Source organism: Leclercia sp. LSNIH1 (genome assembly GCF_002902985.1).
In the GTDB taxonomy this organism is placed as follows: Bacteria; Pseudomonadota; Gammaproteobacteria; order Enterobacterales; family Enterobacteriaceae; genus Enterobacter.
Window position 1 is genome coordinate 4,342,993 of record NZ_CP026167.1, and the last position, 115,343, is coordinate 4,458,335.

Below are 115,343 nucleotides of genomic sequence, written 5' to 3' on the forward strand. Positions count from 1 at the left end.
TCAATCGACCACGCGCTGGTCGTGATGCTGGCCTCGCTCGCGCTGCTGGCGCTGGGCATTTTCGGCCCCGGTATCGCCACCGGCCTGGTGTCCGGTGCGCCACAGCTTGGTGCGGGCGCGATGGCTGGTGCTGCGGTCGGGGCTGTCGGCACCGGCGTTGCCATCGGAGCCGCCGCAACGGGAGTGGGCGGCGCCGTCATGGCTGGGGCACGAATGGCCCCGGCGGCCGCAAAGCTGGCCGGTGCCGGCGCGCGTGCCGCGACTTCGGCGGCCGGCAGTGCCCGATCGGCGTTCCAGGCCGGTTCCGCTGCGGCCGGCGGCGGTGCCAAGGGCGCGGCGGCTGGCCTCGGCAATGTCGCCAAGACCGGCGCACAAGCCGCAGGCCGCAGCGTCACCTCTGGTGCTTCCGCTGTTGGGCAGAAGGTGGCCGACTCCTTCCGCGCTGGCTGGAACGGCACAGAAGCCGGCAGCGACGGTGCTGGCCGCGGCCAGACCGCAGACGGCACCGCAGGCTCGCAGAAGCAAGAGCAACCGGCCTGGGCCAAGCGGATGCACCGCCGCCAGCAGGCTACCCATGCCGCGACCACTGCCGCCCACACGCTGCGCGGGGGCGACGGCGGCGGCTCCGGGCAAGGCCCGAGCCTGCGGGATTCCGATACCTAACCTTCAAGGAGAACACCCATGCGATTCAAACGACCGCAGGTGCGCTACGCCGATACGCCGCAGCCTGCCACCCCGTATCAAGCCGCCGCCCAGGTGTGGGACGACCGTATCGGCTCCGCCCGCGTGCAGGCGAAGAATTGGCGCCTGATGGCCTTCGGCTGTCTAGTGCTCGCGCTGTTGATGGCCGGCGGCCTGGTGTGGCGCTCGGCGCAGTCCATCGTGACGCCCTATGTCATCGAGGTCGATCAGGCCGGGCAGGTGCGCGCTGTAGGTAAGGCCGCTACGCCGTATCGGCCCGGCGACGCGCAGATCGCGCACCACCTGGCGCGCTTCGTGACGCTGGTTCGCTCGCTGTCCATCGACCCCATCGTGGTGCGGCAGAACTGGCTCGATGCCTACGACTACACCACCGACAAGGGCGCGGCGGTGCTCAACGACTACGCCCGCACCAATGACCCATTCGCCCGCATCGGCAAGGAATCGGTAACGGTGCAAATCACCAGCGTGGTTCGCGCCAGCGACACGTCTTTCAACGTGCGCTGGACAGAGCAGCGCTATGTCAACGGTGCGCCCGCCGGCACCGAACGCTGGAACGCCGTGCTTTCGACCGTCCTGCAAACCCCGCGTACTGAACAGCGCTTGCGCAAGAACCCATTGGGTATCTACGTCAACGGCCTGTCATGGAGCCGCGAACTGGATTCTTCCGAAGGAGCCAAACCATGAAACTTCGTTTCTGCCTTTACGTTTTTCCTTTGACGCTGCTGGCCCTCGCGGGCTGCGCCTCGCAGGGCAAGCCGCCGCCGTCCATCTCGCTCGACGAGCCGGTGCTGGCCCAGCCATTGCCCGAACCGCCCAAGCCCGTCGAAGTCGTCGCCGTCCCTGAACCGCTGGCGCTGCCGGCGCAGTTGAAGCCGCTGCCGGAACTCGATGAGGCCCCCGTTGCGCCGGAGCCGGCCGACGAAAAGGTGCGCGTTTCCCGTGCCAATGCAGAAGCGCGTATCGCGCCTACCCGTGAGGGCTACGTCAACGCGATTCAGGTGTGGCCGTTCACCGATGGCGCGCTTTATCAGGTCTATGCGTCGCCGGGGCGCGTGACGGTGGTTTCGCTTCAACCGGGCGAGGAACTGGTGACGGTCGCCGCCGGCGATACCGTGCGCTGGATCGTGGGCGACACGTCCAGCGGCGGCGGGGCCGATCTGCGCGTCAATGTGCTGGTCAAGCCCATCCGTTCCGGCCTGAAAACCAATCTCGTCATCACCACCAGTCGGCGCACCTACCTGCTGGAGCTGACCTCGACCGAGAAGGCATGGATGGCGTCGGTATCCTGGGACTATCCGAAAGACCGGATGCTCGCGTTGCAGCGCCAGGCGCAGGCTGCGCAGGCGACAACGCCTGTCGATACGGGCCTGTCGCTGGACAAGATCCGCTTCCGCTACGCGGTATCGGGCAGCAACCCGCCGTGGAAGCCGCTACGCGCCTTCGATGATGGAGAGAAGGTCTATATCCAGTTTCCGGCGGGCATCGCCCAGGGCGAGTTGCCGCCGCTGTTTGTCATCGGCGCGCAGGGCGACGGGCAATTGGTGAACTACCGTTTCCGCGCGCCGTACTACGTCGTGGATCGCCTGTTCGGCGCGGCCGAACTGCGGCTGGGCGGCGACGGCGGCGACGTGGTGCGGATCGAGCGCACCGATGGCGTTGCGCGGAGGAACTGACCATGAGCCAGGATGACACTCCCGACCTTGCCGCGCCGCAGGCGGCGGGCAAGATCGCTCCCGAGGCGGTCGCGCTTCGCGCCCAGCCGCGCCCGGTCACGCGCCTGAATCGGCGCACGCTGGCCATCCTCGCCGGCGTCCTGGCGGTGGCCGTGCTCGGCGCGGTGATGTGGTCGCTGCAACCTCAGCGGCGCGGTGCGGGCGAGCAGACCGAGCTTTACAACGTCGATCGTGTCTCGAAGTCTGAAGGACTGGATGCGCTGCCGACGGACTACTCCAAGCTGCCGCCGGCGTTGCCGCCTGCCGTTCCCGAACTGGGGCCGCCGCTGCCGGGCGATCTTGGCCCGGCCATCGTGAAGTCGCAGCAGCCGGCGACGGCCGCCTACGCGGCCCCCGGCCACGACCCGAACGATGCTCTGCGCAAAGAAGCCGAAGCGGCCGCGGCCTCGTCCGTGTTCTTCCGCTCGGGAGGGCAGAATGCGGCGCCGGTGGCGCAGACACAGGTGGCCGCTGCGCCGGGCTTCGCCGCCAATGCGGTGTTTGACCCGCTGGCGGCCGGGCCGGTCTCCACGGCGGCCCAGCCTGCTGACCCGACAGCGGTGCAAAACCGGCAAGACCATAAAGAGGCTTTCTTGAAAGGTGGCTCCACTGAAACCCGTAATTCCGGCAATCTGACCCTGCCAACTTCGCCGTATCAGGTCATGGCCGGAACGGTGGTCGCAGGTGCCTTGGTGACGGGGATTAAGTCGGACTTGCCCGGCGACGTGATCGCCACGGTGACGGAGCCGGTCTATGACACAGCCTCCGGGCGCTTCCTGCTGATTCCGCAGGGTTCGCGCATCCTGGGCAAATACAACAGCCAGGTCAGCTACGGGCAGAGCCGCGTTCAAGTCGTCTGGAACCGGATCATCCTGCCGGACACGTCTTCGCTCACGCTCGACAACCTGGCCGGCACCGACCCAGCCGGCTATGCCGGGCTGGAGGACGATGTGGACTACCACTGGGGCCGCATCTTTGCCGGTGCGGCACTCACCACGCTGCTGGGCGTCGGTGCCGAGCTGGCCGCGCCGGAGAACCGGCAGGATGGTGATCGCGTCATCATCGCTGGGCGCGACAGCGCGCAGGACAGCATCAATCAGGTCGGCCAGGAGATGACCCGGCGCAACCTCAACATCCAGCCGACCTTAACGCAACGGCCGGGCCTGCCGGTTCGCATCATCGTCAACCGGGATCTGGTGCTGCGGCGGTACCAGCCGCTGTTCTTCAACCGGGGGACTTCACGATGAGCACGACCAAGAAGCTGCGGCTCGGCCCGCTGCCGAAGACCGAGAGCACCAAGCTGACTTTCGTTTGCCCGACCAGCTTGAAAGCCGACCTCGACCGCTACGCCGCGCTACACGCGCAGGCGTATGGCGAGGCCGTTGATGCGGCGACGCTGATCCCGCATATGCTGGAAGCGTTCATGGCGGGGGATCGAGGATTCAGGAAGGGCACGGCGACCCGCAGCACACCACCGAAGCCGCCATGATTGCACCGCATGCTATTCAACGGCATCCATCGAACGCGCAGCCCAGGCTGCGCGTTCTTCATTCTGGATGCCGCCGAGCCTGTTGGGCTATGATGATGCGACAGGCCCGCCGTTCCTCGGCAATCCAGCACTACACAGTGCGATGCGGCTTTCTCTCCCAACGCTCCTATGTCGCTCCTAGCCGACAACGCCGCTCTTCTTCTAAGCGGCCCCGAAAGGAGCTAACCTACTGTCCCATATACGGTTTCAAGTCCTTCTTGATTTGCGCGAAAGACTTGACACCGGCACTTTTTTGCCCGCCAGATCGAGGCAAATTCCCCGCAGGATCTTCAGTACAAAGTCGAACACAAAGGCAATGCTGATGCCAATCGCCAGCACCCACAGCGTGGCGGTGGCCTGATTGGGCACCACCCGGTCATAGACGTTCATCACAAACAGCGGGGCGCTGAGCGCCACCAGGTTGACGAGGAAACTGGCGACCACCGCATCCAGGTAGAGGGATTTCGACAGTTTGAGCGTATCCTGGAACCAGGCTTTGGTACGCGGCAGAGTGGCCGTCGGCTGGGCATCAAACTCATGCTCCGGAGAGATAAAAATCACCCGGCCGCTGTAATTCTCCGCCAGCGTCTCTGGCGACACGGTGATCTCACCGCCCTCCGTTTCACTGGGCAGCAGCCGGACGCGCTGCTGCGCATCCCAACCAATCAGCACCGCGGCCTGATTGTTCTTCAGCAGGAGAATGGCGGGCAGAGAGAGCGCGGTGATGTTTTCAAGCCCACGCTGCACCACCCGCGCCTTGAGCCCGGCCCGTCCGGCGGCGCGGGGGAAGGTCTCTGTCGTCAGGGTGTGGGCTGCCAGCGGCAACCCCGCGGTCAGGACGTTGCGGCTGGTGCCTATGTTATGCAATTTACAGACGATCATCAGCGCATCCAGCAGGGGATCGTCATGGCTTTGCCGCGGATCCAGCCTGCCCTGCGCCTGCGGGGCCATCTCGATGCGATCAGAGGAGTCAATATCAGGCGTCATTCTCTGCCTCAGTGTTCTGCGGACGGGAACCGCAGATAAAAAAAGAGAGGGTTGTTGCCGTTATCTCTGCCAGCAACAACCCCGTCAGCCTCTCAGGGCGTCTTACTTTAATTCAGGCAGTTCTGCCTGGGAAGATTTCGCTTGCGTGAGCGGCTCCGCTGCCGTCGGCGGCTGAATATTCAGGCTCTTAAGCAGTTCGCCGGTACGGGCGCTGATGCGGTAGGTGGTAAACATGTCGACAAACTGCAGCTCGACGTAGCGGCGCTGGGCGCTGAACACCTCGTTTTCACTGTCCAGCATATCGAGCAAGGTCCGGTCGCCAAGGCTGAACTGCTCCTGGTAGGCGCTACGCACCTGCACGCTGCGATCGGCATACTCTTTGGCGATCGGCACCTGCTGCCCGGCGTTTTTCAGGGCGTTCCAGGCCAGACGCAGCTCTTCGTTCAGCTGACGCTGGGCGTTATTTTTCACATCCTGAGCCTCTTTCATTTTGTAGGCGTAAGAGGTGAGCGTCGCCTGGTCGCTGCCGCCGTTATAGAGGTTGTAACGCATGCGCAGCATCGCCTGCCACTCCTGGCTGTGGCCGCGGGTCCCATCGATGTTGTTATCCATGGTGCGCCCGACTTCGACATTCACATCCGGATAAAAGCGCGATTTTGCCGCCTCGTACTGCTGGCGGGTCGCTTCCACATCGGCATCGGCCTGTTTCAGCAGCGGATTGTTTGCCAGCATGACGGTCCGCGCGGCCTCCAGCGAGGCGGGTACCGCGATTTTGGCGGGCATGACGAGAGTGTCAGGCTCTTTGCCGGTGATACTCTGGTAGTTGGCGCGAGCGTCTTCGAGGTTAGTTTGCTCGGTCAGCAGGTTGTTGCGCGCCTGGGCCAGACGAGCCTGGGCCTGCTCAAAGTCAGCCTGACGCCCCACCCCCTGCTCGGTACGCAGGCGGATCTGATCGAATACGCGCTCGTGATTCTTCAGGTTATCTTCTGCCAGCGCCACCATCTTCTGGCGCATCAGCACATCGAGATAGCTCTGGATCGCCTGCAGGGCGGTGGATTCGCTGGTATTCATTACCGTCCAGGCGCGGGAGTTGACCGTCGCTTTCTGGCGGCCCACTTCGCTGGTGGTGGCAAAACCGTTGAAGACGTTCTGGCGCAGATTGATGGCGGACTCGCTGCGGTGCAAATCACGCAGATGATCGCCTGCCCCGCGGGTGCTGGCGTTATCGGTTTGTTCCCAGCCGGTACCGGCGGTGAGATCCAGGGTCGGGAGATAGCCGCCTTTGGCGGCGCGGAGATCCTGATCGGCGGAATAGCGGCTGTTTACCGAGGCGTTAACTTCCGGATGCCATAACAGGCTCTCTTTCACGGCCTGTTCCAGGGTCGTGGCCTGGCTATATGTGGCGCTCAGCGCCAGGGTAGCCCCTATAACGAACTGACTATACTGTTTCATCTTATTTTTTCCTTCATATCCCTTGATTATTGGTCAATATTCACCAGAGAAACCCCATCAGAGAGAGGGGGAAAAATGTACCCTGCGATTTTGCGGACAGACGGGATCCCTCGTCTGTCCTGAATAATGTTTGCCGCGCAGTGCCAGACCAGCCCTGCGCGGCGCCAGTCAGGCGTGCTCTTCCGGTTTGGCGATCAGACTGTCGAGCATCGTGTCGTTACCCGCGTCATACCCCTCCGTTCCGGCGATCTCACCGCCTTCAGCAGGAACATGCTCGACTTCCGCCGGGCCCTCCGCCGTGTCGCTCTGCGGCCCCGCCTGGATCAGCGTGCTGAGATCGTTATGCTCTTCATCATGAATGAGATCGCTAAAGTTCAGCTGCTCCTCCTGATCCGTACTCTGGAGCGTGAGGTTTTCGCTCTGCGCATTATCGACCGTTGGTGTGCCGTTGTTATCCACACTGTTGGTATTGAGCATCAGGTTGTCGTAATCGATTAACGATGCGGCGTGATCCCCGTTCGCCAGAGCGTGGTCGGCGTCATGCTCATCAGCCGTCAGGCTGCTCGTCTGCTTGTGATTCTCTTCACTGTCGCTTTCAACATGATTCTCCTCAACGCTGTGGTCAGCCATCAGAGGGTGATCGTCAACGTTATCATCGGCGTGCTCTTCTCCGCCGTGGCTTTCGCTGACAAACGTTCCGCCCTCTTTCCCGTCAACGGTGAAGTCGGTTTCGTGTTGATCGAAGGCGGTAGAGTCCACTTTCAGCCCGATCTCCCCGAAATCGCTCTGACCGTCCGGCAGCTCAACGCTCACCTGGCCGTTGAAGTGCGAGGTGTCGTTGTCAAAGGTCAGGGTGTAGCTCTTCTCTTCGGCGTTGTAGCTGACGCTCGCATAGTTGCCGGTAAAGGTCGCGTTTTCCGGGATACCGCTCAGGGTGATGCTGTTAAGGTGATCGCTGCTGTCTGAGCTTTCGAGATTGACATCCAGATTCAGCGTCACCGTATAGCTGACGGTGGTATTGCCGCCGTGCGTGGAGGAGGGTCCGTCACCAAAAACAACGCCTTCGATGCCGTTGGCATTCTGGAACGGTGACTTCCCGGTCTCGTTATCAACCACATGCAGGTTATCTATATCGTTGTTTTTACCATTCTGTGGATGGTCGACACCGGTAACGGTGTAGTCAGCCTCATTCCCCTGAACAAAGATATAGTCCTTACCCACGCTGCTTTGCGGTAAGCCCTGGTTGCCAGTGATGCCGTTGAGCGGCCGGAATTCATAGCGATCCTGCGGCCAGTCACCCTGCTGGTAATAGCCACCCGTATGGTCACCGACCACAAATATATCGGTGTAGGTCTTGTCGCCGTTATTGGCGTTGGCGTTACCCTGGCTGTTGTAGTAGTGGATCTGATCCGGGCTGTCGGCCTTCGGCACGAAGTCGCCCTGGATCTTGCCGTCCGGGCTATCCGGGGTCAGCCAGACATGTACGTTGCTGCCGATCGCCACAATCACGCCGTTCTGGATGTCGTAACCGTTAGGATCGCCGCTGCCGCCATTAACGTGGATGATCTGGTCATCTGTCGTCTCGGTCGTCTTACTGCCTGGAGTGACGGTAACGGTCAGTTTGACGTCGGCGTCGGAATCAGAGTCCGCGTCGGCATCCGCGTCGGCGTCGGCGTCGGCATCAGAGTCCGCATCTGCGTCGGCATCGGCATCGGCATCGGAATCAGAATCGGCATCAGCATCAGCATCAGCATCAGCATCAGCATCGGCATCGGCATCGGCATCGGCATCGGCATCAGAATCCGCGTCAGCATCGGAATCCGCATCTGCATCTGCATCTGCATCGGCATCGGCATCGGCATCGGCATCAGCGTCAGAATCCGCATCCGCATCCGCGTCGGCATCCGCGTCGGCATCGGCATCTGCATCTGCATCAGAATCGGCGTCCGCATCGGCATCCGAATCCGCGTCTGCATCTGCATCTGCATCTGCATCTGCGTCGGCATCGGCGTCGGCATCCGCATCCGCATCCGCATCCGCATCGGCGTCCGCATCGGCGTCCGCATCAGCATCTGCATCGGAATCAGAATCGGCATCTGCATCCGAATCAGCATCAGCATCTGCGTCGGCATCGGCATCAGCGTCCGCATCGGCATCCGCATCGGCGTCGGCGTCGGCATCCGCATCGGCGTCGGCGTCGGCGTCCGCATCTGCGTCCGCGTCGGCATCCGCGTCGGCATCTGCATCCGAATCAGCGTCAGCGTCAGCATCAGCATCTGCGTCGGCGTCCGCATCCGCATCCGCATCCGCATCCGCATCCGCATCGGCGTCCGCATCGGCATCGGCATCGGCGTCAGAATCCGCATCGGCGTCTGCATCTGCATCTGCATCTGCATCCGAATCAGCATCAGCATCTGCGTCCGCATCGGCATCGGCATCGGCATCCGCATCGGCATCGGCATCGGCATCGGCGTCGGCGTCGGCATCCGCATCAGCGTCAGCATCGGAATCGGCATCTGCATCAGCATCAGCATCAGCATCAGCATCAGCATCGGAATCAGAATCCGCATCCGCATCCGCATCCGCATCGGCATCGGCATCGGCATCGGCATCAGCATCAGCATCAGCATCCGCGTCGGCATCGGCATCGGAATCAGAATCCGCATCCGCATCCGCATCCGCATCGGCATCGGCATCGGCATCGGCATCAGCATCAGCATCAGCATCCGCGTCGGCATCGGCATCGGCATCGGCATCGGCATCGGCATCGGCATCGGCGTCGGCGTCGGCGTCAGAATCCGCATCTGCATCTGCATCTGCATCTGCATCGGCATCGGCATCGGCATCCGCATCGGCATCCGCATCAGCATCGGCGTCAGAATCCGCATCGGAATCAGAATCCGCGTCAGCATCGGCGTCTGCATCAGCATCCGCATCGGCGTCGGCATCCGCATCGGCATCCGCGTCGGCATCCGCATCGGCATCCGCATCCGCGTCGGCATCCGCATCCGCATCAGCGTCGGCGTCCGCATCTGCATCGGCGTCCGCATCGGCATCCGCATCCGCGTCGGCATCCGCATCCGCATCGGCATCGGCATCGGCATCCGCATCCGCATCCGCATCGGCATCGGCGTCGGCGTCCGCATCAGCATCCGCATCAGCATCAGCGTCAGAATCCGCATCAGCATCAGCATCAGCATCGGCATCCGCGTCGGCATCAGAGTCCGCATCTGCGTCGGCGTCGGCGTCCGCATCTGCATCAGAATCGGCATCCGCATCAGCATCAGCATCAGCGTCGGCGTCCGCATCTGCATCCGCATCTGCATCCGCATCTGCATCCGCATCGGCATCAGCGTCGGCGTCCGCATCCGCATCCGCATCCGCATCAGCGTCGGCGTCTGCGTCTGCATCAGAATCAGAATCGGCATCAGCATCTGCATCGGCATCGGCGTCCGCGTCGGAGTCAGAATCCGCATCGGCATCCGCGTCTGCATCAGAATCGGCATCTGCATCTGCATCGGCATCCGCATCCGCATCCGCATCCGCATCCGCATCCGCATCAGCATCAGCATCCGCATCAGCATCCGCATCCGCATCAGAATCGGAATCCGCGTCGGCGTCGGCGTCAGAATCTGCATCGGCATCGGCATCGGCATCAGCATCAGCATCAGCATCAGCATCAGCATCGGAATCAGAATCAGCGTCCGCATCTGCGTCAGCATCGGCATCCGCATCCGCGTCAGCATCAGAATCCGCATCAGCATCTGAATCATCAATATCGAGCAGCGTTAATTCTTCCGGGGGCTCATCATCGGGGAAATCCAGGCCGATCGTTGGGTAACCCGCAGTGGGATCAACAATTTCGCCGGTAAGATCGAGCACGACGTGGGTATGTGACCCGCCGCCGCTGCCGCCTGGCTCGCCGCCAGAATTACCGGATTGCGGACCAGCTGCTGTCGCTTCCAGGGTTTGCGTCGGGTCCTGCCCGTCGGCAATAGCCTGCTGGATGGCTGCCACGTCCTGCTGCTGGGTCGCCGTGGCCTCTGCCACTATATGCCCTGAGCTGTCCCACTGACTGTCACGCCCCAGATCCAGTTGTTTGCCATCCGGCAAAGATAAGGTAATTGCGCCAGCCGCTCCCGTCTGGACGTGTTCTCCTTCGAGAACGCGGTCGCCTTCGGTCAGCAAACGCTTACTGCCGTCAGGGCTGACGGCAAATACCTGCCCGATTACTGCTTTGACAATCCCGGATACGCCACTCATATATTGTCTCCCTCAATCTTTTTCTTGCCCAATTCATCCATTTGTCAGGCTTAGAATGCTAAAAGAGTATTTAATCTGTATTAGTAATATGCTGTGCAACTATGACTACAATACGCCTTTATGCACCAGATTTATTGATGCAGATACGGATCAGGGCGCTATATTAATAGATGCCATGAATAAACAGGAAACTAAAAAGATCTGTACTATCAAAATAGGGAGCCAGGGAAATATCCCCCTATTAATTGTTGATTAATCCCGGTACGCAAAAGAGGCTAAATAAGCCCCTCGTCCTCATCCGCGATTAACCCTTCCAGACCACTCAGCGAGCGACGCGCCTGCGCACGGCTGGTGAGTTTGGCCTGTGCGGCAGGCGGCAGGTCAGTAATGGTGATAACCCCTTTACTCATCAGAACCTCGATCAGATCCTCAAGCACACGCACCATCTCAAGGTCGCTTTGCCGCAGCTGATACAGCGTGGCTTCGCGGATATCACGCTGGCGCAACCACTCGTCAATCTCGGGCGTACAGAGATCGTGCTGTTCTGTCATTGCGGAAAAAGGTGTCAATTCCACCCGAATTATTCGTCTTTCCCTATCGCGTTCTACGTAATACATATTCAGCCTCTGTATAACCTGTGAGGTTAATTTCCACCCAGCGTACTGGCATCAGCAAAATAGCGCCCCATTGCGCCATACAGCCCCATTTTTTCGAGGATCGCCAGTTCGCCTGCCGTTTCCACTCGCTCGGCAATTAAAGGAAGATTTATCTGACGGGCGGCCCAGTAAATAGCCTCAATAAACAGTTTTTTATCGTCCTCGCTGTCTATATCGCGAATATAACTGCCATCAACCTTAATCCAGGCCAGACCCCATTGCGGCAAATTGCCGATAAGGTGGAAGCGTCCGCCAAAGTGCTGGATCCCCAGACGACACCCCAACGCCTTCAGGCGGCTGACCAGAACATTCACCCTCTCGACATCGGGCAGCTCATTCTCATCCAGCTCAAACGTCAGCCAGGTTGCCAGCTGCGGCGCGCTTTTCAGCGGCTGCAACAGGGCATTCAGGCTCTGGTCATCCGCGACGCTGGCCCCGCTGATGCTCAGCGCCAGCGGACGCGGTGATTTTGCCAGTTCACTTAGGGTCTGCTGGAGCATCACAATGTCCATGCGGCGGCTGAGATTGAGCCGGTGGATCCACGGCATAAAGCGTCCGGCAGGCACCAGCTCCCCCTCCGGGGTTTTAATTCGCGCGAGGATCTTATGATGCAGCACCTCACGCGCGCTGTTGCAGGCGTAGACCGGCTGTGAAAAGAGCGCAAAGTCGCCGCTTGTCAGCACCGCGTCCAGACGGGTGTACCAGCTGTGATGATCGTCTTCGCTCTCGGTGGCCGATGCGGTATCGGGCGTCGCAAAGATGCGCATTTCGGTTTCGGCTCTTGCCAGCGCCTGATCCGCCTGAGCCAGTACTGCCTGGGGCGTATCGCCTGGGTTAAACGGCACCAGGGCAAAATGCGCCACCGGCGTCACGTCGCTCATGCCCATCTCAGACAGCGCCTTCAGCTGGGTGCTGAGGGTGTTGCGCAGATTATCGAGCTCCTGGCCAAGGATCTGCGGGGCGATAATGGCAAACTCCCCGCCGCGCACGCGAGCTACAAACCCCTCGTTGTGGAAATAGTTGCGCTGCAGGCCGCTCAGAATATCCGCCACGGCCACCAGCAGCTGATCGGATTTCGCCCCACCCAGACGGTGGTTAAGCCCCATCAGATCCTGCACCCGCAGCAGCATAATGTGGCCGGCGGCGTTCTCTTCATCACTCAGGCGTGACTGGAGCTGCATATCAAACGCCCGGCGGTTGCTCAGGCCGGTCAGGCTGTCGTGATAGGCCTCCTGGCGCAGCGCTTCGGTACGCCGGGCCTGCTCGCTGAATAACACCTTGAGCTGGGTCACCATCATGTTGGTGGCGTCCACCACCCGGCGCAGCTCAGGCGTTTTTGGCAGCGCCTGTATATTAAGAAACTCGCGGCGGCAGATGGCCATCGCCTGTCCGGCAATATAGTTAAGCGGGCGCAGAATGCGGTTCAACAGCAGGGTGGCTGCCAGCACAAACAGCAGGCTACAGCCGATCAGCCACAAAAAGCTGGCAACGATACTGTTCCACAGGCGGGCCAGGGCGAACATCGGATGGCTGACCACTTCTACCCGGGCAACCTGCGTCCAGCCCCGCATCACAATGGCATCGCCTTCGCCTGGGCTGAGGTTCACCAGCCGCACAAACCAGTGCGGTACACGGGTGCTCTGGGGTACGTCGCTGCGCTCGATAATCGGTTTATTGGTTTTAATGTCGATCACGCGAATGCGATAGAAATAGCCGCTGTCGAAGATGGAGTTCACCATCAGCTCGGTCATGGCCGGATCGTCGATATGGGTGGTCAGCGACACCCCCAGCGCCGTCGCCGCGTCCTGCGCGTGGGCGCTAAGCTGATTGCGGTACTGCTCCCGTGAGCTTTCCAGGGTAACGAAAAAGTTGCCGCAGAAAATGACGAGCGTAAATAAACAGATGCCAATCAGTAGCTGTTTATAAAGAGACATGGCCCTATCCTATTCATGAATTACAAATCCTTCTGCACGCATACGGGTGAGAAGATCCTGCCAGCGGGAGAGCCGTTTGCTGTCACCCACGCGTTTGTTGCCGCCAGATTGCGGCAGCCACAGCCCTTCGCCGTTAAACGCATACACCGGAAGCAGATCGGTACGCTGTGTAGCAGGCAAGATGGCGGTTTTCAGGTTATCCAGAACCAGTGGGATCGCCGTGGGGGTGGAATACCATGTCACCACCATGTGCGCCTGATTCAGTTCGAGTGCTTTAACATAGGTAATACGTAACTGGTTCGCCGGCACGCCCATTTCGCGCAGGGTGAAATATTTCGCCAGCGCAAAGTCCTCGCAGTCCCCTGCCCCCTGACGTAAAAACTCAATTGGCGTTGCCCAGTAATCCTGCTGCTTCCAGACGACGATATCATCGCGAAACGCCATCCGGGCGTTAAAAAACTGGTTAACCCGGTTTAAGGTGTCATGGATCGTGCCCTGCGACGGCTGTTTAAGCAACGCTGCCCACTCATCAATCCGCTGCCGGGCGGCGGGGGTAGCCGGGCCATACAGCCGTTCGGTACGGGTGCTGATGGCGCTGAAATCCCACCCGGCGCCGAGTCCGGGGGAGATAACCAGCAGCAGCACCAGCCAGAGCGACAGCCAGCGTCGACAGCTCACCAGAAGAGAAGGATAAAGCCGCATGACGTAACTTACTGCTCGCCTGACCGGGCCAGCCAGCGCTTACGGTACGCGACATAGCCGGAAAGGTAGTGTTCAACATCGTCGATTCGCACGCGATAGCTGTGGTGACGAATAAAAAAGCTGCCGACGATGCGCGGCGGGTTTTTAAAGAACATCGCCAGTTCCGGCCAGAAAAAGCCGTTTGCCAGATAGCGGGCGCGGCTCTCCAGCGCCTGGTTGAACACCGCCATGTCGAAGCCCGCCAGCAGATGTTTATGCGGCGATGTCTCAAGCCGCGCGATCATCCGTGAGGCCGCCATCATCAACTCAAGCAGCGTAGGATAAGTGGTGACGCGGTTCTGAACGAAGTCGAGATGATCGCGCACGTTATCCAGCCCAAACTGGTAATAGCGCTCCAGCGGCTGGTAGCGCGTCAGCTCGTTGACGCAGTAGCTGAGCCAGTGATCGTGCGCCTGCCAGTGCTTCTGCACAATAAAATGATCCATCGCCCGTTCGACCATTGCCAGCCAGCGCGGCGCTTTAGTCAGTCCGTAAAGACGCATCAGCGCAAACGCCGCCTCACCGTCGTAATAGATAATGCGGTGCGCCGCCTTCAGCGACAGATCCCCTGCGTTCAGCACGTGAACAAACCCGCCCGTCTGTGGATCCTGCATAAAGCCGATCCCGTTCGCCAGCCGCGCCATCGGTTCCAGATACCGATCATCACCGGTCAGCTCGCTGTATTTCGCCATCGCCAGAATACACACCGCATTGCCGCCAAGCTTAATCTCATCCCCGGTATCGACCAGGAAATCGGCGTCGCTGCCGTCCGGTAGCCGGTAAGTACGAATAAAGCTGGCGCAGAGGTCGTTGAGTGCCCGCTCGATTGCCGCGAACTGTTCAGGCTGCTGCGTCACTTCCCATCCTTCGAGCAGTGCATAGGTGGAGCTGGCGTGGCGCAAGGCGTTATAGGTGGGAATGGCGCGGTCGAAACAGGGGAACCAGCCGTACTGATAGCGCCCGGAGGGGGCGATCTGCCGGGCAAGGTAGTCGGTGGCGGAGGCGATCATCGGCTCAAGCGCCGTCGCCTGCCAGTCGGGTAGCTGGCGGTAGCCGCTGTTACGCCCGGTCGATTCGATGGGTAACAACTGCTCGCCGTCGCAAAACAGCGCCCGGGTGGTGAAGCGCCAGAGCGTCTGGTCAGGCTCCTCCGGCCAGCTCAGCACAGCGCCGAAGCGACGGCGGGAAAAATGGGCCAGATTAGTGGCATTGGGCGTGGCAACGCCGTGATCACCATGATAGAGCAGCGCGTTGGCGGCAATCTCCTGCTCCAGCATCGCGTAGCGAAACGCTGGGTCCAGGCTGATGCCGAAGCGAAAATAGTTGCGTTTGGTCTTGGCTAAGCGGGCTTGCAGGTTATCCCAGCGCAGGGCCTGCACCTGATCCACAAGGTCAACGCGCAGCCAGCAAACCACCGCCCCACTCTTTTGCTGCCACTGCAGCAGCGCCTCTACGCCCTGCTGCCAGGCCTGATCGAAGCTGTCGCCAGAGCCCTGCACAATATGCGCACGGCTTTGACCATCGGAAGCACTAAAAAAGATCGCCCAGGCGGGGCAAATCGGCGGTTTGGGCGCGACGTCCAGCAATTCCATCGCCGGGCGGGTTTGCGCCAGTAATTGGCTGAGCGGCATTTTTACTCCTGATAACGCCTGAAGAAACCCTGTCAGAAAAATCCTAACCAGATAATACCATTATGTATGACAAGTTGTGTATTCTGTATATCTATGTTTCTTCCGGGGCAGTATTGTGAGTCGATGTTTCGCAGTAGGGATCCTGCTGCTGGTGAGCCTGTATGCGTACGCTGAAATGCCGCTGCTGTGGAACCAACCGGCCTCCCGGGAGCACTGCCCGGTCGGCGACGAGGCCGTGTGGGTACACTACCCTCAAGGCAACGCCTGTATGCGCTATTTCAGCGCCGGAAATCTCCAGGCTGCCCCGCTGGCGGTGGTGATGTTAAAAGGCGACCGCGTCTCGCTGATAAAGCGTCCACCCGAAACCATTCCCGGTAACACCGCCGCCGACCAACGCCGTCAGGCACGGGCGATCCTACGCCAGACCGGGTTGCCGACCATTATTATCGCCCGCCCCGGCACCTACGGCTCCAGCGGCAACCATTACCGCCGTCGTCAGGCGGAAGAGTTCCAGGCTATCGATGCCGCCCTCAATGCTATCAAGGCCCGCTATGGTATCCAGCGCTTTATTCTCAGCGGACACAGCGGAGGCGCCACCGCCGCTTCGGCGCTGTTGACTACCGGCCGCCGGGACATCGCCTGCGCGGTGCTTACTTCCGGCGCCTGGGGAATACTCGAGCGGGCGCAGCGCCTGCGTCAGCAGCGTGGCGAAGCCCCGGCGCCTGCACTGGACGGCACCGGCCTCCCTCACCCGTGGGATCCCCTCGACCACATCAGCGGGATCGCCGCCGATCCCTTCCGGTTGATCCTGGTGATCGGCAACCAGCAGGATCGCAATACGCCGTTCGATCTGCAGGCGCGATTCGCGGATGCGCTGCGGGAACATGGCCACCGGGTAGAACTGCTCGAACGCCCCGCCAGACCGCCGCAATTTCATAATTTGACGGGGAATGCCGGTATCAACGCCATTCGCCTTTGTCCGCTACGCGGATAAGCCCAAAAAAGCAGGAATAAAAATATGCGCCAGAAACCGCCCCGTCAGCCACGCGCAGAGACGCAAGCACCGGGATGGACCGCTGCCGAACTCGAAAAACTACCCGGTAGCGTCTGGTACAATCGCCCGGATGCAGGCTGGCACGCCGCTGACATTGTCCTTTTTCATGATAAGGCGCAGCCCGGCCATCCCTGTCTGTTTGTCGCCATCGATCCCGACACCTGGCGTAAGGGCTCCGGCAACACCGGTATTTACGCAGGCTGGGGTGACACTCATCTTTCGCTTCCCCGCCACGCCTCTCGCTATTGCGGGGCCATCGTCCAGCGACGCCTTGAAGATCTCCCGCCAGACTTCCCTCAACTGGTGGTGGGCAACAGCTATCAGGCCCTGCTTTGGCTTGCAGAAGAAGCCCGGCGGCGACTGGACGGTAAGCTGGTGGCGATCACCGGTACGGTAGGCAAAACCTCGACCAAAGAGATGCTCAACAGCATCCTGACAAAGCATATGTCGGTAGTGGCGAGCCGCGGAAACCATAACACCCGCACGGGGGCCTCCATCACGCTGGCGCGTGCAGTCTGCAATCCGCAGGCGGTGGTGCTGGAGGTGGCGATCTCTGCTCTGTGGATGCGCAACGGCGGGATCGGCCCGCGTATCAAACCGCATATCGTCATTATTACCGAGATCGGCCTCACCCAGGTGGGCAGGAGCGTGACCTCTCTCGACGATGTGGCCCGCTTTAAAGCGCGCATCAGTCACGGTCTTATTCCGGGTGGTTACGCCATTTTAAACCGTGATATGGCCAGCTATGACACCGTGGCTGCGAGCGTCACCCGTGACGGTGCCCGCATCATCAGCTACGGGTTTGATGCCGACGCCGACGTGCGGATCACGGCGTTTACCCAGAATGCCAACGGGAGCCTGATCACGCTCAGCCTCCGTCAGCAGAGCCTGAATTACCGGCTGGCTGTGCCGGGCAAAGGCGCCGCGCTTAACTCGGTGGCCTCGCTTATCGCCGCCGATCTGCTCGGGGTGAGCCTGGCGGAGATCGTGGCCAGCCTCGAAACCTGGCGCAGCGATGATCAACATATGGGCATTTCCGCGCTGCCGCTGCCGGGCGGCGGGGCTGTCACCCTGATTGACGACAGTTATAACGCCGAATACCTCTCGATGCTCAACGCGTTTGAGGTGGCCGCTCAGCGAGCGCAGGAAGGGGGCGGCCGTGTGATCGCCCTGCTGGGGCGGATCATCAACCTCGGGGATCGGTCCGCCGCCATCCACCGCTCGCTGGCGCAGCCCCTGCTGGCGGCTGGCTGTCAGCAGGCATTTCTGCACGGTGACGAGATGTGTGCCCTGCACGACGCCCTGCCGGAGGAGGTTCGTAGCGGTCATTTCAGCACCGCAGAAGCGCTGGTGGAAGCCGCTGCGCCAGCGTTGCGCGACGGCGATATCGTGCTGGTCAAAGGGAGCGTGCGTAATTCCGACTTCAGGCGGGTTGTCGGCCTGTTGAAGCGCCGACTTACCGCGTCGCCAGCCCTGGCAAAAGGGCAAACCGCCCGCCTGCTGATGAATCTTACCACCGGCGAAACCCGGCTGTCTGAGCAGGGTGACAGCGCGTTTGCCCCCACGTACTTGAGCCAGCTGCTGCTGGCCGTCTGCCTGGCAGAACGGCTGCTGGCGAAAAAAATAGACCTTGATACGCCTGTTGAGATGCACGGCATCGCTGCCCACGTTCTGCAGGGCAATCCGGCTCTTGGCCTGCAACGGGGGAGCACGGCAACCGTGAAATCGCTGGTGCAGGGGATGCTCATCCACAACGCCTGCGACGCCGCCATTCATCTGGCGGAAACGCTGGCCGGCAGCAGCGCGGAGGCGTTGAAGGCGCTGCGCAGCCTTGTCGACCAGCTGGAGATGCGCCACACCCATATCAATAACGTCTCCGGTCGGCCCCGCCCCGGCCAGCGCACCACGCTTACGGATATCGCCAGGCTGATGCACCATTTCCAGCTGCGCTACCCGCACTGGCTTACGTGGCTGGGTGAGCACGAGGCGGCCATCGGCGAGCGGGTCTACCGTAAAAGCGGCAACCTGCACAGCAACGGCAGCGCATGGGGACAATTCTGCGCCGGACGCTGGGGCGTTGCGCTGCAGTGGATCGCAGGCGAACTCTGGCTGGCCTGCGCTGCCGGGGCGGATGACGCCTTTCATCTCGACTATCTGCTGGATGGGCTCCTGGCCGGAGTGGATGGCGCAGAGCCCGCACCGGTGCCCGTCGAACGGCACATCGACAAACCTGTGGCGACCCTCACCTTGTTGGGCGACACCTACTTTGGGGAGTGGTATACCCGTAAGCGCCAGGCGCGGGGTCTGGATGATGCCCTGCAACGTTACGGCTACGATCACAGCTTTCTGGGCATCGCCCCCCTGCTGCGCGGTAGCGACTTCACTCTTGCCAACTTTGAGGCGGCCCTCGCCACCGATCTGCGCGCCAGTCTGGAAGGGCGAAAGCCGTTCTGCCTGACCGGGGATCCGGTCGCCTCGGTTACCGCCCTGCGTACACAGGGTATCGACGCGGTGGCCCTTGGCAATAATCACGTCATGGATGCCGGAATGCCTGGGCTGGACAGTACCCTGGCGGCGTTTGGCGACGGCGGCATTGCCTGCATCGGCGCCGGACGCAATGCGCAGCAGGCCCACGCTCCGCTGGTGCTGACGGTGGGCGGCAGACAGTACAAGATTTTCAGCGCCTACTGGTACCGACGCTACATGGAGCAGGATTGCGCCTTTTATGCCCGCCCACGTCGGGCAGGGGTCGCCTGCCTGAGCGGCGGCCTGGCTGAACAGCTGCGTCTGGAGAAAGCACGCCCCCGGCCAGCCACCACTATCGTGCTCGCTCACTGGGGGCTAGATTACCAGTGGACAACGGTGGGACAGCGGGCGCTGGCGCAGCGTCTCTGCGAGGCCGGAGCCGACCTGATTATCGGCTCCGGGCCGCACATGGCAGGCGAGGCGGTAAAACTGGGCAAAAGTCTGGTGATCTACAGCATCGGCAACGGGGTGTTTAACAGTAACGGTGAATACCAGTCGCGCGGCGTGCCGCCGTATGGTTTTATCGTCCGCCTGCTGCTTGGCAATCCGCAGCCGCAGATCGCGCTTCTGCCGATCCTGACCGACAATAAACAGACCTTCTGGCAACCCCGCCCGGTGACCGGGGCGGAATTTGCGGATCTGATCGCGCAGCTGACCGCGCAGGGCATGCCCATTACCCGGGAAGAGGCGTCCGATGCGGGCTGGCGCGCCGTCAGTGAGGAGGGTGAATGCAGGCTGATCATGCCGCTGGCTCAGCTGGCCGGGAGGTAAGCAGAATTTTTAAGCGATACAACTACCTGAATTAAAATTCCCGATTACATTTAAAAGACGTCACTCCGCTGTGCGACAGAGTCAGGACAAACTGATGAGCGTGCCACTGCAAAAAATGCCCCGCTGCGGGGTGGTGTTGTTAACGCTGCTTCTGAGCGTAAGCGGTTGTGCTAGCCATGATAAGAATCCCAGCCGGGCGCGCGTAGCGCCGAAATATGTTCGCCCTGCGTCTGTGCAGCCCGCATATAGCGCACCTGAATCGTTCCTGAACGCGCCAGAAGCGCCCCCAGCGCCGCCCGTAAAAGTAAAAAAACGGCCTCAGGTTAAAGCCGCAGAACCGCCCGCGCCCCGGGTCGTGCCGGTGCTGGATAACTCGTTGCCGGAGCAGATCTGGCAACCTGCGATCACCCGTCAGACCAGCCTGGAGCTGAAATCATGACGGAACGCGCTCTCGGTGAACTGGAAAACCGGGCCGATATTAAGCGCCCTACGCTGCCGCTGTGGCAAAACGCGGTGGTTATTCTCCTCACCCTCACCTACCTCATCTGCGAGCTGGCCTTTAACTCGCGCCTGCTCGATCTGGTGGGAAGTCTCTCCACCCCCGACGATATCCACAATATGGAGCGCTATGGTCGGGCCCTAACCGCCATCGCCGCCGCGCTGCTGATGTTTCAGCTGGTGCTGGCAGCGAACGCCTGGCTGAAAAAACGCGGCATTGCCTTTCCCGCCCCGTGGGTGGCAGGCATGGTGTTCTCGCTCTGTCTGCTCACCGGCGTGGTGACATGGCAAACGGTGGAGCGGGTTATTGAGCGCCAGGTCGGCCAAAGTACCGGCGAGTTTCGCCAGAAGTCGATGCTGGCGCAGCTCTATCAGCAGTCTTTAATTGACGGGCACCAGACGCTGGAGGGGATCCCGCTTGATGACGATGGCAGTCAGCGCGAAACCTGGACCAGCCCATCCGGGAAAGCGTTTCTGGCGATGCTGCCGCTACTTATGAGTTCGGTCAGCCGCTATCACGAACTGCTTGAGCGAGAGGCGGCGCAAAATCTGCGCGACAGCATCAGCGTTCAGGAGGGCGGGCTCCTCGGCTATTACAAACTCTGGCTGGCCGCGCGCGCAGAGATTTATCAGGACTATCTCGACTATACCAGCGTTACGCAGAAAAGTGGGCTCTATCATGGGGTGACAATCCCGGCCCGCCTCGACTGGGAGACATTTTTTATGCTGGACCCGGTGCAGAAAAGGCTGCGGGAAAAGCTGGCCCTGCCGCTGCAAACCCGGGTGCAGCCTGAATATCCGAAAGAGGACGCCCTGAAACAGTTCGCCCTGGCGCTGCAGGCTCCCCATCTTGACTACGCCGTGCAACAGCAACTCCCCCGCCTGCAGGCTGCGCTGGCCAGCTACGGCACGGGCGGAGCAAATGAAAAACGGGGCGAGGATGCGGCGCGGGCGGTGATTGTTCCTCCCATTGCGCTGATGTTCTCCCTGCTCGGCGCCCTCACCCACCTGGCAAAACTGCTCTATCTGCTGCTTCTGCCGTTAAGTGCCGCCCTGCTTTCTGTTACCGCCTGGCGGCCCGTTCGCCTGCTTAACCGCCATCCGCTGATCTTCCCGGTGCTGTTAATCTGCCTGCTGCTCGGCCTGTGCAGCGTGACCAATAACAGTATTACGGCTTCTCCGGCCTATCAGTCGCTGCGGCACGCATTGCAGGGAGCGGAAGTGGCGATCACCAATACCCCCTCACCCCTCAGCGGCGGCACGCTGTTGCGGGCGATCCATACGGTCAGCATCGGGCAGAGTTACAGCTATCCGCTGAATCATGCCATACGCCAGAACGTGCTGTTCGGCTTTGATTTTGGATATGGAAAGCCTGACTAATCGCGTTTGAATGTGGATAAAAATAGCCCCGGTTTGAGCCCTTTTGTGGGTTATTTTTTGCGCAAAAAGTAGTGTTAGCAGTTAAGATATATCAGTGCTACATTACGCCGCCCAGCGCCGACAGCCTTTTTTCAGACCTTGGGCATATACGGTAATCACCATGAACCAATAGTATTAACGCAGGTCTTAATAGCATTCCGGCGTAGCGCCAGTCTGGGGCTACCAACATACTCTCCATAAAGGTCGTTTTATCTTGTCTCAATGCAAATTCACGCGCACGCTTCTGCACCCGCGTTACTGGTTTACATGGTTTGGTCTGGGTGTCCTCTGGCTGCTCGTGCAACTTCCTTATCCGGCGCTACGCTGGCTCGGTGCCAGCCTCGGAAGTCTTTCGCGTCGTTTTCTGAAGCGCCGTGAATCTATCGCTCGCAGGAACCTCGAACTCTGTTTTCCGGCGCTCTCCCCTGAAGAGCGTGATCATCTCATTAGTGAAAATTTTAAATCTATCGGCATGGCGTTACTGGAAACGGGGATGGCCTGGTTCTGGCCGGACTCGCGGGTACGTAAGTGGTTTGACGTTGAAGGCCTGGAAAATTTGCAGCGCGCGCAGGCAAAAAACTGCGGGGTGATGGTGATCGGCGTTCACTTTACGTCGCTGGAGCTGGGTGGCCGGGTGATGGGGTTGTGCCAGCCGATGATGGCCACTTATCGTCCACATAATAGCGCCCTGATGGAGTGGGTGCAGACGTGCGGGCGCATGCGTTCAAATAAGGCGATGATCAGCCGCAATAATTTACGCGGGCTGGTCAGCGCCCTGAAAAAAGGCGAAGCGGTCTGGTTTGCTCCGGACCAGGACTATGGCCGCAATGGCAGCAGCTTCGCCCCCTTCTTCGCGGTAAAGGAGGTGGCCACCACTAACGGCACATTTGTGATTCACCGTCTTTCAAAGTCGGTGATGCTGACGGTCACCATGGTCAGAAAAGACGATAAAAGCGGTTATCGCCTGTTTATCATGCCGGAGATGGAGAACTATCCTCAGGAAGAGGCGGCCGCCGCGGCTTACATCAACAGGGTGATCGAGAGCGAGATCATGCGTGCGCCGGAACAGTATTTATGGGTGCATCGCCGTTTTAAAACGCGTCCTGTGGGGCACGCTTCCCTCTATCTTTAACCCCGTTGAAGGTTAGTTTCTTTTAGAAACTAACCTTTTCAATCACCTGTAATCACTCAGGTTTATCGTTAGCACGCTATCTTGCCGAACGACAATTTATTACCCGCCGAAATTAAACTGTCGCCGTTCCACGACACTCGTAAGTCGTGGAAATTATTTAGAAAAATGCCTCTTGTCACTCCTGAAATTTAAGCGTACATTAGCGCCGTCTGGCTACCTGAAAGCACAGAATTCTGAGCTGGAGTCGTCGCTGAAACGGGATAATTCTCATTTCCGCCCCGGCCTGACTTCACCTCTCTATACTCAGTTGGACTCTATTTTTATTGCGTATCACGAAATACGCGGAGCGATGAACGTGAAATATTTCTTTATGGGTTTTTCAGTGATTTTGTTCGCATGGGTCGGTACGTTTGCCCTGATGATGAACTGAGCAAAGAAAATGTAGTCAAAAAAACAGGCGCCCAAGGCGCCTGTTTTTTTGGGGTTACTGACCCGCCTGCTCTGGCGTCGGCTTTGTTACCTAGGGCAGTAATCCGTCGGCGCGGAACATGCTTTTAATGCCCCTCACCGCCTGACGGATACGATCGCTGTTCTCAATCAGCGCGAAACGCACGTGCGTATCGCCGTAGTCGCCAAAGCCAATCCCCGGGGAGACGCACACCTTCGCATCCTGGAGGAGTTTTTTGGCAAACTCCAGCGACCCCATCGCGGCGTAGGCGTCCGGGATCTTCGCCCAGACGTACATCGAAGCTTTAGGCATCTCCACCATCCAGCCCGCCTCATGCAGCCCTTTGACCAGCACATCGCGACGGCGTTTATACTGGGCGGCAATGTCCTTCACACACTGCTGATCGCCTTCCAGCGCAGCAATGGCCGCTACCTGCAACGGGGTAAAGGTGCCGTAGTCGTGGTAGCTTTTGATACGTGCCAGCGCGTTGACCAGCGTCTTGTTACCGACCATAAAGCCGATACGCCAGCCCGCCATGTTGTAGCTTTTCGACAGGGTGAAAAACTCCACCGCAACGTCGCGTGCGCCGGGTACCTGCATGATCGACGGCGCTTTCCAGCCGTCATACACGATATCGGCGTAGGCCAGGTCATGCACCACCAGCACGTCGTAGCGCTTCGCCAGGGCCACCACTTTCTCAAAGAAGTCGAGTTCCACGCACTGGGCGGTCGGGTTGGAAGGAAAACCGAGGATCATCATCTTCGGCTTCGGATAGCTTTCCCGGATGGCGCGCTCCAGCTCGTTAAAAAAGTCGACGCCTTCAACCAGCGGCACAGAGCGCACCTGCGCACCGGCAATGACCGCACCGTAAATATGGATCGGGTAGCTGGGGTTCGGCACCAGCACCGTGTCGCCATGGTCCAGCGTCGCCAGCATCAGATGCGCCAGCCCCTCTTTTGAACCGATGGTGACAATGGCTTCGCTCTCAGGGTCGATCTCCACCTGATAGCGTTCCTGATACCAGCGCGAAATGGCGCGGCGTAAACGCGGAATCCCTTTAGAGGTTGAGTAACCATGCGTGTCCGGGCGCTGGGCGACGGTGCAGAGTTTTTCCACGATATGGGGCGGCGTAGCGCCGTCCGGATTACCCATACTGAAATCGATAATGTCTTCGCCGCGCCGGCGCGCAGCCATCTTCAGTTCAGCGGTAATGTTAAACACATACGGGGGGAGACGATCGATACGCGAAAAACGGCGTTCAGGACTGGAGTCAGCCATAAATTCCTCAGATTACGTTAGCGCCCGGACCGTCCGAGCGACGTCGCCACGGATGTGGCGTGCTTAGAAAATAACCTGAAAAAATTCGCCTTGTCGAGGGGGAAGAAATAAAAAAAAGCGTAGCGCTAAAACAGGAACACTGCTTAAGCAAAAACCGGAAGCAAAAATGAAAAGAGGCATCAGGAATGTTATTTTGTTAACATTTTAATATCATTACAGTTACGACTTCCGGGTGGCTTTTTGGCTTTTCTGCCCGCTCAGGCGACCTTAGATACAATCCCCTTTGATTAACGTGGTTTATCCCCATTTTATAAAAGAGCGGGATGGCTGGTCATTGAGCGTCAGGTTTTTTATCATGGTTCTTTCCTCTTTTCCCAGGTTTACCCGTGCACGAAATATTCAATATGCTGCTGGCGGTGTTCGATCGCGCGGCGTTAATGCTGATTTGCCTCTTTTTCCTCATTCGCATCCGCCTGTTCCGCGAGCTGCTGCATAAGTCTGCCCACTCGCCCCGGGAACTGCTGGCGGTCACTGCGATCTTTTCGATGTTTGCCCTGTTCAGTACCTGGTCCGGGGTACCGGTGGAAGGTTCCCTGGTTAATGTGCGGATCATCGCCGTGATGTCTGGCGGGATCCTGTTTGGCCCATGGGTCGGGATCATCACGGGCCTCATTGCCGGGACCCACCGTTACCTGATTGATATCGGCGGCGTGACTGCGGTTCCTTGCCTGATCACCAGCATTATCGCTGGCGTGCTGTCGGGGGCGATCAACCGCAAAGTCCCTAAGAAACAGCACTGGAAAGCGGGTATCATCGCCGGCATGCTCTGCGAAACCCTGACCATGATCCTGGTGGTGGCGTGGGCCCCCACCACGGCGCTGGGGCTGGATATCGTCTCAAAAATTGGTATTCCGATGATCCTCGGTAGCGTCTGCGTGGGCTTTATCGTGCTGCTGGTGCAGAGTGTGGAAGGCGAAAAAGAGGCCAGCGCCGCCCGGCAGGCCAAGCTGGCGTTGGATATTGCCAATAAGACGCTGCCGCTGTTTCGCGACATTAACGCTGAATCGCTGCGCCAGGTGTGCGATATCATCCGCCGCGACATTCACGCCGATGCGGTGGCCATCACCAATATTGACCGGGTGCTGGCCTACGTGGGCGTGGGTGAAGCAAACTACCGGGATAATGATGATACCATCAGCCCCACCACCCGCCAGGCAATCAGCGGCGGCAAGATCATCATTAAGAATAACGATGAGGCTCACCGCACCCCGGAGATCCACTCTATGCTTGTGATACCGCTGTGGGAAAAAGGGGTAGTCACCGGCACGCTAAAAATTTACTACTGCCACGCGCACCAGATCACATCGACCTTACAGGAGATGGCGGTCGGGCTGTCACAGATTATCTCTACCCAGCTGGAGGTCTCCCGTGCCGAGCAGCTGCGGGAGATGGCAAACAAGGCAGAGCTGCGCGCCCTACAGAGTAAAATTAATCCCCATTTTCTGTTCAATGCGCTGAACGCCATCTCCTCGTCGATCCGCCTGAATCCGGACACCGCCCGCCAGCTGATCTTCAATCTGTCGCGCTATCTGCGCTACAACATTGAGTTGAAAGACGACGAGCAGATCGACATCAAAAAAGAGCTTTATCAGATCAAAGATTACATCGCCATCGAACAGGCGCGGTTTGGCGATAAGCTTACCGTCATCTATGACATCGATGAAGAGGTGAACTGCGTGATCCCGAGCCTGCTGATCCAGCCGCTGGTGGAGAATGCCATTGTCCACGGCATTCAGCCGCGTAAGGGTAAAGGGGTGGTCACCATCAGCGTGGCCGAATGCGGTAACCGCGTGCGGGTGGCGGTGCGCGACACCGGCCACGGGATCGACCCGAAAGTGATTGAACGGGTGGAGTCGAATGAGATGCCCGGCAATAAAATTGGTCTGCTCAATGTCCATCACCGCGTTAAGCTGCTCTATGGTGAAGGGCTACACATTCGCCGCCTTGAGCCGGGTACCGAGATCGCGTTTTATGTTCCTAACGAACGCGCCGCCGTTCATGCCCAGACGTTGTTGTTGCCTTAGAGGGAGTGACGCATGAAAGTCATCATTGTGGAAGATGAAATACTCGCCCAACAGGAGCTGAGTTGGCTGATTAAAGAACACAGCCAGATGGAGATCGTCGGCACCTTTGAGGATGGTCTGGACGTGCTGAAATTTCTGCAGCACAACCGGGTAGACGCCATATTTCTGGATATCAATATTCCCTCTCTGGACGGGGTACTGCTGGCGCAAAACATCAGCCAGTTTGCCAGTAAACCGTTTATTGTCTTTGTCACCGCGTGGAAAGAGCATGCGGTGGAGGCCTTCGAGCTGGAAGCGTTCGACTATATTCTTAAGCCGTACCAGGAGTCGCGGATTGTCAGCATGCTGCAGAAGCTGGAACACGCCTGGCACCAGCAGTCCGGCGCGGAACAGGTCGCGGCCTCACCGGTCATGCGCGAAAATGACACGATCAATTTGATCAAGGATGAACGCATCATCGTGACGCCGATGAACGATATCTATTATGCCGAAGCGCATGAGAAGATGACCTTCGTCTACACACGCCGCGAGTCGTTCGTCATGCCGATGAACATCACCGAATTTTGCAGCAAGCTGCCGGCGAGCCACTTCTTCCGTTGCCATCGCTCTTTTTGCGTCAATCTGAACAAGATCCGCGAGATCGAACCCTGGTTCAACAACACCTACATTCTACGGCTGAAGGATCTCGATTTTCAGGTGCCGGTGAGTCGCAGCAAGGTGAAAGAGTTTCGCCAGCTGATGCACCTGTGAGGGGGATGCCCCGGTGAACAGACGTCACCGGGGAAGAGCCATTACAGTACCTGGCCCAGGGTCTGGCGCAGATGCGCGCCCGAGCCCAGCAGACCCGGATTGTCATGCACAATCAGGTACACCGGAATATCCCGGACATAATCGCGGAAGCGACCCTTGTCTTCAAACCCGCCGCGGAAACCGGAGGATTTAAAGAAGTCGAGGAAGCGCGGTACGATCCCGCCCGCGATATAGACCCCACCAAAGGTGCTCAGGTTCAGCGCCAGGTTGCCGCCAAAACGCCCCATGATGACGCAGAAGAGCGACAGCGCGCGACGGCAGTCGGTGCAGCTATCTTCCAGCGCGCGTTCGGTCACATCTTTCGGCTGTAGATTCTCCGGCAGACGGCCATCGGATTTCACAATCGCCCGGTAGAGGTTCACCAGGCCCGGACCCGAGAGCACCCGCTCTGCCGAGACGTGGCCGATCTCCGCGCGCAGCTCTTCGAGGATAATGCCCTCTTCTTCGCTGTTTGGGGCGAAATCGACATGTCCGCCTTCACCCGGCAGGCTGATCCAGCGCTTGTCGACATGTACCAGATGGGAAACCCCCAGGCCAGTGCCAGCGCCGTAGACGGCAATGGGCTTACCTTCAACCGGCTCGGTGCCGCCGAACTGGATCAGATGCTCCGGCTTTAACATCGGGATCGCCATCGATACCGCGGTAAAGTCGTTAATAATTTCCAGATGGGCAAAGCCGAGGTTGGCCTTCATTTCGGCGACAGAGAATGCCCAGGTGTGGTTGGTCATCGCCACCCAGTCGCCGGTAATCGGGCAGGCAATGGCGATACAGCCATCCTCAACGCTGACATCATGCTCCGTCAGATAGACACGAACCACCGCTTCCAGGCTGGGGTAATCCAGCCCGGAATAGGTTTTGGCGCGGGAGATTTCGCCGGTGTTGACGTCACATAACGCCAGACGCGCGTTAGTCCCCCCTACATCACCTACCAAAGCATACTTTGTCATTCTTCTACTGCTCCGCTAAAGTCAAAATAACTGTTTGGCACACTCTAAATTCAAGGCCCGTGAACAACAACGACCTGGATAAAAGCACCCCAGGATTATCGATCTTCATCACAGAATAACTTTACCGTTTCAGCACCATTTGCACTATTGCCATAAGGCTGAACGTGCAAAGTACAGACAGCTATTTTTAACAAGGAAATCATCATGCTCCATCCGCGAGCCAGAACGATGCTGCTGCTGGCCCCTCCTGCGCTGATTATTGGCGTTGCATCCAGCCTGATCCTGATTGTGATCATGAAGGTCGCCTCCGTGCTGCAGTCGGTTTTGTGGACCTCATTACCGGCTTCCCTCGGCCTTAACGCAAGCTCGCCGGTATGGGTTATTTTAATCCTGACGCTTACCGGTATCGCTGTAGGAGTGGTGATACGCTACAGCCCGGGCCATGCCGGGCCAGATCCAGCCACTGAGCCGTTGATTGGCGCGCCGGTCAATGCCGCTGCCCTGCCCGGGTTGATTATCGCCCTGATTATTGGTCTGGCGGGCGGCGTCAGCCTTGGGCCTGAGCATCCTGTGATGGCGGTGAATATCGCCCTGGCCGTCGCCATAGGGGCGCGGGCCTTCCCCCGGGTAAACGCCCTTGACTGGACCATTCTCGCCTCTGCCGGCACCATCGGGGCGCTGTTCGGCACACCTGTCGCGGCGGCGCTGATTTTTTCCCAGACCCTGAGCGGCAACACGGAGATCCCGCTCTGGGATCGTCTGTTCGCCCCGCTCTTATCCGCCGCCGCCGGAGCCCTGACCACCAGCCTCTTTTTTCATCCTCACTTCTCACTGCCCGTTGCCCACTACAGTCAGATGCAGATGGTGGATATTTTCAGCGGCGCGATCGTCGCCGCCTTCGCCATCGCGCTGGGGATGGTGGCGGTCTGGTGTCTGCCGCGCCTGCACCGTCTGATGCATCGTCTGAAGCACCCGGTACTTATTCTTGGCGCAGGCGGATTTATTCTGGGGATCCTTGGGGCAATCGGGGGCAATATCACCCTGTTTAAGGGGCTGGATGAGATGCAGCAGATGGCCTTCAGCCAGATCTTCAGCGTGTCGGATTATCTGCTCTTTGCGCTGATAAAACTGGCGGCGCTGGTAGTGGCTGCGGCCTGCGGTTTTCGCGGCGGGCGCATTTTCCCGGCGGTGTTTGTCGGCGCGGCGCTGGGGTTGATGTTGCATGAACATGTAGAGGCGGTTCCCCTGGCGATCACCATCTCCTGTTCGATTATGGGGCTGGTGCTGGTTGTCACCCGGGATGCGTGGCTAAGCCTGTTTATGGCGGCAGTGGTGGTGCCGGACACCACCCTGCTGCCGCTGCTCTGTATTGTGATGCTGCCCGCCTGGCTGCTGCTGGCGGGCAGACCGATGATGGCTGCATGGAACGATGAGAAGTAATCAGGCGCTTTTGCGTGCTTCCAGCGCCTGGATAATGCCGCTCAGCAGCGGCGGAACGTCGGCTTTCGGCAACATCACCTCAATCAATGACAGCCGTTGTGGGTGCGCGACTCTCTCCAGCACCTCTTCCAGCTGCACCGTCTCGCTCACCCGCCAGCACTCGGCCTGACAATCCAGGCTGAGCGCCTGCGGGATCTGCGTCCAGTTCCACAGCGCTATGTCGTTATAGCGCTGGTTCGGACCATGAATGGCGCGCTCCACCGTGTACCCTTCGTTATTCAGCACCATGATCACCGGGCGCTGCTTGTCCCGCAGCATGGAGCCCAGCTCCTGGATAGTGAGCTGCGCCGCGCCGTCGCCGGTAATGGCAATCACGCGACGATCCGGGCAGGCGGTCTGCGCACCGTAGGCGGCGGCCAGGGTGTAGCCAATCGATCCCCAGATCGGCTGCACGATAAAATTTACCTCATCCGGCAGACGCAGCGCGCCAGCCCCAAAGGCCGAGGTTCCCTGGTCGGCGAGAATAATGTCCCCCGGACGAATATAGGTTTGCAGCGTTTTCCAGAAGCTGTCCTGGGTTAACGAACCGGGATGAACCGCATGAAGCTGTCTCGCCGGGCGAGGCGTATTGCCGGTTTGGGCATACTGATGGCAGAGGCTGGAAAGTACCTCAATGGCCTGGGTCATGGGGATCCCGGTGTACCAGACATCGCCTATGCGCGAGTCATGCGGCTGAACATCAATAGTCTGCTGATGGGTAAGTTTGTGGGTGAAGCCTGCGGTAAGCGTATCGGTAAAGCGCGTACCCACGCAGATCACGGTATCGGCGCCTTCAATGGCCTCGTTAACCTCGGCTGCGCTGGCGGAGCCGCTGTAGGTGCCAGCAAAACCGGGTTTGCGCTCGTCAAAAATCCCTTTCCCCATCAGCATGGTGGCGTGGGCGATGGGCGTTTGGTCCACCCAGCGTTGCAGCTGATTTTTCAGGCCATAACGCAGGACCAGGAAGTCGGCCAGCAGCGCGGTGCGATCGCTCGCGGCCAGCCGTTTTTCTGCCGCCTGGCGGAAGGCGTCAAGACGGAAACTGTCGCTCTCATAAAGAGGGTTCATGAGCGTGCTCACAGGCGGCGTGGCCGGTTTTTTTGCCACATCGGCAGGCAGCATAATATAGCCCGGACGGCGCTCCCGAAGCATCTGGGTCAGGACCCGGTCGATTTCATAGCAGGCATTTTGTTCGGTCAGGTGCGCCTGGGCGACGGTAACGGGCTCACTCATCTTATAGAAATGACGAAACTCACCGTCACCGAGCGTATGGTGCAGTAGCTCCCCTTTTTTCTGCGAGGCGCTGCCCGGGGCACCCACGATATGCAGAACCGGCACATGCTCGGCGAAACTGCCCGCGATACCGTTCATGGCGCTGAGCTCGCCTACCCCGAACGTTGTCAGCAGCGCAGCAAACCCTTTGCAGCGCGCATATCCATCGGCGGCATAGGCCGCATTTAATTCGTTGGCACAACCTACCCAGCCAATATCCGGGCTGGCGATAACGTGATCGAGAAACTGCAGATTGTAGTCGCCCGGCACGCCAAACAGATGATCGGCACCACAATCTGTAAGACGGTCCAGCAGGTAATCGGCGACGGTGTAGGGGGTTTGCATGACAGTTATCCTTATAATGTTGACTTCAGTTTGAGTATTGAAGAAGCGTGATAGCTGTCCAGGAATGGCGATAAACTGCCCATGGAAATAATGCTTTACGTATTTTCGCGAGGTAATCTGCCTGCCTGACGTTTAGTGTAAACGTATACACTGAATGACATTCTGACGCAGAGGGGCAAGACTCATGGTTTATCAGGCGAATCAAAACCGTTACCAGTCAATGAATTATCAACGATGCGGGCAAAGTGGTCTTAAGCTCCCTGCCATCTCCCTGGGGCTGTGGCACAACTTTGGCGACGCCACATTGATCGAAAACAGCCGTCAACTTTTACATCGTGCCTTCGATGTGGGGATTACGCACTTCGACCTTGCCAATAACTACGGTCCACCGCCGGGTTCCGCAGAACGTAACTTTGGACGAATCTTGCAGGAAGATTTCAGCGCCTGGCGCGATGAACTCATCATCTCGACCAAGGCGGGCTATACCATGTGGGAGGGCCCTTACGGCGACTGGGGCTCGCGTAAGTATCTGATTGCCAGCCTCGATCAGAGCCTGAAACGGATGGGCCTGGAGTATGTCGATATCTTCTATCATCACCGTCCGGACCCGGAAACGCCGTTGAAAGAGACGATGAAAGCGTTAGACCACATCGTGCGCCAGGGCAAGGCACTGTACGTTGGGCTATCCAACTATCCGGCAGAGCTGGCTCGCCAGGCCATTGAGATCCTCGATGATTTAGGCACGCCCTGCCTTATCCATCAGCCGAAATATTCGATGTTTGAACGCACCCCGGAAGCGGGCTTACTGGGCGTCCTGAAGGATAAAGGGGTGGGCTGCATCGCCTTTTCGCCGCTCGCCGGGGGCCAGCTGACCGACCGCTATCTTAACGGTATTCCGGCAGATTCCCGCGCCGCCAGCGGAAGCCGGTTCCTCAATCCGGATCAGCTCACCGAAGAGAAGCTGGCGAAAGTGCGTCAGCTTAACGCCCTGGCGGAACGCCGCAACCAGAAGCTATCGCAGATGGCGCTGGCCTGGGTATTACATCAGGAGGCCGTCACCTCGGTGCTGATTGGCGCCAGCAAAACGGCGCAAATTGATGATGCTGTGGGAATGCTGGCGAACCGTCACTTCACGCCTGAGGAACTGAACGAAATCGACGGAATTCTGAATAGTGTAAATTAAAAGCGCTTTTAGCAAAAAGTGCTACGCCTTCTGAATTAGGAGTTAAAGCGATTATCCGGGGCTTTACCGCCCCTTAATATTGCGTTAACAAGCCGATTACGGCTCCGATCGTGAAGGAGAAAAACCATGTTCAGGTCTCTGATTCTTGCAGCAGTATTACTGGCTTCAGCCCCGCTGGTCGCTAATGCTGGCGAAATCACCCTGTTGCCATCCATAAAATTACAAATTGGCGATCGTGATAATTATGGTAACTACTGGGATGGCGGCGGCTGGCGTGACCGCGACTACTGGCGCCGACATTATGAATGGCGCGGCAACCGCTGGCACAGACATGATAACGGCTACCATCGTGGCTGGGATAAACGCAAAGCCTATGAGCGTGGCTACCGCGCAGGCTGGAGCGATCGTGACGATCATCGAGGCCCACGCGGTCGTGGTCATGGTCATGGCGGGCACGGTCACCGTCACTGATACGAAAAAGGCGCCTTCCGGCGCCTTTTTTACAATCCCAATGCGGTCCCGATAAGTAGCCACAGATTCAGCGCCACCACCAGAACCACGATCGCCCACCCCGTCCGTCTCACCGCCTTACTGTTAACCAGATCGCCCATCAGCTTCTTGTCACTGGTGAACACCAGCAGCGGCACCAACGCCAGCGCAATACCAAAACTGAGCAGCACCTGGCTCATCACCAGAATGCGGGTCGGATCCAGTCCCATCAGGATCACCACAAACGACGGCAGCATCGTGATCGAACGGCGCACCCATAAAGGAATGTGGAAGCGCACAAATCCCTGCATCACCACCTGCCCTGCCAGCGTGCCTACCACGGTGGAAGAGAGACCCGCTGCCACCAGGCTCAGGCCAAAAATGGTCGCCGCCGCGTGACTCAGCAGCGGTTCCAGCGTCAGGTACGCCTGATCCAGATCGGCGACGCCGGTATGGCCGTTGAAATGGAATGCCGCTGCGGCGGTGGCCATCATCGCCAGGTTAACAAACCCGGCAATGGTCATAGCGATGGCGACGTCCCACTTTGTCGCGGAGTAGCGCTCATGCCGGGAACCGCCATGCAGGTTCTGGGTCAGCGAGGAGTGCAGATAGATCACGTGCGGCATAATGGTCGCGCCCAGTACCCCGGCCGCAAGGAACACCGCTTCGGTGGTAGGCAGACTTGGGATCGCCATTCCTTTACCCAGTTGAACCAGATCCGGCTGGGAGAAGATGAGCTCAACAATGTAGGCTGCCGCCACAAACAGCAGCAGGCCGCCAATTACTTTCTCCAGCGGTTTCTGCCCGCGTCGTTGCAGCATCAGAATAAGGAAGGTGGCGATACCGGTTAATACCGCGCCCTGCAACAGCGATACGCCGAGGATCAGCTTAAAGCCGATCGCCGCGCCGATAAATTCTGCCAGGTCGGTCGCCATGGCAATAATCTCCGCCTGCACCCAGTAGAACCAGACCAGCGGACGCGGATAGTGGTCGCGGATCTGCTCCGCGAGATTTTTACCGGTGGCAATGCCCAGTTTTGCTGACAGCACCTGGATCATCATCGCCATCAGGTTGGCCCAGACCACCACCCACAAGAGTTTGTAGCCGAAACTGGCTCCGGCCTGGATGTTGGTCGCAAAATTACCGGGATCGATATAGCCAATGGCGGCAATAAACGCAGGTCCCATCAATGCGAACCGCATTTTGCGTGCAGCCCTACCACTGCTACTCTCATCAACGCGACTGTTGCTCATTTTTGCCTCAGTAATATAGCCTTTGCTATGTTAAATGCTATCAAAATGCGAATGATTATCAAGTTCATTTAAAAGGATTATCGTGATTGCAGTGATAGCGAAGAACAATTAGCAGGCTGGAATGAAGTATAGATAGCGGGCAGAAGCACGCGCCTTTGTGAAGCGTAGCACACAAACTTAACTTTTAACTCATTTACATAACATAACAAAAATGTATCGTATGTCACTATTTTTGAAACTCGTCACAGGACTCAACGATAGTGTGGCTTTGATCTCGTTTTCTTTACGCTTGTTTCATAGAATGTGCAGCGAAATTAAACCTGCCTCATATTTGGAGCAAATATGGACCGCGTCCTACATTTTGTCCTGGCACTTGTTGTCGTTGCCGTGCTTGCGTTGCTGGTCAGCAGCGATCGCAAAAAGATCCGCATTCGCTATGTCATTCAGTTACTTGTTATTGAAGTATTGCTCGCCTGGTTCTTCCTGAACTCAGACGTGGGGCTGGGCTTTGTAAAAGGCTTCTCCGAGATGTTTGAAAAACTGCTCGGATTCGCTAATGAAGGAACCAACTTCGTGTTCGGTAAAATGAACGATGAAGGTCTGGCATTCTTCTTCCTGAAAGTGTTGTGCCCAATCGTCTTTATCTCTGCCCTGATCGGTATCCTGCAGCACATTCGCATTCTGCCGATTGTCATCCGCGCTATTGGTACCGTGCTGTCTAAAGTGAACGGCATGGGCAAACTGGAATCTTTCAACGCCGTAAGTTCCCTGATCCTCGGTCAGTCTGAGAACTTTATCGCCTATAAAGATATCCTTAGCAAAATGTCCCGCAACCGCATGTACACCATGGCGGCAACGGCAATGTCTACCGTTTCCATGTCTATCGTGGGCGCGTATATGACCATGCTTGAGCCTAAATATGTGGTGGCTGCGCTGGTACTGAACATGTTCAGCACCTTTATCGTTCTGTCACTGATTAACCCGTACCGCGTGGACGAAAGTGAAGAGAATTTGCAGATGGCGAATCTGCACGAAGGTCAGAGCTTCTTCGAAATGCTGGGTGAATACATCCTGGCAGGCTTCAAAGTGGCGGTGATTGTTGCCGCGATGCTGATCGGCTTTATCGCCCTGATCTCCGCGCTGAATGCCCTGTTTGCTGCCGTACTGGGTATCTCCTTCCAGGGGATTCTGGGTTACATCTTCTACCCGGTAGCCTGGGTGATGGGTGTGCCAGCCAGCGAAGCGCTGCAGGTGGGCAGTATTATGGCGACCAAACTGGTTTCTAACGAATTCGTCGCGATGATGGATCTGCAGAAAATCGCCGGTAGCCTCTCCCCGCGCGCCGAAGGCATTCTCTCCGTCTTCCTGGTTTCATTCGCTAACTTCTCTTCCATCGGTATCATCGCCGGTGCGATTAAAGGCCTGAACGAAGAGCAAGGTAACGTGGTTTCCCGCTTTGGTCTGAAACTGGTCTACGGTTCTACGCTGGTCAGCGTCCTGTCAGCGTCCATCGCTGCACTGGTACTGTAATCAGCATAAAAAAACCGGGGATAACACCCCGGTTTTTTTTCGTCTGTCATTCAGTGAGCGGTTGCGGTTTGCCGATCAGATATCCCTGTAAATAGTCCACTCCCGAGGCGAGCAACTTTTCCCGCTGCGCTTCCGTTTCGACAAACTCCGCCACCACGCACAGCGACCGGGTCTTTGCCAGGTTACAGATGGATTTCACAATCATCGCATCCATGCTGTCGCTGCAAATATCCTTCACAAAGCAGCCGTCGATCTTGATGATATCCGCCTGCAGGCGCTTGAGTCGTTCGTAATTGGCGTACCCGGTACCGAAGTCGTCGATAGCAATTTTAAAGCCATACTGACGCAGCTGCTGAATGTTAGCGATACTGACTTCCGAATTGGAGAACGCCTGCTCTTCGGTCACCTCAATAATAACCGTCTGCGGCTTCACGCTGTAGCGTTCAAACAGTGCAATGATCTCTGACGCAACCTCTTTTTGCATCAGCGTTAACGGCATCAGATTCACCGAGAAACGCGCGCAGCACCCCTGTGCAGGATGATCCTGCAGCCATACCAGCAGTGCTTCAACCACGCTGATATCGAAGCGTCGGCTCAGGTTAAATTGCGCCACCAGGGGCAGAAATCTGTCGGGCGTAAGGAGTTCGCCCTCGCTCTCCAGTCGCGAGAGGATTTCATGGTAGCCCACGCCATCGGCTCTCTGAATGGGTTGTGCATACAGACGCAGCCCCCCCTCATCCAGAGCGCGTTTGATCCGGCTCAGCATCAGCACACGCTCCGTCGTCTGGCCCGAAACCGTCTCAAAGCTGTTATTCAACGACAGAACCTGATTCGCCGAGCAGGCCTTTTCTGCCAGCCAGCTTAGCTGGCCCAGCGTGTGGTACAGGCTCTCACCCCCGTTAGATTCCACACCGCCCCAGGCGCCGCCAAACTCAATATCCATGCCGATATTGTTCCAGTAAATTTTGCGGCTGTTGAGATAATCAGTAATGTGCTGCAGGCGCGCTCCGGTTTCCGGGCCGCTAAGCACCACCACCAGCTCATTACCCGGGATTTGAAAAACCTGTTCGTTGACCATCAGCAACGGCTGCAGCTGGCGAATAATGTCCCGTTTACACTGCACGCGCATCATCAGGCCGTAATGACGGCTCAGAAACTCCAGGTTGTCCATGCGTAAACAGCACAGGGTGATATCCCTGTTGCCCTTCATAAAGCATTCCAGCGCGCGCAGATTACGCAGCCCGGTTAATGGATCGACCAGCGCCCTCTCCTGCCAGCCACGTTTGAGCCATTGACTGCGCTGAAAAATGCGGGACATATAAGCCAGACAAATTGCGAAGGAGATCAGCACCGACAGCACAAACGCCAGCGAATAACCGTTCTGTACGCCCTGTAGAAAATTGCTGTTGTAGGTAAGCAGCAGCAAAGCGCTTAGCGCCCAGCCCAACGCGATGAAAGGATAGCGAAATCGACTGACCCCTAAGGTGAATAAAATGAATATGACGGGAACCAGGTAGCCTGCAATGATATCGGAGGTAAAAGGTACACAGAGCAGCAAAAGGAAAGCAACAAGCGTGAGAAGTAATGCGGATGTAAATAACCTGTTGCGAAATGAAAATGAATTATGAATATTGCGCCGCCAGAAAGCGCGCGCATAATGGGGATTGATAATCATCCTTAAGGGATAATAGAACAGCATGGTAAAAATCAGAACCGCACAAATCAGGCTTTGAATATCGACTATATGGTAAATAACCGAGCCGCGGTCGGAAAAATTCGCAAGGGTAATCGGAAAATCACATAAATAACCGGCCAGATACATTGAGAGTTTGGTGGCTAGCGGCAGGATAAATCCCAGCCAGAAAATGCGCGCGCCGATAAAGCGATTGGGTACGTGATAACGCCAGCGCGTTCCAAGTTGCCATCGCAGGATCCCACAGACCACCAGCGTACTAAATACCTGACAAAATAATAAGATAGCAACCTGCCCTGGCGTTAAATCTAAATTCCATTCGTTAATGATGGCAAAACTGATGATGATTGGAAGAATAGCCTGACGACCAAATAAGAGTATCATCGCCAGCATGACGCTCAGCGGCATCCATGCCAGATAAACTTCAAAACCATCAATAACAGACTTCGGTGAAATAAGGCGGGAGAAAGGAATGACAACCAGACATAACACCAGAGCGAGCGAGAAGCGCTTTACGTCAATAGTAAACTTAATATTCATTAATTTTATTAAACAGTTTATCTGGCGTTATTAAATTCACAATAATAATAATTTCTTTATGCAGGTGATTCAACTTAAGGTCCAGGAAATAGCATTTCCTGCTCAGGAGTAAACCTGAATAAGATTTATTTACAGAATTACGAGGAGAGACAGGCAACGGTATCGCGGGCATAAAAAAACCCCCGCCGTCTGGCGAGGGTTAATATTTTGGTGGAGCTAAGCGGGATCGAACCGCTGACCTCTTGCATGCCATGCAAGCGCTCTCCCAGCTGAGCTATAGCCCCACAGTATTCTTTACGCACCAGACTCTGTTGGGTTCAGAGTTTGGTGGAGCTAAGCGGGATCGAACCGCTGACCTCTTGCATGCCATGCAAGCGCTCTCCCAGCTGAGCTATAGCCCCATCGCGTAAAGCGTGTCGTGTTGACGGGCGGCATCATATGAATTCCATTGCTGAGTGTCAACGGCAAATTCTCACACTCTGGTTCAATCGCTGAAAATTCATGCAAATGAATCACATTGCGAGAGTGCTCGCAGCCATGAGTTAATCTTGTCACGTTTTCCAGTAAAAGGGTGTTATAAAATGACTCACTAATTAACCACACTCTTACTCAGGAAATTGCATGATCAAGGAACGAATGACGCCAGAAGAGTTGGCCCGACTCACTGGCTATAGCCGACAGACCATCAATAAGTGGGTGCGGAAAGAGGGTTGGTCCACATCGCCAAAACCCGGCGTCCAGGGCGGTAAAGCACGTCTGGTCCATGTGAATGAGAAAGTTCGGGAGTTTATCCGCAACGCACGCAGAGCCCCGGATGTGGCCGCATCGCCGGAGATCTACCCTGAGAACTCGCTACAGGCCCTGCTGATTACGCTGGCCAATGAAATGACACCCACAGAGCAGAAACAATTGACCTCTTTATTACTCCGGGAAGGGATTACCGGTTTGTTACAACGTTTAGGGATCCGCGATCAGAACTGATATGAAAAGATTACGTAGCAAAATGACCACCGAGGAGCTTGCGGAAACGCTGGGCGTCGCCAGGCAAACCGTCAACCGTTGGGTGCGCAATAATGGCTGGAAAACGGAAGGCATTAACGGCGTAAAAGGTGGGCGGGCGCGCCTGATTCATATAGATGCGCAGGTACGCGAGCACATCATGAACATCCCCGCCATTCGTAAACGGCAGGCCCTCTTTCAGTTGGCGGAGACCTCGGCCAGCTATGGTAATGGGCAACCCGTTGCCGTGCTGCGGCAGATTACGGATGCACTGGAGAAGATGACCCCACCTGAGCAGGAGCGGCTGGCCGTTTTGCTGGCGCGCGAGGGAATAGAGGGTTTTCTGGTGCGGCTGAACATTCATCAGTCAGCACAATAAAAAACGGCAGGGAAACCTGCCGTTTTATTTTTTACGTTCTGGTTACTGCTGGCTTTCGCGTTCAGCAATAAACGCCAGCGCTCTGTTGATGCGCGCCACGCTACGGGTTTTGCCAATGGCGTGTACGGTAACGTCCAGTGCCGGAGACTGACCCGCACCGGTGACCGCCACACGCAGCGGCATACCCACTTTACCCATACCGACTTCCAGCTCATCCGCTGTCGCCTGAATGGCATGATGCACATTCTCAGCGCTCCAGTCGGTAATGGCTGCCAGCTTGTCGCGAACCACTTCCAGCGGCTGACGCGCAACCGGACGCAGGTGCTTCTTCGCCGCATCAGCATCAAACTCGTCATACTCCTCATAGAAGTAGCGGCAGTTTTCCGCGATCTCTTTCAGGGTCTTACAGCGTTCACCCAGCAGTTTGATCAAATCGGCAAGCTGTGGACCGTTGCGGGTATCAATATTTGCCTGCTCAATGTGCCACTGCAGCTGGGTCGCAACATACTCTGGCGGCAGGGTATTGATGTAGTGGTGGTTCAGCCACAGCAGTTTATCGGTATTGAACGCACTTGCAGACTTACCCACCGCACTCAGGGAGAAGAGCTGGATCATCTCTTCGCGGCTAAAGATCTCCTGATCGCCATGGGACCAGCCCAGACGCACCAGGTAGTTCAGCAGCGCTTCCGGCAGGTAGCCGTCGTCACGGTACTGCATGACGCTGACTGCACCGTGGCGTTTAGACAGTTTTTTACCGTCGTCACCGTTGATCATAGAGACGTGGGCGTAAACCGGTACCGGCGCATTCAGCGCTTTAAGGATGTTGATCTGACGTGGGGTGTTGTTGATATGGTCTTCGCCACGCACCACGTGGGTAATCGCCATATCCCAGTCATCCACCACGACGCAGAAGTTATAGGTTGGTGAACCATCGGTACGGCGGATAATCAGATCGTCCAGCTCCTGGTTGCTGAATTCGATCGGGCCGCGGATCTGATCGTCAAAAATGACTGAACCTTCCTGCGGGTTAGCGAAACGCACTACGCACGGTTCATCCGCAGCGTGATGTGAATGGTCATGGCGGCAGCGACCGTCGTAACGTGGTTTTTCGTTATTCGCCATCTGCTCTTCACGCAGCGCTTCCAGGCGCTCTTTCGAGCAGTAGCACTTATATGCAGTGCCCGCTTCAAGCATGTCATCAATTACGGCGTTGTAGCGATCAAAACGTTTAGTCTGGAAATAGGGGCCTTCGTCCCAATCCAGATTGAGCCAGTTCATACCATCCATAATGGCTTCGATTGCTTCCGGCGTGGAGCGTTCGAGATCGGTATCTTCGATACGCAGCACAAACTCACCGCCCTGGTTGCGAGCAAACAGCCAGGAATAGAGAGCAGTACGCGCACCGCCGACGTGCAGGTAGCCTGTCGGGCTTGGCGCGAAGCGAGTTTTGATTTTCATGAAGTGGCCTTACAGTGATAAAGATGCCGACAACCGGCATATCCTGGAAACTAAAGTGGGCAATATTCTATCACTCCAGCCTGATTCCTCAATCTTGTTACTGTCAGATCGTTCTCTGTAGCCGTTTTTGTTTAGAAATCATGCACCACAGGCGGTTTTGCGATCGTTTTGTTTAATTTTACGACGAACGAACAAAATCTTTAGAAAAGGCGTTGACTCATTTTCAACTCTCCCTATAATGCGACTCCACACAGCGGGGGTGATTAGCTCAGCTGGGAGAGCACCTCCCTTACAAGGAGGGGGTCGGCGGTTCGAACCCGTCATCACCCACCAACTACTTTATGTAGTCTCCGCCGTGTAGCAAGAAATTGAGAAGTGGGTGATTAGCTCAGCTGGGAGAGCACCTCCCTTACAAGGAGGGGGTCGGCGGTTCGATCCCGTCATCACCCACCACTTTCTCGCCAGCTGGATTTCTTGCAGTAGTAAATGAAGTACCGAAGTGGGTGATTAGCTCAGCTGGGAGAGCACCTCCCTTACAAGGAGGGGGTCGGCGGTTCGATCCCGTCATCACCCACCACTTCGGGTCGTTAGCTCAGTTGGTAGAGCAGTTGACTTTTAATCAATTGGTCGCAGGTTCGAATCCTGCACGACCCACCAATGTAAAAAGGCGCCCTAAAGGCGCCTTTTTGCTATATGCGATATTAACGATTCGAACCTGCGCAGGTTCGGGACGAACGCAGTGAGTCAACGGAGCCGCCTGCGGCGACGGCCCGAAGGGCGAGCGAAGCGAGTCATCCTGCACGACCCACCAATGTAAAAAGGCGCCCTAAAGGCGCCTTTTTGCTATCTGCGATATTAATGCGCTTACTACCTCTTCAGGTAGCTATTCTCAAGCCCTTCAATTTTCTGCCGATATCTCTTTTTTAGGCAAGAGACTATCGTCATGACAACCATTCAGACATCCACCCCGTCCGTACAAACCCAAAGCAGCGGCAGCAGCAGTTCCGCCGGCAATGACCTTGCGTCGCAAATCAGCCGCCTCACCTCACAAATCACTAAACTGACCAAACAGCTGAAAGAGGTCGCCAACGGCAGCGGCTCGGCGGAAGAGAAAAAAAGCAGCAGGAGCTGCTGCAGAACCAAATCAAAATGTTGCAGGCTCAGCTCCAGCAGTTGCAGCGCCGCCAGGCAGAAGAAGCTCAGCAGAAGCAGGATAAACAGCAGGCTAAAGTGGAAGGCGTTAACTCCCCTTCCGCTGAACACCAGATTGATATCTACGTTTAACGGTTTTCTGGGTTAAAAAGCGGATCGCGTATGCGGGCCTGCGTCAGCCGCTTCGCCTGCATGCGTACCACTTCCCACAATGCCTGGGCAGCACCCGAAAGCGAGCGATTCTTTCGACGGACCAGCATCAGCTTTCGCTCGATGATTGGCGTGAAACGTTTTACCGTCAGCCGACTCCCCTGCGGCAACGGGAGCGCCAGCGCGGGCAGCACGCTAATCCCAATCCCGGCTTCGACCATTGGAAAGAGCGTGGCGGGATGACCTATCTCCTGCACAATCGTCGCCCTGACCTGCTGCTCTGCCAGAGCCGCATCAATCAGTGGCCGACTGCCAGAGGCGTAATCCTGTAACACCAGTTTGGCCCCCTGAAGCGACTGCCACGTCACCTCCTCCAGAGCAGCAAGGGGATCGTCGTCACGGCACAGCAATAAGAAAGGCTCAGAGAGCACCTCTTCACACTCCAGATCGCTAACCGGCCCCGGATCGATAACGATACCGAAATCCACCTCTCCCAGGCGGATGCTCTCCAGAACCCACTGCTGCGGCCGGTCATGGAGCACAAAATTGATATCCGGATACTGATGATTACTTTGCGCGATACAGTGTGGAATTAAATGCGCCGAAATGGTCTGGCTGGCGGCAACCCTTACTGTTCCGGAGAGCTGTTGCCCTACTCTGCCTGCATCCCGTAGCGTGCTGGTAAGTTCATCCAGCAATCTTTCCAGACGCGCGGCCAGCTGTTGCCCCGCCTCTGTTAACACCACCTCACGGGTGGTGCGGTCGATAAGCCGCACGCCGGTCTGTAACTCCAGCTCTTTCACGCTATGGCTCACCGCCGACTGGCTCAGGCCGATCATCGTCCCCGCGCGGCTGAAACTTTTCGCCTGCGCGACGGTAACAAATATACGAAGTTGCCGCAGAGAGTAATTCATCTGTTTTACTCATAAATTGATGCAATAAATCAATTTTATTTCTCAAACGGAGTTAAGCACAATAGAGTTATCTGTTTTCAGGAGTATTTATGAAACTTTTGCGCATTCTTGATCCGTTCACCCTTATTCTTATCGTCGTGGTTCTGCTCGCCTCCTTCTTCCCGGCTCGCGGCGGTTTTGTCCCCTTCTTTGAAGGCTTAACCACTGCCGCCATCGCCCTGCTGTTCTTTATGCATGGGGCAAAACTCTCCCGTGAAGCGATTATCGCGGGCGGCAGTCACTGGCGACTGCACCTGTGGGTAATGTGCAGCACCTTTGTTGTTTTCCCGGTCCTGGGCGTGCTGTTTGCCTGGTGGGCACCGGTCAACGTCGACCCGGCGCTCTATACCGGTTTCCTCTATCTCTGCATTTTGCCAGCTACGGTGCAGTCGGCCATCGCCTTTACCTCCATGGCGGGCGGCAACGTGGCGGCTGCGGTCTGTTCAGCCTCCGCCTCCAGCCTGTTGGGAATTTTCCTTTCGCCGCTGCTGGTGGGGCTGGTGATGAATATGCATGGCGCGGAGGGCAGTCTGGAGCAGGTGGGCAAAATCATGCTGCAGCTGCTGCTGCCGTTTGTGCTGGGACATCTTTCCCGCCCCTGGACCGGGGCATTTGTGGCGAAACATAAGAAGTGGATCGCCAAAACCGATCAGTCATCGATTTTGCTGGTGGTCTATTCTGCGTTCAGCGAAGCCGTGGTGCATGGCATCTGGCATAAGGTTGGAGTCGGATCGCTGCTGTTTATTGTGGTGGTCAGCCTGGTGCTACTGGCGATTATCATTGCCATCAACGTCTTTGCCGCTCGCCGCTTTGGGTTTAACAAAGCTGACGAAATCACCATTGTCTTCTGTGGCTCGAAAAAGAGCCTGGCTAACGGCATCCCGATGGCCAATATACTGTTTCCAGCCTCGGTGGTTGGGATGATGGTGCTGCCGCTGATGATCTTCCACCAGCTGCAGCTGATGATCTGTGCGGTGCTGGCGCGTCGCTACCGTCGCCAGACCGATGAGTTGCAGGCCCGGGAGCAGGCCCGCGCGGCAAAAGTTTAAGGACGTCTCAGGGGCTGAACCAGCTGGGTCAGCCCTTCGGTTTTAATCAGCAACGTTAAGGCCATCAGCTCACCCAGATGCCCGGCAGGAAATTCATCCTTACGGGCAAACCACAGCAAATACTCTTCCGGCAAGTCAATCAGCCGACGGCCTTTATACTTGCCGAACGGCATTTCGGTGTTGGCAATCTCAATAAGCTGCGCTTTATCCACGTTACTCTCCCAACAGACGTAGCATTTCGGCTTCGTCGATGACCGTAATGCCCAGCTCCTGCGCTTTGGCAAGTTTAGAGCCCGCCGCTTCACCGGCAATCACCAGGTCGGTTTTCTTCGACACGCTGCCGGCCACCTTCGCCCCCAGCGCCGTCAGACGCGCTTTAGCATCATCGCGTGAAAGCTGGCTCAGGCTGCCGGTCAGCACCACGGTTTTGCCGGCAAACGGGCTGTCGATCTCGTCGGCGTTGATCGCCACCGGCGCAGGCCAGCGAATCCCTTCGTTAAGCAGCTGGCCGATAACGTCGCGGTTGCTCTCTTCCGAGAAGAAGTTAAAGACGTGGGTAGCAACCACGATGCCAACGTCCGGCACCTTTTGCAGTTCGTCGATCGTCGCCTTTTCCAGCGCCTCCAGCGTACCGAAATAGCCCGCCAGCCCCGCCGCCGTCGCCTCGCCCACTTCACGGATCCCCAGTGCGTAGAGGAAACGGGCAAAGGTGGTCTCTTTGGCCTTTTCCAGCGCGTCGGCCACATTCTGGGCAGATTTAGGCCCCATGCGATCCAGCCCGGTCAGCTTACCGGGCGTCAGGCGGAACAGATCGGCTGGCGTATGGACATACTCTTTCTCTACCAGTTGGTCGATAATTTTGTCGCCCATACCGTCAACATCCATCGCCCGGCGGGAGACGAAATGTTTCAGGGACTCTTTGCGCTGGGCACCGCAGACTAAACCGCCGGTACAGCGGGCTACGGCCTCTCCTTCGACGCGCTCAACGTCGGACCCGCACACCGGACAGTGGGTCGGGAACTCAACGGGGCGCGTATCGTCAGGACGCTCTGATTCCACTACGTTCACCACCTGCGGGATCACATCCCCGGCACGACGGATCACCACTTTATCGCCAATTCGCAGCCCCAGCCGGTCGATCTCATCGGCGTTGTGCAGGGTTGCATTGCTGACCAGTACCCCGGCCACCTGAACCGGCTCCAGACGCGCCACCGGCGTTATCGCCCCGGTACGGCCCACCTGGAACTCAACGTCGCGCACAAAGGTCATCTGCTCCTGCGCCGGGAACTTAAAGGCTACCGCCCAGCGCGGCGCACGGGCAACAAAGCCAAGCTGTTCCTGCAGCGCGAGAGAGTTGACTTTGATCACCACCCCGTCGATATCGAAGCCCAGCGTCGGACGATTGGCTTCGACCTGACGATAAAACGCCAGCACGGCCTCCGGCGAGTCGCACAGCTGCACCCGGTTGCTGACCGGCAGCCCCCAGGCTTTAAACTGCAGCAAACGGCCCAGATGGGTATCAGGCAGCTCGCCCCCTTCCAGGATGCCGACCCCATAGCAGAAGAACGTTAGCGGGCGCTTCGCGGTAATACGCGGGTCAAGCTGGCGCAGCGATCCGGCGGCGGCATTGCGGGGGTTAGCGAAGATTTTGCCGCCGGTACGACGCGCCTCTTCGTTGATTTTTTCAAATCCCGCCTGGGGCAGGAAAACTTCGCCGCGCACTTCGAGACGTGCCGGAATGTTCTCGCCATGTAATTTGAGCGGAATGGCGCGGATGGTACGCACATTGGCGGTAATGTCCTCGCCAGTGGTGCCATCGCCGCGGGTGGCCGCGCGGATCATCACGCCATTTTCGTACAGAATGCTGACGGCCAGCCCATCCAGCTTCAGCTCGCAGCACCAGCTCAGGGCATCGGTATGCTTCAGGCGATCCTGGACGCGTTTGTTGAAGGCGAGGAAGCTCTCTTCATCAAAGACGTTATCCAGCGACAGCATCGGCACTTCATGACGGACCTGGCTGAAAAAGGCCAGCGGTGCCGCCCCGACGCGCTGAGTTGGCGAGTCCGGTGTGATTAACTCGGGGTGCTGCGCTTCAAGCTCGCGCAGCTCACGCATCAGACGGTCATACTCTGCGTCCGGCACTTCCGGCGCATCCATCACATGATAGAGATATTCATGGTGGCGAAGCGTGGTTCGCAGTTCGGTGAGTTGTTGTTCGATTGAGTCCATGTCGCACCATTAATGAGAAAAACCCCCGACAGGCGGGGGTTGAGGAGGTGTGAAACAAACGCGAATGTTTACGCGTTAGCTTCTTTCACTTCGCGGATGCGGTCCTGATATTCGCGCAGTTTCTGCGGCGTCATCATTCGACGCTGATCGTCGAGCACCATACCGCCCACTTCATCGGCAATATGCTGAGCGGACTGCAGCATCAGCTTAAAGTTTTGCAGTTCATCGCCATACGAGGGCACCTGCATAAAGATGGTAATGCCCGGCGTCGTGAAATCGCCGGTCATCTCCGGATCGAAGGTTCCCGGATTAACCATATTCGCCAGGCTGAACAGCGAAGGGCCGCTGCCGTCAGGGCTGAGGTGGCGATGGAAGATATTCATATCGCCAAATTTAAAGCCCGCCTGATGAATGCTGTTAAGCAGCACATCGCCATTCAGGGTGGTGCCCTGGTGAGCCGCAACGCTCATGACAATCACCGTCTCTTTACGCTGTGGTTTTTCAGCTACTGGCGCGGCCTCGACAACCGGCTCCGGCTCTGAAACCGGCGCTGGGGCTGGTTGCGGCGCTGGCGCAACAGGCTGCGGCGCCTGCTGTACGACAGGTTGTGGCTGCGGCTGTGGTTCAGGCTGCGCGGCATATTGCGGCTGCGGCACCGGCTGCTGACGCACAGGTTCATGCTGCTGCGGCACGGGCTGCTGTCGCACAGGTTCATGCTGCTGCGGCTGCGGCTGGCGTACCGGTTCGGCCACGGGTTGCGGCGCAGCGGGACGTGGCTGTGCAGATGCGTAAGGCGGCTGGTACTGATGCTGCGGAGGCTGACGAGGCGCTTCATGCTCCCCATGGCCTGCGCCGGGCGCAGTATTGGCCCGATGAACGCGTACTTCACCCACACCCTCATCTTCCATGTCGTCGATATCCTCATCGCTATCGTCGTCACGGGTAGACTTCATGCGCTTCAGTGGGCGATCGCGAAACATAGAAGAGCGCTCTTTACGGCTGGTCCAGAAACCATGTACCAGTAAAGCGATTATGGCGATCGCGCCAACAATGATTAATATCAGACGCAAATCCTGCATCATTATATTCTCTGTTGTTCTAACACCTTGCCACCACGGCAAACATTTACTCACTAAGAGTATTTGCCGATTACGTCAAGTGCAAGTGCGTGCAGAGCATTCGCAGCATAAAGATGAGTTAAATCGTGCTTTTTGCTGTTTTTTCGAACATTTCCGAACTGGTCAACGTGCCGCAACTGGCTAATATAGGCAGGCAATTTCACTGGTTGTGATAAAAGGAGCTCAACCTGGTTATGGTTTCATCGACATCTTCCCCTTCACGCAGCGGCGTCTGGTACTTTTCGCAGGGCTGGAAACTGGTTTCCCTGCCCGGCATCAGACGCTTTGTGATCCTGCCTCTGCTGATCAACGTTCTGCTGATGGGGGGCGCCTTCTGGTGGCTCTTTACCCGTCTGGACAGCTGGATCCCGGCGCTCATGAGCCATGTGCCCGACTGGCTGCAATGGCTGAGCTATCTGCTGTGGCCAATTGCGATCGTTTCGGTTCTGCTGGTGTTTGGCTACTTTTTCTCGACGCTCGCCAACTGGATCGCCGCCCCCTTTAACGGTCTGCTCGCCGAACAGCTGGAAGCGCGGCTGACGGGCGCCACGCCGCCGGACACCGGCGTGCTGGGGATCATGAAAGATCTGCCGCGCATTATGAAACGCGAATGGCAAAAGCTGGCATGGTATCTGCCCCGCGCCATCGTGCTGCTGCTCCTCTATTTTATTCCCGGCATCGGACAAACCGTAGCGCCGGTACTCTGGTTCCTGTTCAGTGCGTGGATGCTGGCCATCCAGTATTGCGACTATCCCTTTGATAACCATAAGGTGCCCTTCAAAGAGATGCGCACCGCCCTGCGCAGCCGTAAGATGGCCAATATGCAGTTTGGCGCGCTGACCAGCCTGTTCACCATGATTCCGTTCCTTAACCTTTTCATCATGCCGGTAGCGGTGTGCGGCGCGACGGCGATGTGGGTGGATTGTTATCGCGACAAACACGCTTTGTGGAAATAAGTTAAAAAGAGGGGTGGCTTATGCCGCCCCTTATTCCATACTGATCCCCATTATTTCTATGCAGCATATAGATATGCGATTTCCTTACTTCCCCCTACCTATGCAACAGGTATGCTGGGACGGTATCCCAATTTCAAACAGTTAAGGACAGGCCATGAGTAAGATTTTTGAAGATAACTCGCTGACTATCGGTCACACGCCCCTGGTTCGACTGAACCGTATCGGTAATGGACGCATCCTGGCGAAGGTAGAATCTCGTAACCCAAGCTTCAGCGTAAAATGCCGTATCGGTGCCAACATGATTTGGGATGCGGAAAAGCGTGGCGTACTGAAACCGGGCGTTGAGCTGGTTGAACCAACCAGCGGTAACACCGGTATCGCGCTGGCCTACGTTGCCGCCGCGCGCGGTTATAAGCTGACGCTGACCATGCCAGAAACCATGAGTATTGAGCGTCGTAAACTGCTGAAGGCCCTGGGCGCAAATCTGGTCTTAACCGAAGGCGCAAAAGGCATGAAAGGCGCTATTCAGAAAGCAGAAGAAATTGTGGCCAGCGATCCGGCTAAATACCTGCTGCTGCAGCAGTTCAGCAACCCGGCTAACCCGGAAATCCACGAGAAGACCACCGGTCCGGAGATCTGGGAAGATACCGACGGTCAGGTTGATGTCTTTATCTCTGGTGTGGGTACCGGCGGTACGCTGACGGGCGTGAGCCGTTATATTAAAGGTACAAAAGGTAAAAAAGACCTTATTACCGTTGCCGTTGAGCCAACCGACTCTCCAGTCATTGCCCAGGCGCTGGCCGGAGAAGAACTGAAGCCGGGCCCGCATAAGATTCAGGGTATCGGCGCGGGCTTTATTCCGGGCAACCTGGATCTGAAACTGATTGATAAAGTTGTGGCTATCACCAACGATGAAGCCATTTCTACCGCGCGCCGCCTGATGGAAGAAGAGGGTATTCTGGCGGGTATCTCCTCCGGTGCTGCCGTAGCCGCCGCGTTGAAATTACTCGAGGATGAAACCTTTACCAATAAGAACATCGTGGTTATTCTTCCATCGTCGGGTGAGCGTTATTTAAGTACTGCCCTGTTTGCCGATCTCTTCACTGAAAAAGAACTGCAACAGTAGTGCCAGAATGTAAATATCGCGTAAAAAAGCACCCAACTGGGTGCTTTTTTGTGGCCTGCTTCAAACTTTTATCTCTTCCGGCATTGCTCAACCCCGTTGGCTCTGGTATTTAAGCTGACAATTATTTTGAAGCACAAAATTAATCGATCCAGGAATTCGCGCTGCTGAATCGATTTTATGATTTGGTTCAAGTCTTGCTTTCGCGGCATAATGTTTAATGTCGAGCGAGACGTCAGCAGCCTGACATGCCAGTGCCGGAATACGTTTGACACATTTGTGCCTCGTGCCGTTAAGCCGGTGCTAACAATACAGGCTAAAGTCCTGCCGCCAGGCTAGACTTTAGTTCCACAACACTAAACCAATAAGTTGGGGAAATACAATGTTCCAGCAAGAAGTTACCATTACCGCTCCGAACGGTCTGCACACCCGCCCTGCTGCTCAGTTTGTTAAAGAAGCAAAAGGCTTCACTTCTGAGATCACTGTGACTTCCAACGGCAAAAGCGCAAGCGCAAAAAGCCTGTTCAAACTGCAGACTCTGGGTCTGACTCAGGGCACCGTTGTGACCATCTCCGCGGAAGGCGAAGACGAGCAGAAAGCAGTTGAGCATCTGGTTAAACTGATGGCTGAGCTCGAGTAAGTATCCGGGTTCTTTTAAATATCAGTCACAAGTAAGGTAGGGTTATGATTTCAGGCATTTTAGCATCCCCGGGTATCGCTTTCGGCAAAGCACTTCTGTTGAAAGAAGACGAGATCGTCATCGACCGGAAAAAAATTTCTGCTGATAAGGTAAATCAGGAAGTTGAACGTTTTCTGAGTGGCCGTGCAAAAGCATCTGCGCAACTGGAAGCGATCAAAACTAAAGCTGGCGAAACTTTCGGTGAAGAAAAAGAAGCCATCTTCGAAGGGCACATTATGTTGCTCGAAGATGAGGAGCTTGAGCAGGAAATCATAGCCCTGATTAAAGATAAAGGCATGACAGCGGATGCCGCTGCGCATGAAGTTATCGAAGGTCAGGCATCTGCCCTGGAAGAGCTGGACGATGAATACCTGAAAGAACGCGCGGCTGACGTGCGTGATATCGGTAAGCGCCTGCTGCGCAACATCCTTGGCCTTGCCATTATCGATCTGAGCGCGATTCAGGATGAAGTCATCCTGGTTGCTGCCGACCTGACCCCGTCAGAAACCGCACAGCTGAACCTGAACAAGGTGCTGGGTTTCATCACCGACGCGGGTGGCCGTACCTCCCACACCTCTATCATGGCGCGTTCTCTGGAGCTGCCAGCCATCGTGGGTACCGGTAGCGTGACCGCACAGGTGAAAAACGACAATTATCTGATTCTGGATGCCGTAAACAACGTGGTTTACGTCAACCCAACTAACGAAGAGATCGAAAAACTGCGTACCGTTCAGGAGCAGGTTGCGACTGAAAAAGCGGAACTCGCTAAGCTGAAAGATCTGCCTGCTATTACGCTGGATGGTCATCAGGTAGAAGTGTGCGCAAACATCGGTACCGTACGCGACGTCGATGGCGCTGAGCGCAACGGCGCGGAAGGTGTCGGTCTCTATCGTACTGAATTCCTGTTCATGGACCGTGACGCCCTGCCAACCGAAGAAGAGCAGTTCGCTGCCTATAAAGCGGTTGCTGAAGCCTGTGGCTCCCAGGCCGTTATCGTCCGTACCATGGACATCGGCGGCGACAAAGAGCTGCCGTACATGAACTTCCCGAAAGAAGAGAACCCGTTCCTGGGCTGGCGTGCCGTGCGTATCGCAATGGATCGTAAAGAGATCCTGCGCGACCAGGTCCGCGCTATCCTGCGCGCCTCCGCTTTCGGTAAACTGCGCATCATGTTCCCGATGATCATCTCTGTTGAAGAGGTGCGTTCACTGAAGAAAGAGATCGAAATCTTCAAACAGGAACTGCGCGACGAAGGTAAAGCATTCGACGAAGCTATCGAAGTTGGCGTGATGGTAGAAACCCCTGCTGCCGCGACGATTGCCCGTCATTTAGCCAAAGAAGTGGACTTCTTTAGTATTGGTACCAACGATTTAACCCAGTACACCCTGGCAGTTGACCGTGGTAATGATATGATTTCACATCTTTACCAGCCAATGTCCCCGTCCGTACTGAACTTGATCAAGCAAGTTATTGATGCTTCTCATGCAGAAGGTAAGTGGACAGGCATGTGTGGTGAGCTTGCAGGCGATGAACGTGCTACACTTCTGTTGCTGGGTATGGGTCTGGACGAATTCTCTATGAGCGCCATTTCCATCCCGCGTATCAAGAAGATTATCCGTAACACGAACTTCGAAGATGCGAAGGTGTTAGCAGAGCAGGCTCTTGCTCAACCGACAACGGACGAGTTAATGACGCTGGTTAACAAGTTCATTGAAGAAAAAACAATCTGCTAATCCACGAGATGCGGCCCAAATTACTGCTTAGGAGAGAAGTCTAATGGGTTTATTTAGTAAACTATTCGGTGACAAAGGCAATAACGACACCGGAACTATTGAGATTGTTGCTCCGCTGTCTGGTGAGATCGTCAACATCGAAGACGTGCCAGATGTCGTATTTGCTGAGAAAATCGTTGGTGATGGCATTGCTATCAAACCAACCGGTAACAAAATGGTTGCACCGGTTGACGGCACGATTGGTAAGATTTTTGAAACCAACCATGCATTCTCTATCGAATCCGATAGCGGTATTGAGCTGTTCGTTCACTTCGGTATCGACACTGTTGAACTGAAAGGCGAAGGCTTCAAGCGTATCGCTGAAGAAGGCCAGCGCGTTAAAGTTGGCGATCCGGTGATTGAATTCGATCTGCCACTGCTGGAAGAGAAAGCCAAGTCTACCCTGACGCCGGTTGTTATCTCCAACATGGACGAAATCAAAGAGTTGATTAAACTGTCCGGCAGCGTCACCGTGGGTGAAACCCCGGTTATCCGCATCAAAAAGTAATTTTTGCCGCACAGAAAAATGGCGCCTTCGGGCGCCATTTTTGTTTGTCAGAGAGGTAAAACCAGCTCGTCGTACCCTTTTTCCTGAGTATACTGCATGACCTGCGTCACCCTCTCCCCTGCACGGCTTATCGCCGCCGCCACGCTCTCATTCTGCACCAGCGCGCTGACAAGCTCTGAACAGAAGAGATCGCCAGTACCTTTAAGATCGACGTTGACGCGGGGATGGGTACTGATTGTCACCTCGTCATGGGATACCAACACTACATGAATAGCGTCAGCGTCACCAGCCACGGGGGCGCTGGTAATCGCTACCCACTGCAGCGTATCAGAAAGTAGCCCTTTTGCCGCGGCAATGGCGCTGGCGTTATCCCGACACGATTTGCCACTGAGCACTTCCAGCTCGTAGACATTGGGCGTAATCCCCTGCGCCAGCGGCAGCAGATGCTGACGGTAGGCTTCCGGGATTTCGGGTTTAACGTAGGTTCCGCTGTCGGTGTCGCCAATGACCGGGTCCACCAGGATAAAGAGATCCGGATGCTGTGCCTTAATCGTGCGCAGCCAGTTCGCCAGCAGGATAATCTGGCTGGCGCTGCCCATGTAGCCGGTGGTGACCGCTTTCAGCTCCCGCAAAATGTCCCGCTCTTCCAGCGCCTGCAGGTAGCCGCTGAACCACTCGTCGGGGATCACCCCACCGTAAAAGGTGTCGTAGTGGGGGGTATTACTGAACAGCACGGTTGGTATCGCCGTCACGTTGAGGCGATGTTGGCGAATATTAGGCACCGCAATGCTGTTACCCACGCTGCCGTACACCACCTGCGACTGAACCGCCACAATATCGCTCTGCTGCGCCCGGGTTTTATCCCGGAATAAAATCATCTCCATCGCCTTTAGATCCCTGCGCCCTGCGCATAGCTCTCTTCACCAAACACGCCGGTAGAGAGATAGCGATCGCCGCGATCGCAGACGATCGCCACCACCACCGCGCCCGGCACCGCCTGTGCAATGCGCAGGGCGCCCGCTACCGCGCCTCCTGAACTGACGCCGCAGAAAACACCTTCGCGTACGGCCAGTTCACGCATGGTATTTTCCGCCTCGCGCTGGTGAATATCCAGCACCTGGTCCACAAGCTGAGCATTAAAAATGCCCGGCATGTACTCCGCAGGCCAGCGGCGAATACCCGGGATGCTGCTCCCCTCTTCCGGCTGCAGGCCAACAATGGTGACCGCTTTTTCCTGCTCACGCAGAAAACGGGAGACGCCGGTGATGGTGCCCGTGGTTCCCATGCTGGAGACAAAATGGGTGATGCGGCCTTCGGTCTGCTGCCAGATCTCCGGGCCGGTGGTGGTGTAATGGGCATAGGGGTTATCGGGGTTGTTGAATTGATCCAGCAGCTTACCTTCGCCCCGGTTCGCCATCTCAAGAGCCAGATCGCGAGCCCCCTCCATACCCTGCTCTTTACTGACCAGAATTAACTCGGCACCATAGGCCCGCATCGCGGCACGGCGCTCCTGGCTCATGTTGTCCGGCATCAGCAGCTTCATGCGATAGCCTTTGAGGGCGGCGATCATGGCCAGCGCAATGCCGGTGTTCCCGCTGGTCGCCTCGATCAGCACATCGCCGGGCTTGATTTCACCGCGCTTTTCCGCCTGGACAATCATCGACAGCGCGGCACGATCCTTCACCGAACCCGCCGGGTTGTTGCCTTCCAGTTTGATCCAGATTTCGCTGCCGTTATCCGGCCCCATCCGTTGCAGCTTGATCAGAGGGGTGTTGCCGATGGTTTGTTCTAATGTGTTCATGACCGCTGTCCAATAAAAAGCCCGGTGGCGCTGACGCTTACCGGGCCTACACAGAGCATATCGTAGGCCGGGTAAGCGCAGCGCCACCCGGCAAAACTACGTGGCGTTAACCTATCAGGCAGATTCCGCCAGAGCAAGATCTCCCCGCGTCTCGATGCGATCCTTATCATGGTAAATGCGCGCATGTTGCAGGCCGACAAACAGGCGTTCACCGCGGTGCGGCGGCTCCTCGTCGCGCATCACCACCGTCAGCGGTTCGTTGTACCAGCCCAGCGGCTGGACGACCAGTTGGGTGTAATGACCTTTCGGGCTGGCTTCCAGCACCTGGACCGGCAGCGGCGAGTCGAGACTGGTGCGACGGCTGACATCCACTTCCCACGGACGCAGGAAGAGATCGACCGGCCCCTGATAGCCAGGGGTGTAACCCAGCGGCCAGCGGTGGGCCCCGACATGGAACTGGCCGCCGCGGATATTGCCGTGCAGTCGGTTCACTTCACCCATAAACTCCAGCACGAAGCGGGTCGCCGGTTCACGCCAGAGCTGCTCAGGCTCATCAACCTGTTCGATATTCCCCTGGCTCATTACCACCACCCGGTCGGCCACTTCCATCGCCTCTTCCTGATCGTGGGTCACGAAGACGCTGGTGAATTTCAGCTCCTCATGCAGCTGACGCAGCCAGCGGCGAAGCTCTTTACGCACCTGCGCATCCAGCGCGCCAAAGGGTTCGTCCAGCAGCAGGATTTGCGGCTCAACGGCGAGGGCGCGCGCCAGGGCCACACGCTGTTTCTGGCCGCCGGAGAGCTGCGCCGGATAACGATCAGCCAGGTGAGCCAGCTGCACCATCTCCAGCAGTTTGGTGACTTTCGCCTTGATGGTGGCGGCGTCCGGACGTTCACGACGCGGCAGCACCGTCAGGCCAAAGGCGATGTTATCGAACACCGTCATGTGGCGGAACAGGGCGTAATGCTGGAACACAAAGCCCACTTTACGGTCGCGGGCATGCAGGCGGCTCACGTCAGTGCCGTGGAAGCGGATGTGCCCGCTGGTCTGATGCTCAAGACCGGCGATGATACGCAGCAGCGTGGTTTTACCGGAGCCAGACGGCCCCAGCAGCGCCACCATTTGTCCGGAAGGGATATCCAGCGAGATATCATTCAGCACCTGGGTGCGACCAAAAGACTTCTTAATATTGGCAATCTCAATGCTCATGATTTCCCTCCTGATGCTGACGTTTTTCCTGATTCTCTAAACGCCACTGCACCACACTCTTCAAAAACAGGGTCAAAATAGCCATCAGCGTCAGCAACGCTGCGGCGGTAAAGGAGCCGATGGTGTTGTAGTCCTGCTGCAGCAGTTCAATCTGTAACGGCAGCGACAGGGTTTCACCGCGAATGGAGCCGGATACAACAGAAACGGCCCCGAACTCGCCAATTGCACGGGCGTTCGTCAACACTACGCCATAGAGCAGCGCCCAACGGATATTCGGCAGGGTGACGCGGCGGAACATCTGCCAGCCGGATGCGCCCAGCAGCACCGCCGCTTCGTCTTCGTTGCTGCCCTGGCTTAACATCACCGGCACCAGCTCACGTACCACAAACGGACAGGTGACAAATATCGTAACCAGCACCATGCCCGGCCAGGCGAACATGATCTGCAGGTTATGCTCATCCAGCCAGCCGCCCAGCGGGCCGTTGGAGCCGTAGAAGAGCAGATAGACCAGACCGGCCACCACCGGTGAAACCGCAAATGGAATGTCCAGCAGGGTCAGCAGCAGCTGGCGGCCCGGGAAGTTAAAGCGGGTGACCAGCCAGGCCAGCAGAACACCGAACACCAGGTTCACCGGCACGGTGATAAGCGCAATCATTACCGTCAGCCAGATGGCATGCAGCATGTCCGGGTCGGCCAGATTGTGCAGCGCGGGCATAATCCCTTTACTGAACGCCTGGACAAAGATATAGACCATCGGCACGACCAGAATGAAGGCCGATACCAGCACGCCGGTGCCAATCAGCACCCATTTTCCCCAGTTGATACGGGGAGCGTCGTAGCGTTTCAATTGAGTGATTTCCGCCATCAGTGACCTACCACGCGTCGACCAAAGCGACTTTGCAGAGTGTTAATCGAGAACAGCAGCAGCAGCGATGCCGCCAGGATCACCGAGGCAATGGCGCTCGCCGCCGGGTAATCAAACTCCTGCAGGCGAACAAAAATCATCAGCGAGGTCACTTCGGTTTTCCACGCGATGTTACCGGCGATAAAAATCACCGCGCCAAACTCACCGAGGCTGCGGGTGAACGACAGCGCCACGCCCGCCAGCAGGGCCGGAGAAAGCTCAGGCAGTACCACCTTGCGGAAGCTCTGCCAGCGCGTTGCGCCCAGCGTTTCTGCCGCCTCTTCATATTCCGGGCCTAACTCTTCCAGTACCGGCTGCACGGTTCGCACCACAAACGGGATGCTGGTAAAGGCCATCGCCACCGCAATGCCGAGCCAGGTATAGGTCACTTTGATATCAAACTTCGCCAGCCACTCGCCGTAAAAACCGTTGACGGAAAACAGCGAGGCCAGAGTCAGGCCCGCCACCGCGGTGGGCAGCGCGAAGGGTAAATCCATCAGCGCATCCAGCAGCGTGCGGCCCGGAAAACGGTAGCGAGTTAAGATCCACGCCATCAGCAGGCCGAACACGCCGTTAAACAGGGAGGCGACAAACGCCGACAGCAGCGTCACTTTATAGGCCGCCACCACCTGCGGATTGCTGATCACCTCCCAGTACTGGGACCAGCTCATCTCAGAGAGCTGGACCACCAGCGCGCTGAGCGGTAATAACAAAATGAGACAGACGAACAGCAGGCTGGTCCCGAGGCTTAAGGTAAAGCCCGGCAGCACACGTCTGGAGGAAACTGCAAACATTACTTACGCCCCGCCGCCAACAGTTTGTCTAACTCACCGCCGCTGGCGAAATGGGTTTTCATCACCTCAGGCCAGGCACCAAAGTGCTCTTCCACGCGGAACAGCTCGGTCTGCGGGAATTTGTCTTTCAGCTTGTTCATCACGTCCGGGTTATTCACGCGATAGTAGTAATCGGTGATCACCGTCTGCGCCTGCGGGCTGTAGAGATAGTTGAGATAGGCTTTTGCCGCCTTCTCCGTGCCGTTGGCTTCGATATTTTTATCCACCCACGCTACCGGGAACTCCGCCAGAACGTTGGTTTTCGGGATAACCACTTCAAAGCCCTGGGCTTCGTACTGCTTACGGATGTTGTTCACTTCCGATTCAAAGCTGATCAGCACATCGCCCAGACCGCGTTCCGCGAAGGTGGTGGTGGCACCGCGACCGCCGGTATCAAACACTTCAACGTTTTTCAGGAACTGGGTCATGAACTGTTCAGTTTTGGCTTTATCGTTGCCGTCCGCTTTGTCTGCGGCGCCCCAGGCGGCCAGGTAAGTGTAACGGGCGTTGCCGGAGGTTTTCGGGTTCGGGAAGATCAGCTTCACGTCAGAACGCACCAGGTCGTTCCAGTCGTGGATGTTCTTTGGGTTGCCCTTACGTACCAGGAAGCCCATGGTTGAGTAGAACGGCGAGCTGTTGTTCGGCAGACGGCTCTGCCAGTTGGCCGGGATCAGCTTGCCTTTATCGTGCAGGATCTGCACATCAGTGACCTGGTTATAGGTGACCACATCGGCCTTCAGCCCCTGCAGAATGGCCAGCGCCTGTTTCGACGAGCCGGCATGAGACTGCTTAATGGTCAGCTTATCGCCGTTATTCTCTTTCGCCCACTGCTGTTCGAAGGGCGGGTTCAGGGCGGCAAACAGCTCGCGCGAGACATCATAGGAGCTGTTCAGCAGCTCGGTTGCCTGCGCCTGCGCGACCAGCAACACTGAAGCTGCCAGCACCAGAGATCCTTTTTTCAGTACAGTAATGGCCATTGCGCACCCTTAAGATGTGATGTTTTTCTCAGGGTCATGATATTTATAACGCGTACTAAAGGAGTAACGGTTTTATATACCGTTTAGTGATTTGGAAGCAGAAAAGGGAATAAGGGTGCGGGAAAAGTGCCGGGTGGCGCTTACGCTTGCCCGGCCTGTGAAAGGAGTGCCGTTTTATAATGCCAGCAGACGCTCGATGGATGGCGCAAAGTAGTAGCCGCCGGTCACCGGTTTGGTGAAACGCAGCATCGCGTCGCGCTTGCCGTCGGTATCGCCAAACATGCTCAGCAGCTGCTGTTCAATGTTATACAGACGCGCGCAGTAGGCGCAGAAGTAGAGGCCGTGTATGCCGCTGGCGGTACCATACGGCAGGCTCTGGCGGACAATCTTCAGCCCTTTGCCATCCTCTTTCAGATCCACGCGGCTCAGGTGAGAGGTCGCCGGGCGATCGTCGCCGTCGATCTCTTCATTGGCCTCTTTGGTGCGGCCAATCATCATCTCCTGGTCGTGTACGCTCATGCGGTTGAGCTGTTTGAGGTTGTGCTCCCAGCGCTGGACGAAGACGTAACTGCCGCCCGCGTCCACGCCCTCTTTGATCACCGCGACTTCACGACGGATCGCGTCCCCTGCCGGATTTTCGGTGCCGTCAACAAAGCCACTCAGATCGCGCTCTTCCACCCAGCGGAAACCGTGGATCTCTTCTTTTACTTCAACGCAGTCGCCAAAGGCAGCCATCGCAGCCTGGGCGATGGAGAAGTTCACGTCGTGACGCAGAGAGAGAATATGGATCAGCACGTCGTACTGGGTGGCCGGAGCCAGACCTTTACCGTAAGGGACAAAGTCTTTCAACTCTTCGGCCCCTTCTCCGCCGCTCAGCTGACGCCAGACGTTGTGACCAAATGCCACCACTGCGCCGCAGTGGGCATCCGGGAATTTGGCCTGGAAGGTGGCCACGTTATCAATAAAGACTTTGCTGGCCGCACGCAGGGCATCAACATCCCCTTTGACATTGGCTTCGATCCAAATCGCCGCGCGGCAATGTTCTGGCAAAATGCCACTCTGAACCTGAGACATCGCTCCTCCTGAAAAAAAGATGCCACGAAGTCGTGGCATGGTTGGCGGCGATTATACCCGCTTTTTCAGCGAGGCGGCTTGTCCAGGCGCAATTTACTGCTGCCAGATAATTTTGCTGACTTTCCAGTTTTTCAGGGTGTCGTCAGAGGGCATTAACCCTTGCGGGCCATTCCAGGTTCCGCTGAACTGATAGCTGATATGCTGGCTGCCTTCCGCCTTGCACTCTACCGCCACCCCCTCTTCTGCAGGGGCGCTCGCGCAGTTGCCGTAGGCTTTCTGATAGAGGTCGCTGAACGGAGTACCGATCTTCACCCCAGTGTCAGTTTCGATGTCGCTATCCAGCACCTCGATGCGCGTCACCGTCTCTTTATTACCGTTAATCACCAGGGCCAGTTGGTCATCTTTCAGTGCTTCGTAATAGTGCACAATGTTGCCGTACTCGGTTTTCATGCCGCTGCGCAGCCGGTAATCACCGCCTAATGCCGATTCGATGGCGCTCTGTTCCAGCGGCGTGGCGGCGGTGAGGTTGCCCACCCCCTGCTCAGTCACATCGCTGGATGAGCCGAACCAGTTCCAGGGATAAGCCGCAGACCAGTTAACGGCGGAAAGCGTTGAGCAGCCCGTCAGGACAACGGGGAGCGCACATAACAGTAAACGCAGCGATTTCATCGGGAGTTCCTTTCTGGTTATTTGAACGCTTGTTGGAGTACAGCATCGCTAAAAAGTGCCGTTTAATCTTTCTCGGGGGTGAAACAGGCGCGCAGACGGGGATGGGTCAGCAGCCACAGCAGCGCCACAATATCGGCCACCACCAGCGCAATGCCTGGGCCGCTCAGGGCTTCGCCGTTCAGCCACAGCAGCGGCTGCCAGCACAGCAACACACCCTGGGCAAGGATAAGCAGCCCGTGCAGCGCACGCCACAGGCGCGGCCAGAGATGACGCCGCCCGCTCAGTAAAAAGGCAACTACTGCCGGGAGCCCCGGCAGCAGCCCGAGCCAGAAGTTATTGCGATCGGGATAAAACAGGCTCAGCAGCGTGTTGCCCTGATCCCGGGAGGCGCCAGCCAGCACGAACAGCACCCAGGTGCGCGCCTGAAGGAGCAGCACGCACCAGAACAGAAACGGCAGGCGTACCCGGCCATAGCTGTCATAGTCGCCCGGGTGAAAATCAATACTCTTCATCTTCTATCAGGCGCTTGCCCAGCGTCAGCACGTCGGCATGTTCATAGTTAAGACGCTCGTACATACCCAGTACCATGTCGTTATCTTCCCGCACCATGATCTGAATTTTTGGACAGCCGCGGGCGATCAGTTTCTTTTCCAGACGATTGAGCAGCGCGTTGGCGATGCCACGCCCGCGAAACTCCGGGTGCACGCCCAGATAGTACGCCGAGCCGCGATGCCCGTCGTAGCCGCCCATTACGGTGCCTACCACTTCGCCGTTCACCTCCGCCACCAAAAACAGGCTGACGTCATGATTGAGCTTGCGCTCGATGTCCATCTCCGGATCGTTCCACGGTCGCAGGAGCTCGCAGCGCTCCCAGAGAGTGATCACCTCTTCGAAGTCTGCCTGGCGAAAAACACGTATCTCCATGGTATTAACCGCCTTTTTGGGTTCAAAAACAGTGATTATGACGCGAACGCCCGCTTTCGCCAATATCCCGCGAAAAACGCCTGAAAATTTGGCATAATGGCACTTTGTCACGTATTGAAATGAAAAGTAAAACAATTCGCCACATGGACTGTCGTAACGGAAAAGACGATACGATATAACACCAGGACCCCAATTTTTACAATTCAGGCCGCATGAGCACATTCAAACCATTAAAAGCACTCACATCGCGTCGTCAGGTTCTCAAAGCGGGGCTGGCGGCCTTAACGTTAACGGGCATCGCAAAGCAGGCTCAGGCAAAAGACGAGAGCACGCTCAAAACCAGTAACGGACACAGTAAACCCAAAACCAAAAAACCCGGCGCGAAGCGTCTGGTGATGCTCGATCCGGGTCACGGCGGCATTGATACCGGCGCCATTGGCAGAAACGGATCGAAAGAAAAACACGTTGTGCTGGCAATTGCAAAAAATGTCCGGTCGATTTTACGCAACAACGGCATTGACGCCCGCCTGACCCGCACCGGCGACACCTTCATTCCGCTGTACGACCGCGTGGAGATCGCCCACAAGCACGGCGCGGATCTGTTTATGTCGATACATGCCGACGGCTTTACTAACCCGTCGGCGGCGGGGGCATCGGTATTTGCCCTCTCCAACCGCGGCGCCAGTAGCGCCATGGCAAAATACCTCTCCGACCGGGAAAACCGCGCGGATGAAGTGGCCGGAAAGAAAACCACCGACAAAGATCATCTCCTGCAGCAGGTGCTGTTTGACCTTGTTCAGACGGATACCATCAAAAACAGCCTGACGCTCGGCTCGCATATTCTGAAGAAGATTAAGCCGGTACACCGTCTGCACAGTAAAGGCACCGAGCAGGCGGCGTTTGTGGTGTTGAAATCGCCGTCGATTCCATCAGTGCTGGTGGAAACCTCTTTTATTACCAACCCGGAAGAGGAGCGTCTGCTCGGCACGACGGCGTTTCGCCAGAAGATCGCCAACGCGATTGCCTCCGGCATTATCAGTTACTTTAACTGGTTCGATAACCAGAAAGCGCACTCCAGGAAACGTTGATGAAACCCAATGCACAGCTGGTTAAAACCTTTCTGCTGCAACTGCAGGATGACATTTGCCAGAAACTGAGCGCCGTCGATGGCGGTGAATTCCAGCAGGACGAGTGGCAGCGCGAGGCCGGTGGCGGCGGACGCAGCCGCGTACTGCGCAACGGCGGCGTCTTCGAGCAGGCCGGGGTTAACTTCTCCCACGTCCACGGCGACGCGATGCCCGCCTCGGCCACCGCGCACCGCCCGGAGCTGGCAGGCCGCAGCTTTGAGGCAATGGGCGTCTCGCTGGTGGTGCACCCACATAACCCCTTTGTACCGACCAGCCACGCTAATGTGCGCTTTTTTATCGCCGAAAAACCGGGTGCTGAGCCGGTGTGGTGGTTCGGTGGCGGCTTCGACTTAACGCCTTATTACGGCTTTGAAGAGGACGCGGTGCACTGGCATCAGACCGCCCGCGATCTGTGTCAGCCTTTTGGCGACGAGGTCTATCCGAAATACAAGAAGTGGTGCGACGACTATTTTTACCTGAAGCATCGCGACGAGCAGCGCGGCATTGGCGGGCTGTTCTTTGACGATCTCAACACCCCCGATTTTGATACCGCGTTCCGCTTTATGCAGGCTGTGGGCAAGGGCTATACCGATGCGTACCTGCCGATTGTCGAGCGGCGGAAAAACCACAATTACGGGGTGCGCGAGCGCGAGTTCCAGCTCTATCGCCGCGGGCGCTACGTGGAGTTTAACCTGGTCTGGGACCGCGGGACGCTGTTCGGTCTGCAAACCGGCGGGCGCACGGAGTCGATTCTGATGTCGATGCCGCCGCTGGTGCGCTGGGAGTACAGCTATGAGCCAAAAGAAGGCAGCCCGGAGGCTGCCCTGAAGGATTTTATTAAGGTTCGCGACTGGGTTTAACCCCAGGCAGCGCTGCGCTTGCCCGACCTACAGGTCGGGTAAGCGAAAGTGCCACCCGACACTTACCCACTACAGCGGCTGCGTCTGCGCCTCAACCACCGCCAGCGCCACCATGTTCACGATACGGCGCACCGAGGCAATCGGGGTTAATACATGCACCGGTTTCGCCACCCCCATCAACACCGGCCCGACGGTCACCCCTTCTGAACTGGAGACGCGCAGCAGGTTGTAGCTGATACGCGCCGCTTCCACGTTCGGCATGATCAGTACGTTGGCAGAGCCTTTCAGCGGGCTGTCCGGCATCCGCTCGTTACGGATGCTCTCCACCAGCGCGGCATCGCCATGCATCTCCCCGTCGATCATCAGCTCCGGCGCACGCTCGCGCACCAGCGCCAGCGTCTGGCGCATTTTGCAGGCGGCAGCCGATTTGGATGAGCCAAAGTTGGAGTGCGACAGCAGCGCCACCTTCGGTTCGATACCGAAGCGACGCACCGTTTCCGCCGCCATCACCGTAATTTCCGCCAGCTGTTCCGGGGTCGGATCGTCGTTAACGTAGGTATCGGCAATAAAGGTGTTACCGCTTGGCAGCAGCAGCGCATTCATCGCCCCGGCAGTATGCACGTTGTCGCGATAGCCGAAGATCTCCTGCACCACGCTGAAGTGCTCATGGTACTCACCGATGGTGCCGCAGATCAGCGCGTCGGCTTCACCGCGGTGCACCATGATCGCCCCGATCACCGTGGTGTTGCCGATCACCGCCCGCTGCGCCTGCTCCTGGGTGATCCCCCGGCGCTTCATGATGCTGTAGTACTCGCTCCAGTACTCCTTGAAGCGTGGATCGGATTCATTGTTGACGATCTCGAAATCGACGCCTGGCTTGATCTGCAGACCCAGCTTCTGGGTACGCATCTCGATCACGCTCGGACGACCAATCAGGATCGGCTTTGCCAGCCCCAGGCTTACCAGCTCCTGAGTGGCGTGCAGGACGCGCGCCTCCTCCCCTTCCGCCAGCACCACGCGTTTTGCGTCCGCGCGCGCCTGGGAGAAGATCGGCTTCATGAACAGGTTGGTTTTGTAGACGAATTCGGTGAGTTTATCGACGTAGGCATCAAAGTCGGCGATCGGGCGCGTTGCCACGCCGGAATCCATCGCCGCTTTCGCCACCGCTGGCGCAATTTTGACAATCAGACGCGGATCGAACGGCTTCGGAATAATGTAATCCGGGCCAAAGCTCAGATCCTGATCGCCATAGGCGGAGGCCACCACTTCGCTCTGCTCCGCGTGGGCCAGCTCGGCAATGGCGTGAACCGCTGCCAGCTTCATCTCTTCGTTGATGGCGGTCGCGCCGACGTCCAGCGCCCCGCGGAAGATGAACGGGAAGCAGAGAACGTTGTTCACCTGGTTTGGGTAGTCTGAACGACCGGTACAGATAATGGCATCCGGGCGTACCGCTTTCGCCAGCGGGGGCAGGATCTCCGGCTCCGGGTTGGCCAGGGCGAGGATTAACGGCGCGCGCGCCATCTTCATCACCATCTCTTCGTTCAGCACTTTCGGGCCCGAGCAGCCAAGGAAGATATCCGCGCCGTCCACCACCTCTGCCAGAGTGCGCCTGCCGTCATCCTCCACGGCGTAGGCAGCTTTGGTCTCCGCCATATTGGCTTCGCGGCCTTTATAAATAACGCCTTTGGAGTCGCAGACCACAATGTTGTGCTTCTGCATCCCCAGCGCCACCAGCAGGTTCATACAGGCGATAGCTGCCGCACCCGCACCGGAGACCACCATGCGCACGTCAGAGAGGTTTTTCTCCACCACCCGCAGGCCATTGAGGATAGCGGCGGTGCTGATGATGGCGGTTCCGTGCTGGTCGTCGTGGAATACCGGAATGTTCATCCGCTCGCGCAGTTTCTGCTCGATGTAGAAACATTCCGGCGCTTTGATGTCCTCAAGGTTGATGCCGCCAAAGGTCGGCTCCAGCGCGGCCACCACGTTGATAAATTTATCCGGGTCGAGCTCATCCACTTCAATATCGAACACGTCGATACCGGCAAATTTCTTAAACAGTACGCCCTTGCCTTCCATCACCGGTTTACCGGCCAGCGCTCCGATATTCCCCAGCCCCAGCACCGCGGTGCCGTTGGAGATCACCGCCACCAGGTTGCCGCGGGCGGTGTATTTGTAGGCCGCCAGCGGATCTTTTTCGATTTCAAGACAGGGCGCGGCCACGCCCGGCGAGTAGGCTAACGCCAGGTCGCGCTGGGTGGCGAGAGGCTTGGTGGGGGAGACCTGAATTTTGCCGGGTACAGGGAATTCATGAAAATCGAGGGCACTCTGTTTCAACTGATCGTCCATTGTAAGGTTCCTTTCACGTGTCGTTCAAAATGGGTGATGTTGTTATGGTCTGAGTTCACCCAGGGTGGCGGATAGTATCGCTGCTGACCGCGGTTCAAACTTTGAAGGGTGCCAAAGTCTCACTATCCAAAAACAAAAATTGTTATCAATTTATAACAATCATGTTACCTGCCCAGCGAAGCAAGACCATGTCCGTCTGCTATGCTTTTTTGTTAAGTCCATCGCGAATTTCGCAGAAGTGTGATCTAACACACTCCACCAACTCTTTTATTTTCAAGGAGTCATCATTTATGAACCAACTAGACGGCATCAAACAATTCACCACAGTCGTGGCTGACAGCGGTGATATCGAGTCTATTCGCCATTATCAACCCCAGGATGCGACCACCAACCCGTCGCTGCTGCTGAAGGCCGCCGGGCTTGAGCACTTCTCGCACCTGATTGACGACGCTATTACGTTTGGTAAAGCCCGCGGGAAGACCAAAGAGCAACAGGTTGCCGAGGCCAGCGACAAACTGGCGGTGAATATCGGTAGCGAAATTCTGAAAAGTATTCCGGGGCGCGTCTCTACCGAAGTGGACGCCCGGCTGTCGTTCGACCAAGAGAAGAGCATCGCCAAAGCGCGGCAGATTGTGCAGCTCTACGAGGAGCAGGATGTGGAGAAATCGCGCATTCTGATCAAGCTGGCCTCTACCTGGGAGGGGATCCGCGCGGCCGAAGTGCTGGAGAAAGAGGGGATCAACTGTAACCTGACCCTGCTCTTCTCCTTCGCTCAGGCGCGTGCCTGCGCCGAAGCCGGGGTGCATCTGGTTTCACCGTTCGTCGGGCGTATCTACGACTGGTATCAGGCCCGCCAGCCGATGGACCCCTATGTGGTGGATGAGGATCCCGGCGTAAAATCCGTTCGCAATATCTACGATTACTATAAGCAACACCGCTACGAAACCATCGTGATGGGCGCCAGCTTCCGCCGGACCGAACAGATCCTGGCCCTCACCGGCTGCGACCGCCTGACCATCTCCCCTAACCTGCTGAAAGAGTTGCAGGAGAAAGATGAGCCGGTTATTCGCCGTCTGGTGCCCTCCTCCACGGTGCTGCCAAAACCCAAACCCATGACCGAAGCCGAATTCCGCTGGGAGCATAATCAGGACGCCATGGCGGTCGAGAAGCTGTCAGAAGGGATCCGTCTTTTTGCGGTCGACCAGCGCAAACTCGAAGATCTGCTTGCCGCCAAACTGTAACCTTGCCATGGAGTGAACTATGTCCCGTAAAGAGTTAGCCAATGCCATTCGCGCCCTCAGCATGGATGCCGTGCAAAAAGCCAATTCCGGTCACCCAGGCGCGCCGATGGGCATGGCCGATATTGCCGAAGTGTTGTGGAACGACTTCCTGAAACATAACCCTAACGATCCGACGTGGTATGACCGCGACCGCTTTATTCTCTCTAACGGTCACGCCTCGATGCTGCTTTATAGCCTGCTGCACCTCTCCGGCTATAACCTGCCGCTTGAGGAGTTGAAAAACTTCCGTCAGCTGCACTCAAAAACGCCGGGGCACCCGGAACTGGGTTATACGCCAGGGGTTGAAACCACCACCGGGCCGCTCGGTCAGGGGCTGGCGAATGCGGTCGGGCTGGCGATTGCCGAGCGCACGCTGGCGGCGCAGTTTAACCAGCCGGGACATGAGATTGTCGATCACCATACCTATGTCTTTATGGGCGATGGCTGTCTGATGGAGGGGATCTCGCACGAGGTCTGTTCCCTGGCGGGCACGCTGGGCCTGGGCAAGCTGATCGGCTTCTACGATCACAACGGCATCTCCATCGACGGCGAAACCGAGGGTTGGTTCACCGACGACACGGCCAAACGCTTTGAGGCCTATAACTGGCACGTGGTGCATGAGATTGACGGCCACGATCCAGAGGCACTGAAAGCGGCCATTCAGGAAGCGCAAAGCGTAACCGATAAACCGTCGCTGATAATCTGTCGCACGGTCATCGGATTTGGTTCCCCGAACAAAGCCGGCAAAGAAGAGTCCCACGGCGCGGCGCTGGGGGAAGAGGAAGTAGCTCTGACGCGGCAGAAGCTGGGCTGGAAATACCCGGCCTTTGAGATCCCTAAAGAGATCTACAAAGCCTGGGATGCCCGTGAAGAGGGCGAAAAAGCGCAGGCGGCCTGGAACGACAAATTTGCTGCCTATCAGAAAGCCCATCCGGAGCTGGCGGCAGAGTTCAGCCGTCGCATGGGGGGGGGCCTGCCTGAAAACTGGGAAGAGACCACCCAGGCGCTGATTGAGAATTTACAGGCTAATCCGGCGAAAATCGCCACCCGTAAGGCCTCGCAAAACGTCCTTAACGCTATTGGCCCGATCCTGCCGGAGTTGCTCGGCGGCTCGGCGGACCTGGCACCGAGTAACCTGACTATCTGGTCGGGCTCCACCTCGCTCAAGGAAGATATCGCCGGGAACTACATCCACTACGGGGTGCGCGAGTTCGGCATGACCGCTATTGCCAACGGTATCGCCCACCACGGCGGGTTCGTGCCTTATACCGCCACCTTCCTGATGTTTGTGGAGTATGCGCGTAACGCCGCGCGTATGGCGGCCCTGATGAAGGCCCGGCAGATCATGGTTTATACCCACGACTCCATCGGTCTGGGGGAAGATGGTCCAACTCACCAGGCGGTGGAACAGCTGGCCAGCCTGCGTCTGACGCCAAACTTCAGCACCTGGCGACCATGCGATCAGGTTGAAGCCGCTGTCGGCTGGAAGCTGGCGATAGAGCGCCACAACGGCCCGACGGCGCTGATCCTCTCCCGCCAGAACCTGGCGCAGATCGAGCGTACCCCGGAACAGGTGAAAAATATTGCCCGCGGGGGGTATATCCTGAAAGACAGCGGCGGCAAGCCGGATCTGATTCTGATTGCGACCGGTTCGGAGATGGAGATCACCGTCAAGGCGGCGGAGAAGCTCACCGCCGAAGGCCATGCAGTACGGGTGGTGTCGCTGCCTTCAACGGATATCTTTGATGCTCAGGATGAAGAGTACCGCGAGTCGGTGCTGCCATCAGACGTGACGGCCCGTGTGGCGGTGGAAGCGGGTATCGCGGACTACTGGTACAAATATGTCGGGCTGAAAGGGAAGATTGTCGGCATGACCGGCTACGGTGAATCCGCCCCGGCCGAGAAGCTGTTCCCGTTCTTCGGCTTTACGGTGGAGAATGTGGTCGAGAAGGCGCAGGCCTTACTGTAAGGGGTTTGCCCGGCGGCGCTGCGCTTGCCGGGCCTGGAAGGTTAACGTCATCCGTGGGCCGGGTTAGCGCAGCGCCACCCGGCATTTTAGCGCGTTATCCACAACGTCGGCCATGCATCCGGCCCATGCCAGTTATCACAGCTTGGCTCTTCCGCATACCGTACCAGACGGAAGCGCTGACCGGTAAAACGCCAGCGCGTCTGGATGCCGCAGTCGGCAATCCCGCGTCCCAGCGCCAGGGTCGTCAGCTCGCGGCTCTTCTCATCAAAACTGGCGTTCATTAACTCCATCTCGCTGCTGTCGCTGGCGGGAACAAACGGCAGGCGCAGACGTACCGCATGGGAAGCAAACGGCTTTTTGCGTGAGACCAGCCAGGCCAAATCGACGGTGTTGTACGCCCCCGCCTCGCAGCCAACCATCAGCAGCGCTTTGTCATCCGTCAGGGCGGTGACCCGCACTTCACGACGCGCCGGGTCAAGTGAACACTGGCTGTTGTTGATACGCCAGGTGCCATAGTCGAGCAGATCGCTGCGCTCCTCGCGAGTGAGCGGCGTCGGCGTCGGGTTTACCACGGCCACCTCTTTTAGCGCCGGTGCGGGCGGTACGCTCAGCGGGGGTTGCGCCCCTTTGTTGATCCACGCGGTTTCGCTTCCGCCACGCTTTTGCTGGGCATCAATAAACTGTAGCGCCTCTTTCATCCCATCCAGGGAGATGACCTGCTTGCCACCAGCGAGCGTGATGACCCTTTTTTGCTGAAGCGTAGTCAGCAGGGCAGTAATGGTGGCGGCATGGTCGGTCGTCAGACGCCAGGGGGTGATTTGCCAGTGCGGGGGGCCAAGCTGCAACGGCTCGCCGTCGAGCAGCAAGCGGGGAGCAATGGCGGGCTGTTTAGGATCGGGCGTTGCCAGCCCACCGAGATCGATGCGCAGCAGCGCGTCAGTTTTTGCACCCGCGCTGCGGCTTAAGGTCATCACCAGCCCGTGATGTTCGCCGGTATTACGGGCGATGCAAAAGTTCTGGTTGTTGCAGGTCACCTGCCAGTCGATAAACGACCGCTGTGCAGGTGCTGCCCGGGCTAACGTCGCGGGCAGCACGCTGAGCATGAAAACAAGTAAAAGGCAGTGACGCATGAATAGCAGGATCCCGGAAGCAATAGCTGAACAGACAGAGCGTATCTTCCTGCTCAGACCGGGGTTGCTCAATCAGATTTATCGGATAGATTTATTCTGAATACATCTTATTAACGGCAACAAGATCAAGCCATTAACCCGGAACTTTGCAAATACTGTAATAATATCACCGTTTTGCCGTCCCGTATTTCACCCGATTGTATCATCGATAATGCCTGAGCAAAGGGCAGCTCCAGCACCTCGATCTCCTCATCTTCGATGCCCCCGCCCTCTCCGGCGCGCCGGGCGTCGCTGTATTCCGCCACGAAGAAATGGACGATTTCCGTTACGCCGCCCGGAGACATATAGAGCTCAAAAACTTTGCGTGCCTCGCCGACGACAAAGCCGGTCTCTTCAATCGCCTCTTTGCGAATGCACACTTCCGGCTCATCGTTATCCAGCAGTCCGGCACAGGTTTCAATCAGGCGCCCGTCGGGGTTGCCATTCACCCAGGTGGCAATGCGGAACTGGCGAATCAACACCACGCTCTGCTTCTCACGGTTGTAAAGCAGGACCGTGGCACCGTTGCCCCGATCGTAAACTTCGCGTTTGTGGCGCACCACCTCACCGTTACGCCGCGTCAGATCGTAGGTCAGGTTGCGCAGGATGAAATAGTTATCCGAAAGGCACTTGTCTTTAATTAATTCAATTTTCACGGTAATACGGGCTCCGTTGCGCTCAATACTGGCCATACTACGCTGCGAAGCCCGCCTTGTCGCCCGTCGGGTTAATGTTCGGTGGGAGAATCGACCCCAAGCCAGTCGGCGATCCCCAGGGCGGCGTGTCGCCCTTCCGCCATCGCCGTTACCACCAGATCGGCTCCCCGCACCGCGTCGCCACCGGCAAATATCTGCGGGTTGCTGGTCTGGTAGCGATAGCGCGATTCCACGCTTGCCGCAATCCTGCCCCAGTCATCCACCTCAACCCCCTGCGCCTGTAGCCAGGGCATCGCATGCGGGTTAAAGCCAAAGGCCATAATCACCGCCCCGGCAGGCATCACAAACTCGCTGCCCTCGATGGGCTCCGGGCGACGGCGTCCCTGCGCATCCGGCTCACCCAGCCGGGTGCGCAGCAGGCGGATGCCGTTGACCCGCCCGGCGTCATCGAGAGTGAGCTCTACCGGCTGGACGTTAAACTCAAAGGTCGCGCCCTCTTCTCTGGCGTTTTTAACCTCTTTTTTCGAGCCCGGCATATTGGCCTCATCCCGGCGATAGGCGCAGGTGACATTCGCCGCTCCGTGGCGCAGGGCGGTGCGCACACAGTCCATCGCCGTATCGCCGCCGCCCAGCACCACGACGTTGAGTCCGGCGGTATCGACAAAGGGCTCTTCCACCGACGGCGGCAGCCCCATCAGCTGACGAGTGTTGCCCACCAGGAACGGCAGCGCATCGTAAACGCCCGGCGCATCTTCGTTGGGAATACCCGCTTTCATTGAGCGATAGGTCCCCACCCCAACAAAGAGGGCATCGTACTCGCTGAGCAGCTGCGCCAGCGGGATATCTTTACCCACCTCGCAGTTCAGTTCGAAGCGGATGCCCATGGCGGTGAAGATCTCCCGACGGCGGGCCAGCAGGGATTTATCCAGCTTAAAGGCCGGAATACCGAAGGTGAGCAGGCCGCCGATTTCCGGGTGGCGGTCAAAGACCGTGACGCTGACGCCGCGACGGATCAACGCGTCAGCGCACGCCAGCCCGGCGGGTCCGGCGCCGATGATGGCCACCTGCTTATTGACCGGCGTAACGTGGCTCAGATCCGGTCGCCAGCCTTTCGCCAGCGCCTGGTCGGAGATATAGCGTTCGATGTTGCCAATGGTCACCGACCCGGCCACGTCGCGCACCGTGCAGGCGCCCTCGCACAGTTTGTCCTGCGGGCAGACCCGGCCTGTTATCTCCGGCAGGCAGTTGGTCTGGTGAGAGAGCTCGACCGCCCCAGCGATATCCCCCGCTTTCACCCGTTCGATCCACTGGGGGATATGATTGTGCAGCGGGCAGGTCCATTCGCATACCGAGTGCTCGCCGCAGGTAAGGCATCGGTCGGCTTCCCGCTTCGCCTGCGCCGGACGGAACGGCAGATAGATTTCGTTGAAATTACCCGCCCGCGCCTCAGGGGTGAGCTTATCCGGCTCGCCACGCGCGGGCGTAGCTTCCAGCTGCTCGCGTTTGCTACCTGTTCTGGTCACGCTCGCCGCCCGGGTCTGCCACGGCTGGGCCTCATGGCGCGCCGTGCGCAGTTGCCGGGCGCGAGCCAGCTGGTTCAGGTTATCGGGCGTCACCAACGACAGGGCATCCGCCGGGCAGTTCGCCACACAGGCGGGCCCCTGCGGACGCTCAAGGCAGAGATCGCACTTCTGAGCGGTAGCCGCCAGCGGTGTAGTGACAATCTCGATGGTGCCAAACGGGCAGGCAACCACACAGGCTTTACAGCCGATACATTTGCGCTGATCCACCTGTACACTGTCATGCATGCGGCTGATGGCCCCGTTCGGGCAGCTCTGGGCGCAGGGGGCGTTTTCACAGTGGTGGCAGGTTACGGCGCTCTGTTTAGTGCCCTCTTTGACCACGGTGATGCGCGGGGTAAAATGGCGCTGGCTGAGGGCATGTTGCTCATTATTATGTGCCATGACGCAAGCGACCTCGCAGGCATAGCATCCAATACATTGCTGGCTATTTGCCATAATAAAACGGTTCATGACGGTTCCCTTGCTGGCCCTGATAACCTTATTCTTTTAACGGAATAGTGTATTTACCCACCGCAACGGTAACAGGCAATGTTCATTTGCCCAGGAACGGAAAATATTTCGCCTGAACCTGTATCAGATCAATTTATTTCAGCGCGGGTGAAATTACGTTTCATTCCCCAGCACAAATGCTTATCAGGACGCGACCGGTGAGAGTTAAACAACCTGTTTCACGCAGCCTTGCCCGGGCCTTTTTCTCCATCATTGCCCTGTCGCTGCTCACCAGCGCGATTGCGCTGTTTACTCTCGCCAGCGGCCAGCGTGATGCTGAAGCCATCAACCTGGCCGGTTCGTTACGGATGCAGAGCTATCGCCTGGGTTACGACATCCAGCGGGGCAGCGTCGACCTGGTGCCTCATCGCCGGATCTGGCAACAAACCCTGGATGCCCCTGCCCTGCAAACCCTGAACAGCTGGTATGTCCCGGACGAGGTTAAGCAGCACTATCGCCAGCTGCAGATCCGGTGGCAGGCGGTGGATCAGAAACTCGCTCAGGGTGATTACGCCTGGTATCAGGCGCAGATGGACGAGTATGTGGCGCGTATCGACGCCTTTGTCCTCTCCCTGCAGCACTATGCCGAACGTAAGATCACCCTGGTCTTCGCCATCTCCTTTGCCGGTGGGGCCAGTATTTTTCTGCTGGTGTTTGTCACCCTCCGCCGCATCCGCCAGCAGGTTGTCGCCCCGCTCAATCACCTGGTCACCTCCAGTTTGCGCATTGAACAAGGTCATTTTGATACCCCGGTGCCGAATACCGATCTCTCCAATGAGCTTGGCCTGCTCTCCCGCACCTTTAACCATATGTCGGCGGAGCTGCACACCCTCTACCGCTCGCTGGAGATTTCGGTTGAAGAGAAGACGCACCACCTGCACGAAGCCCACCAGCAGCTGGAGATGCTGTTTACCTGCTCCCAGGCGTTGAACACCGACAAGATTGACAGTCACTGCTTCCGCCACATCCTGCACATTGTTTGCGAATATACCGGGATCACGTATCTGGCCCTGCACACCAGCGACGGCTGGCAGATGCAGGAGGGTGAAGCCGCACTGCATCTCGACACCCAGGTGCTGCCGGTAGTGATGATGGAGACCCGCTTCGGTGAGCTGCGCTGGCAAAGCGCGCAGCGCCCCGTCCCGATGCCGCTGATGAAAAGCGTGGCGACGATGCTTGGCCGCGGCCTCTTTTCCAACCAGGCGCAGAAGCACTATCACCAGCTGCTGTTGATGGAGGAGCGCGCCACTATTGCCCGTGAACTGCATGATTCGCTGGCGCAAGTGCTCTCTTATCTGCGGATCCAGCTGACGCTGCTCAAACATGCGGTGCCGGAAGAAAACGAAACGGCGCAGGGGATCATTACCGATTTTTCCCAGGCGCTGAATGCCGCCTACCGCCAGCTGCGCGAGCTGCTTACCACCTTCCGCCTGACGCTGAACCAGGCCAATCTGCCGGCTGCGTTGCAGGAGATGCTGGATGACTTACAAAAACAGACCGCTGCGCGGCTGACTCTCGACTGCCAGCTTTCGTCTCTGGCGCTGGATGCACAGATGCAGGTCCACCTGTTGCAGATTGTCCGGGAGGCGGTACTGAACGCCATCAAGCATGCGCAGGCCAGCGACATCACGGTCTGCTGTATCACCGCCCCGGATGGCAAGCACACGGTGACAATTTGCGACAACGGCATCGGCATTGGTGATGCCAGCGAACCTCCGGGCCACTACGGTCTGAACATTATGCGTGAACGTGCCGACCGGCTGGGGGGAACCCTGAGCTTCTCACAGCCGCCAGCTGGCGGTACCCAGGTCAGCGTGCGCTTTTGTTCTTCGACCGCAACCGAGGGTAAATAACGGTAAAAACAGGCGGGGGATCGCCTGTCAGCCACGCAGATGAACAATACTCACCGCTGCACCAGGGCGATGGCGCGGAAAAAGCGCATGATAATTTACATTATCTCCTTTATTTCTCCACGTTTGACATCCCCCTTGCCGCTAGAGTGAAGCGGGCTATCTACAATGACGACGCGCAGCAAAACGAGGTCCTATTTTAATGGCGAATTTTTTCATCGATCGCCCCATTTTTGCCTGGGTGCTGGCAATTTTATTGTGCCTGACCGGCACGCTGGCTATTTTTTCTCTCCCTGTTGAGCAGTACCCGGATCTGGCCCCACCTAACGTGCGGATCACGGCTAACTATCCGGGGGCATCCGCACAAACTCTGGAGAACACCGTTACCCAGGTGATTGAACAGAATATGACGGGCCTCGACAACCTGATGTACATGTCCTCCCAGAGCAGCGCCACCGGCCAGGCGTCGATAACGCTCAGCTTTACCGCGGGCGCCGACCCGGATGAAGCGGTGCAGCAGGTGCAAAACCAGCTTCAGTCAGCCTTGCGTAAGCTGCCGCAGGCGGTGCAAAACCAGGGCGTGACGGTGCGTAAAACCGGCGATACCAACATCCTGACCATCGCCTTTGTCTCCACTGACGGTTCAATGGATAAGCAGGATATCGCCGACTATGTCGCCAGTAATATTCAGGATCCGCTGAGCCGTATCAACGGCGTGGGGGATATCGACGCCTACGGGTCGCAGTACTCCATGCGCATCTGGCTCGACCCGGCGAAGCTCAACAGCTTCCAGATGACCGCGAAAGATGTCACCGACGCCATTGAATCGCAGAACGCCCAGATTGCGGTGGGTCAGTTGGGGGGCACGCCGTCCGTGGATAAACAGGCACTGAATGCCACCATTAACTCCCAGTCGCTGTTGCAAACGCCCCAGCAGTTCCGCGACATCACCCTGCGTGTCAATCAGGATGGCTCCGAGGTGCGCCTGGGGGATGTCGCCACCGTGGAGATGGGGGCCGAGAAGTATGATTACCTGAGCCGCTTTAACGGCAAGGCGGCCTCCGGGCTGGGGGTTAAGCTGGCTTCCGGCGCCAACGAGATGGCCACCGCAGAACGGGTTATCGACCGTCTCGACGAGCTGTCGCACTACTTCCCGCACGGGCTGGAGTACAAAATCGCCTACGAGACCACCTCGTTCGTGAAGGCTTCTATTGAGGATGTGGTGAAAACCCTGCTCGAAGCCATCGCGCTGGTGTTTTTAGTCATGTACCTGTTCCTGCAAAACTTCCGCGCAACATTAATCCCCACCATCGCCGTTCCGGTAGTGTTGATGGGCACCTTCACGGTGCTCTACGCCTTTGGCTACAGCATCAACACCCTTACCATGTTTGCGATGGTGCTGGCGATAGGCCTGCTGGTGGATGATGCCATCGTGGTGGTGGAGAACGTTGAACGTATCATGAGCGAAGAGGGACTCTCGCCCCGGGAAGCGACGCGTAAATCGATGAAGCAAATCCAGGGCGCGCTGGTGGGTATCGCCATGGTGTTATCGGCGGTATTTGTGCCGATGGCCTTCTTTGGCGGTACCACCGGGGCGATCTACCGCCAGTTCTCAATCACCATCGTGGCGGCGATGGTGCTGTCGGTGCTGGTGGCGATGATCCTCACTCCGGCGCTGTGCGCCACCCTGCTTAAACCTCTGCATAAGGGGGAGCAACACGGTCAGAAAGGCTTCTTTGGCTGGTTCAACCGCATGTTTAACCGCAACGCGGCGCGCTATGAAGCGGGTGTGGGAGGGGTTCTGCATCGCAGTCTGCGCTGGATGCTGATCTACATTCTGCTGCTGGGGGGCATGGTTTTCATGTTCCTGCGGCTGCCCACCTCGTTCCTGCCGCTTGAAGACCGGGGCATGTTTATTACCTCCGTGCAGTTACCGAGCGGCTCGACCCAGCAGCAGACTCTGAAGGTAGTGCAGCAGGTGGAGTCGTACTTCTTTAATCAGGAGAAAGACAACGTGCTGTCGGTCTTTGCCACCGTCGGCTCCGGCCCGGGCGGGAACGGACAGAACGTGGCGCGTATGTTTGTCCGTCTGAAAGACTGGGATGAGCGCGATGCCACAACCGGCAGCTCGTTTGCCATTATCGAGCGCGCCACCAAAGCCTTCAGCCGCATTAAAGAGGCGCGGGTCTTTGCCAGCAGCCCACCCGCCATCAGCGGGCTCGGCAGTTCGGCGGGCTTTGATATGGAGCTGCAGGATCACGCCGGGGCCGGACATGATGCGCTGATGGCCGCCCGCGACCGTCTGCTGGAGCTGGCCGGAGAAGAACCTTCCCTGACCCGCGTGCGTCACAACGGTCTGGACGATAGCCCGCAGATGCAGATCGATATCGATCAGCGTAAAGCCCAGGCGCTGGGCGTCTCCATCGATGATATCAACGACACCCTGCAAACCGCGTGGGGTTCGAGCTACGTGAACGACTTTATGGATCGTGGCCGCGTGAAAAAGGTCTACGTGCAGGCGGCGGCCAAATACCGCATGTTGCCGGACGATATCAACCTGTGGTACGTGCGCAATAAAGAGGGCGGCATGGTGCCCTTCTCGGCCTTTGCCACCTCGCGCTGGGAGACGGGCTCGCCGCGCCTGGAGCGCTACAACGGCTACGCCGCGGTGGAGATTGTCGGTGAAGCCGCGCCGGGCGTCAGTACCGGAACCGCGATGGATGTGATGGAAAATCTGGTGCGGCAGCTGCCTGCCGGATTTGGTCTCGAGTGGACCGCCATGTCCTATCAGGAACGCCTCTCGGGAGCCCAGGCTCCGGCGCTGTATGCCCTGTCGCTGCTGGTGGTATTCCTCTGTCTGGCCGCGCTGTATGAGAGCTGGTCGGTGCCATTCTCGGTGATGCTGGTGGTGCCGCTGGGGGTTATCGGCGCCCTGCTCGCCACCTGGATGCGCGGCCTGGAAAATGATGTCTATTTCCAGGTAGGGCTGTTAACGGTCATCGGTCTGTCGGCGAAGAACGCCATTCTGATTGTCGAGTTCGCCAACGAGATGAATGAAAAAGGTCAGGAGCTGATGGCCGCCACCCTGGAAGCCTGTCGCCAGCGCCTGCGCCCCATCCTGATGACCTCGCTGGCGTTTGTGTTTGGCGTTCTGCCGATGGCCACCAGCTCTGGCGCGGGCTCCAGCAGTCAGCATGCGGTGGGTACCGGGGTGATGGGCGGGATGATTTCGGCCACTGTTCTCGCCATTTACTTTGTTCCGCTGTTCTTTGTTCTGGTACGGCGACGTTTTCCGTTAAAGGAAAAACAGAAATAAGATCTTGATAATAAAAAAGGCGTCCTGACCGGCCGCCTTTTTTGTGTGTTAATTTTCACACTTTTATTATTTAGAAAATTAAGTGCTCTTGCGTTACTTGCTGAATGTCATTTACGAAGCATGCCTTCGATAAAATCTTTCCAGTTCCCCAGTTCACGTTCAATCATAACTACCTCTCTTATTATTATCGGCCATTCTACGAGAATATATCATCATTGTGAAGAGTTTTTAATCAGTGATACTGCTCTACCCCCGTTGGTACGACTGGCTTGTAGATACTATGGGCTCTTCGCGTTAAATTTTATGTGACCAACTGCAATATTTTGAAATAACCTTAATCAGGGCCGGGAAAATAACTTTGTAGCTGTTCTTAAATGCATTTTTGGCTATCAGCGCTCTATGCAATAAAGATGAAATTATATTCAGGACTTAAGTGCAATTTGTCACGCTGCTGAATATTCAATAAGGTAATAAAACAAATGTGTTATATTTCCACAAACGTTTACTCATCGAAATTACTGAGCAACTGACCACTTTTAAGACAAAAGGATTCACCATGATCACCCTGTATGGCATTAAAAATTGCGACACCATTAAAAAAGCCCGCCGCTGGCTGGAGCACAACAACATTGAGTACCGTTTTCACGACTATCGCGCCGACGGTATTGATGCTGATTTGATGCAGAAATTTATTGCTGAGCTCGGCTGGGAGGCGCTGCTCAACACGCGCGGCACCACCTGGCGCAAACTGGATGAAAGTGTGCGGGCCAGCATCAACAATGCCGACAGCGCAGCCGCATTAATGGTGGAAATGCCCGCAATCATCAAACGCCCATTGCTCTGGGCGCCCGGTAAGCCTATGCTGCTGGGTTTCAACGAAAATCAATACCAAACCTATTTTATTGAGGTGTAGTCTATGTCATGCCCGGTCATTGAGCTGACTCAGCAGCTTATTCGCCGCCCCTCCCTGAGCCCTGATGATGCGGGTTGTCAGGCTCTGATGATCGAACGCCTGCGGGCGATTGGTTTTACCGTCGAACCGATGGATTTTGGCGACACGCAAAATTTCTGGGCCTGGCGCGGCCAGGGTGAAACCCTGGCATTTGCCGGACATACCGATGTGGTACCCGCCGGTGATGCCGATCGCTGGATCAACCCTCCTTTCGAACCGACCATCCGCGACGGCATGCTCTTTGGTCGTGGCGCGGCAGATATGAAAGGATCGCTGGCAGCGATGGTGGTTGCCGCCGAACGTTTCGTGGCGCAATACCCGAACCATAAAGGCCGCCTGGCGTTTTTAATCACCTCTGATGAAGAGGCCAGCGCTAAAAACGGCACCGTGAAGGTGGTTGAAACGCTGATGGCCCGTAATGAACGTCTGGATTACTGCCTGGTGGGCGAGCCGTCCAGCACCGAAATGGTGGGCGACGTGGTGAAAAATGGCCGTCGCGGCTCTATCACCTGCAACCTGACCATTCACGGTGTCCAGGGTCACGTGGCTTATCCGCATCTGGCCGATAACCCGGTGCACCGCGCCGCGCCGATGCTCGAGGAACTGGTTGGCATTGAGTGGGATAAAGGCAATGAATATTTCCCGCCGACCAGCATGCAGATCGCCAACATTCAGGCCGGTACCGGCAGCAACAACGTGATCCCTGGCGATCTGTTTGTGCAGTTCAACTTCCGCTTCAGCACCGAGCTGACGGATGAGATGATCAAAGCCCGCGTCGTGGCCCTGCTGGAGAAACACCAGCTGCGCTACAGCATCGACTGGTGGCTTTCGGGCCAGCCGTTCCTGACCGGGCGCGGCAAACTGGTGGATGCGGTGGTTAACGCCATCGCGCACTATAATGAAATTAAACCGCAACTGCTGACCACAGGCGGTACCTCTGACGGGCGCTTTATTGCCCGCATGGGTGCACAGGTGGTCGAACTTGGGCCGGCGAATGCCACGATTCATAAAATCAATGAATGCGTGAATGCCGCTGATTTGCAACTGCTGGCCCGTATGTATCAACGTATCATGGAGCAACTTGTCGCCTGACGGTTGCCCCAAAGAAGGATAAGCGAATGGACTGGCTGGCTAAATACTGGTGGATCCTGGTACTGGTTTTTCTGGTAGGCGTACTGCTGAATGTGATCAAGGATCTCAAGCGCGTTGACCATAAGAAATTCCTCGCCAACAAACCTGAACTCCCCCCACATCGTGACTTTAACGACAAGTGGGATGATGAAGACGACTGGCCGAAGAAAGACCAGAAGAAGTAATGCCTGCCCCTCTCCCCCGGCGGGGAGAGGGTTATCCGCTAAAAGAACTCCACGATGTCGTCATCATTGGGCTTGCCGCCGCTGAGCGCTTCATCGAAGTAACGTTTCGGCACGGTAAAACGCAGGTGATCCAGCGCAAACTGCATGCTGCGATCGTCAATGGCGTGCCCCAGATCGTCGACAATATCCAGCGTCACATCACCGCCCGCGCGGATCAGCGCCTCCTGGGCAGCAACCGCATGGGAGAGCTCAATCACGCGATCGTCCCCGCCGTGGATCAGATGAATAGTGGTTCTGGTGGTCGCCTGTCCGGGCAAGGTCGCATAGCGGCCATTAAAAGCAATTACCCGCGAGACCAGGCCTGGCTCCGCTTTTATGCTCTCCAGCGCCATAATCGCTCCCTGGGAAAAACCGATCAACGCCGTGGCATCCGCCTTCACACCGCTTTGCTGCTGCCAGTAACGCACCGTTTCGACAAAGGCCGGCATGATGGCATCCACGCGCTCCTGACGGCTCTCTTCGGTCACGCCCTGCACGGAAAACCACTGACGGCCGTTCGGGCCGCAAGGCTCCGGAGCGCCCACGCTCACCACAAGCGCGTCAGGAAACAGGGGTGCAAACCAGCGGCCAATCTCCCCCATATTGACCGGGTTGTCGCCAACGCCATGAAACAGCAGCAAAAGCTGTTTGGCTGGCATAGCGGGGCTCTGGACAACAAAATGGTCATGTTTCATGGCAGTCTCCTTAATGGGTAAGCGGGATTCTACGCCTGACAGGCAGAATGAACATGCCAGTTTACTGATGAAGTTATTGAAAAAATTGCCATTGCAAAACCGTCTGCTTCAGCTCCTGACAGCGCTGACTGTCCAGCTGCGCCAGCGCCTGGCCCGCTTCGCTGCGCAGATAATTCAGTAACGCCTTGCGCCCGTTCAGCCCCAGACTCTGGCTCAGAGCGCCGTCGTCCCGGTCCTGCTCGATTTTGCCCCGCAAGCCTGCCAGGGGCAGAACCGTTGACCGCAGCAGGCGCGTCAGACTGGCAAACGACGCCGTGAGGGGGCGATGCGCAAAAGCAAATCCGGCCAGCTCCAGCCAGTCATCATCATTAAGGGTAGACTCACCCGCGGGCTCTACCGGGATCTTTTCTCCGTTCATGCGTTCAATCACTGCGGCATCACGACAGAGCCGCTGATGCTCGCGCTGACACAGCGCCTGCCCCGCCGGGCTAAGCGGCAGGAGTGCCATCGCCGTGAAGCAGCCGCTACTGGCCTCCCGGTGGCTCCCCATGCGCACCAGCACAAAACCGCAGCGCTGCCAGAAACGCCAGAGCGCGTCGGTGTAACCAAAGCTCACAGAAAGGTAGTCGAGGCTCGTCTGCTGGCAGGCCGCGGCCACCAGCGCCCGGCCAATGCCTTCGCGCTGGCGGGCAGGATGAACGGCTACGCGGGTCACCCGTCTCGCGCTCAGCGTTGCCGCCAGGGGCGAGCCCCCGTGTGCCGCCAAAGATTGCGCCACCAGATTACCGCGCGGACGCCGGTAGCCCGCCCATACCGCCTGGCTGAGCGCCGGGCTTAAGCCTCCCTCCTCCACCAGCCACAGCGCGCCGCAGACGCTCTCCCCTGCCCGGGCGACGGCAAAATGCTGTCCGGGGGCATCCATCATGCGTCGCAGATCGAGGGGGGATGTCCGGTAGTGGGCCGCGCAAAGCAGTTTATAGACCGCCGCCGGGAGCGCAGGGGCGCGGTTCCAGGCCTCCTGCTCCAGGGTTGCGTAGCCGATCTCCCCCAGCGGGATGCTGTCGTCGGGCTCATCATCAAACAGCAGCACCTGGGCGATAAGGCGCTCCAGCGGGCAGCCTGACGCCCAGCGCACCGGGGTGGAGAGGGTGAAGTAACGCAGCCCGGCAAAACGGGCGCAGAACTTCAGCAGGAACCCCCTGCCGGTGCCCTCATAGCCCTGCACCGTGGTGGTAAGCAGGACCCGGGGGAAGCGCGTCACCAGCCGCTCCAGCAGCGGGCCGGGAATGGCCGCCGCCTCATCAACCATCAACCAGTCGGCATGTTCGTCCGAGGCCAGCAGGGCGTCAGGGGCCATAAAGCGATAGCGCTCACCGCCGAAACGGGCAATGACGTCGGTCGCCGCCCTGGCGGGAGCGGTGACAATGGCGTTGCCCGTAATGCGATGCAACAGCATGCCCGCCAGCGCCGACTTGCCGCGCCCGCGCGGAGCGGTGACGGCAGCGATGCCTTCGGGCATGGTAATGAGCTGGTCGAGTATCGCGGCCTGCTCGCTCTGGGGCTCGCCGTTGGCTGGATGCCAGTCGGGTGCGGGTGGCGTTGGCGTAAGCATAAAAGGCTCGCCCTGCTGCCAGCGTAACACCTGCGGATCGCCCAGGATGTGGCGGCAGAAGCGGTCAATAAAGCGCGGCGTAGGGATGGGCTCTGGCCTGTCGCTCCAGCGCAGGGAATCCTGGTCGGGAATTTTTGGCCACTGCGTCAGGGCGGGGGTGAGTAAAACCAGTAGACTGCCGGCTCGCAGGGTGCCCGCCACGGCAGCAAAGGCCGAGACGTCGAAGCCGTGCCGGGCGTCGAAGATAGCGTGAAGAAACTCACGGCCCAGCAGCCGATGCAGCGCTTGGGGCGCGCAGGATGGCGGCTGCGGGGCATCAGCGCCAATCCACAGCCACTCCCCGGGATACTCCTCTTTCAACAGCCGCGCCTGCTGCTGCGTCCAGGTTTCATCCCCGCTCAGCACCAGCAGCCGCCGGTGCCCTTCCCGCGCCAGTTGTTCAGGCAGGCCTGATAAATTCATCCCTGACATTGAAGATTACAGCGCCTTGCCGAAGGTATTGCATTGTGCCGGATCGCCGCCGTCAAAGCCCTTTTTGAACCAGTTATAGCGCTGTTCTGACGTACCGTGCGTAAAGCTGTCTGGCACGACATGACCCTGACTTTGCTGTTGCAAACGGTCATCGCCAATGGCGTGGGCCGCGTTGAGGGCCTCTTCCAGATCGCCCGCCTCCAGCACGCCCTCCTGCTGCATCTTGTGACCCCAGACGCCGGCAAAGCAGTCGGCCTGCAGTTCCATGCGTACCGACAGGGCATTCACCTCTTTCTCGCTGGCATTCTGCTGCAGCTGACGCACTTTAGGTTCAATCCCGAGCAGTTTTTGCACGTGATGGCCGACTTCATGGGCGATAACATAGCCCTGGGCAAAGTCGCCGTCGGCGCCCAGCTTATGTTTCATGTCATCGTAGAAGGAGAGATCGATATAGACGGTAGAGTCAGCAGGACAGTAGAACGGACCCATGACCGATTGTCCGGTGCCGCAGCCGGTGCGGGTGGCGCCGCGATACATCACCAGCTTCGGTTGCTGGTAGGTACGGCCCATTTTTTCAAACAGCTGGCCCCAGGTATCTTCCGTGGTGGCGAGAATGACCGACGTAAATTTCGCCGCCTCGTCTTCGCTCGGGCTGATGGAGCGCGTTGCCTGCTGCTGTTGCTGAATCGGTTGCCCGATTAACAGCCCGCTCAGGTCGACCCCGTAGTAGCCCGCCACCACGACCACCAGCAAAATAATAATGCCGCCCTTGCCTCCCGGCAGGCGAAATCCCGGGCCGCCCATTGACGGGCCCCTACTGCTGCGTCTGTCATCCACATTGTCACTTTCGCGACGCCCTTGCCAGCGCATAATCCCACCTCGAAAAATATCATCTTGATAACAGGTATGATCGTAGGCGCTTCGAAGCAAGATTACCACAGGAAACAGGAGTGAGATGCCAGAGGAGGCTGTGCTCCTCTGGCAGGTAGGGCAGGATTAATCGAGTTTAACACCCAGACGGTGAGCAACGGCTTCGTACGCTTCAATCAGGCCGCCCAGGCTTTGGCGGAAGCGGTCTTTGTCCATTTTATCCAGGGTCTCTTTGTCCCACAGGCGGCTGCCGTCCGGGGAGAATTCATCACCCAGCACCACCTCACCTTTATACAATCCGAATTCCAGTTTGAAGTCGACCAGAATGAGGCCCGCGTCGTCAAAGAGCTTCTTCAGCACGTCATTGGCTTTGAAGGTCAGCTCCTGCATACGCGCCAGATTCTCTTTGCTCACCCAGCCAAAGGTTTCGCAGTAAGATTCGTTGACCATCGGGTCGTGCATGGCGTCGTTTTTCAGGAACAGGTCGAACAGCGGTGGGTTCAGCTCCATGCCCTCTTCGATGCCCAGACGCTTCACCAGGGAGCCCGCGGCGCGGTTACGGACGACACATTCAACCGGCACCATGTCCAGCTTCTTCACCAGACACTCTGTATCGGACAGTAACGCTTCCATCTGCGTCGGGATACCCGCCTCTTCGAGCTTGCTCATAATGAAGTGGTTGAACTTGTTGTTCACCATGCCTTTACGGTCAAACTGCTCAATGCGCGCGCCATCTCCTGCTGACGTATCATTGCGGAACTCGAGCACCAACAGATCCGGGTTTTCGGTGCTGTATACGGTTTTCGCTTTGCCACGATACAACTCAGCTTGCTTCTGCATCTTCATTACTCCTGGTGTGATGATTTGTGTTCAAAACTGGAGATATTATGCCACGCACACGTTTGCGTAGCACGAAAATTAAAAGGGCTGGATTAACCAGCCCCTTTTTTTACTTGCTGAATGCCGCCTGAAGGACAGCGACCAGCGCATCATTCTGCGACTGGGTCAGCGTATGGCCTTTCGGATCGATAAACTGCAGGCTGCTACGGTTGTCCAGATCGCCGACCTGAAGTTTGTAATCGCCCGAAGCCAGACCCGGATCGCGTACGCCCAGCTCTTCCCAGCTGCTGTCAGAGAGCGGTTTGTAGGTGAGCGTCATGCTGCCGGTTGAGCGGGTGCTGTCGGTGACTTTCATGCCGACACGCTCAAGGGTGGAAGGCAGACGCTGCCAGACCTGGTTGAACGGACCACGCACTACCAGCATTGGCAGACCGGTATCGTCGGCAGCGCTCTGCACGTCGAAGGTGGCACCATTACGGTTCTGAGCAGCATTCGCCGCGTCGGTGGCGCTCTTATCAAGACCCGCAGCAATCACGTTAAGCAGTTCGGTGCTGTAACGCTGCATGGATGCCGCGTCGGCAACCGGTTTGCCCGCCTGCTCCAGGTTGATGAGTTTAACCACCACCGCCTGCTGATAACCCTGAGGTTTAACAGAGACTTGATAGCGCCCACGGTACTGCTGGTCTTCATCCAGACGGCTCCATTCGATCCAGTCTGTCGTCAGCGTCTGGCTGGCATCGTCGCGCTGGGTAATCGCGTAGTTCTTCGACTGAAGTACGCTCACCACCTGCGGCCACAGCCCGGCATTGCGCGCGCTCTCAACCTGCAGCGTCGCGGTATCGCCGGTGAACTGAGTACGCGCCCCGCTTACCAGCGCCAGAGGCTGTGCTGGCGGACGAATATCAAGCGCTTTGCCTACCGCGCCGCTACCGTTGGCAACCGGAATGTTGTAGTCGCCATTCTGAATGGGCAGGATCATGCCAGCAGGTGCATGAAGTTCAGCAAGCGGCGCAGCATCCAGATAGGATTCGTCACCGCTCACCTGGCGCTTGTAGCGTGAATCTGAGCTACAGGCCGCGAGCAGCATAACAAGCGAAACACCCGCAACCTTCACCAGGCGCGACTTCTGTACTGAGTAAGCCATCAAATCTCCCTAAACTTTACAGCAGACCGGCATGCTTCAGCGCCGCAGTGACCGTTTCACGACCGTGGTCGGTAATCGGGGTCATTGGCAGACGCAGCGTATCGGTCGCTACAAGTCCCAACTCCTTACATGCCCATTTCACTGGGATTGGATTGGGTTCGACAAATAATTTGTTGTGCAGCGGCATCAGACGCTGGTTAATCACACGCGCTTCCTGGAAATGACCAGCCGCAGCCAGTTTACACATTTCAGCCATATCGCGGGCTGCAACGTTAGAGGTCACGGAAATCACGCCGTGGCCGCCGAGCTGCATAAAGTCCAGCGAGGTCGCATCATCGCCACTCAGCAGAATAAAGTCGTCTGAAACCAGCTCTTTGATCTGATGAACGCGGCTTAAGTTCCCGGTCGCCTCTTTAATACCGATAATATTTTTTACTTTCGCGAGGCGGCCTACCGTTTCTGGCAGCATATCGCAGCCAGTGCGCGACGGCACATTATACAGAATTTGTGGCAAGTCAGTATGTTCAGCGATGGCTTTGAAATGCTGGAACAGACCTTCCTGGGTAGGACGGTTGTAGTATGGGGTTACCGTCAGGCATCCCACCACACCACTGTCGTTGAAGCGCTGGGTCAGACTGATGGCTTCAGCCGTGGCGTTGGCACCTGTACCAGCGATAACCGGGATACGCCCGTCAGCCAGTTCAAGGGTCATCAACACCACTTCGCCATGCTCTTCGTGGCTCAACGTAGCAGACTCACCGGTAGTTCCTACCGAAACAATCGCCGAGGTTCCGCTGGCGACATGATAATCAATCAGTTTCTTCAGGCTTGACCGGCAGACATTACCTTTCTCATCCATCGGTGTTACAAGCGCGACAATACTTCCCGTGAACATGGGCCATCCTCTGTGCGTACAAGAGCCTCAATGGTACGTTTGGTGCTGTAATAAAAGCAAGCGACGTGAGACCTCCAGGTTATTGTATGCCGGTTTTTTTTATGCTTTCCTTAGAAAGACTAAACCAAGCAAAGGAAGAACAGGTTTGACAACCTCATCACAACATTACCTGGTTATTACTGCGCTGGGTGCCGACAGGCCGGGGATCGTGAACACCATCACCCGCCACGTCAGTAGCTGCGGCTGCAACATCGAAGACAGCCGCCTGGCGATGCTGGGTGAAGAGTTTACTTTCATCATGCTGCTTTCCGGGTCGTGGAATGCGATTACCCTGATTGAATCGACCCTGCCGTTAAAAGGCGCAGAGCTGGATCTGCTGATCGTGATGAAGCGCACCACCGCGCGCCCGCAGCCTGCCCTGCCGGCTACCGTCTGGGTCCAGGTGGAAGTGACTGACTCCCCGCATTTAATCGAACGCTTTACCGCCCTGTTTGACAGCCACCAGATGAATATCGCCGAGCTGGTCTCGCGGACGCAACCGGGCAAAGATGACGCCGTGCCGAAACTGTTTATTCAGATCACCGCCCACAGCCCGGCGTCGCGGGATGCCTCAAATATCGAGCAAGCGTTCAAAGCCCTCTGTACAGAACTGAATGCTCAAGGCAGTATTAACGTCGTCAATTATTCCCAGTATGAACAGGATGGAGTTGAGTAATGAATCCACTGAAAGCCGGTGACATCGCACCGAAATTTAGCTTGCCCGATCAAGACGGTGAGCAAGTAAATTTGACCGACTTCCAGGGACAGCGTGTACTGGTCTATTTCTACCCGAAAGCCATGACCCCAGGCTGTACCGTACAAGCCTGCGGCTTACGCGATAACATGGACGAGTTGAAAACCGCCGGCGTCGAAGTGCTGGGTATCAGCACCGACAAACCGGAAAAACTGTCTCGTTTCGCCGAAAAAGAGCTGCTTAACTTCACGCTGCTTTCTGACGAAGATCACCAGGTTTGCAACGCGTTTGGCGTCTGGGGTGAGAAAACCTTTATGGGTAAAACCTATGACGGTATCCACCGCATCAGCTTCCTGATCGACGCTGACGGCAAAGTTGAACACGTGTTTGATGACTTCAAAACCAGCAATCACCACGATGTGGTGCTGGAATGGGTGAAAGCGAACGCCTGATTTGGCTCTTCGCTTGTTTGGCCGGGTGGCGCTACGCTTACCCGGCCTACAAAATCCATAGGCCCGTGCAAGCGTTAGCGCCGCCGGGCAACAGCCTACTCCTCCACTGCCGGCACATCCGGCCAGGCATGCACCACCGCTTTAACCAGCGTGGCCAGCGGGATCGCGAAGAAGACTCCCCAGAATCCCCATAATCCGCCAAAAATTACTACCGACAGAATAATGACGAGTGGGTGCAGGTTTACCGCTTCCGAGAACAGCACCGGAACCAGCAGGTTTCCGTCCAGCCCCTGAATAATCAGATAGACGACGAAACAGCTCCAGAACTCGGTGCCCAGACCAAACTGGAAGAGCGCCACGCCCACTACCGGAATGGTGACCACAAACGCCCCGATATAGGGAATCAGCACCGAGAAGCCTACCAGCACCGCCAGCAGTAGCGAGTAGTTCAGGCCGAAGATTAAGAAGCCAATCCAGGTGGCAACCCCAACGACAATCATCTCCAGCACTTTGCCGCGAATGTAGTTGGTGATCTGCTGGTTCATCTCCTTCCACACCTGCCCTGCCAGCCCACGGTTACGCGGCAGGACGCGGCGCACCGCGTTAAGCATCTGATCTTTGTCCTTGACCAGGAAGAAGACCATCAGCGGCACCAGCACCAGATAGACCGCCAGCGTCAGCAGGCCCACCAGCGACGCGAGGGAGAATTTGACCACCGTATCCCCCATCGTCATGATGCGGGTGCGCATGTTCTCAGCCATGGCATCAATGATGCCCGCATCCATCAGGGCTGGATAGCGGCGCGGCAGGGTGGCGGCAAAGTCAGAGAGTTTGCTGAGCATCCCCGGCATATCGCGGATGAGATTGATCCCCTGCTGCCAGGCGATCGGCAATACTACAAAGGACATCACCATCAGGATGCCGACAAAAAAGACCAGCACGATGATGCTGGCCCAGCGGCGGGAACAGCCAATATTTTCCAGCCGGACGGTAGGCCACTCCAGTAAATAGGCGAGCACGATTGCCACCAGTAGCGGCGCCAGCAGCCCGCTAAAGAAGAAGAGGATGCCAAAACCGGCAACCAGAATAATCAGCAAAGCAATGGCCTCAGGATCGCTAAAACGTCGGCGGTACCACTGCATTAATAACTCGAGCATTCAACCCTTCCCTGAAGATATTGGCGGAACGTAAAGAGTGAATTGTATCGAAGAGTTAATGAAAAGACTTTCGCTTTTTCTTGCTCCGTCACAAAACGCAAAAGCCTGAAAAGAGGGATTTTCTTATCGCCCTGAGGCGCATACACTTGCAGAGCAGCCGCAGATGAACGATATGCGGGTTCTTCGGTCAAATTAGCACACCCACCAGACAGGACAGAGGTTATGTTCAGGCAGTTGAAAAAAACGTTGGTTGCGACGCTCATCGCTGCGCTGACCGCTGGCCAGATGATGCCAGCCTTCGCTGACTCTGCAGACGCATTGCCGGATATGGGCACCTCGGCAGGAAGCACGCTCTCCATTGGTCAGGAGATGCAAATGGGCGATTTCTACGTGCGCCAGCTGCGCGGCAGTGCGCCGTTGATCAACGATCCATTGCTGGTGCAGTACATCAATTCGCTGGGGATGCGCCTTGTCTCCCACGCGGATTCGGTAAAGACCCCTTTCCACTTCTATTTGATCAATAACGACGAGATCAACGCCTTCGCCTTCTTCGGCGGCAACGTGGTGCTGCACTCGGCGTTATTCCGCTATGCCGACAACGAAAGCCAGCTGGCCTCGGTAATGGCGCACGAAATTTCTCACGTCACCCAGCGTCACCTGGCGCGCGCGATGGAAGATCAGAAGCGCAGCGCCCCGCTCACCTGGGTGGGCGCACTGGGCTCTATCCTGCTGGCGATGGCGAGCCCGCAAGCGGGTATGGCCGCGCTGACCGGTACCCTGGCGGGCACCCGTCAGGGGATGATCAGCTTTACCCAGCAAAATGAACAGGAAGCGGACCGCATCGGTATTCAGGTACTGCAACGCTCCGGGTTCGACCCGCAGGCGATGCCGAACTTCCTCGAAAAGTTACTCGACCGGGCGCGCTACTCCTCGCGTCCGCCGGAAATTCTGCTGACTCACCCCCTGCCGGAAAGCCGTCTCTCGGATGCCCGCAACCGCGCCAACCAGATGCGTCCGGTGGTGGCGCAGTCCTCAGAAGATTTCTATATGGCGAAGGTCAGAACCCTCGGCATGTACAACTCGGGGCGCAACCAGCTGACCAACGATCTGCTCGATGCCCTGAATAAAGGCAACGTGCGTGAACAGCGTGCCGCCCGGTATGGCCGTGCCTTACAGGCAATGGAGGCCAGCAATTATGACGAGGCGCGCAAAAACCTGCAGCCGCTGCTGGCCGCAGAGGCCAACAATGCCTGGTATCTTGATCTGGCAACTGACATCGACTTAGGGCAGAAAAAAGCCCAGGATGCGATCAACCGTCTGAAAGGCGCCCGTGACCTGCGCAATAACCCGGTCCTGCAACTCAACCTGGCGAATGCTTACTTACAGGGTGGACAGCCGCAGGAAGCCGCGCCCATTCTCAACCGCTACACCTTCAATAATAAAGATGATCCTAACGGCTGGGATCTGCTGGCCCAGGCGGAAGCCGCGCTCGGCCATCGCGATCAGGAGCTGGCTGCCCGCGCCGAAGGTTATGCCCTGGCCGGACGTCTGGATCAGGCCATCTCCCTGCTGAGCAGCGCCAGCTCGCAGGTGAAACTCGGCAGCCTGCAACAGGCCCGTTACGATGCCCGTATCGATCAGTTGCGCCAGCTGCAGCAGCGCTATCGCGCGTATGAAAAGATGTAAAAGGAGAAAAGATGTCTGACGCGGTTACGATCTACCATAACCCTCGCTGCTCAAAGAGCCGCGAAACCCTGAACCTGCTGAAAGCCAACGACGTTGAGCCGCAGGTGGTGCTCTATCTGGATACGCCGCCGGATGCCGACACCCTCCGCACGCTGCTCGCCCAGTTGGGAATGACCAGCGCCAGAGCGTTAATGCGCCAGAAAGAGGAGCTTTACAGAGAGTTGCGTCTGGCAGACAGCGCGCTCAGTGAAGATGAGTTAATTCAGGCGATGGTGGAGCATCCGAAGCTGATTGAGCGCCCGATTGTGGTGGCCAACGGCCAAGCCCGGATTGGCCGCCCGCCTGAGCAGGTGCTTGAGATTGTGAAGTAAGCAGGAATGGCCCGGTAGCGCGTGCGCCGGGCCTACAGATTGAGAATGTCTTTCACAAAAGGAATGGTGAGCTTCCGCTGGGCGGTGATGGATGCCTTATCCAGCTGATCGAGCGTCATAAACAGCGTACGCATCTCGCGATCTAAACGTTTTAGCAGAAAACGTCCCACATCTTCCGGCAGTTCAAATCCCCGTAACCGCGCCCGCAGCTGCAAAGCCTGCAGCTTATCTTCATCGGAAAGCGGCTGTAATTTGTAGATTTGTCCCCAGTCGAGACGCGAAGCCAGATCGGCCAGCCCGAGATTCAGCTGACGCGGCGGTCGATCGCCGGTAATCAGCAGCCGGGTCTTCCCCGACTCCAGAATGCGGTTATAGAGATTGAAAATCGCCATCTCCCACAGCTCATCCCCCGCCACGCATTCGATATTGTCGATGCAGACCAGCGACAGCTGTTCCATTCCATCGAGCACCTCCGGCACAAACCAGGTGCGTTTATCCAGCGGCACATAGCCGACCGCATCCCCGCGCTGAGAAAGTTCAGCACAGGCGGCGTGCAGCAGATGGCTGCGCCCCGCGCCTTCGCGTGACCAGATATAGATGTAACCGCTGTGCTCCTGGCGCAACACGTTTTGCAGTGCAGCCAGTAAAGAGGGGTTATCACCCGGCCAGAAACTCGCGAAAGTTTCGTCGTCGGGAAGATAAAGTGGCAAAGAGAGCTGTGCCGGTGCGTTCAGAAATACCTCAACCAGGTCTTACTCGGAATCGGCCCAGAGTTTAACACGGAACAAGCGGGGAGAGAACCGGGCGGATCGGCCACCCGGTTGCAGGATCAATGCGAGACTTTTTCGCTCTCTTCGGCGTCCAGCACCACCTCTTCCGGGCGCAGAACGGAGATCAGCTTGAAGATCAGGGCCAGACCGATACCGACGATGGTGGCCAGCGCCATGCCTTTCAGCTCGGCGGCGCCAATGTGCACCTTGGCACCACTGACGCCGATAATCAGGATCACCGAGGTCAGGATCAGGTTTTGCGCTTTGCTGTAGTCAACTTTTGAGTCGATCAGAACGCGAATACCGGAGGCGCCAATCACCCCGTACAGCAGCAGCGAAACACCGCCCATCACCGGAACCGGGATAATCTGGATAGCCGCCGCCAGCTTACCGACGCAGGAGAGCAGGATGGCGAAAATCGCCGCACCGCCGATAACCCAGGTGCTGTAGACGCGGGTAATAGCCATCACGCCGATATTCTCACCATAGGTGGTGTTTGGCGTGGAGCCGAAGAAACCGGAGATGATGGTTGAGAAGCCGTTGGCAAACATTGAGCGGTGCAGACCCGGGTCGCGGATCAGGTCGCGCTTGACGATATTCGCCGTCACCACCAGGTGACCGACGTGCTCGGCAATCACCACCAGCGCCGCAGGCAGAATGGTGAAGATGGCAAACCACTCAAAGCGCGGGGTGTAGAAGGTTGGCAGCGCGAACCAGTGAGCCTGGGCAATCGGGGTGGTATCCACAACGCCCATCGCAAAGGAGAGCGCATAGCCAGCCAGTACGCCGATCAGGATCGGGATAATTGCCATAAAACCGCGGAACAACACGGAGCCAAAGACCGTCACGCCCAGCGTGACCAGCGAGATAGTAATGGTTTTAGTATCCGGGGATTGCCCGTCGGCAGGCAGCAGGCCCGCCATGTTTGCGGCCACACCGGCTAATTCAAGACCGATGACGGCAACGATTGCGCCCATCGCCGCAGGGGGGAACATCACACCCAGCCAGCCGGTCCCCGCTTTCTTCACAATGAAAGCCACCAGACAGAACAGCACGCCGCACATAATGAAACCACCCAGCGCCACTTCATAGCCTAACGGCAACAACAGCAAGACCGGGGAGATAAAGGCAAAGCTGGAGCCCAGGTAGGCCGGAATCTTACCTTTACAAATAAAGAGATAAAGCAGCGTACCGATGCCGTTAAACAGCAGCACGGTGGCCGGGTTAATGTGGAACAGGATTGGCACCAGCACGGTTGCACCAAACATCGCAAACAGGTGCTGCAAACTAAGCGGGATTGTCTGCAAAAGTGGCGGTCTTTCACTCACCCCGATAGCACGGCGCGTCATAGAATCTTCCTCAAGTGTTGTTTGTTTTAAGCGGTTGGGTTTTTTATTCAAAAAAAAGCCGACTATCAAAGTCGGCTTCTTTTTCGTTATTCACTTATTTAGTACCAAAAATCTTATCGCCGGCATCGCCGAGTCCCGGGATGATGTACCCGTGCTCGTTCAGGCCCTGATCGACAGAGGCGGTGTACAGTTCAACGTCCGGGTGCGCTTTTTCCAGCGCAGCAATGCCTTCCGGCGCGGCAACCAGTACCAATACTTTGATGCTGCTGCAGCCCGCGTTTTTCAGCAGGTCGATGGTGGCGATCATGGAGCCACCGGTGGCCAGCATCGGGTCAACGACCAGCGCCATACGCTCGTCGATATTGGAGACCAGCTTCTGGAAATAGGGCACCGGCTCCAGCGTCTCTTCGTTACGGTAGATGCCAACCACGCTGATACGCGCGCTCGGAACGTGCTCCAGCACCCCTTCCATCATGCCCAGACCTGCGCGCAGGATTGGCACAACGGTAATTTTTTTGCCTTTGATCTGCTCAACCTGTACCGGGCCGTTCCAGCCTTCGATGGTCACAGTTTCGGTTTCCAGATCGGAGGTTGCTTCATAGGTCAGTAAGCTGCCAACTTCAGAGGCCAGTTCACGAAAGCGCTTAGTGCTGATGTCATGCTCACGCATCAGGCCCAGCTTGTGTTTAACGAGTGGGTGTTTCACTTCCACAATCTTCATTCTCTTTCTCCTTCGGGTGGCAGCCACAAAAAAAATCGCCGGATTATACCGCTTTTTTCGGATAGCACCATACCCATCTTGCTTGACCGGGATCAACCAAAGTGAATTAGAGGCTGTCAGAGAGTATAAAAGAGACAAAAAAAACCGGCGGGGGATCGCCGGCTTTTGTGCGGATTTTCGCCCGGCGGTGCTGCGCTTGCACGGGCCTACGGTTTTGTAGGCCGGGTAAGGCGAAGCCGCCACCCGGCAGTGGGCGTTTAAAGCGACTCGCCGTTGCTGGCGATCACCTTCTGATACCAGGCGAAAGACCTCTTCTTGCTGCGATTCAGCGTGCCGTTGCCTTCGTTGTCTTTATCAACATAGATAAAGCCATAGCGTTTTTTCATCTCGCCCGTTCCGGCAGAGACCAGATCGATACAGCCCCACGGGGTATAGCCCATCAGATCCACGCCATCTTCCACCACCGCTTTTTTCATCTCACGGATATGGGCGCTGAGATAGTCAATGCGGTACTGGTCATTGACCGTGCCGTCACTCTCCAACACGTCGATGGCGCCAAACCCGTTCTCGACAATAAACAGCGGCAGCTGGTAGTGATCCCAGAACCAGTTCAGGGAGTAACGCAGCCCCACCGGATCAATCTGCCAGCCCCAGTCCGATTTCTGCACATAGGGGTTGGAGACCAGGCTTTTGCTTTCGTCGTAGTCGAGCTGCGGGTTGTCCTCCGTGGCTTTGGTGGCAAACGACATGTAGTAGCTGAAGCCGATGTAATCCACGCAGCCCTGTTTCAGCGCCGCTTTATCCTCTTCGGTGATATCCAGCGCAAAACCGCGACGGGCAAAGTAGTTCAGAAGATGCTGCGGATAGGCGCCGCGCACGTGCACATCGGTGAACCAGTAGCGGCGGTGCATGGCATTCATCGCCATCATCATGTCGTTCGGGGCGCAGGTCAGGGGATAGATCGGACACATGGCGATCATGCAGCCAATTTTCAGGGACGGGTTGATGTCGCGTCCGGCTTTTACCGCCAGGGCACTGGCGACCAGCTCATAGTGCGCCGCCTGGAACATCACCGGCTCGCGATCTTCACCCGGCTGGTACTTCAGCCCGGAGTTGGTAAACGGGGCGAAATCTTCGTGGAAGTTGGCCTGGTTGTTGATCTCGTTAAAGGTCATCCAGTATTTCACTTTGTGCTGATAGCGCTCGAATACCACGCTGGCAAAGCGCACAAAGAAGTCGATCAGTTTGCGGTTACGCCAGCCGCCGTACTCTTTCACCAGGTGATAAGGCATTTCGAAGTGCGAGAGGGTGATCACCGGCTCGATGCCATGCTTCAGGCACTCATCAAACAGATCGTCATAAAACTGGAGCCCCGCCTCGTTAGGCTGCTGTTCATCGCCTTTCGGGAAAATACGCGTCCAGGCTATGGAGGTGCGGAAACATTTAAAGCCCATTTCCGCGAACAGCTGGATGTCATCTTTATACCGGTGATAGAAATCGATGGCTTCATGGTTGGGGTAGTTTTTGCCCGGCAGTACGCCGTCGGTAATTTCGCGGGGGACGCCGTGGGCGCCAGCGGTCATCACATCTGCCACGCTCGTGCCCTTCCCGCCCTCCTGCCAGCCGCCTTCAAGTTGATGCGCCGCCACTGCGCCGCCCCACAGAAAACCCTCTTTGAATCCTGACATGCAATATCCCTCATTCAGCGTTAATTATCGGCAAAAAAGAGTACAGAAACCGGTTTCAGTGAAATGATGTGCATTCAGTGGCAGGGTTGCAAGAATAAGAATGTACCCGGTTTCATTTTCGTGAACGGGTTCATGTTTGTATGCTAAGAGTCGATTTTTACTCAATTTTCAGGCGCACATTTTTCTGTTGCAGAATGGGCTCGCAAACGTTTGCCTGGACTGTTAGAATTGCGCCGATTTTTCTTATATCGCAATGCAATCGCGTGGGGACTTGAGCCGTGACCAACAAAACTTCTCTCAGCTACAAAGATGCCGGTGTAGATATTGACGCAGGTAATGCGCTGGTTGACCGTATCAAAGGGGTAGTTAAAAAAACCCGCCGCCCGGAAGTGATGGGAGGTCTGGGAGGATTCGGCGCACTGTGCGCGCTGCCGCAAAAATACCGTGAACCGGTTCTGGTCTCAGGCACCGACGGCGTGGGCACCAAGCTGCGTCTGGCGATGGATCTGAAACGCCACGACACCATCGGCGTTGACCTGGTTGCGATGTGCGTGAACGACCTGGTGGTTCAGGGCGCTGAGCCGCTGTTCTTCCTCGACTACTACGCGACCGGCAAGCTGGACGTCGACACCGCAGCCAGCGTCATCAGCGGTATCGCAGAAGGCTGTTTGCAGTCAGGCTGTGCACTGGTCGGCGGTGAAACCGCTGAAATGCCGGGCATGTACCACGGCGACGATTACGACGTGGCTGGCTTCTGCGTGGGCGTTGTCGAAAAATCAGAGATCATTGACGGCAGCAAAGTGGCCGACGGCGACGTGCTGATTGCGCTGGGCTCCAGTGGCCCGCACTCTAACGGCTACTCCCTGGTGCGCAAAATTGTTGAAGTGAGCGGCTGCGACCCTCTCACCACCGAGCTGGAAGGTAAACCGCTGGCCGATCACCTGCTCGAACCGACCCGCATCTACGTGAAATCCATTCTGGAGCTGATTGAGAATGTGGACGTTCACGCGATTGCCCACCTGACCGGCGGCGGCTTCTGGGAAAACATTCCGCGCGTCCTGCCGGATAACACCCAGGCGGTGATCGACGCATCCTCCTGGCAGTGGCCTGCGGTATTTAACTGGCTGCAGGATGCCGGTAACGTCAGCGATCATGAGATGTATCGCACCTTCAACTGCGGCGTGGGGATGGTTATCGCCTTGCCGGCAAGCGAAGTGGACAATGCCCTGGCGCTGCTGCAGGCGAAAGGTGAAAACGCGTGGAAAATCGGTATCATCAAAGCATCTGATTCCGAACAGCGTGTGGTCATTGAATGAAAAATATAGTGGTGCTCATTTCCGGTAACGGAAGTAATTTGCAGGCTATCATCGATGCCTGCATACAGAAGAAGATCAACGGCACCCTCCGCGCAGTATTCAGTAACAAGGCCGATGCATACGGCCTTGAGCGTGCCCGCCTCGCGGGCATTGCCACGCATGCGCTCAGCGCTGCCCAGTTTGCCAGCCGCGAGGCGTTTGACCGCGAATTGGTGCAGGAGATTGACGCCTACGCCCCGGATGTGGTGGTGCTGGCCGGCTACATGCGGATCTTAAGCCCGGCGTTTGTCGCGCACTATGCCGGACGTCTGCTCAATATCCACCCCTCCCTGCTGCCTAAATATCCTGGCCTGAATACCCACCGTCAGGTGCTGGACAACGGCGATGAGGAGCACGGCACCTCGGTCCATTTCGTTACTGACGAACTGGACGGCGGCCCGGTGATCCTGCAGGCGAAAGTGCCGGTGTTTGAAGGCGACAGTGAAGAGGAGGTGACCGCCCGGGTGCAGGCTCAGGAGCACGCTATCTACCCGCTGGTGGTGAGCTGGTTCGTTGAAGGCCGTCTTAAAATGCGCGACGGCGCCGCCTGGCTGGATGGCGCGCCGTTACCCCCGCAAGGTCACGCGGCGGAAGAGTAAACTTTTGCCGGGTGGCGCTATCGCTTACCCGGCCTACAGCACCTTTTGCCCCGCCAACTCTCTATTATCCCTCAAGAAAAAATTTAACTGTCATACTTTTCTGACACAGTTGGACATATTGTGGAAATGCTCGCCATAATAAAGGCGAGACGGATTTACCACGTCCTGTGATTGAACTGGAGTGTGAGTAGTAATGGGTCAGGAAAAGTTATACATCGAGAAAGAGCTAAGCTGGTTAGCGTTCAACGAGCGCGTGCTTCAGGAAGCGGCCGACAAAAGTAACCCGCTGATTGAGCGCATGCGTTTTCTGGGGATTTACTCCAATAATCTGGATGAATTCTATAAAGTGCGTTTCGCTGAACTGAAGCGTCGAATCATCATTAGCGAAGAGCAGGGTTTAAACTCGAATTCGCGTCATCTGCTTGGCAAGATCCAGTCCCGGGTACTGAAAGCCGACCAGGAATTTGACAGCCTGTATAACGAACTGCTGCTGGAGATGGCGCGTAATCAAATCTTCCTGATTAACGAGCGTCAGCTCTCGGTTAACCAGCAGAGCTGGCTGCGTCACTATTTCAAACAGTATCTGCGCCAGCACATCACCCCGATTCTGATTAACCGCGAAACCGATCTGGTGCAGTTCCTGAAAGATGACTACACCTATCTGGCGGTGGAGATTATCCGCGGCGACAGCATCCGCTATGCGCTGCTGGAAATCCCGTCAGACAAGGTGCCGCGCTTCGTCAACCTGCCACCGGAAACGCCGCGCCGCCGCAAGCCGATGATCCTGCTGGATAACATCCTGCGCTACTGCCTGGACGATATCTTCAAAGGCTTCTTCGACTACGATGCGCTGAACGCCTATTCCATGAAGATGACCCGCGATGCCGAGTATGACCTGGTGCACGAGATGGAGGCCAGCCTGATGGAGCTGATGTCATCCAGCCTTAAGCAGCGTCTGACGGCGGAGCCGGTGCGCTTTGTCTATCAGCGCGATATGCCTGATGCCATGGTTGATATGCTGCGCGAAAAGCTGACCATCTCCCGCTATGACTCCATTGTGCCGGGCGGTCGCTATCACAATTTCAAAGACTTTATCGGCTTCCCAAACGTCGGCAAGGCCAACCTGGTGAACAAGCCGCTGCCCCGCCTGCGCCATATCTGGTTTGATAAGTTCCGTAACGGCTTCGACGCCATTCGCGAGCGCGATGTCCTGCTCTACTATCCGTACCACACCTTTGAGCATGTGCTGGAGCTGATGCGTCAGGCGTCGTTCGACCCCAACGTGCTGGCGATTAAAATCAACATCTACCGCGTGGCGAAAGATTCCCGCATTATCGATGCGATGATCCACGCTGCCCACAACGGCAAAAAAGTGACCGTGGTGGTGGAGTTGCAGGCGCGTTTCGATGAAGAGGCCAACATCCACTGGGCCCGTCGTCTGACCGAAGCGGGCGTACACGTGATCTTCTCGGCCCCTGGGTTGAAGATCCACGCCAAGCTGTTCCTCATCTCCCGTAAAGAGGGTGATGATGTGGTGCGTTATGCCCACATCGGCACCGGTAACTTCAACGAGAAGACCGCGCGCATCTATACCGACTACTCGCTGTTGACCGCCGATGCGCGGATCACCAACGAGGTGCGTCGGGTCTTCAACTTTATTGAAAACCCCTATCGTCCGGTTAATTTCGACTATCTGCTGGTCTCCCCGCAGAACTCCCGTCGTCTGCTGTATGACATGATCGACCGCGAGATCGCCAACGCGCAAAACGGCCAGCCGGCCGGCATTACGCTTAAGCTCAACAACCTGGTCGATAAAGGACTGGTGGATCGCCTGTATGCCGCCTCCAGTTCGGGAGTTCAGGTTAATCTGCTGATCCGCGGCATGTGCTCGCTGATCCCCGATCTTGAGGGCATCAGTGAAAATATTCGCGTCATCAGCATCGTCGATCGCTATCTTGAGCACGATCGGATCTATATTTTTGAGAATGGCGGCGATAAACGCGTTTACCTCTCTTCCGCCGACTGGATGACGCGAAACATCGATTACCGGATTGAAGTGGCGGCACCGCTGCTCGATCCGCGGCTGAAGCAACAAATTCTTGATATTATCGACCTGTTGTTAAGTGATACTGTAAAAGCACGTTATGTCGATAAAGAACTGAGTAACCGCTATGTGCCGCGCGGCAATCGCCGTAAAGTACGGGCACAGCTGGCGATTTACGACTATATCAAATCACTCGAGCAATCCGATTAACCTATGCCGATAAACGATAAGACCCCACGACCGCAGGAGTTTGCTGCGGTCGACCTTGGTTCTAACAGCTTCCACATGGTCATCGCCCGTGAGGTGGATGGCGCAATGCAGATCATCGGTCGTCTGAAGCAGCGCGTCCACCTGGCTGATGGCCTGGATGCGAACAATATGCTCAGCGAAGAGGCGATGGAGCGCGGGCTGAACTGCCTGTCGCTGTTTGCCGAACGCCTGCAGGGTTTCACCCCGTCGAGCGTCTGCATTGTCGGAACGCATACCCTGCGCCAGGCCGCAAACGCGACGGAATTTTTAAAGCGCGCGGAAAAGGTGATCCCCTACCCTATCGAAATCATTTCGGGTAACGAAGAAGCCCGTCTGATTTTTATGGGCGTGGAACATACGCAACCTGAAAAAGGCCGCAAGCTGGTGATTGATATTGGCGGCGGCTCGACGGAGCTGGTGATCGGCGAAAACTTTGAGCCGCATCTGGTCGAAAGCCGCCGGATGGGCTGCGTCAGCTTTGCCCAACTCTATTTCCCCGGCGGGGCGATCAGCCGGGAGAACTTCCAGCGCGCGCGGATGGCCGCGGTACAGAAGCTGGAGTCCCTCGCCTGGCAATACCGTCTGCAGGGCTGGAACGTGGCGCTTGGCGCCTCGGGTACGATCAAAGCGGCACACGAAGTGCTGGTGGAGATGGGCGAAAAAGATGGCTTTATTACCCCTGAGCGTCTGACCAGGCTGATGGAAGAGGTGCTCAAGCATAAGAGCTTTACCGCCCTCAGCCTGCCGGGTCTCTCCGAAGAGCGCAAAGCGGTGTTTGTGCCGGGTCTGGCGATCCTGTGTGGCGTGTTCGATGCGCTGGCGATCCGCGAGCTGCGTCTTTCCGACGGCGCGCTGCGCGAAGGGGTACTCTATGAGATGGAAGGCCGTTTCCGTCATCAGGATATTCGCAGCCGCACCGCGCAGAGCCTGGCCAACCAGTACAATATTGACCGCGAACAGGCCAGACGCGTGCTGGAAACCACGACCCAAATGTATGAGCAGTGGGAAGCCCAGAACCCGAAACTGGCGCATCCGCAGCTGGCGGCTCTGCTCAAATGGGCGGCGATGCTGCATGAAGTGGGGCTCAATATCAACCACAGCGGGATGCACCGCCATTCGGCCTACATTCTGCAACACAGCGACCTGCCAGGCTTCAACCAGGAGCAGCAGACCATGATGGCCTCGCTGGTGCGCTATCATCGTAAAGCCGTTAAGCTGGATGAGCTGCCGCGCTTTACGCTGTTCAAGAAAAAACAGTTCCTGCCGCTGATCCAGCTGTTACGTCTGGGCGTGCTGCTGAACAACCAGCGCCAGGCGACGACGACGCCACCTACGCTGACGCTCACCACGGACGATAACCACTGGACGCTGAGTTTCCCGCATGACTGGTTTAGCCAGAATGCGCTGGTCTTGCTGGATCTGGAAAAAGAGCAACAGTACTGGAGCGCCGTCACCGGCTGGTGCCTGAAAATTGAAGAAGAGCACTCCCCGCACGTCGCCGCGTAATCTTCCCGTCAGGCGCTCATACCGAGCGCCTCACCCCTAAGCAGACTCTCCAGCGGCACAGGTTTGCCAATCAAATAGCCCTGAAAATAGTCAATGCCCAGCGCTTCAGCCGCATGGCGGATCTCTTCGCTTTCAACATACTCCGCCACCACCAGCATCTTTTTCATCCGCGCAAGATGACAGATCGAAGCGACAATCTGGTAATCCAGACTATTGCTGACGATGTTACGAATAAAGCTGCCGTCGATCTTCAGAATATCGGCATCCACGTTTTTCAAGCGCGCATAGCTGGCGTAGCCGGTACCAAAATCATCTATGGCAATCCGGCACCCCATCTGCTGCAGATGGTTGACGGTCTGCATCGCCAGCCCGGCGTTGCCGAAGCTGCTGCTTTCGGTGATCTCGAAGATGAGCTGCCAGCTCTCAATGGCATATTTTTGCAACATCCGGCTGACCTCAAGCGGCAGCTGGGCCCGGCAAACGGACGTTGGCGAAAGGTTAATGGCGAACCGCTGCCCCGGGAGCGTTTCGCGATTCTTCGCCATAAACTGAAGCGTCTTCTCCAGCACCAGCAGATCAATTCGCGACGAAAGGCCAAACTCCATGGCAACGGGCAAAAAGATATCGGGCGAGATCAGCCCGGCATCACCATTTTGCAGGCGGAGCAGTATCTCGTGATAGCTATCGCCGCGGATGCCCTGTACGGGCTGCGCCAGCAGGGTAAACTCATCTTTTTCCAGCGCCCGCTGCACGCGATTCATCATCGCAACCTTGTCTTTCAGACCGCGCTGCAGGTTGATTGCGCCCCGCTGCTGCAGGTTTTCCGGGTGGTTGGTCGCCAGAGAGAGATCCGCAATGGTACTCAGCTCACCCAGCAGCAGATAGATATGCACCACCGGTGAACGCACATAGCAGTAACTGACCCCCACCTGCGGCTGCAGCGGCATCCCATCCCAGATAAAGCGAAAGCGTTTGATGTGCAGATCCAGCTCTTCAATACGGGATTGGTGCAGCTCGGTATTTAAACGCAACACTAAATCGTGACCCGAGAGTTGATAGATGCACTCATCCGGCTGCAGATAATCATTCAGCCAGGCGGCCAGCTTCTGTTTGTACTGGATGCGCAGCAGTACGCCATAGTTACGCCCCAAAACTTCCAGTTCAGGGATGCGCAAGAAACAGAGCACCGACCAGGGTTTTTTGCCCAGGGCACGATTGAGCGCCCGCAGGTTTGGCATGTGCACCACCGGATCGAGAAACGCCAGCCGACGGGCGCGAATATTGATGGCCCGCTGTCGCGTCGCCAGTACCGCCATATAGACCACCACGAAGGTAAAGACCAGATAACTGGAGGAGGTAATGGTGAGCTGAATATCGTATCCCTGCGACCAGGGGATGTAGCGGTAAAAATAGTGAATAGAGACGATCAGCACTGGAGTCCAGATCAGAGACATCAGCTTATAACCAAAGCGCATCGATCCCCAAAGCATGACCGGCATCAGCAGCGACAGCGTGTAGTTGGTACTGAAGATACTGCTGTTTTCGTTAATCGGCCATAACAGCAGGGCCAGTAAGGCACTGTTGATCAACATCCAGGTGACAGCTTCTGCCAGCGACACTTTGCGGTCTATCTGGCTCCTAATCTGCGATATCAGGCTGCGCAGATAGCGGGGATGACGGAGGATGCGGATGATCACATAGCTGAAGGGCACCCCTGTCAGGCAGCCAACCAGTAACCCCTGATAGTTAATCAGCGAGCGGATCCCGGGAGTACTGATACCGGCCAGGTCAAACCGCGTCTGGTAAACGCCGAGGTAAACCGCGAACTGAAATAGCAGGAGAAAAATCGTGGCCGGGCAGAACATCTGCCAGAACATCCGTTGCGCGATAAGCCGTGCGTCGCCATAGGCAGTCATATTACGTCGGGGTGTGAAGACCCGATATCCGCCCCAACTGAGAGTTATAGGGATCAGGAAATGCGCAATGGCAATCGCCGTTTCGTAGTCGCCAATCGAGGGATAATAGTGCAGGAAGAGCGCAACCATAATGCCCGGCACTGCCGCCATTCCATAAAACAGCATGAGCGCGAGTAACAACGCCAGCGGCATATAGTAGAGCACCACCAGACTCCCCTCAACCTGGGTGTAGGTAGTAGCTAAGCGCGCAATGGGCAGCAGCACGATCGGCAGAAGCATCGGCAGCGCCCACCAGCGATCTTTGTATTTTTTGTATAAAGTGAAAATAGTCATAGATGCCATAGTAAACCCGCTGATCCCGGGGGTAATTCAGACAGGCATCCAACCTGACACTGTTGCCGCGCATCGAATAACGATTACACGAAGGGAATAAAAGATTTTAATTAGCAACGGCGGGTGACATTTGACTTAAATCAAAAATATTAATATCGCTCAATTAGATTCACATTTTTTGACCACACTTTTGTGCTAATTATCAATGGCGTAAATAAGTTAATTATTATACATAACATTAAGTGAGTGAGTTGTTGACGCAATTTTACATTACGATTAATTGACCCCTGCCCGCCCGTATGCCTTAATGGCGTACCGCCCGCAGGGTATTATCAGGAAAACAACAGTGAGTCAGGCCACACGTATGCGAAGACGACATCGGTTTAACACTCGGATGACGCGTATCATACTGCTAATCAGCTTCTTCTTTTTCCTTGGCCGTTTCGTCTATTCCTCTATAGGTGCCTGGTATCACCATCAGGAGAAAAAACAGGCCCAGCAATCCAGCCTCTCTGTCGATTATGCCGGGCGTTCCACATCGACAATTAATTAATCGTTTGGTTTTTATTGGTTAATTTAATTATTCTGTTGTTTGTAATAAACGAATAATTTCGCTCATTCCTTTGCTCAGTATTTTGTCCTGACGCATAACAATAGCCAGCTGGCGCTGTAATACCGGCGTAAGCGATTGTACGCATAATCCCTGTCTGTCCTGCGCGCAGGCGACCGCCATGCGGGGAATAATGCTGTACCCCAGCCCGACACGAACCATACGCTTGATCGCTTCGATGCTGCCGGACTGCATCACCGGCTGCACCTCCACGCCGCTTGCCTGGAACCAGGCGTCGATGACCGTACGCGTACTGCTTCCCGCACTAAAGGCGATAAAGGGTCGATCCTGTAGATGCTCAGCGGTCAGCATGCCGAACTGCCTCTGCTCTTCCCCGGCGGCGATATAGACAAACTCCTCATTCATCACCGGTGCGATCGAAAGCGCAGACCCGGCAGCCGGGAGTGTCACCAGCCCCAGATCGAGACGGTTCTCCTCGATAGCGCGAACAATCTCAAGGGTATTGCCGGTGGTGACGCCAACCCGCAGCAGCGGATGATCCTGACGCAGCTGCTGCAACAGAGGTGGCAGCAGATGGATGCAGGCCGTGGCACCCATTCCGAGGGTAATGGTGCCGCTCACCTCATGGCTGAAGGCCCCTATCGCGCGTATCGCCTCATCCACCGCCTGCTCGATGCGCTCGCCGTGCGTAAGTAACGTGAGCCCCGCCGCGGTGGCTTTAATCCCCCGTCCGGTTCGCTCGATTAATCGCGCCTGCAGAAACTGCTCCAGCTGGCGGATCTGCAGACTGACGGCCGGTTGCGAAAGTCCCAGCAGATCCGCCGCGGCAGAAAAACTGCCCCGCTGCACCACCAGACGAAAGGTCGCCAGCTGTCCAAGATTCAGCGTCGTCATCACAAAGTTTCTCTTATAGGAGCCATAAACGCACCGGCCTGCCAGGGTCCTGATGCAACCGATATGCTCAGCATAACGCCCTGATGGAATGAAAGATAATGAAAAACCCTGCCCTGCCCCGCGCCCTCTCCCTCACTGCTGGCTGTAACCAGCTTATCAACTGGGGGATCTCTTTTTATATGCCCGGCACCTTTGCCCGGGCGATATCGGCGGATACCGGCTGGTCGTCAGCGCAAATCTACTCGGGCCTGACGCTCGCCATGCTGGTGATGGCTGCCCTCTCGCCGTTTGTCGCCCGCTTACTGGCGCGGATCGGCGGCCAGCGTGTGGTGATGACCGGCTCCCTGCTGATCGCCTTGAGTTGTCTGCTTATGGCTTACACGCACTCGCTTATGACCTGGTACAGCGCCTGGGTGTTAACTGGCATCGGTATGCGCCTGTCGCTGTACGACGCACTGTTTGCGGCGCTAGTGAATCTCTACGGTCAGCAGGCGCGGCGAACGATCTCCCGCGTGACGCTGGCGGGCGGGCTGGCCTCGGTGGTCTTCTGGCCGCTGGGAGAGGCACTGCTCATGGTCATGAACTGGCGTGAAGCGCTGCTGATCTATGCCCTGTTCGGCCTGCTGAGCGCCGCGTTAATCCTGTCGCTACCCAATCAAACTCACCCTCTAGCCAACAAACCCGCCGCCCGTGCCGGGGGAGAGGATCGTCGCAACGGCTGGCTGTACGCCGCGTTTATCGCCCTCATCACCTTTGTCTCTAACGGCACCTCGACCCATCTGCCGGAATTTATCGCCAGCGTCGGCCTGCCGGTGACCATCGGCATGTTATGGGGAATTGGGCAGACCGGGGCGCGGTTCCTGGAGGTGGTGGCCGGAGCGGGACTGACTCCGCTGCGCCTGACGCTGCTCACCGCGCTTGCCATGCCGGTCTGCTTTCTGCTGGGGCTCAGCACTACGCTCTGGCTCTGGTCAGCCGCCGGTTTTGTGCTGGGCTATGGGGCGATTAACGGCCTGGTGACCATCGTCAAAGCTACGCTGCCGTTGCAGCTGTTTGCTCCTGAAGAGTACGCCAAACGCACCGGGGTGCTGCTGATCCCTGCCCAGCTGATGGCGGCAGCTTCCCCGCTGGCCTATGCATGGCTGAACCGGATATTGGGCATGGCGGGCGCGATGTGGCTGTCGTGGGGGCTGACGCTGGTGATTGCCGGGCTGGCGGTGGCTATCGTCAAGGGTCAGGCATCGCGCCATGCTGAGGGCATCCCTGCCCTGAGTGACTAAAGAACAAATCCGCCGTCAATGGTCAGGCTTGCCCCGGTCATGTAGCCGGATGATGTCCCGGCAAGCCAGGCCGCCAGCGAGGCGATTTCGTCCGGCTCGCCCATTCTTTGCAACGGGATGCTCCCGACGATCTGCTCCGCCATCCCGGCGGTCATATCGGTGGCGATGGGCCCTGGCTGAATGTTGTTAATGGTGATGCGCCGTGGCGCCAGATCCAGAGCGAGGTTCTGCACCATCGATGCCACCGCCGCTTTGCTCATGGCATAAACGCTGCTGCCCGCATGCCCGGTACGCACGGCGGTATTGCTGCCGATGGTGATAATCCTCCCCCCTTCCGTCATCGGCTTCACCGCTGCCTGAATGGCGAGGAAGACGCCGCGTACGTTGACCGACAGCGTGGCGTCCAGATCCGCCAGGGCATACTCCTCAATCGTTCCAGGGCGAAGCACACCCGCGTTCACCACCGCGACATCCAGCCTGCCGTAGCGGCGCAGCGTCGTATCCACTGCCGCCTGGATTGCTGCCGCATCTGCGCTGTCGGCTTCAATGGCTATCGCCTGGCCGCCCTGACGCGCAATGGTTGATACCAGCGCCTGCGCCCGGTCCGGACGGGATACCCAGGTAATGGCAACCCGATAGCCCTCGCGCGCCAGTCGCGCCGCAATGGCCGCTCCGATCCCGCGTGCCCCGCCGAAAATCAACGCTACTTTTTCGTGATTCATGATGGTCATTCTCCTGTTGGCTTGAGCACCCACCCGGGTGCCTCTGCAGACACCCTGCCAGCAGAAACTCCCCTGCGCATGCGCGGAATGTATCGCACTGTATCCCCGCCGCCCTGCTTACGCAGCCATACAAAAAAGCCGCCCACAGCAAACAGACCCGATACATAAAAATGGTTTTCTGTACCTGTTGTCACTGATTACCTGAAGAGGAGATACCCGGATGATGCATCGAAATGTCCTGCTCACGCTGTTCGCCTTGTCATCAGGCTGTACCTGGGCCGCACCGTTAAGCGGGCTTAGTGCGGCGGAGGTGAATGGCCTTGCTGCCGTCGCACCGCTCGAACAACCCCAGCCCCCGGCGAAGCTGATTGTGGATCCACCGCTGGCGGGCCCGCTAAGTAAAGGCGCGGTCTTTATTCAATACCGCGCAGAGAACATGCGCATTGAACCGGTGTTCGGGCCTGAGGCGCTGAAAGTGACGCCGCGCATCGGCCATATCCATGTCATCGTGGATGACAACCCCTGGCACTGGGCCGACGCCAGCGGTGAACCGGTCATTCTGGTGGGGCTACCCGCAGGTCATCACAAGGTGACCCTTATTCTCGCCGACCCAACTCATAAACCTGTTGATCGTAAAACCATTGAATTTACCGTGCCGCCGCATGCCGCGGTTATGCACTGAACGCAACCCCTGACCTATTTTTGAGGATTTAAACCATGAAAACATTATTGATTGCTGTCCTGACCTTCACTGCCGCAATGGCCTCTTCCGCTTTCGCCGCCCAGGAAATTAACCAGCCTCAGGGAGAGCAAAAGATTGGCACCGTTTCCGACAGCAGCGGTGCGACGTCGCTGGCGGATCTGGAGGCAAAACTGCAGGCCAAAGCCGATAAAGCGGGCGCCAGCGCGTTTCGTATTACCTCCGCCGGGGGGAATAACACCCTGTCCGGCACCGCCGATATTTATCGCTGAGGCGTAACCATGAAAAAAGTGTCTATCCATACCGTTGCGGTGGGCCTGCTGCTGGCCGCCACCAGCGGCTCCGCGCTGGCGAATAATAAAACCGTCGTTCTGGTGCACGGCGCGTTTGCCGACGGCAGCAGTTGGAACCGCGTGATCGACAAGCTGCAACGCCAGCATACCGAGGTCATCGCCGTTCAGCTGCCGCTCACCTCGCTGAAAGAGGATGTCGCCGCAACCCAGCGCGCCATCGCCCGGGCCCACGGGGATGTGGTGCTGGTAGGCCACTCCTGGGGCGGCACGGTGATAAGCGAGGCGGGTAACGATGCGCGGGTCAAAGCGCTGGTTTACGTGGCGGCGTTTGCCCCGGACTCAGGCCAGTCGACGGCGGCGCTGGCGGACAGCTACCCTGCCCCGCCGGGGAGCGCTGGGATTGCTAAAACCGCAGAGGGTTTTCTCTATTTGCCGGGCAAATCGGTACGTCAGGATTTTGCGCCGGACATTAAGGCTGATGAGCAAAACAGACTGACCGCCACTCAGGGCCCGATCCGTGCGGATGCCTTTGCGGAAAAGGTCACGCATGCGGCCTGGCACGATAAGCCGAGCTGGTATGTCGTCAGCAAGAGTGACCGGATGATCAACCCGGATCTGGAGCGGGCAATGGCGAAAGCGATAGATGCCAAAGCCAGCGAGGTGGCGGCAAGCCATGTGTCGATGGTGAGTCAACCGGAGGAGATTGTCCGGGTGATTGAGCAAGCGGTGAAATGAGACCGATGAAAAAAAGCCCGCACGATGCGGGCTTGATTTATATGCGCTTAACAGGCGGGATTTATTCCCACTCGATCGTCGCCGGTGGCTTACCGCTGATGTCATACACCACGCGGGAAATACCGTTCACTTCGTTGATAATACGGTTGGACACGCGGCCCAGGAAGTCATACGGCAGGTGCGCCCAGTGGGCAGTCATAAAGTCGATGGTCTCCACCGCACGCAGGGAGACAACCCAGTCGTACTTACGGCCATCGCCCATTACGCCGACGGAGCGAACCGGCAGGAAGACGGTGAACGCCTGGCTCACTTTGTTGTACAGGTCAGCTTTGTGCAGCTCTTCAATGAAGATCGCGTCCGCACGACGCAGCAGGTCGCAGTACTCTTTCTTCACTTCGCCCAGCACGCGCACGCCCAGACCCGGCCCCGGGAACGGATGACGGTAGAGCATGTCATACGGCAGACCCAGTTCCAGACCGATCTTACGCACTTCGTCTTTGAACAGCTCGCGCAGCGGCTCAACCAGACCCATCTTCATCTCTTTCGGCAGGCCGCCCACGTTGTGGTGAGATTTGATGACGTGTGCTTTACCGGTGGCGGATGCTGCGGATTCGATCACGTCAGGGTAGATGGTGCCCTGCGCCAGCCACTTCACATCTTCCAGCTTCAGCGCTTCTTCATCGAACACTTCAACGAAGACGCGGCCAATGATTTTACGTTTGGCTTCCGGATCGTTTTCACCCGCCAGCGCGTCGAGGAAGCGCTGCTCGCCTTCCACGTGAACGATGTTCAGACCGAAGTGGTCGCCGAACATGTCCATCACCTGCTGGGCTTCGTTCAGGCGCAGCAGACCGTTGTCGACGAAGACGCAGGTCAGGTTTTTGCCGATGGCGCGGTGCAGCAGCATCGCGGTCACGGAGGAGTCAACGCCGCCGGACAGACCGAGGATCACTTTGTCGTCACCCACCTGCTGGCGGATACGCTCCACGGCGTCGTCGATGATTTTTGCTGGCGTCCACAGCGCTTCACACTGGCAGATGTCGATGACAAAACGCTCCAGCATGCGCAGGCCCTGACGGGTGTGGGTCACTTCCGGGTGGAACTGCACGCCGTAGAAGCGCTTCTCTTCGTTCGCCATGATGGCAAACGGGCAGCTCTCGGTGCTGGCAACGGTCACGAAGTCGGACGGGATAGCGGTGACTTTGTCGCCGTGACTCATCCAGACGTCGAGCAGCGCTTTGCCGTCGGCGGTCAGGGAGTCTTCGATACCGCGGATCAGGGCGCTGTCGGTCTGTACTTCAACCTGTGCATAGCCGAACTCACGCTCGTTGGAGCCCTCTACATGGCCACCCAGCTGCATCGCCATGGTCTGCATGCCGTAGCAGACGCCGAACACCGGCACACCGGCTTCGAATACATACTGCGGCGCGCGCGGGCTGTTCTCTTCGGTGGTGCTTTCCGGGCCGCCAGAGAGAATGATACCGCTTGGGTTGAATTCGCGAATCTGTGCTTCCGTGACATCCCACGCCCACAGTTCACAGTAAACGCCCAGCTCACGTACGCGACGTGCCACCAGCTGAGTGTACTGCGAACCGAAATCCAGAATGAGAATGCGATGTTTATGAATATTTTCCGTCATTGACGCTAATTCCGAGGCAAGTGAAACAAAATCGCCCGGCTTATAGCCGGGCGTGGAAATTTATCAGGAGCCCATGCGGTAGTTCGGGGACTCTTTGGTGATGGTCACGTCGTGAACGTGACTTTCCTGGATACCCGCACCGCTGATACGCACAAATTCCGCTTTGGTACGTAACAGGTCAATAGTACCACAGCCGGTCAGGCCCATACAGGAGCGCAGGCCGCCCATCTGCTGGTGGATGATCTCTTTCAGGTAGCCTTTATAGGCCACGCGGCCTTCGATACCTTCCGGCACCAGTTTGTCAGCAGCGTTGTCGGTCTGGAAGTAGCGGTCGGAGGAGCCTTTGGACATCGCGCCCAGAGAGCCCATTCCACGGTAAGATTTATAAGAACGACCCTGGAACAGTTCGATTTCGCCCGGAGACTCTTCGGTACCGGCCAGCATGGAACCCACCATTACCGCTGCCGCACCGGCCGCGATCGCTTTCGCGATATCACCAGAGAAACGGATACCGCCGTCAGCGATAACCGGAATGCCGGTGCCTTCCAGCGCTTCTACCGCGTCAGATACCGCAGTGATCTGCGGAACGCCCACGCCGGTCACGATACGGGTGGTACAGATGGAGCCTGGGCCGATACCCACTTTCACTGCGCTACAGCCCGCTTCAGCCAGGGCACGCGCGCCCGCGCCGGTTGCCACGTTACCGCCGATGATCTGCAGGTCAGGGTATTTTGCACGGGTCTCACGAATACGCTGGAGAACGCCTTCGGAGTGGCCATGAGAGGAGTCGATCAGCAGCACGTCAACGCCCGCCGCAACCAGCGCATCAACGCGCTCTTCGTTGCCCGCACCTGCGCCCACCGCCGCGCCAACGCGCAGACGGCCATGCTCGTCTTTACAGGCGTTCGGTTTACGTTCTGCTTTCTGGAAGTCTTTAACGGTGATCATGCCGCGCAGGTGGAAGCTGTCGTCCACAACCAGCGCTTTTTCAACGCGTTTTTCGTGCATTTTTGCGAAGACCACGTCGCGGGATTCACCCTCACGCACGGTGACCAGACGCTCTTTCGGGGTCATGTAAACGCTGACTGGCTGGTTCAGGTCGGTGACGAAACGCACGTCACGGCCAGTGATGATGCCCACCAGTTCGTTATCGGAGGTGACAACCGGATAGCCTGCAAAACCATTACGCTCGGTCAGCGCTTTCACTTGGTGCAGGGTGGTGGTTGGCAGAACGGTTTGTGGGTCGGTAACGATGCCAGATTCATGTTTCTTCACGCGGCGAACTTCTTCCGCCTGACGCTCGATAGACATGTTTTTATGAATAAAGCCAATGCCGCCTTCCTGAGCCAGGGCGATAGCCAGGCGCGCTTCCGTCACGGTGTCCATTGCCGCGGAGAGCATAGGAATGTTCAGGCGAATGGTCTTGGTTAACTGCGTGCTAAGGTCGGCAGTATTCGGCAGAACGGTGGAATGAGCGGGAACGAGGAGGACGTCGTCAAACGTCAGTGCTTCTTTAGCGATACGTAGCATGGGCAATATCTCTGACCTGGGTGGTTAAATATTGCCGTGGCATTATACAGAGCGTAACCGATTGCATCCACACTTTTTTATAAATAATGCTTGCGATTGCCTCTTATCAGGTTACTATCGACTGAATAACCTGCTGATTTAGAATTTGATCCCGCTCACATGTTATCCTCCCAGTCCCCCTCAATTTATACTGTTAGCCGCCTGAATCAGACGGTCCGCTTGCTGCTTGAGCAGGAAATAGGCCAGGTGTGGATCAGCGGAGAGATCTCCAATTTCACCCAGCCGGCGTCCGGTCACTGGTACTTCACCCTGAAGGACAATACCGCTCAGGTGCGCTGCGCGATGTTCCGCAACAGCAACCGCCGGGTGACCTTCCGTCCGCAGCACGGGCAGCAGGTGTTGGTTCGCGCCAGTATCACGCTGTACGAGCCGCGCGGTGATTATCAGATTATCGTTGAGAGCATGCAGCCTGCGGGGGAAGGGCTTCTTCAGCAAAAATATGAGCAGCTGAAAGCGGCGCTTTCCGCTGAGGGCCTGTTCGATCAGCAGTACAAACAGCCCCTCCCCTCCCCCGCCCACTGCGTGGGGGTGATCACCTCGAAAACCGGCGCCGCGCTGCATGACATTCTGCACGTCCTGAAACGCCGCGACCCTTCCCTGCCGGTCGTTATCTATCCGACCGCGGTGCAAGGCGATGATGCGCCGGGTCAAATTGTCCGCGCCATTGCGCTTGCTAACGCCCGTCAGGAGTGTGATGTGCTGATTGTCGGGCGCGGCGGTGGCTCGCTGGAGGATCTCTGGAGCTTTAACGACGAACGGGTGGCGCGGGCAATTTTTGCCAGCCGGATCCCGGTAGTCAGCGCCGTCGGCCATGAAACTGACGTCACTATCGCCGATTTTGTCGCCGACCTGCGCGCGCCGACGCCGTCTGCCGCGGCAGAAGTGGTAAGCCGTAACCAGCTTGAGCTGCTGCGCCAGCTGCAAAACGGCCAGCAACGGCTGGAGATGGCGATGGACTATTTCCTCGCCAACCGCACCCGTCGCTTTACCCAGCTTCATCATCGTCTGCAACAGCAGCACCCGCAGCTGCGCCTGGCGCGCCAGCAAACCGTGCTGGAACGTCTGCGCCAGCGGATGAACGTGGCGGTGGATAGTCAGCTTAAACGGGCGGTGCAACGCCAGCAGCGCGTTACCCAGCGCCTGAACCAGCACAACCCGCAGCCGCGTATTTACCGCGCGCAAACCCGCATTCAGCAGCTGGAGTATCGCCTTGCGGAGAATCTGCGTGCCCGCCTGAGCAGCACCCGCGAGCGTTTTGGTAATGCGGTCACCCACCTGGAAGCCGTCAGCCCGCTCTCAACCCTGGCGCGCGGCTACAGCGTGACCACGGCAACCGACGGCAAAGTGCTGAAGCAGACGAAACAGGTTAAAGCGGGGGATGTGCTTACTACCCGCCTGTCAGACGGCTGGGTGGAAAGCGAAGTGAAAGGCGTGACGCCGGCCAGGAAAACCCGCGCCCGCAAAAAGGCCTGACGCGGTTAATTCCGGGGGGCGGGACTCACCATCACCATCGCCAGCGATAACGCGGAGAAGGCCAGCAGCGCCCACGCCGCGCCGACAAATCCATACAGCTGGCCAAAGAGCACCGAGCCGATAATCTGCCCGACCGCCAGCATCAGAAAGGCAACGCTGACCCCGGCCGCAGGCGAAGGCTCCGCGACCCGCGCCCCCTGAACCAGCAGCACGCCGGATAAAATCACATATCCCGCCCCGCTCATCGCCACCACCGGTACCAGCCACCAGGCAAAGCCCTTGCTGAAGGCCAGGGCAATCAGCGACCCCGCCATAAAGATCTGCGATCCGCGATAAACCCCGCGCATGCCGATGCGTTTCGCCAGGCTGCCGGTAAATACGGCGGCCACCCCAGCCCCGCCGCTCACCAGCCACAGGATGTTGGTGGCGGCGTCCTCCAGACTGGTATGGCGCTGCAAAAGCTCGGGGCCAAAGCTCCACCAGGCGGCGCTGGCGATGCCGCTGACCAGCGCAATAGCGGAGAGCCGAATCATCCCCGGTTTATGCATCAGGCTGCGCCAGCCCGGGGTCGTTTCGCCCGCCCTTCCCGCGCGGGGCAGATAGCGCCAGACGGGAAGAAGAGAGGCTAACGCCAGCAGGGCAAAGATCGCGCAGGCAACCCGCCAGCCGCCCGGCACAAAAAACAGCACCGGCACCGACAGAATGATGCCGCCGCTGGTCCCGGCATTGATAATGGTGTTCACCTGAGTTTGCCGCTCGGGGTTAACCCCGATGCTTACGGCCCCTGCCAGGGCGGGAGACGCCAGCCCCGAACTGAGGCCAGCAATGAACAGGCCCACGGCCAGCACCGGCGGCGAAGGGGCGAACGCCAGAATCAGCAGCCCGGCCGCCGCCGTTTAGGCCGCCAGAACCGCCGGCAAGCGCGGCCCGAAGCGCTCAGTGAGAGACGAGGCGAAAAAAACCGACAGGCAATAGGCCCCGTAGCTGCAGGCGGCAATCAGGCCCGCGGCCTGCGGCGAGAAAGGGATAGCCTGCCGGATATCCGGCAGCATGATGCCCCATGAAAAGCGCGCCATCCCATAGGTGATAGCGATCAAGGTAAATCCTGTGATGGCCAGAGCCAGGTTTTTCTTCATGCCGTTCCTCGCGTTGGGTCGTTAAAACCTAAACCCTGTGCGCCGGGTGCGCCACTTTTTCGCCCCGCGACTTGTCCGACTTGCCTGCCGTTTTGCTGCGATGGCATACACTTAAGCTGTTGCTTTTTTCGGCATTGCCATAACAGGAGAGACGCATGACCCGAACCTATAGCGTGATCCCGCCCTATATCCTTCGCCGTATTATTGAGAGCGGCTCTGAGCCGCAGCAGCGCTGCGCTCGCCAGACCCTGACCCATGTCCAGACGCTGATGGCCCACATGCCGGGCAAACCTGTCGCGCCGCACGTGAACAGACCCGGGCAGCTGGAGCGGGACATTTACGACGCCAGGCAGACCCAGGAGCTGCCGGGCACCCAGGTGCGCTATGAGGGGCAGCGCTCTAACGGCGACGTGGCGGTGGACGAAGCCTACGATTATCTGGGCATCACCCATGATTTTTTCTGGAAAAACTATCAGCGTGACTCCCTCGATAACAAAGGGCTAATCCTCACCGGTACCGTGCATTATGGCCGGGAGTATCAGAACGCCTTCTGGAACGGGCAGCAGATGGTCTTTGGCGACGGGGACGGTGAGATTTTTAACCGCTTTACCATCGCCATCGACGTG

98 protein-coding genes, 6 tRNA genes, 1 other RNA gene and 2 pseudogenes (2 of these 107 only partly in view) are annotated in these 115,343 nt (G+C 57.4%); 55 read left to right on the forward strand and 52 right to left on the reverse strand.

The annotated features are described in order from the left end of the window. The 5 genes in view from trbL to C2U54_RS21475 are tightly spaced (at most 18 nt apart) and all read left to right on the forward strand, a layout consistent with a single transcriptional unit that may run on beyond the window. Positions 1 to 663 carry the end of a P-type conjugative transfer protein TrbL gene (gene trbL, locus C2U54_RS21455; RefSeq protein WP_006378795.1) on the forward strand. The gene continues 705 nt to the left of window position 1, outside the view, so the window shows 663 of its 1,368 coding nt (coding positions 706-1,368); the start codon falls outside the window, past its left edge; it ends in the stop codon at positions 661 to 663. Between the two features lie 18 nt (positions 664 to 681). After that, positions 682 to 1,386, forward strand: a complete 705-nt coding sequence (gene trbF / locus C2U54_RS21460; RefSeq protein ID WP_006378793.1) for a conjugal transfer protein TrbF — start codon at positions 682 to 684, stop codon at positions 1,384 to 1,386. Beyond that, positions 1,383 to 2,375 (forward strand): P-type conjugative transfer protein TrbG, encoded by a 993-nt coding sequence (gene trbG, locus C2U54_RS21465; protein WP_016487821.1) that lies wholly within the window; start codon positions 1,383 to 1,385, stop codon positions 2,373 to 2,375. Before trbF ends, trbG begins: the two co-directional genes overlap by 4 nt. 2 nt (positions 2,376 to 2,377) lie before the next feature. After that, positions 2,378 to 3,661, forward strand: coding sequence for a TrbI/VirB10 family protein (locus C2U54_RS21470; protein ID WP_016487820.1), 1,284 nt, complete (start codon positions 2,378 to 2,380; stop codon positions 3,659 to 3,661). Continuing rightward, a complete protein-coding gene (locus C2U54_RS21475) occupies positions 3,658 to 3,903 on the forward strand; it encodes a DUF2274 domain-containing protein (RefSeq protein WP_006378741.1) in 246 nt (81 codons plus the stop codon). The genes C2U54_RS21470 and C2U54_RS21475 overlap by 4 nt, the downstream gene beginning before the upstream one ends. Positions 3,904 to 4,191: 288 nt before the next feature. On the opposite strand, the pseudogene C2U54_RS21480 reads toward C2U54_RS21475, so the two are convergent. The 7 genes and pseudogenes from C2U54_RS21480 to C2U54_RS21515 all read right to left on the reverse strand — a co-directional run. Next, positions 4,192 to 4,893: pseudogene (locus C2U54_RS21480) on the reverse strand (cysteine peptidase family C39 domain-containing protein); the annotation flags it as partial. Between the two features lie 138 nt (positions 4,894 to 5,031). Then, complete coding sequence (locus C2U54_RS21485; RefSeq protein ID WP_103180590.1) at positions 5,032 to 6,381, reverse strand: TolC family outer membrane protein; 1,350 nt, start codon at positions 6,379 to 6,381, stop codon at positions 5,032 to 5,034. A gap of 168 nt (positions 6,382 to 6,549) precedes the next feature. After that, positions 6,550 to 10,644 carry a retention module-containing protein gene (locus C2U54_RS27340; RefSeq protein WP_139156359.1) on the reverse strand — a complete coding sequence of 1,365 codons (4,095 nt, stop codon included), beginning with the start codon at positions 10,642 to 10,644 and terminating at the stop codon, positions 6,550 to 6,552. Positions 10,645 to 10,919: 275 nt separating this feature from the next. Continuing rightward, positions 10,920 to 11,219, reverse strand: a complete 300-nt coding sequence (locus tag C2U54_RS21500) for a tryptophan synthase subunit beta (RefSeq protein ID WP_236560462.1) — start codon at positions 11,217 to 11,219, stop codon at positions 10,920 to 10,922. A 68-nt stretch (positions 11,220 to 11,287) separates the two neighbouring features. Further along, a complete protein-coding gene (lapD, locus tag C2U54_RS21505) occupies positions 11,288 to 13,234 on the reverse strand; it encodes a cyclic di-GMP receptor LapD (RefSeq protein ID WP_103180594.1) in 1,947 nt (648 codons plus the stop codon). Between the two features lie 9 nt (positions 13,235 to 13,243). Beyond that, entirely contained in the window at positions 13,244 to 13,936 is a 693-nt protein-coding gene (lapG, locus tag C2U54_RS21510) for a cysteine protease LapG (RefSeq protein ID WP_103180595.1), read from the reverse strand. An 8-nt stretch (positions 13,937 to 13,944) separates the two neighbouring features. Continuing rightward, positions 13,945 to 15,606: a Mur ligase gene (locus C2U54_RS21515; protein WP_103180597.1), complete on the reverse strand. Its 1,662-nt coding sequence runs from the start codon at positions 15,604 to 15,606 to the stop codon at positions 13,945 to 13,947. A gap of 115 nt (positions 15,607 to 15,721) precedes the next feature. On the opposite strand from C2U54_RS21515, the gene C2U54_RS21520 reads away from it, so the two are divergent. The 6 genes from C2U54_RS21520 to C2U54_RS28140 all read left to right on the forward strand — a co-directional run bounded on the left by C2U54_RS21520 (position 15,722) and on the right by C2U54_RS28140 (position 23,436). Then, positions 15,722 to 16,600, forward strand: coding sequence for an alpha/beta hydrolase family protein (locus tag C2U54_RS21520; protein WP_233210464.1), 879 nt, complete (start codon positions 15,722 to 15,724; stop codon positions 16,598 to 16,600). Positions 16,601 to 16,624: 24 nt separating this feature from the next. Next, entirely contained in the window at positions 16,625 to 19,957 is a 3,333-nt protein-coding gene (locus C2U54_RS21525; protein WP_103180599.1) for a CapA family protein, read from the forward strand. Positions 19,958 to 20,051: 94 nt separating this feature from the next. Further along, positions 20,052 to 20,396 (forward strand): hypothetical protein, encoded by a 345-nt coding sequence (locus C2U54_RS21530; protein WP_103180601.1) that lies wholly within the window; start codon positions 20,052 to 20,054, stop codon positions 20,394 to 20,396. Then, a complete protein-coding gene (locus tag C2U54_RS21535) occupies positions 20,393 to 21,835 on the forward strand; it encodes a hypothetical protein (protein WP_103180603.1) in 1,443 nt (480 codons plus the stop codon). Before C2U54_RS21530 ends, C2U54_RS21535 begins: the two co-directional genes overlap by 4 nt. A gap of 250 nt (positions 21,836 to 22,085) precedes the next feature. Further along, on the forward strand, positions 22,086 to 23,006 hold the full coding sequence (gene lpxP, locus C2U54_RS21540) for a kdo(2)-lipid IV(A) palmitoleoyltransferase (protein WP_103180605.1): 921 nt from the start codon (positions 22,086 to 22,088) through the stop codon (positions 23,004 to 23,006). A 370-nt stretch (positions 23,007 to 23,376) separates the two neighbouring features. Then, positions 23,377 to 23,436 (forward strand): hypothetical protein, encoded by a 60-nt coding sequence (locus C2U54_RS28140; protein WP_350223420.1) that lies wholly within the window; start codon positions 23,377 to 23,379, stop codon positions 23,434 to 23,436. A gap of 90 nt (positions 23,437 to 23,526) precedes the next feature. On the opposite strand, the gene alaC is transcribed toward C2U54_RS28140, so the two are convergent. Further along, positions 23,527 to 24,732 carry an alanine transaminase gene (gene alaC, locus C2U54_RS21550; RefSeq protein ID WP_103180607.1) on the reverse strand — a complete coding sequence of 402 codons (1,206 nt, stop codon included), beginning with the start codon at positions 24,730 to 24,732 and terminating at the stop codon, positions 23,527 to 23,529. Between the two features lie 386 nt (positions 24,733 to 25,118). On the opposite strand from alaC, the gene C2U54_RS21555 reads away from it, so the two are divergent. Both C2U54_RS21555 and C2U54_RS21560 read left to right on the forward strand, forming a co-directional pair. Further along, a complete protein-coding gene (locus C2U54_RS21555; RefSeq protein WP_103180609.1) occupies positions 25,119 to 26,816 on the forward strand; it encodes a sensor histidine kinase in 1,698 nt (565 codons plus the stop codon). 12 nt (positions 26,817 to 26,828) lie between these two features. Beyond that, the gene (locus C2U54_RS21560) at positions 26,829 to 27,566 is read left to right on the forward strand and encodes a LytR/AlgR family response regulator transcription factor (RefSeq protein WP_103180611.1); all 738 of its coding nucleotides are present in this window, start codon (positions 26,829 to 26,831) and stop codon (positions 27,564 to 27,566) included. Positions 27,567 to 27,607: 41 nt separating this feature from the next. Here the strand turns inward: C2U54_RS21560 and glk are convergent, their stop codons facing one another. Then, positions 27,608 to 28,573, reverse strand: coding sequence for a glucokinase (gene glk / locus C2U54_RS21565; RefSeq protein WP_103180613.1), 966 nt, complete (start codon positions 28,571 to 28,573; stop codon positions 27,608 to 27,610). A 204-nt stretch (positions 28,574 to 28,777) separates the two neighbouring features. On the opposite strand from glk, the gene C2U54_RS21570 reads away from it, so the two are divergent. Further along, positions 28,778 to 30,013: an ion channel protein gene (locus tag C2U54_RS21570; RefSeq protein WP_103180614.1), complete on the forward strand. Its 1,236-nt coding sequence runs from the start codon at positions 28,778 to 28,780 to the stop codon at positions 30,011 to 30,013. On the opposite strand, the gene ipdC is transcribed toward C2U54_RS21570, so the two are convergent. Continuing rightward, positions 30,014 to 31,669 (reverse strand): indolepyruvate decarboxylase, encoded by a 1,656-nt coding sequence (ipdC, locus tag C2U54_RS21575; protein WP_103180616.1) that lies wholly within the window; start codon positions 31,667 to 31,669, stop codon positions 30,014 to 30,016. It abuts the gene before it with no gap. 184 nt (positions 31,670 to 31,853) lie between these two features. On the opposite strand from ipdC, the gene mgrA reads away from it, so the two are divergent. After that, positions 31,854 to 32,852: an L-glyceraldehyde 3-phosphate reductase gene (gene mgrA, locus C2U54_RS21580; protein WP_103180618.1), complete on the forward strand. Its 999-nt coding sequence runs from the start codon at positions 31,854 to 31,856 to the stop codon at positions 32,850 to 32,852. Positions 32,853 to 32,978: 126 nt separating this feature from the next. After that, the gene (ypeC, locus tag C2U54_RS21585) at positions 32,979 to 33,323 is read left to right on the forward strand and encodes a DUF2502 domain-containing protein YpeC (protein WP_103180619.1); all 345 of its coding nucleotides are present in this window, start codon (positions 32,979 to 32,981) and stop codon (positions 33,321 to 33,323) included. A gap of 29 nt (positions 33,324 to 33,352) precedes the next feature. Here the strand turns inward: ypeC and C2U54_RS21590 are convergent, their stop codons facing one another. Beyond that, entirely contained in the window at positions 33,353 to 34,594 is a 1,242-nt protein-coding gene (locus tag C2U54_RS21590; protein WP_103180621.1) for an Nramp family divalent metal transporter, read from the reverse strand. Positions 34,595 to 34,936: 342 nt separating this feature from the next. Here C2U54_RS21590 and C2U54_RS21595 point away from each other — a divergent pair, with 342 nt between their 5' ends. Further along, positions 34,937 to 36,124, forward strand: coding sequence for a NupC/NupG family nucleoside CNT transporter (locus C2U54_RS21595; RefSeq protein ID WP_103180623.1), 1,188 nt, complete (start codon positions 34,937 to 34,939; stop codon positions 36,122 to 36,124). Between the two features lie 46 nt (positions 36,125 to 36,170). Here C2U54_RS21595 and C2U54_RS21600 read toward each other — a convergent pair whose 3' ends face one another. The 3 genes from C2U54_RS21600 to C2U54_RS21610 all read right to left on the reverse strand — a co-directional run bounded on the left by C2U54_RS21600 (position 36,171) and on the right by C2U54_RS21610 (position 38,758). Then, positions 36,171 to 38,357: an EAL domain-containing protein gene (locus C2U54_RS21600; RefSeq protein ID WP_103180625.1), complete on the reverse strand. Its 2,187-nt coding sequence runs from the start codon at positions 38,355 to 38,357 to the stop codon at positions 36,171 to 36,173. A gap of 208 nt (positions 38,358 to 38,565) precedes the next feature. Continuing rightward, a tRNA-Ala gene (locus C2U54_RS21605) sits at positions 38,566 to 38,641 on the reverse strand. A gap of 41 nt (positions 38,642 to 38,682) precedes the next feature. Beyond that, positions 38,683 to 38,758, reverse strand: a tRNA-Ala gene (locus tag C2U54_RS21610). A gap of 220 nt (positions 38,759 to 38,978) precedes the next feature. Between C2U54_RS21610 and C2U54_RS21615 the strand changes: the two genes are divergently transcribed. Both C2U54_RS21615 and C2U54_RS21620 read left to right on the forward strand, forming a co-directional pair. After that, on the forward strand, positions 38,979 to 39,338 hold the full coding sequence (locus C2U54_RS21615; RefSeq protein WP_103180626.1) for a YfeC-like transcriptional regulator: 360 nt from the start codon (positions 38,979 to 38,981) through the stop codon (positions 39,336 to 39,338). 1 nt (position 39,339) lies between these two features. Next, positions 39,340 to 39,735: a YfeC-like transcriptional regulator gene (locus tag C2U54_RS21620; protein WP_103180628.1), complete on the forward strand. Its 396-nt coding sequence runs from the start codon at positions 39,340 to 39,342 to the stop codon at positions 39,733 to 39,735. 42 nt (positions 39,736 to 39,777) lie between these two features. Here the strand turns inward: C2U54_RS21620 and gltX are convergent, their stop codons facing one another. After that, on the reverse strand, positions 39,778 to 41,193 hold the full coding sequence (gene gltX / locus C2U54_RS21625) for a glutamate--tRNA ligase (protein WP_103180630.1): 1,416 nt from the start codon (positions 41,191 to 41,193) through the stop codon (positions 39,778 to 39,780). Between the two features lie 257 nt (positions 41,194 to 41,450). On the opposite strand from gltX, the gene C2U54_RS21630 reads away from it, so the two are divergent. From C2U54_RS21630 to C2U54_RS21655, 6 genes and pseudogenes are all read left to right on the forward strand, one after another. After that, positions 41,451 to 41,526: transfer RNA gene (locus C2U54_RS21630), tRNA-Val, on the forward strand. A 44-nt stretch (positions 41,527 to 41,570) separates the two neighbouring features. Further along, positions 41,571 to 41,646: transfer RNA gene (locus tag C2U54_RS21635), tRNA-Val, on the forward strand. 48 nt (positions 41,647 to 41,694) lie between these two features. Further along, a tRNA-Val gene (locus C2U54_RS21640) sits at positions 41,695 to 41,770 on the forward strand. Between the two features lie 4 nt (positions 41,771 to 41,774). After that, positions 41,775 to 41,850: transfer RNA gene (locus C2U54_RS21645), tRNA-Lys, on the forward strand. Between the two features lie 29 nt (positions 41,851 to 41,879). Beyond that, a non-coding RNA gene (locus tag C2U54_RS21650) (RtT sRNA) lies at positions 41,880 to 42,004 on the forward strand. A 132-nt stretch (positions 42,005 to 42,136) separates the two neighbouring features. Next, a pseudogene (locus tag C2U54_RS21655) lies at positions 42,137 to 42,477 on the forward strand (FlxA-like family protein). Here the strand turns inward: C2U54_RS21655 and C2U54_RS21660 are convergent. Then, complete coding sequence (locus C2U54_RS21660) at positions 42,474 to 43,409, reverse strand: LysR family transcriptional regulator (RefSeq protein ID WP_103180632.1); 936 nt, start codon at positions 43,407 to 43,409, stop codon at positions 42,474 to 42,476. The pseudogene C2U54_RS21655 and the gene C2U54_RS21660 sit on opposite strands and share 4 nt — an antisense overlap. Before the next feature lie 89 nt (positions 43,410 to 43,498). On the opposite strand from C2U54_RS21660, the gene C2U54_RS21665 reads away from it, so the two are divergent. After that, positions 43,499 to 44,497 (forward strand): bile acid:sodium symporter family protein, encoded by a 999-nt coding sequence (locus tag C2U54_RS21665; protein ID WP_103180634.1) that lies wholly within the window; start codon positions 43,499 to 43,501, stop codon positions 44,495 to 44,497. Here the strand turns inward: C2U54_RS21665 and C2U54_RS21670 are convergent. From C2U54_RS21670 to zipA, 3 genes are all read right to left on the reverse strand, one after another. After that, entirely contained in the window at positions 44,494 to 44,709 is a 216-nt protein-coding gene (locus C2U54_RS21670; protein WP_103180635.1) for a DUF3820 family protein, read from the reverse strand. The two genes, C2U54_RS21665 and C2U54_RS21670, sit on opposite strands and share 4 nt — an antisense overlap. Position 44,710: 1 nt before the next feature. Then, positions 44,711 to 46,726: an NAD-dependent DNA ligase LigA gene (gene ligA / locus C2U54_RS21675; protein WP_103180637.1), complete on the reverse strand. Its 2,016-nt coding sequence runs from the start codon at positions 46,724 to 46,726 to the stop codon at positions 44,711 to 44,713. A gap of 68 nt (positions 46,727 to 46,794) precedes the next feature. Beyond that, entirely contained in the window at positions 46,795 to 47,808 is a 1,014-nt protein-coding gene (gene zipA / locus C2U54_RS21680) for a cell division protein ZipA (RefSeq protein ID WP_103180639.1), read from the reverse strand. Between the two features lie 230 nt (positions 47,809 to 48,038). Here zipA and cysZ point away from each other — a divergent pair, with 230 nt between their 5' ends. From cysZ to crr, 5 genes are all read left to right on the forward strand, one after another. Then, entirely contained in the window at positions 48,039 to 48,800 is a 762-nt protein-coding gene (cysZ, locus tag C2U54_RS21685) for a sulfate transporter CysZ (protein WP_103180640.1), read from the forward strand. A gap of 154 nt (positions 48,801 to 48,954) precedes the next feature. After that, positions 48,955 to 49,926, forward strand: coding sequence for a cysteine synthase A (gene cysK / locus C2U54_RS21690; protein WP_039029656.1), 972 nt, complete (start codon positions 48,955 to 48,957; stop codon positions 49,924 to 49,926). A 379-nt stretch (positions 49,927 to 50,305) separates the two neighbouring features. Continuing rightward, entirely contained in the window at positions 50,306 to 50,563 is a 258-nt protein-coding gene (ptsH, locus tag C2U54_RS21700) for a phosphocarrier protein Hpr (protein ID WP_000487600.1), read from the forward strand. Positions 50,564 to 50,607: 44 nt separating this feature from the next. Further along, positions 50,608 to 52,335, forward strand: a complete 1,728-nt coding sequence (gene ptsI, locus C2U54_RS21705; RefSeq protein WP_103180642.1) for a phosphoenolpyruvate-protein phosphotransferase PtsI — start codon at positions 50,608 to 50,610, stop codon at positions 52,333 to 52,335. 43 nt (positions 52,336 to 52,378) lie between these two features. Beyond that, positions 52,379 to 52,882: a PTS glucose transporter subunit IIA gene (crr, locus tag C2U54_RS21710; RefSeq protein ID WP_039029658.1), complete on the forward strand. Its 504-nt coding sequence runs from the start codon at positions 52,379 to 52,381 to the stop codon at positions 52,880 to 52,882. Positions 52,883 to 52,929: 47 nt separating this feature from the next. Here the strand turns inward: crr and pdxK are convergent, their stop codons facing one another. The 10 genes from pdxK to C2U54_RS21760 all read right to left on the reverse strand — a co-directional run bounded on the left by pdxK (position 52,930) and on the right by C2U54_RS21760 (position 61,273). After that, a complete protein-coding gene (gene pdxK, locus C2U54_RS21715; RefSeq protein ID WP_103180643.1) occupies positions 52,930 to 53,766 on the reverse strand; it encodes a pyridoxine/pyridoxal/pyridoxamine kinase in 837 nt (278 codons plus the stop codon). A 5-nt stretch (positions 53,767 to 53,771) separates the two neighbouring features. Continuing rightward, positions 53,772 to 54,683 (reverse strand): cysteine synthase CysM, encoded by a 912-nt coding sequence (cysM, locus tag C2U54_RS21720; protein ID WP_103180645.1) that lies wholly within the window; start codon positions 54,681 to 54,683, stop codon positions 53,772 to 53,774. A gap of 114 nt (positions 54,684 to 54,797) precedes the next feature. After that, positions 54,798 to 55,892, reverse strand: a complete 1,095-nt coding sequence (cysA, locus tag C2U54_RS21725; protein WP_103180647.1) for a sulfate/thiosulfate ABC transporter ATP-binding protein CysA — start codon at positions 55,890 to 55,892, stop codon at positions 54,798 to 54,800. Beyond that, on the reverse strand, positions 55,882 to 56,757 hold the full coding sequence (gene cysW, locus C2U54_RS21730; RefSeq protein WP_103180649.1) for a sulfate/thiosulfate ABC transporter permease CysW: 876 nt from the start codon (positions 56,755 to 56,757) through the stop codon (positions 55,882 to 55,884). Before cysW ends, cysA begins: the two co-directional genes overlap by 11 nt. Continuing rightward, a complete protein-coding gene (gene cysT / locus C2U54_RS21735) occupies positions 56,757 to 57,590 on the reverse strand; it encodes a sulfate/thiosulfate ABC transporter permease CysT (RefSeq protein WP_103180651.1) in 834 nt (277 codons plus the stop codon). Before cysT ends, cysW begins: the two co-directional genes overlap by 1 nt. Continuing rightward, on the reverse strand, positions 57,590 to 58,606 hold the full coding sequence (locus tag C2U54_RS21740) for a sulfate ABC transporter substrate-binding protein (protein ID WP_103180653.1): 1,017 nt from the start codon (positions 58,604 to 58,606) through the stop codon (positions 57,590 to 57,592). The genes cysT and C2U54_RS21740 overlap by 1 nt, the downstream gene beginning before the upstream one ends. 174 nt (positions 58,607 to 58,780) lie before the next feature. After that, entirely contained in the window at positions 58,781 to 59,680 is a 900-nt protein-coding gene (locus C2U54_RS21745) for a Dyp-type peroxidase (protein WP_103180655.1), read from the reverse strand. Positions 59,681 to 59,773: 93 nt separating this feature from the next. Beyond that, positions 59,774 to 60,349, reverse strand: a complete 576-nt coding sequence (locus C2U54_RS21750) for an RpoE-regulated lipoprotein (protein WP_103180657.1) — start codon at positions 60,347 to 60,349, stop codon at positions 59,774 to 59,776. A gap of 62 nt (positions 60,350 to 60,411) precedes the next feature. Next, positions 60,412 to 60,861 (reverse strand): DUF2919 domain-containing protein, encoded by a 450-nt coding sequence (locus tag C2U54_RS21755; RefSeq protein WP_103180659.1) that lies wholly within the window; start codon positions 60,859 to 60,861, stop codon positions 60,412 to 60,414. Then, positions 60,848 to 61,273: a GNAT family acetyltransferase gene (locus tag C2U54_RS21760; protein ID WP_032613000.1), complete on the reverse strand. Its 426-nt coding sequence runs from the start codon at positions 61,271 to 61,273 to the stop codon at positions 60,848 to 60,850. Before C2U54_RS21760 ends, C2U54_RS21755 begins: the two co-directional genes overlap by 14 nt. Before the next feature lie 212 nt (positions 61,274 to 61,485). Here C2U54_RS21760 and amiA point away from each other — a divergent pair, with 212 nt between their 5' ends. Next, positions 61,486 to 62,361 (forward strand): N-acetylmuramoyl-L-alanine amidase AmiA, encoded by an 876-nt coding sequence (gene amiA / locus C2U54_RS21765; protein WP_103180661.1) that lies wholly within the window; start codon positions 61,486 to 61,488, stop codon positions 62,359 to 62,361. Beyond that, positions 62,361 to 63,260: an oxygen-dependent coproporphyrinogen oxidase gene (gene hemF / locus C2U54_RS21770; RefSeq protein ID WP_103180663.1), complete on the forward strand. Its 900-nt coding sequence runs from the start codon at positions 62,361 to 62,363 to the stop codon at positions 63,258 to 63,260. The genes amiA and hemF overlap by 1 nt, the downstream gene beginning before the upstream one ends. 69 nt (positions 63,261 to 63,329) lie before the next feature. Here hemF and maeB read toward each other — a convergent pair whose 3' ends face one another. Continuing rightward, positions 63,330 to 65,609: an NADP-dependent oxaloacetate-decarboxylating malate dehydrogenase gene (gene maeB / locus C2U54_RS21775; RefSeq protein WP_103180664.1), complete on the reverse strand. Its 2,280-nt coding sequence runs from the start codon at positions 65,607 to 65,609 to the stop codon at positions 63,330 to 63,332. Between the two features lie 290 nt (positions 65,610 to 65,899). On the opposite strand from maeB, the gene tal reads away from it, so the two are divergent. Then, the gene (gene tal, locus C2U54_RS21785) at positions 65,900 to 66,850 is read left to right on the forward strand and encodes a transaldolase (RefSeq protein WP_103180666.1); all 951 of its coding nucleotides are present in this window, start codon (positions 65,900 to 65,902) and stop codon (positions 66,848 to 66,850) included. Positions 66,851 to 66,869: 19 nt separating this feature from the next. After that, the gene (gene tkt / locus C2U54_RS21790) at positions 66,870 to 68,858 is read left to right on the forward strand and encodes a transketolase (RefSeq protein ID WP_103180667.1); all 1,989 of its coding nucleotides are present in this window, start codon (positions 66,870 to 66,872) and stop codon (positions 68,856 to 68,858) included. A gap of 86 nt (positions 68,859 to 68,944) precedes the next feature. Here tkt and C2U54_RS21795 read toward each other — a convergent pair whose 3' ends face one another. The 3 genes from C2U54_RS21795 to aegA form a co-directional block, all read right to left on the reverse strand. Beyond that, a complete protein-coding gene (locus tag C2U54_RS21795; RefSeq protein ID WP_103180668.1) occupies positions 68,945 to 69,988 on the reverse strand; it encodes a DUF1176 domain-containing protein in 1,044 nt (347 codons plus the stop codon). Between the two features lie 125 nt (positions 69,989 to 70,113). Continuing rightward, entirely contained in the window at positions 70,114 to 70,689 is a 576-nt protein-coding gene (nudK, locus tag C2U54_RS21800) for a GDP-mannose pyrophosphatase NudK (RefSeq protein WP_103181120.1), read from the reverse strand. Positions 70,690 to 70,754: 65 nt separating this feature from the next. Further along, the gene (gene aegA, locus C2U54_RS21805) at positions 70,755 to 72,716 is read right to left on the reverse strand and encodes a formate-dependent uric acid utilization protein AegA (RefSeq protein ID WP_103180669.1); all 1,962 of its coding nucleotides are present in this window, start codon (positions 72,714 to 72,716) and stop codon (positions 70,755 to 70,757) included. 197 nt (positions 72,717 to 72,913) lie between these two features. Here aegA and narQ point away from each other — a divergent pair, with 197 nt between their 5' ends. Both narQ and acrD read left to right on the forward strand, forming a co-directional pair. After that, a complete protein-coding gene (gene narQ, locus C2U54_RS21810) occupies positions 72,914 to 74,608 on the forward strand; it encodes a nitrate/nitrite two-component system sensor histidine kinase NarQ (protein ID WP_103180670.1) in 1,695 nt (564 codons plus the stop codon). A gap of 199 nt (positions 74,609 to 74,807) precedes the next feature. Next, entirely contained in the window at positions 74,808 to 77,921 is a 3,114-nt protein-coding gene (gene acrD / locus C2U54_RS21815) for a multidrug efflux RND transporter permease AcrD (RefSeq protein ID WP_103180671.1), read from the forward strand. A gap of 107 nt (positions 77,922 to 78,028) precedes the next feature. Here acrD and ypfM read toward each other — a convergent pair whose 3' ends face one another. After that, positions 78,029 to 78,088, reverse strand: a complete 60-nt coding sequence (gene ypfM, locus C2U54_RS21820) for a protein YpfM (RefSeq protein ID WP_015572204.1) — start codon at positions 78,086 to 78,088, stop codon at positions 78,029 to 78,031. Between the two features lie 389 nt (positions 78,089 to 78,477). Here ypfM and C2U54_RS21825 point away from each other — a divergent pair, with 389 nt between their 5' ends. From C2U54_RS21825 to C2U54_RS21835, 3 genes are read left to right on the forward strand one after another with little or no spacing between them, the layout of a single operon-like run. Then, a complete protein-coding gene (locus tag C2U54_RS21825) occupies positions 78,478 to 78,834 on the forward strand; it encodes an ArsC family reductase (RefSeq protein ID WP_103180672.1) in 357 nt (118 codons plus the stop codon). Positions 78,835 to 78,837: 3 nt separating this feature from the next. Further along, a complete protein-coding gene (gene dapE / locus C2U54_RS21830; RefSeq protein ID WP_103180673.1) occupies positions 78,838 to 79,965 on the forward strand; it encodes a succinyl-diaminopimelate desuccinylase in 1,128 nt (375 codons plus the stop codon). A 26-nt stretch (positions 79,966 to 79,991) separates the two neighbouring features. Then, positions 79,992 to 80,189, forward strand: a complete 198-nt coding sequence (locus C2U54_RS21835) for a YpfN family protein (protein ID WP_039029679.1) — start codon at positions 79,992 to 79,994, stop codon at positions 80,187 to 80,189. Between the two features lie 38 nt (positions 80,190 to 80,227). On the opposite strand, the gene ypfH is transcribed toward C2U54_RS21835, so the two are convergent. The 6 genes from ypfH to dapA form a co-directional block, all read right to left on the reverse strand. Continuing rightward, on the reverse strand, positions 80,228 to 80,923 hold the full coding sequence (gene ypfH / locus C2U54_RS21840) for an esterase (RefSeq protein WP_103180674.1): 696 nt from the start codon (positions 80,921 to 80,923) through the stop codon (positions 80,228 to 80,230). 73 nt (positions 80,924 to 80,996) lie between these two features. Continuing rightward, on the reverse strand, positions 80,997 to 82,997 hold the full coding sequence (locus C2U54_RS21845) for a tRNA(Met) cytidine acetyltransferase TmcA (protein ID WP_327059520.1): 2,001 nt from the start codon (positions 82,995 to 82,997) through the stop codon (positions 80,997 to 80,999). Between the two features lie 15 nt (positions 82,998 to 83,012). Further along, positions 83,013 to 83,876, reverse strand: a complete 864-nt coding sequence (ypfJ, locus tag C2U54_RS21850; protein ID WP_103180676.1) for a KPN_02809 family neutral zinc metallopeptidase — start codon at positions 83,874 to 83,876, stop codon at positions 83,013 to 83,015. 126 nt (positions 83,877 to 84,002) lie between these two features. After that, positions 84,003 to 84,716, reverse strand: a complete 714-nt coding sequence (gene purC, locus C2U54_RS21855) for a phosphoribosylaminoimidazolesuccinocarboxamide synthase (RefSeq protein WP_103180677.1) — start codon at positions 84,714 to 84,716, stop codon at positions 84,003 to 84,005. A gap of 109 nt (positions 84,717 to 84,825) precedes the next feature. Then, on the reverse strand, positions 84,826 to 85,860 hold the full coding sequence (gene bamC / locus C2U54_RS21860; RefSeq protein WP_103180678.1) for an outer membrane protein assembly factor BamC: 1,035 nt from the start codon (positions 85,858 to 85,860) through the stop codon (positions 84,826 to 84,828). Positions 85,861 to 85,876: 16 nt separating this feature from the next. After that, positions 85,877 to 86,755 carry a 4-hydroxy-tetrahydrodipicolinate synthase gene (gene dapA / locus C2U54_RS21865; RefSeq protein WP_103180679.1) on the reverse strand — a complete coding sequence of 293 codons (879 nt, stop codon included), beginning with the start codon at positions 86,753 to 86,755 and terminating at the stop codon, positions 85,877 to 85,879. A gap of 145 nt (positions 86,756 to 86,900) precedes the next feature. Between dapA and C2U54_RS21870 the strand changes: the two genes are divergently transcribed. Together C2U54_RS21870 and bcp are read left to right on the forward strand one after the other, a co-directional pair. Beyond that, complete coding sequence (locus tag C2U54_RS21870; RefSeq protein WP_199184418.1) at positions 86,901 to 87,470, forward strand: glycine cleavage system transcriptional repressor; 570 nt, start codon at positions 86,901 to 86,903, stop codon at positions 87,468 to 87,470. Beyond that, complete coding sequence (bcp, locus tag C2U54_RS21875) at positions 87,470 to 87,940, forward strand: thioredoxin-dependent thiol peroxidase (protein WP_039029687.1); 471 nt, start codon at positions 87,470 to 87,472, stop codon at positions 87,938 to 87,940. Before C2U54_RS21870 ends, bcp begins: the two co-directional genes overlap by 1 nt. 95 nt (positions 87,941 to 88,035) lie before the next feature. On the opposite strand, the gene C2U54_RS21880 is transcribed toward bcp, so the two are convergent. Then, positions 88,036 to 89,097 (reverse strand): AI-2E family transporter, encoded by a 1,062-nt coding sequence (locus C2U54_RS21880; RefSeq protein ID WP_103180681.1) that lies wholly within the window; start codon positions 89,095 to 89,097, stop codon positions 88,036 to 88,038. Between the two features lie 222 nt (positions 89,098 to 89,319). On the opposite strand from C2U54_RS21880, the gene bepA reads away from it, so the two are divergent. Both bepA and arsC read left to right on the forward strand, forming a co-directional pair. Further along, positions 89,320 to 90,783 (forward strand): beta-barrel assembly-enhancing protease, encoded by a 1,464-nt coding sequence (gene bepA / locus C2U54_RS21885; RefSeq protein WP_103180682.1) that lies wholly within the window; start codon positions 89,320 to 89,322, stop codon positions 90,781 to 90,783. An 11-nt stretch (positions 90,784 to 90,794) separates the two neighbouring features. After that, a complete protein-coding gene (arsC, locus tag C2U54_RS21890; RefSeq protein WP_103180683.1) occupies positions 90,795 to 91,154 on the forward strand; it encodes an arsenate reductase (glutaredoxin) in 360 nt (119 codons plus the stop codon). Between the two features lie 32 nt (positions 91,155 to 91,186). Here the strand turns inward: arsC and C2U54_RS21895 are convergent, their stop codons facing one another. From C2U54_RS21895 to C2U54_RS21910, 4 genes are all read right to left on the reverse strand, one after another. Continuing rightward, positions 91,187 to 91,888, reverse strand: coding sequence for a DnaA inactivator Hda (locus tag C2U54_RS21895; RefSeq protein WP_214422612.1), 702 nt, complete (start codon positions 91,886 to 91,888; stop codon positions 91,187 to 91,189). A 95-nt stretch (positions 91,889 to 91,983) separates the two neighbouring features. Then, positions 91,984 to 93,273, reverse strand: coding sequence for a uracil permease (gene uraA, locus C2U54_RS21900; RefSeq protein ID WP_103180685.1), 1,290 nt, complete (start codon positions 93,271 to 93,273; stop codon positions 91,984 to 91,986). 94 nt (positions 93,274 to 93,367) lie between these two features. Then, the gene (gene upp / locus C2U54_RS21905) at positions 93,368 to 93,994 is read right to left on the reverse strand and encodes a uracil phosphoribosyltransferase (protein WP_032613066.1); all 627 of its coding nucleotides are present in this window, start codon (positions 93,992 to 93,994) and stop codon (positions 93,368 to 93,370) included. 257 nt (positions 93,995 to 94,251) lie between these two features. Then, positions 94,252 to 95,682: a 6-phospho-beta-glucosidase gene (locus C2U54_RS21910; protein ID WP_103180686.1), complete on the reverse strand. Its 1,431-nt coding sequence runs from the start codon at positions 95,680 to 95,682 to the stop codon at positions 94,252 to 94,254. 278 nt (positions 95,683 to 95,960) lie between these two features. Here C2U54_RS21910 and purM point away from each other — a divergent pair, with 278 nt between their 5' ends. The 4 genes from purM (at position 95,961) to ppx (ending at position 101,435) form a co-directional block, all read left to right on the forward strand. Then, complete coding sequence (gene purM / locus C2U54_RS21915) at positions 95,961 to 96,998, forward strand: phosphoribosylformylglycinamidine cyclo-ligase (protein ID WP_103180687.1); 1,038 nt, start codon at positions 95,961 to 95,963, stop codon at positions 96,996 to 96,998. Then, positions 96,995 to 97,636 carry a phosphoribosylglycinamide formyltransferase gene (gene purN, locus C2U54_RS21920; protein WP_103180688.1) on the forward strand — a complete coding sequence of 214 codons (642 nt, stop codon included), beginning with the start codon at positions 96,995 to 96,997 and terminating at the stop codon, positions 97,634 to 97,636. Before purM ends, purN begins: the two co-directional genes overlap by 4 nt. Positions 97,637 to 97,829: 193 nt before the next feature. Further along, the gene (gene ppk1, locus C2U54_RS21925) at positions 97,830 to 99,890 is read left to right on the forward strand and encodes a polyphosphate kinase 1 (protein WP_103180689.1); all 2,061 of its coding nucleotides are present in this window, start codon (positions 97,830 to 97,832) and stop codon (positions 99,888 to 99,890) included. A 3-nt stretch (positions 99,891 to 99,893) separates the two neighbouring features. Next, positions 99,894 to 101,435, forward strand: coding sequence for an exopolyphosphatase (ppx, locus tag C2U54_RS21930; protein WP_103180690.1), 1,542 nt, complete (start codon positions 99,894 to 99,896; stop codon positions 101,433 to 101,435). An 8-nt stretch (positions 101,436 to 101,443) separates the two neighbouring features. Here the strand turns inward: ppx and C2U54_RS21935 are convergent, their stop codons facing one another. Next, positions 101,444 to 103,684: a sensor domain-containing phosphodiesterase gene (locus C2U54_RS21935; RefSeq protein ID WP_103180691.1), complete on the reverse strand. Its 2,241-nt coding sequence runs from the start codon at positions 103,682 to 103,684 to the stop codon at positions 101,444 to 101,446. 346 nt (positions 103,685 to 104,030) lie between these two features. Here C2U54_RS21935 and C2U54_RS21940 point away from each other — a divergent pair, with 346 nt between their 5' ends. Beyond that, complete coding sequence (locus C2U54_RS21940; RefSeq protein ID WP_103180692.1) at positions 104,031 to 104,237, forward strand: YfgG family protein; 207 nt, start codon at positions 104,031 to 104,033, stop codon at positions 104,235 to 104,237. Positions 104,238 to 104,264: 27 nt separating this feature from the next. Here the strand turns inward: C2U54_RS21940 and C2U54_RS21945 are convergent, their stop codons facing one another. Further along, a complete protein-coding gene (locus C2U54_RS21945; RefSeq protein WP_103180693.1) occupies positions 104,265 to 105,149 on the reverse strand; it encodes a LysR family transcriptional regulator in 885 nt (294 codons plus the stop codon). 98 nt (positions 105,150 to 105,247) lie between these two features. Here C2U54_RS21945 and C2U54_RS21950 point away from each other — a divergent pair, with 98 nt between their 5' ends. Continuing rightward, complete coding sequence (locus C2U54_RS21950) at positions 105,248 to 106,429, forward strand: MFS transporter (RefSeq protein WP_103180694.1); 1,182 nt, start codon at positions 105,248 to 105,250, stop codon at positions 106,427 to 106,429. On the opposite strand, the gene C2U54_RS21955 is transcribed toward C2U54_RS21950, so the two are convergent. Next, on the reverse strand, positions 106,426 to 107,151 hold the full coding sequence (locus C2U54_RS21955) for an SDR family oxidoreductase (RefSeq protein WP_103181121.1): 726 nt from the start codon (positions 107,149 to 107,151) through the stop codon (positions 106,426 to 106,428). The two genes, C2U54_RS21950 and C2U54_RS21955, sit on opposite strands and share 4 nt — an antisense overlap. A gap of 220 nt (positions 107,152 to 107,371) precedes the next feature. Here C2U54_RS21955 and C2U54_RS21960 point away from each other — a divergent pair, with 220 nt between their 5' ends. Genes C2U54_RS21960 through C2U54_RS21970 form a run of 3 tightly spaced genes read left to right on the forward strand, consistent with a single transcriptional unit; the run spans position 107,372 to position 108,879 of the window. After that, positions 107,372 to 107,833 (forward strand): DUF6130 family protein, encoded by a 462-nt coding sequence (locus C2U54_RS21960; RefSeq protein WP_103180695.1) that lies wholly within the window; start codon positions 107,372 to 107,374, stop codon positions 107,831 to 107,833. Positions 107,834 to 107,868: 35 nt separating this feature from the next. After that, positions 107,869 to 108,123, forward strand: coding sequence for a DUF1471 domain-containing protein (locus tag C2U54_RS21965; RefSeq protein ID WP_103180696.1), 255 nt, complete (start codon positions 107,869 to 107,871; stop codon positions 108,121 to 108,123). Positions 108,124 to 108,132: 9 nt separating this feature from the next. Beyond that, positions 108,133 to 108,879, forward strand: a complete 747-nt coding sequence (locus C2U54_RS21970) for an alpha/beta fold hydrolase (RefSeq protein WP_103180697.1) — start codon at positions 108,133 to 108,135, stop codon at positions 108,877 to 108,879. A 61-nt stretch (positions 108,880 to 108,940) separates the two neighbouring features. Here C2U54_RS21970 and guaA read toward each other — a convergent pair whose 3' ends face one another. Together guaA and guaB are read right to left on the reverse strand one after the other, a co-directional pair. Then, complete coding sequence (gene guaA, locus C2U54_RS21975; protein WP_103180698.1) at positions 108,941 to 110,518, reverse strand: glutamine-hydrolyzing GMP synthase; 1,578 nt, start codon at positions 110,516 to 110,518, stop codon at positions 108,941 to 108,943. 63 nt (positions 110,519 to 110,581) lie between these two features. Continuing rightward, on the reverse strand, positions 110,582 to 112,048 hold the full coding sequence (guaB, locus tag C2U54_RS21980) for an IMP dehydrogenase (RefSeq protein WP_103180699.1): 1,467 nt from the start codon (positions 112,046 to 112,048) through the stop codon (positions 110,582 to 110,584). A 159-nt stretch (positions 112,049 to 112,207) separates the two neighbouring features. Here guaB and xseA point away from each other — a divergent pair, with 159 nt between their 5' ends. After that, positions 112,208 to 113,581, forward strand: a complete 1,374-nt coding sequence (xseA, locus tag C2U54_RS21985; protein ID WP_103180700.1) for an exodeoxyribonuclease VII large subunit — start codon at positions 112,208 to 112,210, stop codon at positions 113,579 to 113,581. A gap of 5 nt (positions 113,582 to 113,586) precedes the next feature. Here xseA and C2U54_RS21990 read toward each other — a convergent pair whose 3' ends face one another. Both C2U54_RS21990 and C2U54_RS27990 read right to left on the reverse strand, forming a co-directional pair. Continuing rightward, a complete protein-coding gene (locus C2U54_RS21990; protein WP_327059509.1) occupies positions 113,587 to 114,420 on the reverse strand; it encodes an MFS transporter in 834 nt (277 codons plus the stop codon). Positions 114,421 to 114,477: 57 nt separating this feature from the next. Beyond that, positions 114,478 to 114,717 (reverse strand): YbfB/YjiJ family MFS transporter, encoded by a 240-nt coding sequence (locus C2U54_RS27990; RefSeq protein ID WP_327059510.1) that lies wholly within the window; start codon positions 114,715 to 114,717, stop codon positions 114,478 to 114,480. A gap of 155 nt (positions 114,718 to 114,872) precedes the next feature. Here C2U54_RS27990 and C2U54_RS21995 point away from each other — a divergent pair, with 155 nt between their 5' ends. Continuing rightward, positions 114,873 to 115,343, forward strand: the beginning of a protein-coding gene (locus tag C2U54_RS21995; RefSeq protein ID WP_103180701.1) for a M4 family metallopeptidase. It continues 549 nt past the right edge of the window; only the first 471 of its 1,020 coding nucleotides appear in the window; its start codon is at positions 114,873 to 114,875; its stop codon lies off the right edge, out of view.

Coding starts and splice junctions, on each gene's coding strand:
- trbF (WP_006378793.1), top strand. CDS start 682: ATGCGATTCAAACGACCGCAGGTGCGCTACGCCGATACGCCGCAGCCT.
- trbG (WP_016487821.1), top strand. CDS start 1,383: ATGAAACTTCGTTTCTGCCTTTACGTTTTTCCTTTGACGCTGCTGGCC.
- C2U54_RS21470 (WP_016487820.1), top strand. CDS start 2,378: ATGAGCCAGGATGACACTCCCGACCTTGCCGCGCCGCAGGCGGCGGGC.
- C2U54_RS21475 (WP_006378741.1), top strand. CDS start 3,658: ATGAGCACGACCAAGAAGCTGCGGCTCGGCCCGCTGCCGAAGACCGAG.
- C2U54_RS21485 (WP_103180590.1), bottom strand. CDS start 6,381: ATGAAACAGTATAGTCAGTTCGTTATAGGGGCTACCCTGGCGCTGAGC.
- C2U54_RS27340 (WP_139156359.1), bottom strand. CDS start 10,644: ATGAGTGGCGTATCCGGGATTGTCAAAGCAGTAATCGGGCAGGTATTT.
- lapD (WP_103180594.1), bottom strand. CDS start 13,234: ATGTCTCTTTATAAACAGCTACTGATTGGCATCTGTTTATTTACGCTC.
- lapG (WP_103180595.1), bottom strand. CDS start 13,936: ATGCGGCTTTATCCTTCTCTTCTGGTGAGCTGTCGACGCTGGCTGTCG.
- C2U54_RS21515 (WP_103180597.1), bottom strand. CDS start 15,606: ATGCCGCTCAGCCAATTACTGGCGCAAACCCGCCCGGCGATGGAATTG.
- C2U54_RS21525 (WP_103180599.1), top strand. CDS start 16,625: ATGCGCCAGAAACCGCCCCGTCAGCCACGCGCAGAGACGCAAGCACCG.
- C2U54_RS21530 (WP_103180601.1), top strand. CDS start 20,052: ATGAGCGTGCCACTGCAAAAAATGCCCCGCTGCGGGGTGGTGTTGTTA.
- C2U54_RS21535 (WP_103180603.1), top strand. CDS start 20,393: ATGACGGAACGCGCTCTCGGTGAACTGGAAAACCGGGCCGATATTAAG.
- alaC (WP_103180607.1), bottom strand. CDS start 24,732: ATGGCTGACTCCAGTCCTGAACGCCGTTTTTCGCGTATCGATCGTCTC.
- C2U54_RS21560 (WP_103180611.1), top strand. CDS start 26,829: ATGAAAGTCATCATTGTGGAAGATGAAATACTCGCCCAACAGGAGCTG.
- glk (WP_103180613.1), bottom strand. CDS start 28,573: ATGACAAAGTATGCTTTGGTAGGTGATGTAGGGGGGACTAACGCGCGT.
- C2U54_RS21570 (WP_103180614.1), top strand. CDS start 28,778: ATGCTCCATCCGCGAGCCAGAACGATGCTGCTGCTGGCCCCTCCTGCG.
- ipdC (WP_103180616.1), bottom strand. CDS start 31,669: ATGCAAACCCCCTACACCGTCGCCGATTACCTGCTGGACCGTCTTACA.
- mgrA (WP_103180618.1), top strand. CDS start 31,854: ATGGTTTATCAGGCGAATCAAAACCGTTACCAGTCAATGAATTATCAA.
- ypeC (WP_103180619.1), top strand. CDS start 32,979: ATGTTCAGGTCTCTGATTCTTGCAGCAGTATTACTGGCTTCAGCCCCG.
- C2U54_RS21590 (WP_103180621.1), bottom strand. CDS start 34,594: ATGAGCAACAGTCGCGTTGATGAGAGTAGCAGTGGTAGGGCTGCACGC.
- C2U54_RS21595 (WP_103180623.1), top strand. CDS start 34,937: ATGGACCGCGTCCTACATTTTGTCCTGGCACTTGTTGTCGTTGCCGTG.
- C2U54_RS21600 (WP_103180625.1), bottom strand. CDS start 38,357: ATGAATATTAAGTTTACTATTGACGTAAAGCGCTTCTCGCTCGCTCTG.
- C2U54_RS21615 (WP_103180626.1), top strand. CDS start 38,979: ATGATCAAGGAACGAATGACGCCAGAAGAGTTGGCCCGACTCACTGGC.
- C2U54_RS21620 (WP_103180628.1), top strand. CDS start 39,340: ATGAAAAGATTACGTAGCAAAATGACCACCGAGGAGCTTGCGGAAACG.
- gltX (WP_103180630.1), bottom strand. CDS start 41,193: ATGAAAATCAAAACTCGCTTCGCGCCAAGCCCGACAGGCTACCTGCAC.
- C2U54_RS21660 (WP_103180632.1), bottom strand. CDS start 43,409: ATGAATTACTCTCTGCGGCAACTTCGTATATTTGTTACCGTCGCGCAG.
- C2U54_RS21665 (WP_103180634.1), top strand. CDS start 43,499: ATGAAACTTTTGCGCATTCTTGATCCGTTCACCCTTATTCTTATCGTC.
- ligA (WP_103180637.1), bottom strand. CDS start 46,726: ATGGACTCAATCGAACAACAACTCACCGAACTGCGAACCACGCTTCGC.
- zipA (WP_103180639.1), bottom strand. CDS start 47,808: ATGATGCAGGATTTGCGTCTGATATTAATCATTGTTGGCGCGATCGCC.
- cysZ (WP_103180640.1), top strand. CDS start 48,039: ATGGTTTCATCGACATCTTCCCCTTCACGCAGCGGCGTCTGGTACTTT.
- cysK (WP_039029656.1), top strand. CDS start 48,955: ATGAGTAAGATTTTTGAAGATAACTCGCTGACTATCGGTCACACGCCC.
- ptsH (WP_000487600.1), top strand. CDS start 50,306: ATGTTCCAGCAAGAAGTTACCATTACCGCTCCGAACGGTCTGCACACC.
- ptsI (WP_103180642.1), top strand. CDS start 50,608: ATGATTTCAGGCATTTTAGCATCCCCGGGTATCGCTTTCGGCAAAGCA.
- crr (WP_039029658.1), top strand. CDS start 52,379: ATGGGTTTATTTAGTAAACTATTCGGTGACAAAGGCAATAACGACACC.
- pdxK (WP_103180643.1), bottom strand. CDS start 53,766: ATGGAGATGATTTTATTCCGGGATAAAACCCGGGCGCAGCAGAGCGAT.
- cysM (WP_103180645.1), bottom strand. CDS start 54,683: ATGAACACATTAGAACAAACCATCGGCAACACCCCTCTGATCAAGCTG.
- cysA (WP_103180647.1), bottom strand. CDS start 55,892: ATGAGCATTGAGATTGCCAATATTAAGAAGTCTTTTGGTCGCACCCAG.
- cysW (WP_103180649.1), bottom strand. CDS start 56,757: ATGGCGGAAATCACTCAATTGAAACGCTACGACGCTCCCCGTATCAAC.
- cysT (WP_103180651.1), bottom strand. CDS start 57,590: ATGTTTGCAGTTTCCTCCAGACGTGTGCTGCCGGGCTTTACCTTAAGC.
- C2U54_RS21740 (WP_103180653.1), bottom strand. CDS start 58,606: ATGGCCATTACTGTACTGAAAAAAGGATCTCTGGTGCTGGCAGCTTCA.
- C2U54_RS21745 (WP_103180655.1), bottom strand. CDS start 59,680: ATGTCTCAGGTTCAGAGTGGCATTTTGCCAGAACATTGCCGCGCGGCG.
- C2U54_RS21750 (WP_103180657.1), bottom strand. CDS start 60,349: ATGAAATCGCTGCGTTTACTGTTATGTGCGCTCCCCGTTGTCCTGACG.
- C2U54_RS21755 (WP_103180659.1), bottom strand. CDS start 60,861: ATGAAGAGTATTGATTTTCACCCGGGCGACTATGACAGCTATGGCCGG.
- C2U54_RS21760 (WP_032613000.1), bottom strand. CDS start 61,273: ATGGAGATACGTGTTTTTCGCCAGGCAGACTTCGAAGAGGTGATCACT.
- amiA (WP_103180661.1), top strand. CDS start 61,486: ATGAGCACATTCAAACCATTAAAAGCACTCACATCGCGTCGTCAGGTT.
- hemF (WP_103180663.1), top strand. CDS start 62,361: ATGAAACCCAATGCACAGCTGGTTAAAACCTTTCTGCTGCAACTGCAG.
- maeB (WP_103180664.1), bottom strand. CDS start 65,609: ATGGACGATCAGTTGAAACAGAGTGCCCTCGATTTTCATGAATTCCCT.
- tal (WP_103180666.1), top strand. CDS start 65,900: ATGAACCAACTAGACGGCATCAAACAATTCACCACAGTCGTGGCTGAC.
- tkt (WP_103180667.1), top strand. CDS start 66,870: ATGTCCCGTAAAGAGTTAGCCAATGCCATTCGCGCCCTCAGCATGGAT.
- C2U54_RS21795 (WP_103180668.1), bottom strand. CDS start 69,988: ATGCGTCACTGCCTTTTACTTGTTTTCATGCTCAGCGTGCTGCCCGCG.
- aegA (WP_103180669.1), bottom strand. CDS start 72,716: ATGAACCGTTTTATTATGGCAAATAGCCAGCAATGTATTGGATGCTAT.
- acrD (WP_103180671.1), top strand. CDS start 74,808: ATGGCGAATTTTTTCATCGATCGCCCCATTTTTGCCTGGGTGCTGGCA.
- C2U54_RS21825 (WP_103180672.1), top strand. CDS start 78,478: ATGATCACCCTGTATGGCATTAAAAATTGCGACACCATTAAAAAAGCC.
- dapE (WP_103180673.1), top strand. CDS start 78,838: ATGTCATGCCCGGTCATTGAGCTGACTCAGCAGCTTATTCGCCGCCCC.
- C2U54_RS21835 (WP_039029679.1), top strand. CDS start 79,992: ATGGACTGGCTGGCTAAATACTGGTGGATCCTGGTACTGGTTTTTCTG.
- ypfH (WP_103180674.1), bottom strand. CDS start 80,923: ATGAAACATGACCATTTTGTTGTCCAGAGCCCCGCTATGCCAGCCAAA.
- C2U54_RS21845 (WP_327059520.1), bottom strand. CDS start 82,997: ATGAATTTATCAGGCCTGCCTGAACAACTGGCGCGGGAAGGGCACCGG.
- ypfJ (WP_103180676.1), bottom strand. CDS start 83,876: ATGCGCTGGCAAGGGCGTCGCGAAAGTGACAATGTGGATGACAGACGC.
- purC (WP_103180677.1), bottom strand. CDS start 84,716: ATGCAGAAGCAAGCTGAGTTGTATCGTGGCAAAGCGAAAACCGTATAC.
- bamC (WP_103180678.1), bottom strand. CDS start 85,860: ATGGCTTACTCAGTACAGAAGTCGCGCCTGGTGAAGGTTGCGGGTGTT.
- dapA (WP_103180679.1), bottom strand. CDS start 86,755: ATGTTCACGGGAAGTATTGTCGCGCTTGTAACACCGATGGATGAGAAA.
- bcp (WP_039029687.1), top strand. CDS start 87,470: ATGAATCCACTGAAAGCCGGTGACATCGCACCGAAATTTAGCTTGCCC.
- C2U54_RS21880 (WP_103180681.1), bottom strand. CDS start 89,097: ATGCTCGAGTTATTAATGCAGTGGTACCGCCGACGTTTTAGCGATCCT.
- bepA (WP_103180682.1), top strand. CDS start 89,320: ATGTTCAGGCAGTTGAAAAAAACGTTGGTTGCGACGCTCATCGCTGCG.
- arsC (WP_103180683.1), top strand. CDS start 90,795: ATGTCTGACGCGGTTACGATCTACCATAACCCTCGCTGCTCAAAGAGC.
- uraA (WP_103180685.1), bottom strand. CDS start 93,273: ATGACGCGCCGTGCTATCGGGGTGAGTGAAAGACCGCCACTTTTGCAG.
- upp (WP_032613066.1), bottom strand. CDS start 93,994: ATGAAGATTGTGGAAGTGAAACACCCACTCGTTAAACACAAGCTGGGC.
- C2U54_RS21910 (WP_103180686.1), bottom strand. CDS start 95,682: ATGTCAGGATTCAAAGAGGGTTTTCTGTGGGGCGGCGCAGTGGCGGCG.
- purN (WP_103180688.1), top strand. CDS start 96,995: ATGAAAAATATAGTGGTGCTCATTTCCGGTAACGGAAGTAATTTGCAG.
- ppk1 (WP_103180689.1), top strand. CDS start 97,830: ATGGGTCAGGAAAAGTTATACATCGAGAAAGAGCTAAGCTGGTTAGCG.
- ppx (WP_103180690.1), top strand. CDS start 99,894: ATGCCGATAAACGATAAGACCCCACGACCGCAGGAGTTTGCTGCGGTC.
- C2U54_RS21935 (WP_103180691.1), bottom strand. CDS start 103,684: ATGACTATTTTCACTTTATACAAAAAATACAAAGATCGCTGGTGGGCG.
- C2U54_RS21945 (WP_103180693.1), bottom strand. CDS start 105,149: ATGACGACGCTGAATCTTGGACAGCTGGCGACCTTTCGTCTGGTGGTG.
- C2U54_RS21950 (WP_103180694.1), top strand. CDS start 105,248: ATGAAAAACCCTGCCCTGCCCCGCGCCCTCTCCCTCACTGCTGGCTGT.
- C2U54_RS21955 (WP_103181121.1), bottom strand. CDS start 107,151: ATGAATCACGAAAAAGTAGCGTTGATTTTCGGCGGGGCACGCGGGATC.
- C2U54_RS21960 (WP_103180695.1), top strand. CDS start 107,372: ATGATGCATCGAAATGTCCTGCTCACGCTGTTCGCCTTGTCATCAGGC.
- C2U54_RS21965 (WP_103180696.1), top strand. CDS start 107,869: ATGAAAACATTATTGATTGCTGTCCTGACCTTCACTGCCGCAATGGCC.
- C2U54_RS21970 (WP_103180697.1), top strand. CDS start 108,133: ATGAAAAAAGTGTCTATCCATACCGTTGCGGTGGGCCTGCTGCTGGCC.
- guaA (WP_103180698.1), bottom strand. CDS start 110,518: ATGACGGAAAATATTCATAAACATCGCATTCTCATTCTGGATTTCGGT.
- guaB (WP_103180699.1), bottom strand. CDS start 112,048: ATGCTACGTATCGCTAAAGAAGCACTGACGTTTGACGACGTCCTCCTC.
- xseA (WP_103180700.1), top strand. CDS start 112,208: ATGTTATCCTCCCAGTCCCCCTCAATTTATACTGTTAGCCGCCTGAAT.
- C2U54_RS27990 (WP_327059510.1), bottom strand. CDS start 114,717: ATGAAGAAAAACCTGGCTCTGGCCATCACAGGATTTACCTTGATCGCT.